At 61.1% G+C, this 108,371-nt stretch carries 89 protein-coding genes, 1 tRNA gene, 2 pseudogenes and 1 riboswitch; of the genes and pseudogenes, 42 read left to right on the top strand and 50 right to left on the bottom strand.

Features of this window, described 5'->3' with window-relative positions; translation table 11 throughout:
* Window positions 1-373: 373 nt before the first annotated feature.
* From LJE93_08455 to aspA, 14 genes are all read right to left on the bottom strand, one after another.
* Window positions 374-715, bottom strand: coding sequence for a transthyretin-like family protein (locus LJE93_08455; protein ID MCG6948926.1), 342 nt, complete (start codon window positions 713-715; stop codon window positions 374-376).
* A gap of 321 nt (window positions 716-1,036) precedes the next feature.
* Window positions 1,037-2,878, bottom strand: a complete 1,842-nt coding sequence (locus tag LJE93_08450) for an acyl-CoA dehydrogenase (protein MCG6948925.1) — start codon at window positions 2,876-2,878, stop codon at window positions 1,037-1,039.
* 330 nt (window positions 2,879-3,208) lie between these two features.
* Complete coding sequence (gene pnp, locus LJE93_08445) at window positions 3,209-5,443, bottom strand: polyribonucleotide nucleotidyltransferase (GenBank protein ID MCG6948924.1); 2,235 nt, start codon at window positions 5,441-5,443, stop codon at window positions 3,209-3,211.
* A gap of 129 nt (window positions 5,444-5,572) precedes the next feature.
* Window positions 5,573-5,842, bottom strand: coding sequence for a 30S ribosomal protein S15 (gene rpsO, locus LJE93_08440; GenBank protein ID MCG6948923.1), 270 nt, complete (start codon window positions 5,840-5,842; stop codon window positions 5,573-5,575).
* Between the two features lie 78 nt (window positions 5,843-5,920).
* The gene (gene truB / locus LJE93_08435) at window positions 5,921-6,901 is read right to left on the bottom strand and encodes a tRNA pseudouridine(55) synthase TruB (GenBank protein ID MCG6948922.1); all 981 of its coding nucleotides are present in this window, start codon (window positions 6,899-6,901) and stop codon (window positions 5,921-5,923) included.
* Window positions 6,898-7,884: a bifunctional oligoribonuclease/PAP phosphatase NrnA gene (locus tag LJE93_08430; protein MCG6948921.1), complete on the bottom strand. Its 987-nt coding sequence runs from the start codon at window positions 7,882-7,884 to the stop codon at window positions 6,898-6,900. The genes truB and LJE93_08430 overlap by 4 nt, the downstream gene beginning before the upstream one ends.
* Complete coding sequence (rbfA, locus tag LJE93_08425) at window positions 7,881-8,288, bottom strand: 30S ribosome-binding factor RbfA (protein ID MCG6948920.1); 408 nt, start codon at window positions 8,286-8,288, stop codon at window positions 7,881-7,883. The genes LJE93_08430 and rbfA overlap by 4 nt, the downstream gene beginning before the upstream one ends.
* 11 nt (window positions 8,289-8,299) lie before the next feature.
* On the bottom strand, window positions 8,300-8,599 hold the full coding sequence (locus tag LJE93_08420) for a DUF503 domain-containing protein (GenBank protein ID MCG6948919.1): 300 nt from the start codon (window positions 8,597-8,599) through the stop codon (window positions 8,300-8,302).
* Window positions 8,600-8,606: 7 nt separating this feature from the next.
* On the bottom strand, window positions 8,607-11,282 hold the full coding sequence (gene infB / locus LJE93_08415) for a translation initiation factor IF-2 (protein ID MCG6948918.1): 2,676 nt from the start codon (window positions 11,280-11,282) through the stop codon (window positions 8,607-8,609).
* A gap of 6 nt (window positions 11,283-11,288) precedes the next feature.
* Window positions 11,289-12,737 carry a transcription termination factor NusA gene (gene nusA, locus LJE93_08410; protein MCG6948917.1) on the bottom strand — a complete coding sequence of 483 codons (1,449 nt, stop codon included), beginning with the start codon at window positions 12,735-12,737 and terminating at the stop codon, window positions 11,289-11,291.
* Complete coding sequence (locus LJE93_08405; protein ID MCG6948916.1) at window positions 12,734-13,222, bottom strand: ribosome maturation factor RimP; 489 nt, start codon at window positions 13,220-13,222, stop codon at window positions 12,734-12,736. The genes nusA and LJE93_08405 overlap by 4 nt, the downstream gene beginning before the upstream one ends.
* Before the next feature lie 330 nt (window positions 13,223-13,552).
* The gene (locus LJE93_08400) at window positions 13,553-14,527 is read right to left on the bottom strand and encodes a zinc transporter ZntB (GenBank protein ID MCG6948915.1); all 975 of its coding nucleotides are present in this window, start codon (window positions 14,525-14,527) and stop codon (window positions 13,553-13,555) included.
* Window positions 14,528-14,581: 54 nt separating this feature from the next.
* Window positions 14,582-15,433, bottom strand: a complete 852-nt coding sequence (locus LJE93_08395) for a mechanosensitive ion channel family protein (GenBank protein ID MCG6948914.1) — start codon at window positions 15,431-15,433, stop codon at window positions 14,582-14,584.
* A gap of 145 nt (window positions 15,434-15,578) precedes the next feature.
* Window positions 15,579-16,988 carry an aspartate ammonia-lyase gene (gene aspA / locus LJE93_08390; protein ID MCG6948913.1) on the bottom strand — a complete coding sequence of 470 codons (1,410 nt, stop codon included), beginning with the start codon at window positions 16,986-16,988 and terminating at the stop codon, window positions 15,579-15,581.
* Window positions 16,989-17,102: 114 nt separating this feature from the next.
* On the opposite strand from aspA, the gene LJE93_08385 reads away from it, so the two are divergent.
* Window positions 17,103-18,215: an SAM-dependent methyltransferase gene (locus LJE93_08385; protein MCG6948912.1), complete on the top strand. Its 1,113-nt coding sequence runs from the start codon at window positions 17,103-17,105 to the stop codon at window positions 18,213-18,215.
* A 328-nt stretch (window positions 18,216-18,543) separates the two neighbouring features.
* Here LJE93_08385 and LJE93_08380 read toward each other — a convergent pair whose 3' ends face one another.
* The 5 genes from LJE93_08380 to LJE93_08360 form a co-directional block, all read right to left on the bottom strand.
* Complete coding sequence (locus tag LJE93_08380; protein MCG6948911.1) at window positions 18,544-20,265, bottom strand: proline--tRNA ligase; 1,722 nt, start codon at window positions 20,263-20,265, stop codon at window positions 18,544-18,546.
* 211 nt (window positions 20,266-20,476) lie between these two features.
* Window positions 20,477-20,803, bottom strand: a complete 327-nt coding sequence (gene trxA, locus LJE93_08375) for a thioredoxin (protein ID MCG6948910.1) — start codon at window positions 20,801-20,803, stop codon at window positions 20,477-20,479.
* Between the two features lie 168 nt (window positions 20,804-20,971).
* Window positions 20,972-22,282, bottom strand: a complete 1,311-nt coding sequence (locus LJE93_08370) for an NAD(P)/FAD-dependent oxidoreductase (protein ID MCG6948909.1) — start codon at window positions 22,280-22,282, stop codon at window positions 20,972-20,974.
* A gap of 123 nt (window positions 22,283-22,405) precedes the next feature.
* Entirely contained in the window at window positions 22,406-23,194 is a 789-nt protein-coding gene (locus LJE93_08365; GenBank protein MCG6948908.1) for a hypothetical protein, read from the bottom strand.
* A 67-nt stretch (window positions 23,195-23,261) separates the two neighbouring features.
* Window positions 23,262-24,170 (bottom strand): helix-turn-helix transcriptional regulator, encoded by a 909-nt coding sequence (locus LJE93_08360; protein MCG6948907.1) that lies wholly within the window; start codon window positions 24,168-24,170, stop codon window positions 23,262-23,264.
* A 111-nt stretch (window positions 24,171-24,281) separates the two neighbouring features.
* Between LJE93_08360 and ffh the strand changes: the two genes are divergently transcribed.
* The 7 genes and pseudogenes from ffh to LJE93_08325 all read left to right on the top strand — a co-directional run bounded on the left by ffh (window position 24,282) and on the right by LJE93_08325 (window position 29,608).
* Window positions 24,282-25,616 carry a signal recognition particle protein gene (ffh, locus tag LJE93_08355; GenBank protein ID MCG6948906.1) on the top strand — a complete coding sequence of 445 codons (1,335 nt, stop codon included), beginning with the start codon at window positions 24,282-24,284 and terminating at the stop codon, window positions 25,614-25,616.
* 24 nt (window positions 25,617-25,640) lie between these two features.
* Window positions 25,641-25,883, top strand: coding sequence for a 30S ribosomal protein S16 (gene rpsP, locus LJE93_08350; GenBank protein MCG6948905.1), 243 nt, complete (start codon window positions 25,641-25,643; stop codon window positions 25,881-25,883).
* Between the two features lie 68 nt (window positions 25,884-25,951).
* Window positions 25,952-26,182, top strand: coding sequence for a KH domain-containing protein (locus LJE93_08345; protein ID MCG6948904.1), 231 nt, complete (start codon window positions 25,952-25,954; stop codon window positions 26,180-26,182).
* Window positions 26,182-26,739: a ribosome maturation factor RimM gene (rimM, locus tag LJE93_08340; GenBank protein MCG6948903.1), complete on the top strand. Its 558-nt coding sequence runs from the start codon at window positions 26,182-26,184 to the stop codon at window positions 26,737-26,739. Before LJE93_08345 ends, rimM begins: the two co-directional genes overlap by 1 nt.
* Before the next feature lie 91 nt (window positions 26,740-26,830).
* Complete coding sequence (trmD, locus tag LJE93_08335; protein ID MCG6948902.1) at window positions 26,831-27,589, top strand: tRNA (guanosine(37)-N1)-methyltransferase TrmD; 759 nt, start codon at window positions 26,831-26,833, stop codon at window positions 27,587-27,589.
* 25 nt (window positions 27,590-27,614) lie between these two features.
* Window positions 27,615-29,369, top strand: coding sequence for a thioredoxin fold domain-containing protein (locus LJE93_08330; protein MCG6948901.1), 1,755 nt, complete (start codon window positions 27,615-27,617; stop codon window positions 29,367-29,369).
* Between the two features lie 57 nt (window positions 29,370-29,426).
* Window positions 29,427-29,608 (top strand): annotated as a pseudogene (locus tag LJE93_08325) (aminopeptidase).
* Window positions 29,609-29,619: 11 nt separating this feature from the next.
* Here the strand turns inward: LJE93_08325 and LJE93_08320 are convergent.
* The 4 genes from LJE93_08320 to recO form a co-directional block, all read right to left on the bottom strand.
* The gene (locus tag LJE93_08320; protein MCG6948900.1) at window positions 29,620-30,396 is read right to left on the bottom strand and encodes a biotin--[acetyl-CoA-carboxylase] ligase; all 777 of its coding nucleotides are present in this window, start codon (window positions 30,394-30,396) and stop codon (window positions 29,620-29,622) included.
* A gap of 95 nt (window positions 30,397-30,491) precedes the next feature.
* On the bottom strand, window positions 30,492-31,718 hold the full coding sequence (locus LJE93_08315) for a response regulator (GenBank protein MCG6948899.1): 1,227 nt from the start codon (window positions 31,716-31,718) through the stop codon (window positions 30,492-30,494).
* 102 nt (window positions 31,719-31,820) lie between these two features.
* A complete protein-coding gene (locus LJE93_08310) occupies window positions 31,821-32,510 on the bottom strand; it encodes an enoyl-CoA hydratase/isomerase family protein (protein ID MCG6948898.1) in 690 nt (229 codons plus the stop codon).
* Between the two features lie 9 nt (window positions 32,511-32,519).
* The gene (recO, locus tag LJE93_08305) at window positions 32,520-33,164 is read right to left on the bottom strand and encodes a DNA repair protein RecO (protein MCG6948897.1); all 645 of its coding nucleotides are present in this window, start codon (window positions 33,162-33,164) and stop codon (window positions 32,520-32,522) included.
* 266 nt (window positions 33,165-33,430) lie between these two features.
* On the opposite strand from recO, the gene LJE93_08300 reads away from it, so the two are divergent.
* Both LJE93_08300 and infC read left to right on the top strand, forming a co-directional pair.
* Window positions 33,431-35,071 carry a Na+/H+ antiporter NhaC family protein gene (locus LJE93_08300; protein MCG6948896.1) on the top strand — a complete coding sequence of 547 codons (1,641 nt, stop codon included), beginning with the start codon at window positions 33,431-33,433 and terminating at the stop codon, window positions 35,069-35,071.
* Between the two features lie 66 nt (window positions 35,072-35,137).
* Window positions 35,138-35,749 (top strand): translation initiation factor IF-3, encoded by a 612-nt coding sequence (gene infC, locus LJE93_08295; GenBank protein ID MCG6948895.1) that lies wholly within the window; start codon window positions 35,138-35,140, stop codon window positions 35,747-35,749.
* Between the two features lie 259 nt (window positions 35,750-36,008).
* Here the strand turns inward: infC and queG are convergent, their stop codons facing one another.
* On the bottom strand, window positions 36,009-36,959 hold the full coding sequence (gene queG / locus LJE93_08290) for a tRNA epoxyqueuosine(34) reductase QueG (GenBank protein MCG6948894.1): 951 nt from the start codon (window positions 36,957-36,959) through the stop codon (window positions 36,009-36,011).
* Between the two features lie 62 nt (window positions 36,960-37,021).
* Here queG and LJE93_08285 point away from each other — a divergent pair, with 62 nt between their 5' ends.
* Window positions 37,022-39,154, top strand: a complete 2,133-nt coding sequence (locus tag LJE93_08285) for an STAS domain-containing protein (GenBank protein MCG6948893.1) — start codon at window positions 37,022-37,024, stop codon at window positions 39,152-39,154.
* Window positions 39,151-40,224, top strand: coding sequence for a hypothetical protein (locus LJE93_08280; protein MCG6948892.1), 1,074 nt, complete (start codon window positions 39,151-39,153; stop codon window positions 40,222-40,224). The genes LJE93_08285 and LJE93_08280 overlap by 4 nt, the downstream gene beginning before the upstream one ends.
* A gap of 36 nt (window positions 40,225-40,260) precedes the next feature.
* Here the strand turns inward: LJE93_08280 and LJE93_08275 are convergent, their stop codons facing one another.
* Window positions 40,261-41,625 (bottom strand): DEAD/DEAH box helicase, encoded by a 1,365-nt coding sequence (locus LJE93_08275; GenBank protein ID MCG6948891.1) that lies wholly within the window; start codon window positions 41,623-41,625, stop codon window positions 40,261-40,263.
* A 150-nt stretch (window positions 41,626-41,775) separates the two neighbouring features.
* On the opposite strand from LJE93_08275, the gene LJE93_08270 reads away from it, so the two are divergent.
* The 8 genes and pseudogenes from LJE93_08270 to pth all read left to right on the top strand — a co-directional run bounded on the left by LJE93_08270 (window position 41,776) and on the right by pth (window position 48,191).
* Complete coding sequence (locus tag LJE93_08270) at window positions 41,776-43,680, top strand: tetratricopeptide repeat protein (GenBank protein MCG6948890.1); 1,905 nt, start codon at window positions 41,776-41,778, stop codon at window positions 43,678-43,680.
* Window positions 43,670-44,419 carry a hypothetical protein gene (locus LJE93_08265; GenBank protein MCG6948889.1) on the top strand — a complete coding sequence of 250 codons (750 nt, stop codon included), beginning with the start codon at window positions 43,670-43,672 and terminating at the stop codon, window positions 44,417-44,419. Before LJE93_08270 ends, LJE93_08265 begins: the two co-directional genes overlap by 11 nt.
* Entirely contained in the window at window positions 44,416-45,342 is a 927-nt protein-coding gene (gene ispE, locus LJE93_08260; GenBank protein ID MCG6948888.1) for a 4-(cytidine 5'-diphospho)-2-C-methyl-D-erythritol kinase, read from the top strand. The genes LJE93_08265 and ispE overlap by 4 nt, the downstream gene beginning before the upstream one ends.
* Window positions 45,339-45,581 (top strand): annotated as a pseudogene (locus tag LJE93_08255) (SpoVG family protein). Before ispE ends, LJE93_08255 begins: the two are co-directional and overlap by 4 nt.
* Before the next feature lie 200 nt (window positions 45,582-45,781).
* A tRNA-Gln gene (locus LJE93_08250) sits at window positions 45,782-45,856 on the top strand.
* Between the two features lie 36 nt (window positions 45,857-45,892).
* Window positions 45,893-46,840, top strand: a complete 948-nt coding sequence (locus LJE93_08245; protein MCG6948887.1) for a ribose-phosphate pyrophosphokinase — start codon at window positions 45,893-45,895, stop codon at window positions 46,838-46,840.
* Window positions 46,841-46,872: 32 nt separating this feature from the next.
* Window positions 46,873-47,577: a 50S ribosomal protein L25 gene (locus LJE93_08240; protein MCG6948886.1), complete on the top strand. Its 705-nt coding sequence runs from the start codon at window positions 46,873-46,875 to the stop codon at window positions 47,575-47,577.
* A gap of 47 nt (window positions 47,578-47,624) precedes the next feature.
* Window positions 47,625-48,191: an aminoacyl-tRNA hydrolase gene (gene pth, locus LJE93_08235; protein ID MCG6948885.1), complete on the top strand. Its 567-nt coding sequence runs from the start codon at window positions 47,625-47,627 to the stop codon at window positions 48,189-48,191.
* Between the two features lie 120 nt (window positions 48,192-48,311).
* On the opposite strand, the gene LJE93_08230 is transcribed toward pth, so the two are convergent.
* From LJE93_08230 to LJE93_08215, 4 genes are all read right to left on the bottom strand, one after another.
* On the bottom strand, window positions 48,312-49,202 hold the full coding sequence (locus tag LJE93_08230) for a universal stress protein (GenBank protein ID MCG6948884.1): 891 nt from the start codon (window positions 49,200-49,202) through the stop codon (window positions 48,312-48,314).
* A 33-nt stretch (window positions 49,203-49,235) separates the two neighbouring features.
* Window positions 49,236-50,561, bottom strand: coding sequence for an amidohydrolase family protein (locus tag LJE93_08225; GenBank protein MCG6948883.1), 1,326 nt, complete (start codon window positions 50,559-50,561; stop codon window positions 49,236-49,238).
* Window positions 50,562-50,776: 215 nt separating this feature from the next.
* Window positions 50,777-51,178, bottom strand: a complete 402-nt coding sequence (locus LJE93_08220; protein ID MCG6948882.1) for an RNA-binding S4 domain-containing protein — start codon at window positions 51,176-51,178, stop codon at window positions 50,777-50,779.
* Window positions 51,179-51,329: 151 nt separating this feature from the next.
* The gene (locus tag LJE93_08215; protein ID MCG6948881.1) at window positions 51,330-52,655 is read right to left on the bottom strand and encodes a UDP-glucose/GDP-mannose dehydrogenase family protein; all 1,326 of its coding nucleotides are present in this window, start codon (window positions 52,653-52,655) and stop codon (window positions 51,330-51,332) included.
* A gap of 221 nt (window positions 52,656-52,876) precedes the next feature.
* Between LJE93_08215 and LJE93_08210 the strand changes: the two genes are divergently transcribed.
* On the top strand, window positions 52,877-53,986 hold the full coding sequence (locus tag LJE93_08210; protein ID MCG6948880.1) for a DegT/DnrJ/EryC1/StrS family aminotransferase: 1,110 nt from the start codon (window positions 52,877-52,879) through the stop codon (window positions 53,984-53,986).
* Window positions 53,986-55,155, top strand: a complete 1,170-nt coding sequence (locus LJE93_08205; GenBank protein ID MCG6948879.1) for a glycosyltransferase — start codon at window positions 53,986-53,988, stop codon at window positions 55,153-55,155. Before LJE93_08210 ends, LJE93_08205 begins: the two co-directional genes overlap by 1 nt.
* Before the next feature lie 140 nt (window positions 55,156-55,295).
* On the opposite strand, the gene LJE93_08200 is transcribed toward LJE93_08205, so the two are convergent.
* Complete coding sequence (locus LJE93_08200) at window positions 55,296-55,913, bottom strand: threonylcarbamoyl-AMP synthase (GenBank protein ID MCG6948878.1); 618 nt, start codon at window positions 55,911-55,913, stop codon at window positions 55,296-55,298.
* Between the two features lie 296 nt (window positions 55,914-56,209).
* Here LJE93_08200 and LJE93_08195 point away from each other — a divergent pair, with 296 nt between their 5' ends.
* Complete coding sequence (locus LJE93_08195) at window positions 56,210-57,133, top strand: NAD(P)-binding domain-containing protein (GenBank protein ID MCG6948877.1); 924 nt, start codon at window positions 56,210-56,212, stop codon at window positions 57,131-57,133.
* A 40-nt stretch (window positions 57,134-57,173) separates the two neighbouring features.
* Window positions 57,174-57,647, top strand: a complete 474-nt coding sequence (locus tag LJE93_08190) for a hypothetical protein (protein ID MCG6948876.1) — start codon at window positions 57,174-57,176, stop codon at window positions 57,645-57,647.
* A 1-nt stretch (window position 57,648) separates the two neighbouring features.
* On the opposite strand, the gene LJE93_08185 is transcribed toward LJE93_08190, so the two are convergent.
* From LJE93_08185 to LJE93_08150, 8 genes are all read right to left on the bottom strand, one after another.
* The gene (locus LJE93_08185; GenBank protein ID MCG6948875.1) at window positions 57,649-59,919 is read right to left on the bottom strand and encodes a carbohydrate binding family 9 domain-containing protein; all 2,271 of its coding nucleotides are present in this window, start codon (window positions 59,917-59,919) and stop codon (window positions 57,649-57,651) included.
* Between the two features lie 46 nt (window positions 59,920-59,965).
* On the bottom strand, window positions 59,966-61,351 hold the full coding sequence (argH, locus tag LJE93_08180; protein MCG6948874.1) for an argininosuccinate lyase: 1,386 nt from the start codon (window positions 61,349-61,351) through the stop codon (window positions 59,966-59,968).
* Window positions 61,348-62,553, bottom strand: coding sequence for an argininosuccinate synthase (locus LJE93_08175; GenBank protein ID MCG6948873.1), 1,206 nt, complete (start codon window positions 62,551-62,553; stop codon window positions 61,348-61,350). Before LJE93_08175 ends, argH begins: the two co-directional genes overlap by 4 nt.
* 1 nt (window position 62,554) lies before the next feature.
* The gene (locus LJE93_08170) at window positions 62,555-63,025 is read right to left on the bottom strand and encodes an arginine repressor (protein MCG6948872.1); all 471 of its coding nucleotides are present in this window, start codon (window positions 63,023-63,025) and stop codon (window positions 62,555-62,557) included.
* 65 nt (window positions 63,026-63,090) lie between these two features.
* On the bottom strand, window positions 63,091-66,318 hold the full coding sequence (locus tag LJE93_08165) for an efflux RND transporter permease subunit (protein ID MCG6948871.1): 3,228 nt from the start codon (window positions 66,316-66,318) through the stop codon (window positions 63,091-63,093).
* A 121-nt stretch (window positions 66,319-66,439) separates the two neighbouring features.
* Entirely contained in the window at window positions 66,440-67,843 is a 1,404-nt protein-coding gene (locus LJE93_08160; protein MCG6948870.1) for an efflux RND transporter periplasmic adaptor subunit, read from the bottom strand.
* Window positions 67,840-71,028, bottom strand: a complete 3,189-nt coding sequence (locus LJE93_08155) for an efflux RND transporter permease subunit (protein MCG6948869.1) — start codon at window positions 71,026-71,028, stop codon at window positions 67,840-67,842. Before LJE93_08155 ends, LJE93_08160 begins: the two co-directional genes overlap by 4 nt.
* A gap of 149 nt (window positions 71,029-71,177) precedes the next feature.
* Entirely contained in the window at window positions 71,178-71,684 is a 507-nt protein-coding gene (locus tag LJE93_08150) for a Spy/CpxP family protein refolding chaperone (GenBank protein ID MCG6948868.1), read from the bottom strand.
* A 154-nt stretch (window positions 71,685-71,838) separates the two neighbouring features.
* Between LJE93_08150 and LJE93_08145 the strand changes: the two genes are divergently transcribed.
* Together LJE93_08145 and LJE93_08140 are read left to right on the top strand one after the other, a co-directional pair.
* The gene (locus LJE93_08145) at window positions 71,839-72,540 is read left to right on the top strand and encodes a response regulator transcription factor (protein ID MCG6948867.1); all 702 of its coding nucleotides are present in this window, start codon (window positions 71,839-71,841) and stop codon (window positions 72,538-72,540) included.
* A gap of 211 nt (window positions 72,541-72,751) precedes the next feature.
* Window positions 72,752-74,134, top strand: coding sequence for a HAMP domain-containing protein (locus tag LJE93_08140; GenBank protein MCG6948866.1), 1,383 nt, complete (start codon window positions 72,752-72,754; stop codon window positions 74,132-74,134).
* 90 nt (window positions 74,135-74,224) lie between these two features.
* Here LJE93_08140 and leuS read toward each other — a convergent pair whose 3' ends face one another.
* Window positions 74,225-76,795, bottom strand: coding sequence for a leucine--tRNA ligase (gene leuS, locus LJE93_08135; GenBank protein MCG6948865.1), 2,571 nt, complete (start codon window positions 76,793-76,795; stop codon window positions 74,225-74,227).
* Window positions 76,796-76,951: 156 nt separating this feature from the next.
* Here leuS and LJE93_08130 point away from each other — a divergent pair, with 156 nt between their 5' ends.
* The 5 genes from LJE93_08130 to LJE93_08110 all read left to right on the top strand — a co-directional run bounded on the left by LJE93_08130 (window position 76,952) and on the right by LJE93_08110 (window position 82,457).
* Window positions 76,952-77,527: a hypothetical protein gene (locus LJE93_08130; GenBank protein MCG6948864.1), complete on the top strand. Its 576-nt coding sequence runs from the start codon at window positions 76,952-76,954 to the stop codon at window positions 77,525-77,527.
* On the top strand, window positions 77,524-80,373 hold the full coding sequence (locus LJE93_08125; protein MCG6948863.1) for an esterase-like activity of phytase family protein: 2,850 nt from the start codon (window positions 77,524-77,526) through the stop codon (window positions 80,371-80,373). The genes LJE93_08130 and LJE93_08125 overlap by 4 nt, the downstream gene beginning before the upstream one ends.
* A 232-nt stretch (window positions 80,374-80,605) precedes the next feature.
* Window positions 80,606-81,169 (top strand): HAD hydrolase family protein, encoded by a 564-nt coding sequence (locus LJE93_08120; protein ID MCG6948862.1) that lies wholly within the window; start codon window positions 80,606-80,608, stop codon window positions 81,167-81,169.
* Window positions 81,166-81,960, top strand: coding sequence for a thymidylate synthase (locus LJE93_08115; protein ID MCG6948861.1), 795 nt, complete (start codon window positions 81,166-81,168; stop codon window positions 81,958-81,960). The genes LJE93_08120 and LJE93_08115 overlap by 4 nt, the downstream gene beginning before the upstream one ends.
* Window positions 81,960-82,457: a dihydrofolate reductase gene (locus tag LJE93_08110; protein MCG6948860.1), complete on the top strand. Its 498-nt coding sequence runs from the start codon at window positions 81,960-81,962 to the stop codon at window positions 82,455-82,457. The genes LJE93_08115 and LJE93_08110 overlap by 1 nt, the downstream gene beginning before the upstream one ends.
* Window positions 82,458-82,545: 88 nt before the next feature.
* On the opposite strand, the gene metG is transcribed toward LJE93_08110, so the two are convergent.
* Window positions 82,546-84,456, bottom strand: a complete 1,911-nt coding sequence (gene metG / locus LJE93_08105; protein ID MCG6948859.1) for a methionine--tRNA ligase — start codon at window positions 84,454-84,456, stop codon at window positions 82,546-82,548.
* Between the two features lie 271 nt (window positions 84,457-84,727).
* Between metG and LJE93_08100 the strand changes: the two genes are divergently transcribed.
* Entirely contained in the window at window positions 84,728-85,474 is a 747-nt protein-coding gene (locus LJE93_08100; GenBank protein MCG6948858.1) for a 1-acyl-sn-glycerol-3-phosphate acyltransferase, read from the top strand.
* 18 nt (window positions 85,475-85,492) lie between these two features.
* Here LJE93_08100 and LJE93_08095 read toward each other — a convergent pair whose 3' ends face one another.
* The 4 genes from LJE93_08095 to polA form a co-directional block, all read right to left on the bottom strand.
* Window positions 85,493-85,828, bottom strand: a complete 336-nt coding sequence (locus LJE93_08095; GenBank protein MCG6948857.1) for a hypothetical protein — start codon at window positions 85,826-85,828, stop codon at window positions 85,493-85,495.
* A 143-nt stretch (window positions 85,829-85,971) separates the two neighbouring features.
* A complete protein-coding gene (locus LJE93_08090; GenBank protein ID MCG6948856.1) occupies window positions 85,972-86,568 on the bottom strand; it encodes a hypothetical protein in 597 nt (198 codons plus the stop codon).
* Window positions 86,569-86,805: 237 nt separating this feature from the next.
* Window positions 86,806-88,707, bottom strand: coding sequence for a TonB-dependent receptor (locus LJE93_08085; protein ID MCG6948855.1), 1,902 nt, complete (start codon window positions 88,705-88,707; stop codon window positions 86,806-86,808).
* An 11-nt stretch (window positions 88,708-88,718) separates the two neighbouring features.
* A riboswitch (cobalamin riboswitch) is annotated at window positions 88,719-88,929 on the bottom strand.
* Between the two features lie 229 nt (window positions 88,930-89,158).
* Window positions 89,159-91,828, bottom strand: a complete 2,670-nt coding sequence (gene polA, locus LJE93_08080; protein MCG6948854.1) for a DNA polymerase I — start codon at window positions 91,826-91,828, stop codon at window positions 89,159-89,161.
* Window positions 91,829-92,167: 339 nt separating this feature from the next.
* Between polA and LJE93_08075 the strand changes: the two genes are divergently transcribed.
* Window positions 92,168-93,574, top strand: coding sequence for an aspartate ammonia-lyase (locus LJE93_08075; protein ID MCG6948853.1), 1,407 nt, complete (start codon window positions 92,168-92,170; stop codon window positions 93,572-93,574).
* Between the two features lie 179 nt (window positions 93,575-93,753).
* Here LJE93_08075 and LJE93_08070 read toward each other — a convergent pair whose 3' ends face one another.
* From LJE93_08070 to LJE93_08060, 3 genes are all read right to left on the bottom strand, one after another.
* Window positions 93,754-94,713, bottom strand: a complete 960-nt coding sequence (locus LJE93_08070) for a radical SAM protein (GenBank protein MCG6948852.1) — start codon at window positions 94,711-94,713, stop codon at window positions 93,754-93,756.
* A 161-nt stretch (window positions 94,714-94,874) separates the two neighbouring features.
* The gene (locus LJE93_08065) at window positions 94,875-97,073 is read right to left on the bottom strand and encodes a hypothetical protein (GenBank protein ID MCG6948851.1); all 2,199 of its coding nucleotides are present in this window, start codon (window positions 97,071-97,073) and stop codon (window positions 94,875-94,877) included.
* A 158-nt stretch (window positions 97,074-97,231) separates the two neighbouring features.
* Window positions 97,232-99,055 carry a protein kinase gene (locus LJE93_08060; GenBank protein MCG6948850.1) on the bottom strand — a complete coding sequence of 608 codons (1,824 nt, stop codon included), beginning with the start codon at window positions 99,053-99,055 and terminating at the stop codon, window positions 97,232-97,234.
* Window positions 99,056-99,226: 171 nt separating this feature from the next.
* Between LJE93_08060 and LJE93_08055 the strand changes: the two genes are divergently transcribed.
* Both LJE93_08055 and LJE93_08050 read left to right on the top strand, forming a co-directional pair.
* A complete protein-coding gene (locus tag LJE93_08055) occupies window positions 99,227-99,706 on the top strand; it encodes a universal stress protein (GenBank protein ID MCG6948849.1) in 480 nt (159 codons plus the stop codon).
* A gap of 11 nt (window positions 99,707-99,717) precedes the next feature.
* Complete coding sequence (locus tag LJE93_08050) at window positions 99,718-100,065, top strand: MTH938/NDUFAF3 family protein (protein MCG6948848.1); 348 nt, start codon at window positions 99,718-99,720, stop codon at window positions 100,063-100,065.
* 34 nt (window positions 100,066-100,099) lie between these two features.
* Here LJE93_08050 and LJE93_08045 read toward each other — a convergent pair whose 3' ends face one another.
* Both LJE93_08045 and LJE93_08040 read right to left on the bottom strand, forming a co-directional pair.
* The gene (locus LJE93_08045; protein ID MCG6948847.1) at window positions 100,100-100,570 is read right to left on the bottom strand and encodes a ferritin family protein; all 471 of its coding nucleotides are present in this window, start codon (window positions 100,568-100,570) and stop codon (window positions 100,100-100,102) included.
* A 155-nt stretch (window positions 100,571-100,725) separates the two neighbouring features.
* Window positions 100,726-101,652 carry an NAD-dependent epimerase/dehydratase family protein gene (locus LJE93_08040; GenBank protein ID MCG6948846.1) on the bottom strand — a complete coding sequence of 309 codons (927 nt, stop codon included), beginning with the start codon at window positions 101,650-101,652 and terminating at the stop codon, window positions 100,726-100,728.
* Here LJE93_08040 and LJE93_08035 point away from each other — a divergent pair.
* Complete coding sequence (locus LJE93_08035; protein MCG6948845.1) at window positions 101,651-102,265, top strand: DNA-3-methyladenine glycosylase; 615 nt, start codon at window positions 101,651-101,653, stop codon at window positions 102,263-102,265. The two genes, LJE93_08040 and LJE93_08035, sit on opposite strands and share 2 nt — an antisense overlap.
* On the opposite strand, the gene LJE93_08030 is transcribed toward LJE93_08035, so the two are convergent.
* Window positions 102,252-102,641, bottom strand: a complete 390-nt coding sequence (locus LJE93_08030; protein MCG6948844.1) for a response regulator — start codon at window positions 102,639-102,641, stop codon at window positions 102,252-102,254. The two genes, LJE93_08035 and LJE93_08030, sit on opposite strands and share 14 nt — an antisense overlap.
* Window positions 102,642-102,793: 152 nt before the next feature.
* On the opposite strand from LJE93_08030, the gene LJE93_08025 reads away from it, so the two are divergent.
* Genes LJE93_08025 through LJE93_08000 form a run of 6 tightly spaced genes read left to right on the top strand, consistent with a single transcriptional unit; the run spans window position 102,794 to window position 108,213 of the window.
* Entirely contained in the window at window positions 102,794-103,258 is a 465-nt protein-coding gene (locus tag LJE93_08025) for an Rrf2 family transcriptional regulator (GenBank protein MCG6948843.1), read from the top strand.
* A gap of 29 nt (window positions 103,259-103,287) precedes the next feature.
* Window positions 103,288-103,815, top strand: coding sequence for a macro domain-containing protein (locus LJE93_08020; GenBank protein ID MCG6948842.1), 528 nt, complete (start codon window positions 103,288-103,290; stop codon window positions 103,813-103,815).
* Between the two features lies 1 nt (window position 103,816).
* Window positions 103,817-104,509 (top strand): hypothetical protein, encoded by a 693-nt coding sequence (locus LJE93_08015; protein ID MCG6948841.1) that lies wholly within the window; start codon window positions 103,817-103,819, stop codon window positions 104,507-104,509.
* Window positions 104,510-104,518: 9 nt separating this feature from the next.
* Window positions 104,519-106,285: a response regulator gene (locus LJE93_08010; protein ID MCG6948840.1), complete on the top strand. Its 1,767-nt coding sequence runs from the start codon at window positions 104,519-104,521 to the stop codon at window positions 106,283-106,285.
* A 39-nt stretch (window positions 106,286-106,324) separates the two neighbouring features.
* Complete coding sequence (locus tag LJE93_08005) at window positions 106,325-107,803, top strand: PAS domain-containing protein (protein MCG6948839.1); 1,479 nt, start codon at window positions 106,325-106,327, stop codon at window positions 107,801-107,803.
* Window positions 107,803-108,213, top strand: a complete 411-nt coding sequence (locus LJE93_08000) for a response regulator (protein MCG6948838.1) — start codon at window positions 107,803-107,805, stop codon at window positions 108,211-108,213. The genes LJE93_08005 and LJE93_08000 overlap by 1 nt, the downstream gene beginning before the upstream one ends.
* Window positions 108,214-108,371: the final 158 nt, after the last annotated feature.

Raw genomic sequence — 108,371 nt, 5'->3', positions numbered from 1 at the left:
CCTTGGGCGCGCCGGCGGGCCTCTGTCGAAGCCGGTTTCGACAGTGCCCGATTGCATTGTCCGACCGAGTAGATGGGTGACAGATAAACCGGATACATAGGTAACACTTTGGGTTGGTCGTCGTCGAGCCTGTGGGAGCTGAGGGAAGAGGGTGTTCATCCCAAGGCGCCGGAGTCTCCACCGCTCAGTCCGCACGGCGACAGCGGCAGCCCCAGGAAACGGTTTCTAGACCGTGCCACATCACGGCCTCACAGACGCATCGTCGACGCCCCAGTCACCTGACGCCGTCGCCGCGTCCTGACCCTGATTGCCGACGCTGGTCCTGTCCCTGCGCCGCTCTTGTGGCAGGAGCGGTGCGGGAGGAGGAAAGAGCTCAGTCCACCTCGACGTCACCGAGGTCCATGATCTCCTCGGCATCGTTCCTGGTCAGCAAGCCGGTGAGCTCGTGGAAGGTCTCGCTCTTGGTGGTCTTGCCGGTGGCGGGGTTGGTGACCCTGACGAAGATGTCAGGCCGTGCCTCGAAGCCGGTGACCTGGCCCTGGAAGTCGTCTGAGCTGAAGGTGACCCTGAAGCGTCCATTTGCATCGGTGGTGGCCTCTCCGAGGAAATCGTCAAAGACCATGTCCTGGTCGTAGACCCGCACGGTCGCACCGGAGACCGGCTGGTGGTCCTGTCTCGAAACAACTCGCGCGGTCACGATCTCCTTGTACGGCATGTCAATCCTCCACAGATGTGTTGAAAGGATGAGCGAGGATCGTCCTCGCCCGGAATCAGAGTGTAGCATTCTCCTGGGCGCCGGGTAATTGAAAGGCCGGACGGCTCTACGGTTCGATGGCCGGACGGCCCAGCGGCAGCTCAGGTCCCACGGGTGGTCTTTTGCTCGCCAATGGAGGCCATCCGGGGGGTCGGATTCGGCTGTGACAGTCGGGAAGCTGTCGTCTGTCTGCCGTCGTGCCGTGACGCCGTTGAGCCGAATTGCCGGAAAAAAAGACCCCTGCGGGCAGCAGGGGCCACCAGGAGGGAGGGGAAAACGCGATCACATGATCGCGTAGAAAGGCGTCTTCTCTCCGGATCGGATAGCGGCGCCTTTGGCGGCCACCGTCGGCAGCGCTCGGTAGGCGAAGTGGATCGCGGTCTGCACCTTGTTGTGGTAGAAGGCCGCTTCCTCGTTGTCCTTGAGGAATTCCTTGTAGGCCTTCTTATCGTCAGTGCCGATGCTGTTCTTCTCGAGGATCGCAGCCAGTTCCTTCTTGGCGAGCACGGCCTGGTCCATCAGGTAGTGGGCTCCGAGTACCGTGCCGACCATGTCGAGGAGTGGTGGCGCGTTGAGAAGGACGAGCTGGATCGCGTCTGGCCGCTTGGTGATCTCCTTGGAGATGGTTTCGATCTGTTTGAGGGCGGCGGCGAGCATCCAGGCCGGCTCCATCATCTCCGGGTCGTTGCGAAGTTTCTTGAAGGTGCCCTCTGCCATGCCCAACAGTTCGCGAATTGTCTGACCGTTGTTCATCGGCAGCTTTCGGGCGACGAAGTCGAGCGCCTGGATGCCGTTGGTGCCCTCGTAGATACAGGCGATCTCCGCATCACGCATCATCTGTTCGGCCGGATATTCTGCGGTGTAACCGTAGCCGCCGTGCACTTGTAGGCACCAGTGAGTGACCTGGACGCCCCACTCGGAGCACCAGGCCTTGCAAATTGGGGTCAGCATCTCGACGTAGCTATGATATCGCTCGCTCTCCTCGCCCTCGGTGAGGCGGGACATGTCGACGTAATAGGCGGTTTGCAGCAGCAACGCCCGCATTGCTTCGACGTATGATTTCGATGACAGCAGCATCCGTCGCACGTCGGGGTGCTCGACGATTGCGACCTGCGGCGCGTCGGGGTTTCTGAGCTCCTTCCAATGTCGGCTCTGGAGCCGCTCGCGCGCGTATCCGAGTGCCTGTTGGTGAGCCGCACCCGCAGCCGCCAGACCCTGCAGCCCGACGTCGATTCGAGCTGCATTCATCAGGTGGAACATCAGTTTCATGCCCTGCAGCTCCTCGCCGAGGAGAAAGCCCTGACAGCCGTCGTTTTGACCGAAGACGAGGGTGCAGGTGGGCGAGCCGTGGATGCCCATCTTCTCCTCGATGTTGTTGGTGAAAACATCGTTTGGCTCGCCGAGAGATCCGTCCGAGTTGACTCTGATCTTCGGAATGATAAAGAGCGAGAGCCCTTTGGTGCCGGCAGGTGCGTCCGGCGTGCGGGCGAGCACCAGATGGATGATGTTCTCGGCGAGATCGTGATCGCCACCGGTAATGAAAATTTTCTCGCCGGAGATCGAGTACGAGCCGTCATCCTGCTTGACCGCCTTGGTCGTCGAAGCGCCAACGTCCGATCCGGCCTGCGCCTCGGTCAGGCACATGGTTCCGGTCCACTCGCCCGAGTAGAGTTTCTCCACGAACAGCGTCTTCTGCTCATCGGTGCCGACACCAGCGATCATGGCGCCTGCACCGCGTGTGAGCATCAGGGTGAGTGACAGTGACACGTTCGCACCGTTGAAGAACTCGCTGACCGCCAGGCCGAGCGTATCGGGGAGGCCCATGCCACCGAACTCCGGATCGGCGAGCAAACCTATCCAGCCACCCTCGCAGATCGTCTGGTATACGGGCTTGAAAGAATCGGGCAGGGTGACCTTGCCGTCGGCGTACTGCGCCCCGATCCGGTCGCCGTCCTCGTTGCAGGGTGCCATCTGCTCCTGTGCGATCTTGAGGCCTTCGGTGATCACCATTTCGACGTTTTCGGCATCCCAGTCGGCGAATTTCTCGTGCTCGAGCATCTCGCCGAGCTTGAGCCACTCGAAGAGCTGGAACTTGATGTCACGCAGGTCGACTTTGTATTCCACGGGAGGCCTCCTTAGGGCAAATGGCTTTCAGTATACGAAAAGTGAATGAACACTCATTCATTCTCTCCGAACTGCGGCAAGAAATCAAGGCATTTTTGTCGCACTGCGGCAATAGGCGCCGAAGGCGCCTTCGATCCCCATTACGCTCCCCATCTCGCTCCTGAAATGTCTCAAATCAGGTCACTTGCACGTAAATATGCTGGATGATCAATCACTCGAGCTCGGGTCATCGAGGCGGCCATCGGGACCGGCATCGGGACCGGGATCGGGATCGGACGCAAGAAACCGGCCTTTCGGCCGGTTTGTGACAGGCGGATATTCGATTCTCGTTCAGTCTCGGCGCGGACGTCGATCCCTTCCCCCGCTACGGCGATTGTCGCGACCACGTCCGCCGCTTGGCCGTCCACCGCGGCGGTTGTCACGAGGCGGGCGGGCGTCGCGCTCTGGAATATCGTCCCCGCGCGCCCGAGCCTCGTCCTCGAGAATGACCCGGCGCGACAGCTTGATGCGGTCGTTGGCATCGATATCGATGATTCGGACCTTGAGTTCGTCGCCCTCGGTGAGAACGTCCCGGATATCCGGGATGCGCTCGAGGGAGAGCTCGGAGATGTGGACCAGGCCATCGTGATTCGGCAGAATCTCGACAAAGGCGCCATAGGGCTCGATGCGACGAACGATGCCGTCGAATTCCTCACCGATCTCCGGCGTCCTTGTGAGGCTCTCGATCATGTGGATGGCCTTCTTCGCAGCATCTCCGTCGGATGTCGCAATCTGCACCGTGCCATCGTCCTCGACGTTGATCTTGGCGCCTGTGGTGTCGACGATATGGCGAATCATCTTGCCACCGGGGCCGATCACGTTGCGGATCTGATCGACGTCAATCTTGATCTGAATGATCCGAGGAGCATACGGCGAGATGTCCTCCCGACCTTCACTGATGGCCTGCGCCATGCTGTCGAGGAGCTGCATTCGACCGACGCGTGCCTGTTCCATCGCCTCTTCGAGGATCTGGCGGCTCAGGCCTTCGACCTTGATGTCCATCTGCAGGGCGGTGATGCCGTTGGCCGTTCCGGCGACCTTGAAGTCCATGTCGCCGTAATGGTCCTCCTGGCCGGCGATGTCGGTCAGGACGCCGTACTTGTCACCCTCCGATACCAGGCCCATCGCGATGCCTGCGACCGGGCTCTTGAGGGGTACGCCGGCGTCCATCATCGACATCGATCCGCCGCATACGGAGGCCATCGATGAGGAGCCGTTGGATTCGAGAATGTCGGATACGACGCGGAGCGTATAGGGAAAGTCCTCGTCGTCGGGTACCACCGGTGTCAGAGCACGTCGGGCGAGGGCGCCGTGGCCGATCTCACGCCGTCCGGGACCGCGCAGAAAACGTGCTTCTCCAACCGAAAACGGCGGGAAGTTGTAGTGAAGCATGAACGACTCTCGGCGATCGCCCTCGACGCTTTCGATGAGCTGGGAATCGTCAGACGTGCCGAGGGTGCAGGTCACGAGGGCCTGGGTTTCGCCACGGGTGAATAGGGCGGAGCCGTGGGTGCGAGGCAGGATGCCGACCTCGCAGGTTACGGGTCGGATCTCGTCGAAGGCGCGGCCGTCGAGGCGCTCGCGCGCTTCGAGAATGGTCTCGCGGGTGATGGCCTTTACCATCGATCCGAAGATGTTCTTGACCCAGGGCGTCTTCTCGTCGGCCTCGTCCTCGGGAAGCTCGGCGATCGCTTTGTCGCGGACCGCATTGACCGCATCCTTCTGTTCGAACTTTCCACGAACCTTGAGTGCTTCACGAAGCTCGTCGGTCCACCGCCCCTTGATCTCTTCCTCGAACTCAGCGGGCCACGGCCTGGGCTCGGGCACGAAATCGTCTTTCACGACGCCGAGCTCGGCCACGAATTCGTGCTGCAGGGCGATGATTTTCTTGATCTCCTGGTGGGCGAGGTCGAGGGCGTCGAGGATCACCGACTCGGAGAGCTCGGTCGCCCCGCACTCGACCATCGCCAGCGCGTCCTCGGTGCCGGCAACCACCAGGTCGAGTTCGCTCCTGGCCAGCTCGTCGAAGGTCGGGAAAACCACCATCTGGCCGTCGACACGTCCAATCCGGACTCCCGCGATGGCCTCGGTGAAAGGGATCTTCTTTGCCATGAGCAGGGCAAGCGACGCACCGGAAATGCCGTAGATGTCCGAGTTGAACTTGTCGTCCGCGGACAACACCCAGGCGATGACCTGAGTTTCTCGGTAATACCCATCCGGGAAAAGCGGCCGTAGACCGCGGTCGATGACCCTGCAGGTGAGGATCTCACGCTCGGTCGGCCGTCCTTCTCGCTTGAAGAAGCCGCCGGGTATTCGCCCGCTGGCGTAGGTGTTTTCGCGGTAATCTACGGTCAGGGGGAGAAAGTCTACACCCTGCCTTTGGCTCTCTTCCGAGCAGGCGGTGACCAGGACTATGGTATCGCCCATACGGACGACGGTGGATCCATCAGCCTGCTTGGCGATGATTCCACTTTCGAAACTGAGGGTCTTGCCGTCGATCTCGACGGTCTTTTTGACGACGTTCATTCTACTTCCATTCTTCAGGCGCGCGTCGCCGGACCCTCTATTCTGCCGCCTCTGCAGCAGTAAGAAGGCCCGATACGCATCTTCCTGAGGTGATTTCTATGTTCTTGGCCTCGGCCTATTTCTGTTCTGTTAGCCTCGGAGTCCGAGTTTTTCGACGAGTTGGCGATAACGGGTGATGTCTTTTGCCTTCAAATACTCGAGAAGGCGGCGGCGACGGCCGACCAGGCGGAGCAGTCCTCGGCGAGAATGGAAATCCTTCTTGTAGACCTTGAAATGCTCTGTCAGGTATTGGATTCGGCGCGTCAGCAGCGCAACCTGCACCTCGGGCGAACCGGTGTCCGTCGGGTGGGTACGAAACTCGTCGATGATTGATGTCTTCTGGGCGTCAAAATGGCTCATTACTTTTTCTTCTCCACATTCCTCCGGTGGCGCAGGAGGCAACGGTACGTTAACAGGATACGGGCTTTATGGCAAATCTCAGGACTTCGATCCGGGTCTAGCTGTGGTCTCGGATGAAGTGCCCAGAACCATCGATGGCGCGATATTGAGGGTTCGGCCGCGGGCCAGAACCGACCTCACGGAGGCGATGCCGAGCAAGTGGTTTTCCGCGTCTCGCACGATGACTTTAGAGTCTTTTTCCAGGTCGCTGGGGCCGGCATTCAGGACCACCACCTCCTGGCCATGAGTGAATCGCTGCACGGCTGCGGGGTTGAGCTCGATCTCCGGAAACGGCAACTCGACCTTCTCGAGCGGAATCCACGCGTCTCCGTTGACGATTTCCTCGGCGCTTTCGGCATTCAGGAGCGTTTCCTGGGAGAGGGCGCGATCTGTTGAATAGGGTCCGATCGCCGATCGATGCAGGTGGTGGAGATGGCCACCACAGCCGAGCGCAGTTCCGATGTCGTGAGCCAACGACCTTACATAAAATCCCGATGAGGTCCTGACCAGCAACGACAGGAGATCATCCCCGGCGGGAGAGAGTTGGAATTCGTGCACTACTACCGTCTTCGGTTCGGGGGTTACCGTTTCCCCGTTTCTCGCCAGTTCGTAGAGCTTCTTCCCGGCGATCTTTTTTGCCGAATAGGGCGGCGGAACCTGCTGGATTTCACCGTGAAAACGCTCCGTTATGCGGTCGAGGGACCCCTGGTCCAGCGGTGGGGGCGTACAGGCGGGCTCGATCACCTCGCCTTCGTTGTCGTATGTGGTAGTGGCGTGACCGAGCTTGATTTCACCCTTATAGGTCTTGTCCCACAACAGGAGAAACTGCTGCAATCGCGTTGCCTGCCCGACGCACAGCAGAAGCAATCCCTCCGCCATCGGGTCGAGAGTGCCGGTGTGACCGATACGACGCTCATGGAGAGCCTTGCGCGCCATGTCGACGACGTCGTGTGAGGTCGGGCCGGCCTTTTTGAACACCGGCAGCAGACCGTGGAAACGAGCCGGGCGTCGCCTGCTCATCCTGTGCACCCGAGAGCGGCGGCGATCGCCGACGCGACCTGAGCTTCGACTTCGGCGAGCTCTCCTTTAACCGTGCAGCCCGCAGCATTGACGTGGCCTCCGCCACCAAATGCGGTCGCCACGCGTCTCACGTCGACGTCGCCGCGTGACCGCAGGCTGACGCGGACGACACCCGCTTCCCACTGCTTGAAGAAGGCAACCGCCTCGACCCCGGCGATAGACCTCGGAATGTTGATGATTTCCTCGGTATCCTCGGGGCCCGCGTTCGATTTCTGGAAGGCCTCCTGGTCGGCGGTGATCAGGGCGAGCTTCCCATCGCACTGGATGCGAAGGGTGCGCAGCGCCTCACCGAGGAGCATCACCGATGCGAGGCTTCGGTTGTTGTGCACCCAGTTTGCGACGCGCGGCGGATCGGCTCCGGCATCGACCATCTCGGCGGCCACGCGGAAAGCACGTCCGGTGGCATTCGAGTACCGGAAGTCACCAGTGTCCGTTGCGAGAGCCGCGAACAGATTCGTGGCCGCATCGGGTGATGGCATTACACCAACCTCACCGTAGAGCTTCCACACCATTTCTCCGACGGCCGGCGCCTCCTCATCGAGGTAGTTCACGACGCCAAACGCCTGGTTTCCGGGATGATGATCGATGTTGAGAATGGGAAGCCTGGTGAGTCCGGCGAAACCGGAGCGTTCGAGGTCCGGACACTCGACCGCAATGACCAGGTCGTACTTCTCGGGGAAGTCCTCGGGCAAGTCGTCTGCGATTCGGATGTGATCAGCTCCGGGAAGCATGCAGAGATTCGTCGGTGTCTCGTCCCGATTGACGATCACCGAGTCGACACCGATCCTTCCGCCAAGCTCTGCGATTGCCAGCTCCGAGCCGATCGCGTCTCCGTCCGGATTGCGATGACAGGTAATCAGGGCCCGATAAGCCTCCTTGAGCATGATTGCGGCATCGTGCGGATCGGAACTGACGTTGCTCATGGCGTGTCCTCCTCATGGCCCTCGTCTCCATCATCGCCCGGGATGAGACCCTCGTCGGAGAGCCTGTCGAAGAGTCGCTCCATACGGTCACCGTACTCGTACGAGGTATCGCGAAGGAACTCGAGGCTCGGAACCACTCGCAGCCGCATCCGCCGGCCGAGCTGCTTGCGCATGAACGACGTAGCCGCAGCGAAGCCGTCACCGGCTTCACGTTCACGCTCGGGATCACCGATCACCGAATAAAAAACTCTCGCTTTCGAGCGGTCGGCGGAGAGTCGAATCGAGGACACCGTGACGTCCTTCAGGCGCGGATCGTTGACCTCCGAGAGCAGCAGGTCCGAGAGAACCGACCTGATCTCGCCCTCGAGACGCGCGTTCCGATCGAAGTTTTTGTTATGAGCCATATTCAGTCCGTTCAACCCTGGATGACGTCGACGTTCCAGCTCAGAACGTTTCCGCTCCAGTTGAAACCGATTGTTTTTTCCACCCGTTGAAGCCGCGCCTCGACATCGACCGGATCGGTCGAGATGGCGCAGATCGCGAGATGTGCCCGTTGGTACAGATGCTGATGCTCCACCTCTATCACCAGAACCTGGTGGCGATTTCTAATTTTTTCAACAATGCTACGAACCGGTGCGCGCTTTGCCTTGAGGCTGCGCGCCTCCGGGATGTGCAGCTCCAGATGCGCTATGCCTATGTAAATATCTCCGCTCAATTGAGCCTCAGAGCTCCGGTGCGATCTCCACCATCCGGTAGGCCTCGATGATGTCGCCGACCTTGATGTCCTGGTACTTGGCCAGGCCAATTCCGCAGTCGAAGCCCTCGCGGACCTCGGACGCATCGTCCTTGAATCTCTTCAGAGAGGCCAGCTCGCCTTCGTAGACCACGACGTTGTCGCGCAGCAGCCTGATTTTCGCCGATCGCGTGATGACCCCGTCGATCACGTGGCAGCCGGCGATAGCACCGATCTTCGGAACCTTGAAGATTTCGCGAACTTCGGCATGGCCGAGTTCTTCCTCTCGGTATTCGGGTTCGAGCAGCCCGACCATGGCTTTCTTGACGTCGTCGACCAGGTCGTAGATCACCGTATAGAGCCTGATATCGACCCGCTCCGTTTCGGCCAGCTCGCGCGCAGTCCGTTCGGGGCGGACCGCGAAACCGATGATGATCGCATTCGATGCGGAGGCCAGCATGACGTCGTTGGTCGTGATCGCTCCCACCGATCCGTGGAGGACATTGATCTTGACTTTGTCGGTGCTGAGGGCGATCAGGGTTTCGCGCAGGACCTCGACCGAGCCTTGGACGTCACCTTTGACGACGACGTTGAGCTCGCGAGTCTCCGACTCGGCGATCTGATCGAAGAGGTTGTCAAGGGACACCTTGCGGGTCGCCAGAAGGCCTTCCTCTCGATCCCGCTGGCTGCGGTAGCTGGAAACCTCGATCGCCTTCGCTTCGCTCTCCGTTGCCTGCAGGATGTCTCCGGCTGCCGGAATGTCCTCGAATCCAGTGATTTCCACGGGATCCGACGGTCCACCAGAATCAATCCGTTGGCCGGTGTCGTCGGCGATTGCACGGACGCGGCCCCAGGTGGATCCGCAGAAGAAGTAATCTCCCACGTCGAGGCGTCCCTGCTGGATCAGCACGGTCGCGACGATGCCGCGCCCCTTCTCCTTGCGTGCTTCGAGGACCACGCCCCGGGCCATTCCTTCGGCCACCGCCTTCAGCTCCTTGAGCTCGGCGACCAACAGGATCATGTCCAGCAAGTCGTCGAGGCCCTGGTTCTTCTTCGCCGAGACGTCCACCGATGGAATCTCACCGCCCCACGACTCGACCAGGACATCGTTCTCGGCCAATTGCTGTTTCACGCGGTCGGGGTTTGCGTTTGCCTTGTCAATCTTGTTGATCGCTACGATCAGCGGAACGTTGGCGGCCCGAGCGTGGGTGATCGCTTCCTTGGTCTGCGGCATGACGCCGTCGTCTGCGGCCACCACCAGGATCACGATGTCGGTCACCTGGGCGCCTCGCGCGCGCATCTGGGTGAATGCCTCGTGACCAGGTGTGTCAACGAAGACGACCGTTCTTCCGTCGGACGCGTCGATACGCGATGCCCCGATGTGTTGGGTGATGCCGCCAGCTTCCTGCTCGGCGACGCGACTCGACCGGATGGCGTCGAGGAGCGAAGTCTTTCCGTGGTCGACGTGGCCCATGACAGTGACCACCGGAGGCCTCGGCTCCTCGGTACCGACCAATTCGGCGCTCTCTTCGCGTTCGTATTCGATGAGGTCTTCGGCGGAAGCGACCATCGCTTCGATTTCGAGGTCCGAACATATCTCTTCAGCCAGCTCATGCGGTAGTGACTGGTTGGCGGTGACCATGACGCCCTTCTGGATCAACAGACCGAGAAGGTCCTTGGCGGTGACATTGAGTTTTTCGGCAAGCTCCCTGGCGGTCACCATTTCCGACAGGATGATCGGTCCTTCCGGCTTTTCGCCGTCCTTGAACTGGATCGTTCTGGTGGGTCGTGGTGGTGCGGCACGGCGCTCCTCGTCCTGCCGGCGACGACGAGCCTTCTTGCTCGGACGTCCGCCGCCGGGGCGTGGCGACGGGCGACCCGCAGGCTTCTGTTCTTCCTGCCCCTTGAGCTTCTGCTCCTCGAATTTGTTGAGCAGATCGCGAATCTCCTTGGCGTCTGCCGCCGCCTTGGCCTTGCGACCGCCAACTTTTTCGGCTGCCTTTTCGGACTTGATTTTTTTTGCGGTCGCCTTCTGGTCCGCGAGACGTTGCCGGATTTCGTCAGCGGTGAGCTCCCGGAGACTCTGCTCGAGAGGGGTCTTGGCGCGTGCCGGACGAACACGCTGGGGCTTCTCCTCGGCGCCCTCGTCATCGCGTTCGGCGGTGATTTCCTCTTCAGTGATCTCGACCGGGGGCTCGAGTTCGATTTCGTCTTCGATGTCGGCCTCGGCCGGTTCTTCGACCATCACCTCAGCTTCGGCGTCTTCCGCCATCTCCGCGCTTTCCTCCACCTCGATGGCTTCTGTGGCGATTTCGGTTTCGACTTCGACAGGTATGGTTTCGAATTCCTCTTCAGCTGGCTTGTCCTCGGTGACGACCTCTTTGATTTCCTTGGAGGTCTCGACGACCTGCCGCTTGCGGCGACGCGCAAGCCGGTCCTTTGCGGACACGGTGCTGGAGGTCTCCTCTTTTTTCTCTCGGCGGACGATCACTTCTCGCGGCCGCCGTTGCAGGGTTTCACCGGTGATGATGGCACGCACCGTCGCCAGATCGAGAGTATCTTCTTCGCTGGCCACTGTGACGCCAATCGAGCGAAGCTTGAAAATCAGCTCTCGCGAGGTGATCCCCATCGTGTGGGCGAGGTCTACAACTCGAAGCTGATCCATGCTGCCTCACTCCTCCCCAACTGTGGACTCCGCCGCATCGGCAAGATTTTCCTCGAGGGTTTCACCGGCCATCTCCAGGAGTTTCTGAGCCGTAACGGGGCCAATCCCGGGGATCGTGGAGAGGCCCTCCGCATCTCGCGCGAGCAGATCCTGGACTGTGTGTACGCCGTGTCCCTCGAGTCGTTCGCGGAGGCGGTCGGTGAGGGTTTCCATCTCTTCGAGCGGGATGATCTCATCGTACGAGATCGTTTCGGTGACGGCCTCGAGCTCGGGCAGCTCCTCTTCCTCGGAGATACCCTCCATTTCCCGAAGCATCGACGCGAGCGCCGATGCGAGCTCGTCCTTCACCGCCTCCTGGCTCTTGATCTCGATGCGGCAGTCCAGCAGCCTGGATGCGAGACGCACGTTTTGTCCCCTCTTACCGATCGCAAGAGATAGCTGTTCGGTGCCGACGATCACGTCGAGCACGACCTCTTTCTTCTCTTCGGTCAGTGGTTCACCGCTCTCGTCGAGAATCGGTTGGCCTTCCTCGTCGCGGAGCACGACCGTTACCGGTTCCTCACGGACCGCGACCCGGTTGATTTTGGCCGGCGAGAGGGCGTTTTGCGCGAATGTGACGAGATCGTTGTTGTACGGGATGATATCGATCTTTTCGCCCTTGAGCTCACGGGTGATGGCCTGGACTCTCGATCCCTTGAGGCCGACGCAGGCGCCGACCGGATCGACGTCGCTGTCCTTCGAAAAGACCGCGACTTTCGCTCGCTCGCCCGGTTCGCGCACGCAGATCTTGATGATTACCGTCCCGTCGTAGATCTCGGGCACCTCCATCTCGAGCAGCTTCTCGAGCAGCATTGGCGAGGTGCGTGAGAGCACGACCTGGGGCCGGTTCGCATCCATGGTCACATCGACCACCACGGCGCGCACCCGGTCACCCTGGCTATACCGTTCGTGTCGCACCTGGTGACTGCGGGGAATAATGCCTTCGGTATCACCCAGCTCGACGATCAGTGCGCCGCGGTCCATGCGTTTCACGATGCCGTTGATCATGTCGCCTATACGGCCGGTGTAGTTCTTGTGAACCACAGCTCGCTCGGCTTCGCGCACCCTCTGGAACAGCACTTGGCGGGCCGACTGCGCCGCGATACGGCCGAGCACCGACGTGTCCAGGGCTTCGAGCTTGACAATGCCGCCGATCTCGGCCGATGGATCGATTGCCCTGGCCTCTTCGAGCGTCATTTCTATCTCGGGGTCTTCGACTTCCTCAACGACATCGCGCGCTGTCCACGATTCCACCTCGCCGGTTTCGACGTTGATGTCGGTGTGCACATTGCGTTCTTTGTAATGCTTTCGTGCGGCCGACGAGATCGCTTCGGCAACCGCGTCGACGAGGGTTTCGGCCTCGATGTCACGTTCCGCGGCCATCTGCCGAACGAGCATGTTGATATCCAGCTTCATGATCCGGCTTTCCCTTTCTTCATGACCGAGGACCAATCCACCTCGAGTCGCGCTTCGAAAATTTCGGCGATTGGAAGATCGATCTCCTCGCCGGAGTCGTCGATGACTCGAACGCAGCCGCCCTTCCGACCGAGGAGCTCACCGACGACCGTCCGGTGATCTCGATATGCAGGCGACATCCGGATCTTCACCCGCTGGCCGGCATGATTCTCGTAGTCCTCGTCCCTGAAGAGCTTGCGGTCGAGCCCCGGGGACGACACCTCGAGCGTGTAACTGTGGCGGATCGGATCCTCGACATCCAACATGGCTGACGCCTGCCTTGAAACAGAAGCACACTGATCGAGGTTGACGCCGTCAGGGCCATCGACCACAAGGCGCAGGATGGTTTTCGGCCCTGTCCCTGCGACCTCGGTCGCGACGAGCTCGAGCCCCTCGTCCGCTACGATGGCGGCGAGCTGATCCTGCAGTTCCTTTTCTAGCTTCATGTTGCTCCTCGCTGCAGAAAAAAAAGTGGGCCTCGGGCCCACTTTCCAATCGAAAGCAGCAGCGGGTTTTATAGCACATAGGACTCTCGGGTGCAAGGAGTTCGAAGGGCCGAAAGGGTCGACGTCCGGCTCGTGTGCCCACCTCTGAGCGCGAACGCGGCGCTGGAAATTGCATCAATCAGATTGCGGGCTGAGGTGTCGGGCTGTGCCTTTGATTAGATCTGGATGTTCGATTTTGGATATTCGATTCGGAGCTGATATCCAACATCCAAGATCAAAAATCAAACATCCTGCATCGATCTTCCAACGTTGGTGGGGGTGGGTGGTCCCTCAAATCCAGCGCAGCCGGCGCAGGACGATGATCTCGATCGCGGTGACTCCCGCGAGTAGAGCACAAACGATCAGAAAACCGGCGTTGCTGTCGGCGCCCGGAATGCCGCCGACGTTGATACCGAGCAGACCTGTGAGAAAACCCAACGGCAGCATGATCGCTGCCACCACCGACAGCATGAACATGTTCCTGTTCATCTGCTCAGACAGCCGGTTCATCAGCTCGTCCTGCACCACCGCAGCCCGTTCACGAATTTCGTCGAGGTCCTCGACGTAATGTATCACCCGATCAGTCACCTCTCGCAGGCGTGCCTTCTGGCGATTGTCGAACCAGGGCGCGTCCTCGGTCTGGATCCTGGTCATGGCATCTCGTTGCGGCGCGAGGTGGCGGCGCAGGGCGATCGCCGTGCGGCGCACGTCGCGAAGTCCGGGGCGGATTTCATGGCTCTCGCCGGTCAGAAGCTGGTCCTCCAGACCGTCGGTGAGATCATCGAGCTCATCAACCACCGGAGCCATCCGATTCACGAGACCCGCAGCGAGCTCCGCCAGGAACTCGGACGAGTTCCGGGGCCCCCTGTCGGCCTGAATGTCCTGATCGATGTCCGCCACCGCCATCACAGGGCGTGCCCGTATGCTGATCACGCGGTTTTCGTCAATCCACAGCCTCACCGCGACCATGTCTTCAGGGTCGGCCCCGGGGTTCAGGTTGACCCCTCGCAGGATCACCAGCAGACCCGTTCCCATTTTGGCCGCTCGCGGCCGCGTTTCCTCCGCGAGGAGGGCGTCTACAACAATGGAGTCCAGGCCACTTTCGTCAGTCAACCACTGCGTGCTCGAGTCGGTTGCGCGATCGAGGTGCAGCCACAGTGAGCCGTCGGCTGGTTCCCATGTTCTGGCACCGTCCCAGTCGACCGGCGTTCCGCCACCATTGCCGTCCAAAACCCAGCCGAAGATCAGCCCGTTCCCTTCGCTCATGACGTCCTCCGTGAAACTCCGCGCAGTCGAATTTCCGTACGGGGTTCGACTTTTCTACCCGGACCGGTCTCGAGCCGGGCCCGGCTCCGACCCTACCATCCGCACCGGAAATGGCTCGGTCACGCTTCCGGCGTAGAGCGTCCGATGCGGGAAGGGGATCTCGATGTCTTCGCGATCGAACGCGTCCTTTATTTCCAGCCGAATCGAGTTGCGGACCTCCCAAATGTTTTCCTTAGCGACCCACACGCCGAATCGGACCTCAAGGCCCGAGTCCCCGTATTCGTCGTAGGAGAACTGTGGCCTGGGATTGTCGAGAACCAGCGGGTTCCGATCGGCTACTTCGAAAAGTACCTCCATGATCTTGGCCCTGTTCTTTATATCGACGACGGAGATCACGCGATGAGGTCGTGATGGCACGTTGTCGAGATTCATGCGTGCAGCGGTCCTGGTCGCGTAGCACAGCTCACCCTTCATAGGAGATTGTCCGAACCAGGTATCGGTCGGTCGGTGGGTGGGTTCATCCAGGACCGGCACGCTCGAGTCCCCCAGAGAAACCTCGACCCAGACAGGCGTACTGATGAAGACGGTGATCTTCTCGTCGGGTGGTACATGGAACGGCTCCTCGGGGGTCACCACCACAGGGCGATCGGCGAGAACCGGGTTCAGGACGAGATCTTCAGGGGTCTTCTGATATCCGATTCGCCGTATTTTCGAGCCTTGAGGGGGTTCGCGACGATCGCTCGGGACCTCGACCAGGAGTGAGCGCTCCAACGCGTCCCGACCCTGCGCCGACGCTACCTTCCATTCACGTGCGGAGCGGTGGGCCCAGAGCCGAAAAGGCCCCGTCTGCCAAAAGGCGGACGAATCCACCTGCAGCGGGAACCGCCCGTACCATGTCGGGTGCATCTCGCCCCTCCTTTCGTCACGACCGCGTAGGGGTCTCAGTCTGTCAAGCAGGCTCATTTTAGGCGAGAGACGGCGCCACACGAAGAATGAGGCCGCCGTTCCCGGATCTGTCGCGTGGGATGATCCCCCGCGTTCGGGTCGATGCTTACTCATCGACGCCCGCGATGCGGTTCACATCGAGCAGACCATCGAGCTCTTCGGCTGACATCAGCTCCCGCGATCGCGCGGCAACGGAAACTGGCTGACCGTCACGCTCGGCGGCCTTGGCCACCTCCGAAGCGGCGTCATAGCCTATGCGCCCTGCGAGAGCGGTTGCCAGGGCCGGGCTCGCCTCTGCGTGGGCCATGGCACGTTTCCGGTTGACTGTGAGGTCAGAGAGGCACCGAGTCGAGAGCACGGTGGCGGAGTTGGCGACCAGGGTGTTCATGACATCCAGGTTCCATGCCAGAAGCGGATTGCTGTGGGAGAGATCGAGTTGATGCAGGAAGGCAGTAGCCCGGCAGGCCGAGGCCAGGCCTTCAACCTGGATTGCGGCCTGGGCTACCGCCTCCGGGATCACCGGGTTGACCTTGCCGGGCATGATGGATGATCCCGGCTGGACGGCCGGAAGGGAAAGCTCTCCGAGCCCTCCGAACGGTCCCGAGCCGCGCAATCTCAGGTCATTGGCAATTGTCAGCAGAACCCGGGCGGACCCTGCCAGAGAGTCGGCATGGCTGATGACCGGATCCTGAGCGGCGATGTGGCTGGCCGGGTTGGGTGCGGCGGAAAAGTCGATGCCGGTCTCTTCACTGAGCACGCCCAGCGCCAGCTCCACCGCTTCGCGATTCGCCCCGAAGCCCGTTCCGACCGCGGTCCCTCCGAGTGGCAGTTCGCGCAGCTCGTTCGCGGTTGCCTCGACCCGACCAGTCGCTTTGTTCAGCCGCCGGACCCACTGGTCGAAGATCCTTCCATAGGTGGTTGGCACGGCGTCCATCAGGTGGGTGCGGCCGAGGGTGACCGTGGATCGGTGGGAATCCGCGAGGCGCTGGAGCTCGTCAGCGACCAGGCGAAGAGCTGGTTGCAGCCGTTCGTCCCAGGCGCGCCACGAGGCGATACGCAGGGCCGCCGGGATCACGTCGTTCGACGACTGGCCGAGGTTGACGTGGTCGTTCGGGTGTACCGGTCGCCGTTCCGCCGGATCACCGCCGAGGCGAAGGTTCGCGAGGTGGGCCACGACCTCATTCATGTTCATGTTGGTTGAAGTGCCGGAGCCGGTCTGGAACACATCGACCGGGAAGTTGTCCAGGTGCTCTCCCGCTGCGATCTCGGCCGCGCAGATGGCGATAATCGTGGCGTGCTCCTCCGGCAGCAGTCCGAGACGGCCATGGGCGCGGGCGAAGGCGACCTTGATCGCAGCCAGCGCGCGCACAAAGGAGCCGGGCAGTACCCAGCCGCTGATCGGGAAGTTCTCCACCGCGCGAGCCGTCTGGGCTCCGTAAAGGCTGTCGGCAGGGACCTCCATCGGGCCCAAAGTGTCGTGCTCGGTGCGAGTGGCGATGGTCTCGTTGACGCGCATTGGAAACCTCCTCGGTAGATTGTATCGGGCGTTTCAAGCATTTAACCTGTATATCTCACCGGCCGCGGTAGATAGCTGGTGAGATTTGCAGGTTAGGATGATCCCGTGTCCTGGATGATCGAAGAGATCGACAACCGTGGAGGCGAAGTGCCATTCGACGTGTTCATGGAACTCGCCCTTTACCACCCGGAACACGGGTACTACTCGCACGAGGAACCGCGATACGGCAGGGATGGCGACTTCCTGACCGCGCCTACTGCATCCGAGTGGTATACCGGGGTCCTGAGCCGGCTGCTGGTAGCGGTGGCCGCCACGTCCGGCCCGATTCGGTTCATCGACGTTGCTTCCGGTGACGGAGCGGTGATCGCCGGGATCCTCGAACCGCTCGGGGGAACTGCGTCTGATGTCTTGAGCGAGGTGATCTCGGTCGAGAGATCGGCCTCCATGCTCGACCGTCAGAAGTCAATTCTTCGCAGCACCCCCGCATCGATCCGTTGGTGTGGTCAGGTGCACTGGATCGATCCGTCACCGACGCCGACCGTCGTACACGCCTCCGAGCTCTACGACGCGTTGCCCGTCGCACGGCTGGTCGGTGGGCGCGGCGGTCCGGAGGAGCTCGTGGTTGCGGTAAGCCGCGGGGAGTTGGCTTGGAAAAGGAGGCCGCCGCGCGACGAGGTCGCCGATTACGTCACCGGACACGAAATCGAGCTCGAAGAAGGCCAAATTGCCGAGGTCAATCTCGGCGCCGAGTCTTTGCACGCAGCGGTTCTCTCCGTAGTTGGAGGGTGCGGCCTGAGCCTAGTCCTCGACTACGGCTACGAAACTCGCAGGCTCTACGATCCGAGGGGCAGGAGGGGGGGGTCGTTGACCACCTTCAGCCGCCACCAGCTCGGGCGTGATCCGCTGGCATCACCGGGGGAAGTCGATCTCACCGCCCACGTGAACTGGGCAGATTTGCGTCGTGCCGCCGATAGCGCCGGCTGGAGGGAGGTCGGACTGTGGTCGCTGGCTGAATTCCTCGTGCGCGCGGGAATTGCCGTAGAGCTTGAGGAGCGGGGATTGGGCATGGAGGCCGCGCTCGACGCGGCAACGGTGACTGCCCGCCAGGAGGTCAAAAGGCTCCTGGACCCGGAGGGGATGGGTAGCGACCTCAAGGTGCTCGTGCAGGCGAAGGGGGAGATGAAGGAGGTCGCTCAAGCGATTTTGGAGCTGCCGAACGCCAATTAAGGAGAGATTCCCGCTACGACGAGCAAGGTGCCATCTTTTGCATTGTTCGATCTGGTCACTCCGCAAGTCGGTAACACGTATCAGGCGAACGATGCTGAAGGTGGCTCCTGTGTCGCCGACGCCCCTCAGCGCTCTTCATTGGTGATTGTCGAAGCGAGAAGCGCCTACTGGTATCGCAGCTCCTCGAGAAGCGCGGGTCCGCTTCGGCGACACCAGATTGCTCGCTCAGTTTTGAGTGTTGAGTTATGAGTTTTGAGTTCCCAGCCGCCCATCCCTGTAGAACGGGAGGGTTGAGGTCAACTCAAAACTCAAAACTAAGAACTCAAAACTAGGACCGAAGCTCGTTGAGCAGTGACTCCACGGCCCCCACCATCTCCGCAATCGGCGTCGGCCTTTTTTCACCATCCTTGCGCAGGCTGATCTCGACCTCGCCGGCTTCGAGGCCGCGCTTCCCGAGCACCACTCGCACCGGGAAACCGATCAGATCCATGTCGTTGAACTTGACACCGGGACGCTCTGTACGATCGTCGAAGAGAACGTCGATGCCGGCCTCCTGGAACTGGCTGTACAACGCCTCGGCCGCCTCCACAACCTCGGGCTTATCGGAGTTGAGCGTCACCAGCACCACCTCGTACGGCGCCAGCGGGAGCGGCCAGACGATGCCCTTGTCGTCGTGGTTTTGCTCGACCGCGGCGGCGACCGTGCGGCCGACGCCGAGCCCGTAGCAGCCCATGATCATCGGGGACTCGTTGCCATCGGCGTCCTGGAAGTTGCAGCCCATGGCCTTCGAGTACTTGGTGCCGAGCTTGAAAATATGCCCGACCTCGATGCCCCGCTTCTCGACCAGGGGCTTGCCGCACTTCGGGCACGGGTCGCCGGCTGTCGCCAGGCGAAGCTCGACCACCGCGGTTGGTTCGAAGTCGCGGCCGGGGACGACGCCGACCAGGTGCGCGTCGGCTGCGTTGGCGCCGGTAGCGGCTACCTCGAGGGCTGTCACCGATGGATCTGCGAGGACGCGAACACGTTCGAGACCGACTGGCCCCGAGAAACCTTGCGGCCCCCCGGTGACTTCCTCAATCTTCGCCTCCGACGCGAGCTGGAGATGCGTGCAGCCGAGCTCGTTTTTGAGCTTGACCTCGTTCACCTCGAGATCTCCCCGGATAAGAACCGCCACGAACTCCTCGTCGGTCTCGAAGATCAGGGTCTTGATGAGGTGGGCCGGCGAAATGCCCAGATATTCTGCGACCTCTTCTACCGAACGCATCTCGGGAGTGGCAACGGTTTCGGGTGAGCCGGGACACTCGCGTGGCCACCCGGGCGCCGGCTCGACCGGACCTGCCTGAGCCTTTTCGACGTTTGCGCCGTAACCGCAGGCCGGACAGGAGAGGATCGCATCCTCACCGGTGTCGGCCAGGACCATGAATTCGTGGGATTCCGATCCACCAATGTTGCCGGTATCCGCCTCGACCTGTGTATAGCCGAGGCCACAACGTTCGAATACCCTGCGATATGCTCTCTCCATGGCGCGGTACGCGACGTCGAGATCCGCAGCGTCGGCGTGGAAGGTGTACGCGTCCTTCATGATGAACTCACGGCCGCGCATCAGACCGAACCGGGGCCTGATCTCATCCCGAAACTTGGTCTGAATCTGGAACAGACTCACCGGCAACTGACGGTACGAGGTGACCGTCCGTCGGACCAGGTCAGTGATGACCTCTTCATGGGTCGGGCCGAAGCAGAATTCACGATCATGCCGATCTTTCATGCGGAGCAGCTCCGGCCCGTATTCGAACCACCGCCCGGATTCCTGCCAGAGCTCCGCAGGCTGAATTGCGGGCATCACGAGCTCGGCAGAGCCGGCATGTTCCATCTCCTCGCGGATGATGACCTGCAGTTTCGACAGGGATCTCCAGCCTAGGGGCAGGTAGTTGTAGATGCCCGCCGCGACCTTTGCGATCAGCGCGGCGCGGGTCATCAGCCTGTGCGATACGACCTCGGCATCCGAAGGATCTTGTCGCAGCGTGGGAATGAAGGTCTGGGTCCAGCGCATGTTCAGCTCCGGCCTCCCGCGCGGTTGGTTTGCGCGGGGCGATGTTTGAGCGAGTTTTCCTCTATCACGTCACTCAGGCGACGGGAGTGGACGAGCGACTCGTGAACGATGCGGTCTTGATACACGCCACACAGATGACGAATGGCTTCGTCGACTCCGCTCACGCGGCATATCCCAAGCCTGGCACCTCCTACTGGGAGGATCTGGAATTCTATAGGAGACTTTCCAGCTTCGATGAAAGACTCGCTTTGTCCGTCACGCCGACGATTCGATCGGCGATTTCGCCGTTGTTGACCAGCAGCAAGGTCGGGATCGCTTGGATCCCGTATTTGACTGCCGTTTCACGGTTCGCATCGACATCGAGTTTGCCTACGACTACTCGGTCACCATACTCGTCGGCAATCTCTTCGACAATCGGGCCAATCACTCGGCACGGGCCACACCACACGGCCCAGAAATCGACCAGCGCGGGCTTGCCCGCGTTCAAGATGGTTTCTTCGAAATTCGCGTCGGTAATCTCCATTGCGTTGCCTGCCATCAGGTCGTGCCTCCATGCTCGGATCTGTCCGCAGTGTCGCAGACCCGGAGATGATACACCATTCAAATTCTCTGCCCCGGGTTTCACGACTTGAAACCCGGGGCCGAAAAAGCACAGCTGGGTGCGGCGGATCGCCGGCCGCAGTAGACAGCTGGTGAGATATGCAGGTTAGATTCCAATGTCGTCTAAAACCACCTTCGCGGCGCGTTCGCCGTAGGCGACGGCGTAATTCTGTCCGCGGTCTTCGGGGAAGATCTGCGCCATCGTGCAGAGGTAGAGGCCTGCGCAGGACGCGCGGAATGAAGGGATCTGCTCCCTGTATCCTACCGGCACGACTGGCTGAGCGTACTCCGCCCGGAAGTGGTGGCTCTCGAGCACCCACGACGGGTCGAAGGTCGGGTTAACGCGTGCCAGGGCCGGCAGGTACGTGGCGAGGACCTCTTTTTTGGGCGCCTTGAACAGCGGGTGGTCCGGGAAGAGGTAGTTCGAGATGTAGAGGACGTGCCGCCCTCCATAGCGGTTTCTCGGAATGTAATTGGTGTGCTCGATGAGGCCGCCGAAGGGCATGTCCGTGTCGGCGATGTTGAGCCAGTAGAAGGGAGTGAGAGAGTGTTCGAGCTCGAGAATCGTGCAGATCGCGCCAGTCGCCCTGAGCTTGCCGAGGTTGGCGCGCTCGTCGGGTTGGAGCAGGTGGCCGGCGATCTCGAGGTAGTCCGGGACCGGCGTAGCGACCAGGACGCGATCGGCGGACCAGCTCGACTTCCGGGTTTCGATAGTGAATGCCCTGCCGGATCGTTCGATACGTCGCGCGGCATCGTTCAAGCACAGCTCGGTGCCGCCCGCCTCGAGGCGGCCTTCGAGTGCTTCGACGAGCTTGGCGAAAGACCCGCGCATGTATCCGAGCCGCTCGCCCATGCCGGACGCTGACCGCGATTTTCCTCTCAGGCAGAGCTTGCCCCAGAGCCAGACCATCGCGACCTTTTCGGCATCCTCCGCGAACTTCTGGTGAAAGAGTGGCCCCCAAACGGTTCGCCAGACCCTGTTTCCCTGATGGCGGCTGACCCAGTCAAACGCTGTGACGTGTTCGAAGCGAGATGGGTCCTTGCTGTGCTGTAGCAGCAGGGTCGACAGGCCGAATCGGATCTTATCCACCATCGAAAGAGGTCGAAACCGTAGCAAGGACTGTGGAGTCCCGAAATCCCAGAGCGCGCCGTCCGCCCATATCCCCATTCGCGACGGCAGCCACTCGACGAGATCGGCGACCCCGAGTTCGTCGGCGAGCGACATGTAGGCTGAATCACTTGTGAAGAGGTGGTGATAGAAGGCTTCGAGCAGTTCACCTTCGACGTCCACGGTACGGGCCAGGCCGCCGGGTCTGGGGTAACGTTCGAAGACCTTGACCCTGAAGCCTGCTTCGGTGAGCCGAAGAGCCGCCGTCAATCCTGCGAGACCGGCTCCGACGACCGCGATGCTTTCCATGCCTCCAACGCTATCCGAAGAGGACCTAATTCTCAATTTTGAATTCTGAATTTTGAATTCCCCTCGACCCGCCCTTAGACCGTGGGTTAGGGTGGAAATTCAAAATTGAGAATACAAAATTCGTCAGAATATTACGTGCTTGATGTAGAAAGCCTGGGTCGGTGTTTCCCCGGCCGACAGTTCCCTGGCCAGAGCGGGAGTCAGGCGGAATGTGCCCGCAGGTTTGCCGGATGTCTGAACCATTTCCAGCTCGACCGCCGCTGGAGCGATTTCAGGGTGAATCTGATTGATCAGCGTGTACGCCTCGGCGACAGTCTCGAGTGCCGCAAAAACTTCTCGCTCCGAGTCGGTCGTCGCCTGAACAAAGAAGTAATCGGCCTGCGTTCCCCGGCTCGTTTTGTAGATCAGCAGGTCTTTGTCATCGAAAACCTTGGCAAACGCCTGATCGACCCTATCGTCATGATATTTGTCGGCGTGAAGCTTGATACCAGGGGTGGGCACCGGGGTCGGCTCGACCGACGATCCGAGCTTCGGGCCGCTGCTCGCAGTGCCACCGGTGTTTCTGGTCGCATTACCGGCATCGATTGTCGCGTACTGGCCGAGGGAGGTCGCTGGAGTCGCAGTTGGGATCGGCGTGCCACGGATCGAAAGCTCCTCGATGACCAGCGCGTCGCCGATGCCAAGCTTGTTGTATCTCTCGGTCTCGACGACATCGACCAGCGCCAGGGGGTAGCTGGATACGGTTCCGGTCGCCAGCGTGATGATCGCGTTTGGACCTTCGATGCGCATCGGCTCTCTGCAACGGATCTTGTGTCCGCTCTTGAGGATCACAACATATCCCTGCGTGGCTACGGCTACGGCGACCACACAGAGAACCGTCAAGACGACACCAAACACGCGAAGCCGACCCATGATTCTGACCTCCATCATTCATTATAACTTTGGGATCAAGTGACTCAGCCTGTCGGCGTGAGCGTCATCACGTCTGGGCGGTGAGGGCGGTCGCTCTCGATATCAGTCCCAACAACTCGCTTCGTCCCTTGGTGCCCGTCTTCCGGTAAAGGTGCTTCAAGTGGTCTCGAACGGTATGCGGGCTGATACCAAGCTTCTCCGCCATCGCCGCGGTCGTCAGGCCTTGGCCGAGGAGGTGCAAGACCTCGAGCTCCCTCCGACTGAGATGGTGGCTCGACGCGAAATCCTGGATCCTGACCTTCGAGACAGATGCCGGAGTCTGCAGAGTCACCAACACCGCGTTGACCGCGTCGTCGTTCGCGACTGCGACACGCGTCACCTCGCAACCCATCATCCGACCGTCAGCGAGGTCTATGACTCCTCTCCAATGAGGGGTGCCGGCTTCGCCGGCAACCGCCTGCTCAACCAGTGAACAGAGCAGGGTAAACAGAGGCTGAGCGGGCCAGCCATCGGTTCTGGCCTGCATTTCATGTTCGGTCTGCAGTGACAGGATGTTGTCGGCCGGTGGATTTGCGTACAGAACTCTGGCCTCATCGTCGAAGATTATGACCGAGTGAGAAGCCTCCTCCAGCACGCGCCCGAGGAGCGACGTACGGATGAGCAGACCGTGAAATTCGAGGCTGCGCTGGAGTGCGGACGAGAGCAGGTCGATGATGTCGGGTTCGGGCTTCGTTACCGCCCCGAGTCGAAGGGTGGCTTCGAAGTCAATACCAGCCTGGAGCTGCAGCGTACAGGCCTTTTTCTTTCTCTCGCCCAGGAGGTATCTACTGGCGGGAGCCGTTCCAACCGGCCGCAGCTCAAGCTCGACCCACGTGGACTGTGTCAATGCCCTCGCGAGGCGCAGGAATTCGACAATCCTGGTGTCACCTTCGCTCGGGCACTGCGGCTCGAGCACGATCGGGTGTTCGGCGCCCATATCCACCAGTATTGTATCGCTGTCCGGGTGTGAGCCAAAGTCAAACCAGTCAAATGCTTGACTCGGTGCGCGCTTGACCTGAGAACGGGTCTGACTTACACTCCCGCTCCCATGTTGGAAGGGCTTCAGGAACGTCTGGCTCGTGTCACAAAGACTCTCAGAGGCGAGGGCCACCTGACCGAGTACCACATCGACACCGCTCTGCGGGAGATCAGGCTCGCGCTGCTCGAGGCGGATGTCAGCGTCGAGGTCGTCTCCGGGTTCGTCGATCGGGTGCGTACCAGAGCCCTCGGCAAGGAAGTCCTGAACTCCGTGACTCCCGCCCAGATGGTGACCAAAATCGTCCATGAGGAACTGGTCGCTTTGCTCGGTGGTGACACCACCGACCTCGATTTCAAGGGGCGCCCGTCGGTGGTGATGCTGGTGGGGCTGCAGGGTTCGGGAAAGACAACCACCGCGGCCAAGATGGCTCGCTGGATCAAGGATCGTAAAGGCCTTTTCCCGCTGCTGGTTCCGGCTGACACGTCACGCCCTGCGGCTCGTGAACAGCTGTTGGTCTTGGGCGAGAAGGCGTCCATTCCGACAGTCGACACACGGGATATGGACGATCCGGAGGCAATTGCCAAGCGAGCCTTGCGCGAGGCGTCGATCAAGGGCTATCAGGTGCTCATTTTCGACACCGCCGGCAGGCTCCACATCGATGATGAGCTCATGGGGCAGCTTCAGCGTTTGAAGGAGATTCTCAAGCCAAAGCAGATCCTGTTTGTCGCCGATGCGATGACCGGTCAGGACGCCGTGCGGTCGGCGCGCGCGTTTCACGAGCGCCTCGAGATAACGGGCGTCATTCTTACCAAGCTCGACGGTGACGCCCGCGGCGGAGCCGCATTGTCGGTTCGCGAGGTTGTCGGTAAACCGATCGTTTACGCAGGTGTTGGAGAGCAGATCGAGAACCTGGAGCAGTTTCACCCGGACCGCATGGCGGGGCGCATTCTCGGGATGGGCGATGTGTTGACCTTGGTCGAAAAGGCCCAGGATGCGGTGGACGAAAAGAAAGCCCGTCGACTCGAGGCGAAGCTCAAGAAAAACAAGTTCGACCTGGAAGATCTTCGCGAGCAGCTCAAGAGCCTCAAGAAAATGGGGCCACTGCAATCGGTAATGGAAATGGTGCCGGGTATGGGTGGCGTGATGCCCGAGGGTGGCATGGGTGAGGGGCAAGAGCGCCAACTCCGTCGGATGGAGGCGTGCATCGATTCCATGACGCCCCGTGAACGACGTCATCCGCAGCTCCTGAACGGTTCGCGAAAAAAGAGAATTGCAAAGGGCTCTGGAACAAGCGTGGAAGAAATCAATCGCCTCTTGCGTCAATACGGACAGATGCGTAAGCTCATGAAGCGTCTGGGCAAGGCCGATCCCCGTGCGCTGAAGCGTCAATTGGGAATCGGCTGAGAACTCGCCCAGGGAGGATATCGAATGTTGATGATCAGATTGCGACGCGGGGGTGGAAAGAGCAACCCCGTCTATCGTGTTGTGGTGTCGGATTCACGGAAGGACACCCAGGCCGACTATCTTGACCAGGTCGGTTTTTACAACCCCCATCTGGATCCGCCCGAGATCCGATTAGACCTCGAGAAAGTGGAGAAATGGCAGAGCCAGGGTGCAGGTGTATCCGAAACTGTGCGATCCTTAATCCGTAAGGCTCAACAGCAGCAGTGAAGCGCGCCCGGGGTTTGAAGGCTCCGGGTCATTTACCCCGTTCGCTGAAGGGAGCTCCAATGAGTGCGATGAAAGACCTGCTGGAAGAGATCGCGAAGGCACTGGTAGACAACCCGGAAGACGTATCCGTGACGGAAGTCGAGGGCGAGCAGACGACGGTACTCGAGCTTCGGGTGCGAAACGAGGACCTTGGAAAGGTGATCGGACGCCAGGGTCGAACAGCTCGAGCTATCAGGACGCTGCTGGCTGCGGCGGGCATGAAGGTTCAGAAACGCTTCGTGCTCGAGATTCTCGAGTAGTGACCCCTGACGTTCCCAGCGACGATAGTCGCGAGTGGCTGATTGTGGGTCGGGCGGGGAAACCGCACGGCGTCCACGGGGATGTTCTCGTCGAGATCATCACCGATTTCCCGGAACGACTGCAGGATGGAGTTCGCTTCGGTCTCGGTGATGAATCGAAGCCGGAGGATTTTTTCGAGGCCTATCGCGTGCGCTACCACAAGGGTAAGTGGCTATTGTCGGTGAGCGATGTGCGCGAACGAGACGTTGTCGAATCGTGGCGGGGAAAATTCCTCTATCTGCCCGAGCAGTCCCTGGAAGAACTCCCGGAGGGTTATTACTATGAGCATCACTTGACCGGGTTGGAGTGCCGCTCGCCCGAGGGAGAAATCATCGGTGAAGTGACAGGTCTCGACCCTGGCGAGGGCCAATCCCGGCTGATAGTGCGCCGCGAAGACCGAGAATTTCTAGTGCCCTACGTTCCGGAGATCGTGCGCGAGGTGAACCTCGACGGCGGGTTCGTCGTCATTGCCGCCCCACCGGGGCTCCTCGACGACGAAGCCGTCGAGGCGCGCTGAGGCTATACCGGACGTTGATGGGCGGCCTCGACTCTTTACTCGAAACTCCTGAGCCCTTAACCTCTCAGCGAATCGGGGACGGGACAGGTTCATGCATTTCGACGTTCTGACCATTTTCCCGCAACTCTTCGAGCCGTTTCGCACAATAGGCGTGCTCGGCAAGGCAGTGGAGAGGGGTGTGGTCGGACTCGACATCCACGATCTCCGCGACTGGGCCGACAACAAGTGGCGGCAGTTGGACGACGAGCCATATGGCGGCGGCGCCGGAATGGTCATCCAGGCTCCTCCGACGCTGGCCGCGATACGCGCCCTCGGGGAGCGAGACGGCGGTGCTCGATGCGCGATTCTCGGCCCGCGGGGCCGGGTGCTCGATCAGCGTTTCGTCGAGGAGCTGGCGCAAGAGGGGCGGCTGACGTTGGTCTGCGGACGATATGAGGGTTTTGACGAGCGGGTTTTCGAGATTGGTGAAGTCGAAGAAGTTTCGGTAGGAGACTATATCCTCGGAGGCGGAGAGGTCGCTGCCATGGTTTTGATTGAAGCCGTGGCGCGCCTCGTGCCGGGAGTCGTCGGCGACCTGGAGTCGGTGCATGCTGACAGTTTCGCGAAGGGTTTGCTGGATTACCCCTGTTACACCCGTCCACCCGAGGTCGAGGGAACGCCGGTGCCCGAGGTCCTTGTCTCCGGGAACCACGAGGCGATTCGACGTTGGCGGTTGGAACGATCGGTCGAGTTCACGGTAACCAGACGACCCGAGCTCGTAAAGGAGAACTGGGACCGATATCCGGCGGAAGTCCGGGAAATCGTGCGCCGGTATGCACCGGACCTTGCGTCGAAGGTTGAAGGCGAATGACGATGTACTGGAAGACGAGGATCTGATGAAGAAGACAGTTGCTCTGTTGGCACTCCTGCTGGTTGGCATCGCCGGCTCCGTAGATGCTCAGGGTTTTGAATCAGAGCCGGTTTTCAAGGTCAAGCTGGTCGCTGATCGAACTCCGCTGGTGGCTGGCGACGATCTGAGATTGGCAGTTGTTGTGACCGTGGCTGACGGCTGGCATGTCAATTCGGACGAACCGGGCGACGAGTTCTCATTACCGACGACGGTCGAGTTCATCCTGCCCGGAGGTTGGCCGGTGCCAGTCATCAGCTTCCCGGATGGCGAGGCGCTGGATTTCGAATTCTCTGAAACCCCGATCGAGGTCTGGGAGCATCAGGTGGTGATCCAGGCGGGGCTCGTGGTTCCGGATACCGCCGTCGGCGATCATCGTTTGCGAGTCGCGGTGACCGCACAGGCCTGCAACAACACCCAGTGCCTGGCGCCGGAAGAAGTCCGGACGGGCATCGATGTGACTGTGGCCCCACCGGGAAGCTCTTCCAAACGGGCAAATGAGGAGCTTTTCGCCGTGGTCGTCGATTCAGCTGGAGAGCGGTCGGATCTGGGGTCGAAATCTCTACCGCTCCTGCTGATCGGCATTTTCCTGGCCGGATTGGCGCTCAACCTCACGCCATGCGTTTTCCCGCTGATCCCGATCACGGTAGGATTTTTCACGCAGCAGACGAAGGATCGGGAGGGGAGTGCGTTTCCTCTCGCTCTCGCTTATGTGGTCGGTATCGCTCTGACCTATTCCGTGCTCGGCATGCTGGCGGCGCTGAGCGGCGCTATTTTTGGCAGCGCGTTGCAGAGTCCTTGGGTGGTTGGCCTGATCGTGGTCGTACTGCTGGCCCTGGCCGCATCGATGTTCGGGCTCTGGGAATTGCGGGTCCCCGGCTGGGCGCAGCGAGCTTCGGGGGGCAGGAGCGGTGTATTCGGGGCCTTCATCATGGGCCTCGTGATGGGCTTCGTCGCAGCACCCTGCATCGGACCTTTTGTCGTCGGGCTGCTGACGTACGTCGGTCAGAAGGGGGACCCTGTCCTGGGCTTCATTCTGTTCTTCACCCTCGCCCTCGGGCTCGGATTGCCGTATCTGATCCTCGGAACGTTCACCGGTGCGGTCAACAAACTGCCGGCCTCCGGGATGTGGATGGTTGGAGTGAGAAGGGTCTTCGGTGTCATTCTCGTTGCAATGGCGGCGTACTTCGCAGCACCGCTGATGCCCGGCGACTCCGGTCGCTGGCTGATGTCGGCAGTTCTGGTGTTCGGTGCGCTCTACCTCCTGGTTATCGACCGAACCGGCCACGAACAACCGACCATCGACCGCGTGATGAGGCTTTTGTCTGCCATCATGCTGGTCTCCGGAGTGCTCGTGGCGCCGATCGTCCACATCGGTGGCGGTGCGACCGCGGCGTCCGCAGAACACATGACCTGGCAGGCGTATGACGGGCCGGCGTTGCACGCGGCTGTCGACGCCGGTGGACCGGTGATCGTGGATTTCTACGCGGACTGGTGTGCCCCGTGCCGAGAGCTCGATGAGAAGACATTCGCGGCGCAGAAGGTGAGCGCTGAGCTCGAGGGTTTCACGCGGTTCAAGGTCGACCTGACGCGCAGCAGCGAAGAGACCCAGGACTTGGCGATCGAGTACGGCGTGGCGGGCGTGCCGACGGTGATCGTTTTCTCAGGTGGCGAGGAGGTCTTTCGAATCACCGGTTTCGAACCACCGGCACAATTCCTGAAGCGTCTGCAGGCAGTGCCGTAGAAGTGGAAGGAGCGGACAACGGACCGTGCCGCCCGCTCAACCGATAATCGTCTCTCGATACTCGTGTCTCGATCCTCCCACCTAGCCCTTGACAATTCGGCGAGAGAGTTTATCGATTCGTTTGCATCGAGCATCGAGCATCGAGCATCGAGCATCGAGCATCGAGCATCGAGCATCGAGCATCGAGCATCGAGCATCGAGCATCCAGAATCGAGCATCGAGCATCCAGAATCGGGCGGGTGAGCGGAATTCAGCTCTCGATGATGTCGCCGCCTGTGATGACCCGCTCGTTGCCGTTTTCGCGAATCTTCAGGAAGCCCTCTTCGGTAATTTCGACGATCGTCCCGGACACCATGCTGCCGGAGCCGAGTCTGACGTCCACGGTGTCCCCAGGGCTTTGAATCAACAGATCCCGCCAGCCTTCGATGCCACGTTCCGGGTCCTTCATCAGATTTTCGAGTCGGTTGATAAAGTTGCAGACGATGTCGTGCCGCCAGCTCTCGACGTCGCCCAATTCGACCAGCTCGGCAACCGAGGTCGCCTGAACGGCATTGGCGTCTCCGAGATCCGGCGCTGTCAAAAGGTTGACTCCGAGACCTACCGTCACCCAGCTGGATTCGCCGTGCCGGGCATAAACCAGGATGCCGGCGATCTTCCGTCCATCCACCAGGATGTCGTTTGGCCATTTGATCCTGGCGTTCGGCACACCGATATGGCTTATCGCGTCATGCGCGGCCACCGCCGCCAGCATCGGAAGCTGAGCGATCGTCGTGGCCTTGATTCCGGAGCGAAGCCAGCTCATGTAGAGGCCGCCTTCTGGCGACTCCCACGTTCGCTCGCCCCGTCCCTGACCCTGGTCCTGGTGGTTTGCAAGGATCAGTGTGGCACCGAGGTGCTGGCTTTCATCGTCCATGCCGGCAATGATCTTGGTTGCCAGGGCATGGGTCGAGTCTGTCGTATCGAACAGAACGAAGTTCTCGACCTGTCCCGAGATACATTCTTTCAGACTATCGAGACGATCTCGCAAAATGCATCCTTGTGGCAGGTGATTTCATCGATACCGAGGTCCGCCGTTCGTTACCGATCAACTATATAAAAAGTAAGGCGCTGCGTGCCACCAGTTCAGTTGAGATCGCGCTCGATTTCGGCCTCGAGCTCGCGCACCCGTTCTCGCACCACGACCTCGGCCATATCTGGTATCACGTCCCAGGCAATGTGTTCGATCCGATCGGTGGCGAGCTCCAGCAACCGGCGGGCAATCCGATCGATATCCTCGTCGCTCAGCTTGGCGATCCCTTCCACCTCGGCTTCCGCCTGGCCAGGTGATGCGTCGCCGAAGTCTTGGGTATCTGCATCGCTGGACGATTCGTCATCGGACTCGTCGGAAGCGTCGGCCAAGCCGAACTGTGTCTCTGCCTCATGCTCGGCCGATACTTCACCCACTTCGATCGGCGTCGTCAATGAGCTGTCCGGCTCGGTCCCGTCATCGAGCATGAATTCTTCGGTATCGCCGGTTTTCGTTTCAGCTTCAGGCGGACCGCTTTCATCCTCCGCATCACTCGGGAAATCTTCCGGGACCGGGGGCTCGTAGGTGATAGCCTCGACGTCAGTCTCATCAGTTTCCTCGTCGAAGCTTGCCATGGCCTGAGTCATGGCCGGATCGGGTTCGACATTTACGATCGGAGGTTCTTCGATGGTTGGAAACTCCACCGTGTCCATTTCGATGGCGTCATGCTCGCTGTCAGACTCGAAATCGCGTTCTGTCTCGTCCGGTAACTGATCAGCGTCTGGAAATTCTTCGACCACATCGTCCGTCTCGACCCCCTCTGCCTCGCTCGCGGTTTCGGTTTCCGCAACCTCGTCTGCAGAATCGGTCTCCCCACTCACTGCGGTGTCTTCGAGCTCGAAATCCGACACCGGTTCCCCGAGTTCTTCAGGCTCGAGGTCCTGTGTATCTGCCGCAGTTGGCGGTGGCGACGCCGGAGTGGCGGCCAGACGTTCGACGGCGTCTACCAGTTTCTTGGCCTCGAACGGCTTGGTGATGATTTCCGAGCATCCCACCGCGATCGCACGATCGCGATCGAAGGGTTCGAACGTTCCGGTCAAAAGGATCACTGGGAGGTGCAGAAAATCAGAGCTCGATTTGATCTCTTGGCAGACCTGATACCCATCTCGACCCGGCATGATGACGTCGCAGATTACGAGATCTGGCTTGGCATCGGGGAGCCGCTGCAGCAGCTCGTCGCCGCTTGACACCGCCACGACTTCGTACTCCGTATCGGCGAAGGTGAGTTCAACAACCTTCTGGATGGTCAGGCTGTCGTCGGCAAGCAGAATCGTTCGGCTCATTGCTCTCCCAACTCCCTCTTGAGGCCGCGTGATTCCAAGCCTCGCGAACGCCAAGATGGGCTCTTCATATGTAGGCGATGAACTGTGACAAGTCCTCCACTATCATAACTTATGTACCACGGAGGCGTAGAATCTGTCAATGAAACGAGGCCCGCGAAGGGCGCGCCACAGGCGCAATCTTGCACCGTCCAGGGAGGCCAACCGATGGGCCAGTCCGATTGCCGCCGGTAGCGGATCTCCGGTGATCGAATGAACGGCCCCGCGGGCCGAGAGAGGGACGGCGTCGAGCTGTCTGGTTTCCAGAAGTACTGCTCGGGCAACCGCTGGCCCGGCTGCGGACGGCAGTCGCGTGGTGCCTGACCAACCGGTTATCAAACCCCGACGGACCCCAGGATGGTGAAACCGTGCATTCGTTCCGGTGACCATCACGTCGCATGCGAGAGCGAGATCGAACCCTCCGCCCGAGCAGGAACCGTCGATGGCGGCAACTGTGGGCGCGGGGAATCCCTCGATTCGTTGGATTGTCTGCCGACCGAGTCGGGCATAGGTCACGCTCGTATTTTCATCGAGCATTGCAATCTCACCGAGATGCGCACCGGCGAGAAAAACGTGCGGGTGGGCCGAGCGAAGGACAAGAGGTTCGGGGTGGTCATCTGCCGCGAGGCGAGTGCAGGTTGCCGCGAGCTCCTCGAGAGCGTCGACCGAAAGGACTGTGGAAAAGAAGGTCAGCACGACGGTTCCGGAGGTTTGCTCGACGCCAATCGCTTTCGAGATGCCGTTGTGCCCGACCACAGTCAGGTCCTAGCCCGACGCCAGGCGCCGATAGAAGGTGAGTGCACGCAACGGCCTTTCCGCTTCCTCTCGAACACGCCGGTCAAGCCAGCTCTCGGCGGTTGCCGGCAGGGCGATCTGGACTTCCGACAGAGGTTTTTGGCGGTAGGTGAGGAGGACTTCGGCGCTTTCCCCTTTCAGTTCACCGGCAATTTTCTCGCTCGGTGGCAGAACCCCACCGAGGGCAAGCATCCAGAACTCGCAGTATCCGACGACTGTATCCGCGGGCGTCGTATCCAGCAACGCGTCCAAACAAGCGACGCCGAGGCGGAAGGCCTTTTCCGACGGTTCGGCGGGTGGACAAAACGTCGTCAGAAGCTCGGCGACAACCGACGCAGCTGCCGACCTTCCAAGCTCACGGGTCAGCGGGTACGAACTCCGCAGCAGGTCGAGGTGGCGATAGGTAGCAAGCTCGGCCTCAGGGCGATGAAACAGCCCGACATGAACCAACGAAAGGATTTGGGCGGCTGCCGCCGCAGGCGCTTTCCCGCCTCGCGCTCTTCGCAGTACGCCGCGTTGCACTCCGGTGCGACGGGTCAATACGGTCAGTACCAGGTGGCGGTCTCCGTACGGATGGTGATCGAGCACCAGAGCTTCGTCTTCAATGGTCGGCACGCGCACATGGTATCCGAGAGGTGAGTTTAGAGTTATGAGTTTTGAGTTGCTGATGGCCTGCGGCCGTTGCGACTCGCCCCCGCCAACGAGTGGTCGATCGCCGGCCTCCACCCACCCTTCCTTTCCGGCGTCTGCCACGATCGCTGGCGGCGGCGAGTTTCCACCCGCCCGCCCCCGCTCTTTCGGGGAGCTAGCACAACTCAAAACTCAAAACTGACAGCTCAAAACTGGGTAGAGGGCCGAGAGAGCGTGCTACTCTCCGCGTCGTGCCGCACTGGCTGAAGACCGTACTCGTTCTCCTCGCCGCCGTGTTTGTGCTGGCCATATTGCCCGGCGGAGAGGTTGCCATGAATTCGTGGTGGAGCCTTCTTCCGCCGCTGGTAGCGATTGCGCTGGTTCTCGCTTTCCACGATGTGCTGATCGCCCTGCTCATCGCGGTCTGGGTCGGGACCACCATGCTTGCAGGAGGAAATCCTCTGGCGGGCTTCCTCCGTCTCATCGACACGAATGTGCGCAACGCACTCGTCGATTCTGATCACATGAGCATCATCATCTTCTCGATGCTGCTCGGCGGTATGGTCGGCGTGATCAGCAAAAGCGGCGGGACCCTCGGTGTTGTGCGCGCCCTCGAGCCTTTGGCAACGACCCCGCGCCGCACGCAGGTCGTGACCTGGGTGATGGGTGTGCTGATTTTCTTCGACGATTACTCCAACACCCTGATCGTCGGCAACACGATGCGCCCCGTCACTGACCGTCACGGGATCAGTCGCGAAAAGCTCGCCTATCTGGTCGATTCGACCGCCGCACCGGTAGCGTGCGTGGCTCTGGTGTCGACCTGGATTGGCTACGAGGTTTCGTTGATCGGCGACGCGCTCGCCAAGGCAGGATCGAATCTCAATCCATTTTCCATCTTTCTGGCTTCGCTGCCATATTCGTTCTATCCGGTTTTCGCTCTCGCAACTACGTTCGCGGTGGCGGTGTCTGGCCGCGATTGGGGGGCGATGCTGAAGGCAGAGCGGCGTGCCGGGAAGGGCGAGCTGTTGGCCAGCGGTGCCCAGCCTTTGGCTGACTTCGACGACAGTGATCTCGCTCCGGAGGAAGGAGTGCCGTGCCGCTGGTGGAACGCGGTGATTCCGATTTCACTGGTTGTCCTGGTGACCATGGTCGGTCTCTACCTCACTGGCCAACAGGGTCTGCTCGATAGTGGCGAGACTACACTGACGTTGAGCCGCATCATTGGCGAGTCCGACCCGTTCACTGTGCTCCTTTGGGCGAGCTTTGCTGGCCTCACGGCCGCTGTGGTTCTGGCTGTGGGACAAAATATCCTCACGATTCGTACTTCCCTGGAGGCCACCGTCACCGGTTTCAAGAGCATGTTCATGGCGTTCGTCGTCCTGACTCTCGCCTGGTCCCTCGGACAGGTCTGCACCGATCTCGAGACGGCCGCCTTTCTCAAATCCGCGGTCGGACCGAGCATGCCGCCATCGTTGCTACCCGTGGCAGTGTTCCTGGTTGCAGCGACGGTGTCGTTCGCCACCGGTACGTCCTGGGGAACGATGGCCATTCTGACGCCACTTGCCGTACCTCTCGCGTTGGCCACTTCCACAGGAGGCGTCAGTATCCTTGCAGCTTCGGTCGCAGCGATTCTCGGGGGTGCGGTGTTTGGTGACCACTGTTCGCCAATCTCAGATACGACCATCCTGTCTTCGATGGCCTCCGGATGCGATCATGTCGATCACGTGCGGACTCAGCTTCCCTATGCGCTCTTTTCGGCACTACTCTCCGGGGTCGTCGGATACCTCGCGTTCGCCGCCGTCGGCGCACATCCGGGGATCCTGCTCGTGATAGGAGTTTTCGTCGTCGGAGCATGGGTGAGGGTCGTGGGACGGCCACGGGATGCCACCTGATCGATGGACGGCGAACCTTGACACCTCACTGTTTTTCAGGCCTTAGGTGGTATACTCCGCTTTGTATTGTCAGCCGCCGAGGGCGGCTGTGGACAATCGATCGAAAAACCGAACCAAGGGAGGACGACCATCCGAAAGTACGCGTTTCGTGAGGACCCCGAAGCACCCCAGGTGCGAATCAATGAACGAATCAGACTCTCTCCGGTGCGCCTGGTCGACGACGAAGGAAATCAGGTCGGAGTGGTGCCGGTTGAAGAGGCCCTCGCGCTTGCCCGGGAGAAAGGTCTTGATCTGGTTGAGGTCGCGGCCAACTCGCGGCCGATCGTGTGCAAGATCATGGATTACGGGCGCTTCCGCTACGAGCAGGAAAAAAAGGCCCGAGAGGCCAAGAAGCAGCAACACCAGGTCGAAATCAAAGAGGTCAAGTATCGGCCCAATATCAACATCCATGATTTCGACACCAAGACACGGCGGGCGCGCAAATTCCTCGAGCAGGGAAAGCACGTGAAGGTCACCATCATGTTTCGGATGCGTGAGATGAGGCGTCCGGAAAACGGATTCGAGTTGCTCAAGAGAGTGGCAGAGGACCTCGAAGACGTGGCCCAAGTCGACCGAATGCCGACGAGGCTCGAGGGCCGCGATCTGACCATGGTTATGCGACCGCTCAAGAAAGCCTAGCCCGGACGATTCATGGAGCTCCTGCTTGTGCGGCCGGCGATGTGCCGCACCCAGCGGTGTGTGCTCACCTCGGGGCGCTCAACGCACCGTCAAGTACGCCTCCGCGCCCCGTGAGGTCCGGCCGCATCTCTTGATCGCAAACCCAACTGGTCACTTCACCTCACCGTCCTCGCGACGAATCATCATGAACAGTCCGGGCTAACAGTTCTCACTCTCCCGCGGCCGAATTCAGATGGCTGACCCACCGTGGATCCACCGCTCAGCCTCGCTTCTTTTCGATGTACTTGCGGGCGATGGCAAGGTTACGTCGGAACTGCTGGTATCCGATTCGGTTGATCGCACTGCCTCGCCGCCACTCCCTGTAGCCTTCCTCGTCGAGGGTCTCGAGGTCGTCGAGTAGCGGTCGGAAGCGGTTCTCGGCCGGAAGAAACTCCGAATGGGTGGTCGCCTGAGCGCGCCGGGTCCAGGGACACACTTCCTGGCATATGTCGCAGCCGGCGATCATCGTGCCGACTTCGCCGTGCAGAGCTTCAGGTATTTCGCCGCGGTGCTCGACGGTCAGGTATCCCACGCAGCGCCGAGAGTCGAGGACCCTTTTCTCCGGGAAGGCCTGGGTCGGACAGGCATCGAGGCACGCTGTACAGGTCCCACAGTGCTCGGGAACCGGATCGTCCGCTGCCAGTTCCAGATCGGTGAGCAGAATTCCGAGAAATAGCTCCGAGCCGAACTTACGGTTGAGCAGCAGGGTATTCTTGCCGATCCATCCGAGACCGGCAGTTGCCGCCCACTCCCTCTCGAGCACCGGTGCGGTGTCAACGCACGCTCGCCAGCGAGCCTCAGGACGCCGATTTGCGAGCCACCGCCCGAGACGGACGAGCCTCTTTTTGAGGACCCGGTGATAGTCCCTTCCCCAGGCGTAGCGTGAGACCCAAACACGCCCCTGCGCGGCTTCGAATGAGGTCGAATCGGGCAGGTCGCAGCGATAGCTCATGGCGACAGCCACGACGGACTTGCATCCGGGTAGCAGAAGGCGCGGATCGGAGCGAAGGTGGCTGGTGGCCGCCATGTACTCCATGTCTCCGTGCATGCCGGCATCGAGCCATCGTTCAAGCGCCGTCGCGTGTTGAGTTCGACCGGCGGATGCGATTCCGACGAGGTCGAAGCCCTCCTCGACGGCTCGTCGCTTGAGATCGGTGGACAGCGTGCTCACCCGCTGAGGGTATCTCACCAAGTGATGAGGGCGTCAGCTATGCTGGGGGCGAAGGAGAGGAGTTGGCTGGATCAGATTCGTTGCGCAGGTATCCGAAGCCGTTTACTCGGCCGTGGGAAATCGTGAGCGGTTATCGTGTGCGCCACATCCGTCCAGACCTCGTAGCCGGCGCGACGGTCGCCGTGCTCGCGATTCCGCAGTGCATCGCCTACGCATCGATTGCCGGTCTCCCCCCGACCTATGGACTGTATTCGGCGATGGTGGCGACCATAGCCGGTGCCCTGTGGGGTTCTTCGCGTCACCTTTCGACGGGTCCGACGAACGCAATCTCGATCCTTGTTCTCTCTATCCTTACTCCGCTGGCTGCAATCGGAAGTGCGGAATACCTGGTTGCGGCGAGTGTGATGGCGGTCATGGTAGGGGTCTTGTGCATCGTCCTGGGGTTCGTCGGTGTCGGGATGCTGGTCAACTTCGTATCTCGCTCGGTGCTGCTCGGCTTCACAGCCGGGGCGGGTGTACTGATTGCTGTTGGCCAACTCGGAAATCTCATGAACATCGATATTCCGAGGAGTCCCCACCTTCTTCATACAATTCTCAATCTGGCTCGGAATATCGACCAATTCCATCTCACGAGCCTGATACTGGGAGGCACGACGGTACTGGCGATCCTGGTGATAGAAGGGTTTTCGAGAAAGTTGCCCGGCGCCCTGATGGCCCTCATCGCCACCGGGGTTTTGGTAGCGGTTGTTGGCGTTGATCGGCTCGGTATCGCCGTCGTCGGCGAGGTCCCCAGCGAGATACCACATCTTACCGATTTCTCGATCGGATGGATCTTCGATCGCGACGTAGGTGGTGCCCTTCTCACGGGTGCGCTTGCGGTTGCCGCCCTCGGCCTGATTGAGGCAATTTCGATCGCGCGCGAGATTTCCCGGCAAAGTGGTGAACATCTCGACGCAAATCAGGAACTGGTCGGCCAGGGAATGGCCAACATCGCTGCCGGCCTGTTCAGTGGTTACGCGACCTCAGGCTCCTTCACACGTTCGGCGGTCAATTATCAGTCGGGCGCGAGGAGCCAGATGTCGAGCGTCTTTTGTGGTCTGTTGATTCTCGCAGGCGTGCTCGCCTTCGGTCCCCTTGCGGTTTATCTGCCGCGAGCCAGTCTTGCTGGAATGATCATGCTCATCGCGTACCGCATGGTCGATTTGCGAGGAGTACGTCGGGTGCTTCACAGCTCACGTCCGGAAACAGGGATCATGATGTCGACCTTCATGGCGACCTTGATCCTCCCACTCGAATTCGCGGTTCTCGCGGGCGTGATCCTGTCGTTGGCAATTTACATTTATCAATCGAGCATGCCGACAGTGGAGGCCGTCGTCCCGGACAGAAATTTCCATCATTTCATCGTGGATCCGGATGCTCCAGCTTGTCCGCAGCTCGGGGTCATCAGGGTTCAGGGATCGCTCTTCTTCGGTTCGGCGAGCTACGTGGAAGACGCCCTTTTGGCGAATCTCGAGTCACACCCGGGCCAGTGTCTGCTTCTCTTGCGCATGCATGGTGTCGATCGGTGTGACCTCGCGGGCATCGATGTGCTCGAGGGATTGCTCCGAACATACCGCGGGGCAGGTGGAGACCTCTACCTGGTCCACGTACAGCCCGAGGTCCGCGATTTCATGCGCCGCACGGGCTTCGAGCAGATCCTCGGGAGCGGTCATTTCCTCGAGTCCGATCACGCAATCGAGTTCCTCTTCAACGAGGCCATAGACTCCGCCGTCTGTTGCTACGAATGTGAACATCGGGTCTTCGCCGAATGTCAGCCCCTGACCAAACACCCATACGACCATCGTCTGCCGCCGTCCACCGGGCAGTTGCTCTTTCCGCTGCAGCACCTCAAGGTGGTGGAATTCGAGGATGCAGTGGCAGAGGCGGGGGACCGTGCAGTTCTGATCGATGTTCGAGAACCGGAAGAATACGCGTTCGGCCATCTCCCGAACTCACGTCTCATACCGTTGCGCGAGTTCGTCGACGAGATCGGTGATCTGCCGCGGGATCGGCCTATCTTTCTGGTCAGTAGATCCGGTCGACGTTCGACCCGGGCGATGCGGTTGCTGGCCGAGCACGGGTTCGAAGAAATCATCAATCTGAAGGGCGGCGTGCTCAGCTGGCGAGCGCGTGGGCGCCCCCTGGAGGTCGAGTGAAAAAGGCAGTTGGAGTTGTCTCGAAGGGTCTGGTGATGTCGGCAATCCTCGGTGCCTCGATCTCGATCTGTGCTTCGGCTGCGAAGTCGGAAAAAAGTCCTCCGATGGGAATTCTCGCAGCGTCAACGGGCAACCAGGTGACCCTCGTCGATCCGGCCACTGGAAACTCGATCGGAATTCCCTCGGGTCCGGTGGCGTGGCTCTTTCCGGCGCCCGGTGGAGTGCTCTTCGCCCCGGATCTCGTCAATTCGAAGACCACCGTCATCGATCTTCGGAGTCTGACAGTCCAGGAATTGATCTCTGGCGTCACGATGCCCCACTTCGGCCGGCTGTCCGACAGATATCTGGTGCTTTCGGACCAGTTGTTGGTGATGAGCTATCCAGAACGCGCTCTCATCAATCGGTTCGAAATCCCGTTCGAACGCCCCTGGCAGGTAGCTGTAGTGGCGGACAACACCGTGCTGTTTGTCCTTGAGCGGTCGCCGAAAGGTGATGGTGATGCGAGTCTGGCTGCGGTCAACCTGAGTGAGGGGCGCCTCGTGTTCAGGCGCCCTCTGGGCGGAGATGTTCGGCGTTTTGCGCTCTCGTTTTCGCTCGGCCTGATGTCACTCGCGGCCGCCGATACCCGAAGTGTTCTGTTGGTGGATCCCGCGAGTCTGACTCCGATAGACGCATTCCCGACCGAAGGGACGCCGATTGATGTGGTCTTCGCAGCAGGAGGGTCGACTCTGTTGACTGCCGTCCAACGGAACGACGGTGGCGGCGAGATCTTGATCTGGGAGCTCAAACGAGACAAGAAAAAGGGTTTGCAACGAAAGAAAGAATGGACCGTCCCGCTGGAAATGGCACCGGCCAGACTCGTGACATCTCCGGACGAGCGCCACGTTGCAGCGGTTCTGAAGGACGCGCAGTTGCAGGTCGTGGACCTGAAAGGCCGAGTCCCGGTGATGTCAGTGGGTCTCTCCGAGATGCCGCGCGACGTTGTGTGGTGCAACCCGTGGACTGAAGGCCCGCTGGTGCCCGACTGGTCCGACGACGACGCACCATCGCTTGGTCTCGGGGGAAATTGATCCGTTAGGGTGGGTATGTTGACGGTCAGACGCGGGCTAGTCATTCGATCCTGACGGGTCGCCTTTTCCGCCTCCCGACCCACGTCGCGGTCGTCTACGGCGCCGCCGTTTGCGCGCCTTCGATGTTTTTTCGCCTTGAGTGGAACGGTCAGTTCTGGTGCGTGCCGATCGCCCGCGATGAGGTTCGCGCGACGGGGGCCGCCGATCCCGGGGGCGGACCTCGGCGTAGAGTTCGTCATCGGCGAAGTCCGTCGGGAGCTCGTAACCGACGTATCGCTGAATCGCATCGAGCGAGTAGACATAGTCTTCACACGCGAGAGTTATGGCCTTGCCCTCCGCCCCGACCCGCGCTGTCCGGCCGATGCGATGGACGTAGTCCTCCGGGTCCTGGGGCAGGTCGTAATTGATGACGTGACTGACGCCTTCGATGTGGAGGCCCCGGCTGGCGACGTCGGTGGCGACGAGAATCGGCAGCTTGCCGTCGCGAAACTCGTCGAGAACACGCAGTCGTTTGGTTTGAACGACATTGCCGGTCAGGCCGCGGGCCGAATAGCCGTGGCGCCGGAGATCATCCACCAACCGCTTGGCCTGGTGTTTGGTGTTGACGAAGATCATGGTTCTCGAGCTGCCCTCTCGTTCGAGAAGGCCGAGCAGGAGGGAGAGCTTCTCCCGCGTGGCAACGTGGTAGAGTGCCTGGTGGATCGAATCCGGGGTGAGCTGTTCGGCGCTCACCACGACCTCCGCCGGGTCGTTCATCTGCCTCCAACCGAGTGTCATCACCCGCTGCGACAGCGTGGCCGTGAACATCAGTGACTGCCGTTTCTGGGGATGGGGCATGCGGCGGAGGAGCCAGCGGAGATCGTCGGCAAATCCCATGTCGAAGAGGCGATCGCATTCATCGATCACCACCATCTCGCTCTGTTTCAGCGAGTACGATCCCTTTTTGTGATAGTCGATGAGGCGTCCGGGGGTGCCGATCAACAGATCCGTCCCGCGTTCGAGGATTTCGCGCTGCTTCCGATAATCGAGCCCACCGAACACCACATGGGTTCGTATGCCTGCGTGGTGGCCCAGGCCCTCGGAGTCATGCGCGATCTGCACGGCCAATTCTCGCGTCGGTGCGACGATCAGTGCTCGCGGGACCTCGGGCGGAGAACTCCTCGGAACGCGGAGAAAATGGGTGAAAACGGTCAGCAGGTAAGCGGCGGTCTTGCCGGATCCGGTTTGCGCCTGCGCGACGATGTCGCGGCCGGCGAGAGACATCGGCAACACCTCGGCTTGCACCTTCGTGAGATGCGTGAAGCCGAGATCGTCGACGGCTCTGCGAATATCTACCGGCAGATCTATGTCGTCGAATGTGCGGTCGGTGAACAGCGATCCCAGTGGGTCGGATTCGGTCATCGGCCGGGATTCTAGCAGACGGGCTCGGAGAGACCACGGAATCGTCACAAGACCGGGAACAATACAGGGTAAACTCGTGATTGCATGCATAGAACGATGTGTTTGGCTGTCGGTAACCAAGGTCACCCGGCAGCCTCAACGAGGGTGAGAATGCCGAAGAATTGCCTGACAGCGGCGGCGATCCTGTTGGTCGCCATGATGACAACCGGCCAAGAGTTGCCGGTGAACGATGCTCAAGCTCTGCCGAGGGGGCTCGAGCAGTATCTCGAGGCCCGCGTCTTGGAGGCGAACGGACGATTCCGGGAGGCGATGGATGCTTACGACAGGGCCGTCATTGCCGCACCCGATGTGACTGAGATTCGCCTGGCATACGCCAGTTTTCTGGTCGATATCGGGATGGCCAAAAGAGCCGTCGATGTCCTCGCCGAGTTGTCCGATCCGAGCCCTGAGGGCCTCCGTTTGCGAGCGTTGGCGATGGCTCATCTGGCGTCGCGCAACCCTGAGCTACTGGGTCCGACCGAGGTGGCCCTCACGGCTGCGATCGAAAGCAACCCGGGTGATGTAAACCTCCTCTATTCCCAGGCAAAAGTATTGCAGGGGCTCGATCGACCCGCCGAGGCCGAACAAGTCGTGGCCGACCTCCGACGCGACCGGCCAGGAAACCCGCGCCTGACAATTCTGCATGCCGAGTTGCTCCGCGAGACCGGCAAACTCGAGCAGGCTCTCGAGCTCTATGATTCGTGCGCCGGCGGAGGGCCCATGGGCCCGACTTGCCAACAGGGTTTGGTTGACGTCCTGGTCGAGCTCGGACGGCCGGGAGAAGCCGGCGAGCGGATGCTCGGCTGGCTGGAGGACATCGACCTCGATTCGTTGATGCGGGCAGCCGTTCTTCTGTGGGAAGGCGGCCGGTTGGAGCTGAGCCTTGAGACCGTTCAACGCGTACTCGTGCGGGCTCCGGATTCGGCACGGGCACAGAGGCTGGAAGCACATCTTCTGTCGTCTCTCGGCCGGCATGACGAATCGGTTTCCCGGCTACGACGCCTGCTGAAGAAAGAGCCGAATGACCTCGATTCGATGCTCGCGATGGCGTGGTCTCTGAGTCGCACCGGCAAGCAGGAAAAGGCGCGCGAATGGTTGGAGCAGGCGTGGCGGCAAGTCGGCAGGAATCCCGGCTCTCAGGAAGCGGTGCGTACCGTTTTGACCGCGGCGCGGATTGAGCTGTTGGCAGAAAACCCGCTGGTGGCACGAGAGTGGCTCGACCGCGTCGACGATGCGGAAAGCGCCGGAGTCGATTACGTGCGTCTGCTGGCGGAGACCTTTCGTCGCAGCGAGCAGTGGGGCGACGGGGTTTCCTCGATGGTGCGTCTGCAGCCCTCGCTTTCTGGCACGGCTCAGGTCGAAGCGGAGGCAATCGAAGCCGAGTTCCGTCTCAGGCTGGGTGACCCGAGAGCGTGGCGGCGGCTGCGACCGTTGCTCGACGACGACAGCGTTGAAACTGTACTGGCAGGATTGCGGGCCCTGCAGACGGTAGAACGCTGGGAGGAGGTCGATCGTGAATCGGCAGCGGCCATCGATCGGCTCGGGAGCGATCGAAATCTCGCGTTCACCCGCGCCGCCGCGCTGGAGCGTTTGGGTCTGGTCGAGGAGTCGACGGAACTCTTCCGTCGGTTGGTCGAGTCCGAGCCAAATGACGCCGACGCGGCCAACTATTTGGGATATATGCTGGCAGACCGCGAGATTCACCTCGAGGAGGCGTACGCCCTGATTTCACGCGCAGTCGCCATCGATCCTGAAAACTCCGCCTACCTCGACAGTCTGGGCTGGGTCCATTTCCGAATGGGCGATCTCGACCAGGCCGAGCACTGGCTACGTCGGGCAGTCGACCTCGGGGGCGGTTTCGGCGACGGGACCATCTTCTGTCACCTCGGCGAGGTGCTACTGGCGAGTGGCGACGCGGACCAGGGTCGTCATTACCTCCAACTCGGCCTCGATATGGGCTGTGATGATCCTGACCATGCGCGCTCTTTGCTCGAGCGAATCGAGAATGAAGAGTAAGTGGATCGGTTCGGCGGCGACTGGCACCGGTGCGGTGCTCATAGTCGCTGCGATCCTGCTTCTGATCTCCGCTCTGAGCGGTTGCGCGACGACGGCTTCCAGGGCTCCAGCGATTGAACCCGAAGAGGCAATCGACCACCTTGGCCAACCGTTAGAGGCAGATCCGGCCATCCTCTATCGTCTCCGGGTCGCCTCTTCGAGCAATCTTCGGTTGGCGCTCCTGACAAGCGGTGACGCCGGACGGATCACGGTTTCCGAGCCTTTCGGCTCGGCGGTGTCCCTCACTTCGTGGTCCGGCGTGAATCCGCCCATGTTCTTTGATCTTCGCGAGGGCTGTCAGATCGAGATCTCCGGCCTTGCACAGGTGCTCGGGGTGGCCGCAATGCCGCTACCGCAGGCTGCTCGCCTTCTCGCCGGGAAACTGCCGGCCGCGGAGGAAGACCACATCGTGCCACTCGACGACGGACGCATTTTGATCGAAGGTCAGGGCTGGAAAGCGCGAGTCACGGTAGAACCGGATCCGTGGCGGGTCGTGTCGGTGGAGGAGGCGGGGAACGCGGGTAAGGGCTGGCGCATACGGCTTGGTGACCATAGTCTGTCGGTGCCCGGAAAAGTGCGCGTGAAGAGAGAAGATGGCCGATGGGCGGAGCTCGATTTGATCCGCCTCGAGTGGAACACCGGCAAGGAGCTGCCGACTCTTCCCACGCTCCCGCGCTGTGTGGTCGAAACCGACCGATGATCTTGTCATTGCCTGCCCAGGCGAAGATCAGCCTGGATTTGAGGGTTTTGGGCAGGCGAAAAGACGGGTACCACGAGGTCAGGATTCTGCAGCAGACGATCGACCTCACGGACGAGGTGCGGGCGGAGCCTTCTCCTGTCGGAGACCTGCGTCTCGAGGTGCAGCCGCGAGGAGTCGTGCCATCGGGTCGCGAAAACCTCGTGATTCGGGCGGCAAATGCCCTTCGCATGCTCTCGGGGGTCGTCGAGGGGGCGAGGCTGACGCTGGTGAAAGACATTCCTGTTGGTGCTGGCCTCGGCGGTGGTTCGTCGGATGCCGCGGCGACGCTCCTTCTTCTCGATGAGCTCTGGAATCTCCAGCTCGAAAAGGATGAACTCGAGCGGCTTGCAGCAGGGCTCGGCTCGGACGTCCCCTTCTTTCTCACTGGTGGTTTGGCGTTGGCGACTGGGCGTGGGGAACTCGTCCAGCCGTTGCCGGATCTTCAGGAATTCGGAGTCGTCCTGTGCAGCCCGCGGTTCGAGGTGTCGACAGCCGACGCTTACAGGTGTTATTCGGCCCTTTCCAGGTTGACCTCGACGAGGTCGAAAGATACGGTGGATACCTTCGTGGCGGTATCGAAAGGGAATGCCGTCGCGGCGCTGCCATGGCACGATCTCGAAAACGATCTCGAACCGGCAGTGTTTGAAAAATGGCCGGATGTGGGGCGAGCAGTGACCGCTCTGCGAACCACCTCGCCGCTGCATGCCGGGATGACAGGATCTGGCGCTTCCGCGTGTGCCGTTTACCCCGATGTCACGACAGCACGGCGCGCGGCCAGCGGAATTGATGAACATTGGAAGGTTCGCGTGGCAGCGACTACACGTCGCACGCGGGCACGCCAGGTGGCGGAAAAGACCGAAGGAGAGCGAGAGGAGTTTGTATGAAGGTGACCGAGGTGCGCGTCAGCCCGGCAAAGGGCGGGAAAGTCCGCGCGTTTGCCAGCGTTGTGTTCGACGACAGCTTCATCGTCAACGATCTACGGGTCATTGAAGGGCGTGAAGGACAGGTCTTCGTGACGATGCCGGCGAGAAAGACGCGGAATGGGCAGATGCGTGACATCGCCCATCCGTTGAACAGCGAAATCCGTGAGCACATCGAGAAGCGGGTTCTCGAAGAGTACGAGACGGCTCGTCGGAGCCGGGTGGTCGGTGACAGAGACCAGAAGGGGTCGGACGGCAAGGATGCCAAGATATCGGCCCTCGATCGCCTTTCGGCGAGACTGTTCAACGAGGAGTTCTGGACGAGCGATGCGCCGGCGGCCAACGCCGACAAAGAGTAAGGCCGACAAGGAGCAGGGCTAAATCCTGTATACTCTGCGGCGCTTGGGGCGTCGGCAAGTGGTAAGCCACCGGTCTTTGGATCCGGCATTCGCAGGTTCGAATCCTGCCGCCCCAGCCACATGATGGGGAAGAGATCGAGGGAGTCGAACGGCACATGCTTGGGGAAACACCGCTGCTCGTTTTCTCCGGTCGCGCAAACCCGGCGCTGACCGAGTCGATTTGTGGATATCTACAGATCGAGATAGGAAGGATTCGCCTCGGGAACTTCTCGGATGGGGAGTTGTACTGCCAGATCGAGGAGAATGCCCGCGGCGCGGATGTCTTCATTGTCCAGCCGACCGGTCCCCCGCCAAACGAAAACCTGATGGAACTGTTGATCATGCTCGACGCATTTCGTCGCGCATCGCCGGCGCGGGTCTGCGTCGTCATACCCTACATGGGATACGCCCGTCAGGATCGGAAGGATGCGCCGCGGGTCCCCATCACTGCGAAGCTGATCGCGAACCTGATCACTACCGCTGGTGCAGACCGGGTGTTGACGATCGATCTTCATGCGGCTCAGATCCAGGGCTTCTTCGATATACCCGTCGATCACCTCTACGCGGCGCCGGTTCTGATCGAGGCGATTCGCCGCAAGGCGCTCGACAAACCGATGTTGGTGTCGCCCGACGCGGGCGGTGTCGAAAGGGCTCGTGCCTTCGCCAAGCGATTGAAGGTCGATCTCGCAATCATGGATAAGCGCCGACCGGAGGCCAACCGGGCCGAGATCATGAATGTCATCGGGAACGTCGAAGGATGCGATTGTGTGATCGTCGACGACATCATCGACACCGCAGGGACCCTGGTGCACTCCGCCGAGGCGTTGATCGAACGTGGCGCACGGTCAGTTTATGCCACCGGAGTCCACCCGGTGTTTTCAGGCCCGGCAATCGACCGGTTGAATGCATCTGCAATCGAAAAGGTTGTGGTGACCGATACTATTGCCCTCAACGAGAAGGCGAGGATGAGCCAAAAGGTGGAGCAGCTGTCCCTGGCAGTGCTTCTCGGAGAGGCGATCCGTCGAATTCACGAGGGGGCATCGGTCTCGAGCCTTTTCGTCTGAATACAACATACAGAATCAAGGGAGTTACGTTCATGGCAACACAGACCCCAGAAATTACGATTACGGTGGAAGCTCGGGAGGGCCGCGGCAGCGGAGAAGCCGGTAGGATGCGCAATCAGGGCAGAGTGCCTTCCGTGCTTTACGGAGGTGACAAGCCTCCGGTGGCGATCTCGGTTGACGAGCACGCGGTGCGCGAAATACTCAAGGGCGCTGCGGGCGAAAACACGATCTTTTTGCTCAAGCTCCAGGGTACGGATGAGGAGCGCTTGGCGATGATCAAGGAGCTTCAGACTGATCCCATCAGCGGTCAGTTCATCCACATCGATTTCATCCGTATCACCCGCGGTCACAAGCTGACGGTGAAAATGCCGGTGGAGCTTATCGGCGATTGTGTCGGAGTCCGCCACGGTGGCCGGGTCGACTTTGTGTCACGCGAACTCGAAATCGAAATCCTCCCTCGCGAGATGTTCGACAAGTTTGTTCTCGATATCTCGGAGCTCGAGGTCGATGAACATATGACAGTGGCGGATCTTGCTGATCAGCTGCCCGAGAACGCGAAGTTCCTCGAGGACGAAGGCCGCGTCGTGGTTGTCGTCGAAACTCCGAGAGTCGTCGAGGAAGAGGTCCCCGAAGAAGAGGCACTCGAGGAAGAGGCCGTCATTTCCGAGGCCGCCGAGCCGGAGGTCATCGGCAAGGGCAAGGACGAGGGCGAAGAAGGGGGCGAGGGAGGCGAATAGGCCCAGCCTGGGCTCGCCCGCAAGCGGGCGCGCCTCCCTCTTTGCTCATGGACATTGAACTGGTGGTCGGGCTCGGGAACCCCGGGGAGAATTACGCCTCCACGCGCCACAACGTGGGATTCCAGGTTCTGCAGGAATTACTGCGGCGCCATAACGGTGTCGACTGGCTCGAGCGGGCGTCGTGCGAGCTATCGGTGATCAGACCCGCTCGCCTCGTGGCGCTGGCCCGCCCCCAGACGTACATGAATCGTTCTGGCGAGGCGGCTGGATGGTTGCTCGAAGAGTTCGAACTGTCGCCCGAACAGATGCTGGTGGTGGTCGATGATATCGACCTGCCGCTGGCGCAGCTGCGGATTCGCCCGTCGGGCGGCCCCGGTACGCACAACGGCCTCCGGGATCTGTGTCGCGAGATCGGAACCGGTTTCCCACGCCTGAGAGTCGGGGTCCAGGGTGAAGAATTGTCCGGCGATCTGGCGGACTACGTGACGTCACCATTCTCCCCGGATGAGGTCGACCTCGCGAAGTCCGCGGTCAGCCGCGCGGCGGATGCCGTGCAGGTGGCCCTGCAGAACGGTGTCGAGGCGGCGATGAATATTTACAACCGTCCGCCTTGACGACTGACTGTAGCGTCGGAGTGTTGTAGGGGCGGCATACATGCCGCCCTCCTTGTACGACCCAACGGACTTCAATGAACAAGGGCGGGATATATCCCGCCCCTACGGGGACTGACCTGATCAAGCGGAGGGCACCGCCAGAAGAGGTACCTGGCAACGCCTGAGGACCGATTCCGCAACCGAACCAAGCATGACCTGCTCGAATCCCGAGAGGCCGCGCGTCGCCATGATCACGAGATCAAACTTGGCCGGGTCGGCGGAGTCAACAATTGTCGATGCGGCCCGTCCGACTTCGACAACCACGCGGGCTCCACAATCCCCGAGGAGATCGTCTACAGCAGCAGAAAGTGCTGTCTCCGAGCGTTCCACCAAACGCTCCATGAGATCGTCAGACAACACGTCGACAGAGTAGAACTCGGGATAGACCACCGGTTCGACGACGTGGAGAAGAGTCAGGTCGGCACCCATCGCCTGTGCCCACACTGCCGCGTGTCGTACGGCGTTGGCTGACGCCTCCGAAAAGTCGTGCGGAACCAAGATGCTTGGTTTCTGTCCGAGCTCGATATCGGCGTCGGCGCGGACGGTGAGAACGGGTACGGCCGCGGTCCTCACGACCCGCTCGGCAACCGAACCCAACAGAAAGTGGGATAGTCCGCGTCTTCCGTGTGTTCCGACAACGATCAGATCGTTGCCGAGATTCGATGCGGTTTCCACGATCACCTCTGCCGGGGCGAGACCCCGAACCATGTGCGGGCGAATCTCGAGACCTGGTTGATCTTCTGCGCTGTTCTCGAGGTCTCGCTGCCGCGCATCGTCTCCCTGTGCGACGAGTTCCTCAAGCCGGTGTCTGTGGGTGTCTTCGAGGTGGGGGTCATCGAGGAGGACGACAACGTGGAGCAGATGGTACTCCGCCTCGAAAATCCGAGAGAGCGATCGGGCGAACTGGCTGGCTCGGTCCGCGGCTTCCGAAAAATCGGTGGCTGAGAGGATGGATCTGGGTATATCGGTCATCACTCCCTCCTTCAATTCTTTGTTCGATCCATGCTAGCTCGGTCGAACGGTCTCAGAAAACTCCCGGACTTGGGCCTCGATTCGCTCCCGGTCAAGAGTCTTCAGCTCACGGTTCCGCACCAGGATCTTGCCACGGACGAGTACGTGACGAACGTCAGACGCACGGGCGGCGAAGACCACGTGCGAAAACGGATCGTACATTGGAGCCGTGTGGGGCCCGTCGATTGACAGACAGATGAGATCAGCGTCGTGGCCTTCGACCAGAGTGCCGATCCGTTTGTCGAGCCCGAGCACTCTGGCGCCGTTGACGGTGACCACTTCGAGCATCTGTCTGGCGGGCAGAACCGTCGGATCTCCGGAGACGCCTTTGTGCAAAAGGGCAGCGAGCTGCATGTCCCGCAACAGATCGAGGGTGTTGTTGGAGGCGGCGCCATCGGTGCCCAAACCGAGCTTCACTCCGCCGTCCAGCAGGGCCGGCACCGGCGAGACACCCGAGGCGAGCTTGAGATTGCTGACCGGATTGTGCGACACGCCTGCCTCGAACTCGGCAAGCAGCTCGATGTCTTGTGGAGACACGTGAACGCAATGGGCTGCCACGGTGCGCTCCGACAACACACCGAGGTCTGCGAGGTATGCGACTGGTGACAGGCCCTTCTCTTCGAGCAGCTTTTCCACCTCCCACGCGGTCTCTGAGAGATGTATCTGCATCGGAACCTCGTACCCTTCGGCCAGCTCGGTTTCCGCGACCAGATCCGCCGCTTGCACGGAATACGGTGCGTGGGCCGCGACCGACGGAGTGATGAGAGGGTGGTCTTCGTACGCCTCGAGAAGGTCGCGTTGTTTGGCGAGCATCTCTTCGGAGGTCGCGCATCGGGGCGTGGCGAATCCGATCAGGGATTCGGCGACTACTGCCCGCATGCCGGCTGCAGCCAGCACCTCGCTCACCTCGTCAGCGAAGAAGTACATGTCGGTCGTGGTCGTGATGCCACCCAATAATTGCTCGGCCGCGGCCAACTCGGTGCCGAGGCGGACGGTCTCGCGATTTATGTGTTCTTTCTCGGCCGGCCAGATATGGCCTTCAAGCCACTGCATAAGGGGCAGGTCATCGGCGATACCTCGGAGAAGCGTCATTGCGAGGTGCGAGTGAGTGTTGACCAGGCCGGGGAGCACCAGACAATTTCCAGCGTTGAGGACATCGCCTGGCTGCCCGACCTCGAGCAGTTCCTCGGCCGGCCCAACTGCGGCAATCCGCCCGTCAGCCACCGCCACAGCGCCGTTCTTGATTGGCTCGGTGTCCGGTTCCATCGTCAGCACCGTGCCGCCAACCACCAACATGTCCCAATTGGCCTCTCCGCTCATCCAGACCTCCAGTGATCTGTACGATCAGCACCCCGATTGGGTCCGGCTATTCTACCGCGGCCGCCTGCTCCTCCGCGGGCAGCACGGCTCTTCGGCTCGACGGCTAATCGGCTCATCGGTGCGGCCGCATCGCCGGTGGGGACCTCAAGGCCCCTGAAATCGTGTCAGGTCGAAATGTCGATACGCCGATCCGCCGTCTGGCCGCACTGCCCTGTCTACTCCCACTCCTCCTTCAGCCGACGGAGGTCGCGGCGCTCCCTCTTTTTGGGCGCCCCGGCACCTCGTACCCTCCGTGGCGGTGTCGAGAGCCTCTGCATCTTGCGCAACTCGATCTCTTCCGGACTGGGAGGCGGCGTGTGGTCGATGTAGAGATCACGCGCGCGAGCCTTTGATACGTTGGTCGACTCGAGCTCCACGACTTCGATGATGCGGCGCCGGCCGCCGGGTAGTTTGATCCGTATCGTATCGCCCGGCCTCACCGCACGGTGCGGTTTGCCGTGATCACCGTTGACCTCGATCCGGCCGCGTTTACACGCGGTCTGGGCCTGCGAGCGAGTCTTGAAAAGACATGCCACGTCGAGCCAGATATCGAGCCGGACGGAGTCGTCAGATGTCACGCCGCCTAGTTTCGCGGTCGCCGGCCGTCAGGTCAACCCGCGAGGAGCGACCCACTGACCAAGAGTGACCAGTAACCAGTATCCAGTGACCAGTATCTAGCGTTGCCTGGAGTCGGGGTGGGGGGGGAATTCAAAATCGGGAATTCAAAATTCACTGCGGAAGATTCTCCGCTGCGCGGCCGACCGAGGAGTACCGGAAACCCTGATCCTTCATCCGTTGGGGGTCGTAGAGGTTACGGAGATCGACCACCACAGGCTGCTTCAGCAGGGAGCGGACCCGCTCCATGTCGAGCGAGCGGAACTGGTTCCATTCGGTGACGATGATCATCGCGTCGGCGCCTTCCGCGGTATTGTAGGAGTCGTCACAGTACTCGACGCTCTCGGGTAGCAGCATCTTCGCGTTTTCCATCGCGACGGGGTCGAATGCCTTGACCTTGGCTCCTCCCTCGATCAGGGCGGTCACCAGGGGAATCGATGAGGACTCGCGCATGTCGTCGGTCTCGGGCTTGAAGCTGAGGCCGAGCACGGCGACCGTCTTGCCTTCGAGATCGTCCCCGATGGCCTCGCGTACGCGTTCGATCGATCGTTCCTTGATGCGCTCGTTGACCGAGATGACCGTGTCAACGATTTCGAACGGACGCCCGGCTTTGTGGGCGATCTCCGACATCGCCTGGGTGTCCTTGGGAAAGCAGGAGCCTCCATAACCGGGCCCAGGATGGAGGAACTTGGGACCGATGCGCTTGTCGAGTCCCATTCCCTTGGATACGTGGTGCACATCCGCACCAAGCCGATCGCAAAGTTCAGCAACCTCGTTGATGAATGTGATCTTGGTTGCGAGGAACGCGTTCGAGGCGTATTTGATGAGCTCGGAAGACTCCACATTGGTAATTACGAACGGGGTTTCGATCAGGTATAGGGGAGAATAGATGTCCTTCATGATTGCTACTGCCTGCGCGTCGCGCGCACCGATCACGACTCGGTCTGGACGCATGAAGTCGGCGATGGCCGAACCTTCACGCAGGAACTCCGGGTTGGACACAACCGAGAACGGGTGAGCGCCGTTTCCGCGCTCGGTGATGATCTTCTCGATCAATTGCCCGGTGCCGATCGGCACCGTGGACTTGGTGACCACGACCTTGTAGCCGTTCAGATTGTCGGCGATTTCCTCTGCGACCTGTACCACGTAAGAGAGGTCGGCGGAGCCGTCCTCTTTTGGCGGTGTGCCGACCGCAATGAAAATCGCGAGAGCATTCTGGATAGCCGGTGCGAGGTCGGTCGAGAAATGGAGACGGCCCCCCCTGGCATTTTTCTCGACCAGAGCGTCGAGCCCCGGCTCGTAGATCGGGATCTCGCCGGCGAGGAGCATCGCGATCTTGTCCTCGTCGTTGTCGACGCAGGTGACATTGATGCCGAAGTCTGCGAGACACGCGCCCGTAACGAGTCCGACGTACCCAGTACCAACGACACAGATGTGCATTGAGACTCCTTTTTCGCGACAAGAAGACAAGAAGTCGCATATTCATGTTAACAAAAGATGAATTTCGAGCTCGGAATTCGGAATCCCGATTGCCGCCCGCTCTGCTTGACGGTGCCACGTTTGTGAAGTGGGTTGTCTGCATACCCATTTCCTTATTCCTCATTCCTAATTCCCGATGCACGAGGTACCCTGTCATCGGTTCCTGCCCGAGGAGGAAAGTCATGGCCGTGCCTTTGCTCGATCTGACACGACAGTACAAACCCCTGCGCGAGGAATTCCGCCAGGCGATCGACCGGGTGTGTGAATCGCAGCGTTTCATCCTCGGCGACGAAGTCCAGGCATTCGAAACCGAAGCGGCCGCGGCGCTCGAGGTCGCCCACACCGTTGGTGTCGCGTCGGGCACAGATGCCCTCCTCGTTGCGCTGATGGCGCTCGGCATCGGTCGAGGCGACGAGGTCGTGCTGCCGACCTTCACCTTCTTCGCCACTGCCGGCGTGGTGGCCCGCCTCGGCGCGACGCCGGTCTTCGTTGACGTGGATCCGGTCGATTACTGCATGGACCCGCGGGACCTCCGAGCGAGGATCGGAGATCGCACCCGGGCGATCATCCCGGTGCACCTGTTCGGCCAGGCGGCGGCGATGGATCAGATCGTCGAAGTCGCCGGTGACGTGCCGGTCCTGGAGGACTGTGCCCAGGCTTGGGGAGCGAGCTTCGATGGCAAACAGGTTGGCTCGATCGGCGTGATGGGCGCCTTTTCGTTTTTTCCCTCGAAGAACATCGGGTGTTTCGGTGACGGCGGGCTGGTGACGACGGCGCATTCCGAGCTCGAGAGGATCGTTCGGGAACTCCGGGTGCACGGCCAGTCGGGCCCGTATCAGCACCCGGCTGTCGGTGGCAACTTCCGGCTCGATGCCCTTCAGGCAGCAGTTCTCAGGGTCAAGATGCCTCATGTTGGCGGTTGGGTGGATGGACGGCGAGCGAATGCGGAGTTTTACCGGCATCTGTTTTCAAACACCGGCCTCGATCAGATCGTTCGCCTACCGCAGGCGATCGACGGTCGGGGCCACACCTTCAATCAGTACGTGATCAGGGCCCCACGTCGAGACGAGCTGCGCGCTTTTCTCGCCGAACTGGGAATCGGTGCAGCCGTTTACTATCCACTGCCGCTCCATCTCCAGCCCTGCTTCGAGTTCCTCGGTTACGGCGAGGGAGATTTCCCTGTGGCCGAACAGGCGAGCCGCGAGGTGTTGGCATTGCCGATCTTCCCGGAGCTGATGGAAGAAGAACAAGAGCAGGTCGTGCGAGCGATCGAGGAGTTCTACGCGAACTGATGCGGGTATTGTTGGTTGCCAGCCGGAGCCCGGTGCCAGCGTGGCGCGGCAACCAGGCGCGTACGGTCGAATGGCTCGAAGCGCTTGCCGGGCACGACCTTGCGCTGGTTTGCCCGGGCACTAGTGAGCCGTTCCAGGTACCCGCGAGGGTCACCTGGATGCCGCACAGCCTGAGCCCGGCCGCCAGGAGCTTGGGCCTGGCCAGGGCCGCAATCGCCGGCCACCCGTTGCAGGAAGGGCTCTATGACTCGGGCGCGGCGCGAAGGGTCGTGCGCAGAGGGCTGGGAGACTTCAGGCCAGAGGTTGTGATTGTTCAGATGGTGCGCTGCGGCTGGGCCGCGGATCTCGTCCGCCAGTTCTCACCGCATATCCCCCTGATCTTCGACGCCATCGATGCGATGGGGCTTCATTTCGAACGCGCGGCCAGATCGGTAGGGCCGACTCTCTCGTTCGCCTACCGATCAGAAGCTCTGCGTTGCCGGCTGCGCGAGCGGGAGATCGCCGAAAAGGCAACAATCACGGCGGCTGTTTCAGAAAGGGATCTCGCCTTCCTTTCGGTCCCGGGGGGACGGGCGTGCGTGATTCCGGTCTCGGGACGCGAGATGACTGCAGGTGTTTCACAGCCCGGCGCACCGGTCGTGCTGTTGTCCGGGAATCTCGGCTATCGGCCTACGATTCGAGGGGCGCTTTGGTTCGCTAAAGAAATCTGGCCGCATCTGCGTATAGCCGTGCCCGGGGCACGATGGGTGTTGGCAGGGGCCCGGCCAAGTCGGGCAGTGCGACGGCTTGGAAAATTGGCTGGGGTTGAAGTACACGCCGATGTGCCGGACCTGGAGCCGTTCTTGGCGGGTGCGCGGGTAGCGATAGCACCGATGAATTCTGGCTCCGGAGTGCCGATGAAGGTGCTCGAGGCGATGGCGGCCGGAGTTGCAACGGTTGTCCACCCGTGGGCGGCAAATGGTCTTGTCGATGAGGCGCGTGAAGCCGTGGTCCAGGCCGATGATGCCGATCAGTGGGTCGAGAGGATCAAACAGCTGCTGAGCGATCCATCCGCGGCGCAGGAGATCGGCCACCGTGGAAGGTCACTGTGGGATCGGTTTTATCACCCAGCTCGCGTTGCAGAACAGATCCGGAATGCGGTGGAAGAAGCGGTGGGCGCAGCGAATTGAGAATCGGGAGTCAGCAATTCGGATTCCCCCGCCGCTGAGCCCGCCCGGTGCTCGGATCTATACGGGAGGGCGAGCGGCATTCCTAATTCCTGCATACGTACCCATCGTAAGGACGCATCGCTCGAAGCAGCTGGATGAGCTCAGAACAGCTCGAGGGTTTCGACGTCTCCCTTGCCTTCGCGGAGCAGGACCGGTTGGCTTCCGGACAGGTCGACCACGGTTGACGGCACGGGGAGAAGGATCCCGCCATCGATAACCATGTCGACGTCGTCGCCGAGAGCAGCGTCGATCTCCTCAGGGTCATTGACGAAATCCTGTTCGGGACTTCGAATCGAAGAGCTGAGCAATGGCTCGCCGAGTTCGTCGAGTAACGCCAGGACAATTGGGTTGTCAGGCATCCTTATGCCGATCGTGCGCCGTTTGCGGAGCATGACTTTGGGCACTTCAGGGCTGGCTTGAAAGATGAACGTGTACGGCCCGGGCAGCACCCGTTTCATGAGGCGGAAGGCCGGATTCGAGACGCCTCGAGCGTAGCGGCCGACCATTGTCATGTCGCTCACCAAGATAGACAATGGTTTCTTCGGATCCATGTCCTTGAGCGTGTATATCCGTTGGATCGCCTCCGGGTGGGTGATGCCGCACGCCATGCCGTACACCGTGTCTGTCGGCATGACAACGACGCCACCTTCACGCAGCACCTGTGCTGCGCGAGCGAGCAACCACGGTTCCGGTTCGGTGGGGTCGATTTCCAGAATCATCTCAAGCCCAACGTGTATACCTGCAGCCGATCGCCGCGTCAACTGACGACCCCCCGCTCCCGCCCGATGCTGGATACTGGATACTCGATCCACCCATCCACCCGGCTTCGCCCGTTTGGCTTCGCCATGGCAAGCCCTTGACAAATCCGTAAGACGAAGCCATCACTAGTTGCATCCAACATCCAACATCCAACATCCAACATCCAAGATCCAAGATCCTCCGTCCGGCGTCCCGAGCTTCTTCACGTATGTCCGGGGAAGCGTAGAATGTCGCTGATTCGAAAAGGAGGCACTGCATGAGTGAAAGCGGACTCAGGAAGATTGGCGTGATCGGCATTGGCACCATGGGCAACGGTATTGCCCAGGTGGTTGCCCAGAACGGTTTCGATGTCGTTGTGATGGATGTTGACGCGGACGTGCTCGAGCGCGGGCTCGAGGCGATATCCAGGAGTCTCGACCGGTTGGTCAAGGCGTTCGAGAAGTCAGGGGGCGAAAAGGGAATCACCGGCGAAGCCAAGGACGAGGCGCTCGGCCGGCTGACGACCACCAGTGCCATCGAAGATCTATTGGGCTGCGATCTCATCATCGAGGCAGTGCCCGAGCGTCCCGAACTCAAGGAAAAGATCAACCGCGATCTGGCTGCAAAGAGTTACGACAAAATCCTCGTTTCCAACACCTCCGGGATCAGCATCACCCGACTCGGAGCGGCCTATGGGAAGCCGGACCTCTTCATGGGTATGCACTTCATGAACCCGGTGCCGATGCAGCAGGGTGTCGAGATCATTCGTGGTCTCGCCACGTCCGACCAGACCTATGAAACAGTGGTCGCGCTCTGTCACGACCTGGGGAAGATCGAGATCCCGGCCGAAGACAAGGCCGGATTTGCCATCAACCGGATGTTCGTTCCTTTCGTCAATGAAGCCATTCGCGTGGTCGAGGAGGGGATCGCGGCGGTCGATGACGTCGACAAATGTACCTACTGTCTCGGTCACAAAATGGGGCCGCTGATGACTGCAGACTATGTGGGCCTCGACACCATGCTCTTTATCTGCGAGGTGATCGAGGATGAGTTCGGCAGCTTCTACAAACCAAGTCCCCTACTCAAGCGGCTGGTCGAGTCCGGGCAGCTCGGTGCAAAGACCGGTTCCGGATTCTATCTCTGGGAGAAATTCAAGCCCGTTGGGGTCAACCCGGACGTGGCGAGGTATCGTATTAAGTAGGCGGGCGAGCGCGATCCCATAGTCCGCAGTGGGGGCGGCCATGGCAAGAAAATACGATGACGATGATTGGGACGACCTCGAGGATCTCGAGGAGCAGGAACCAGGAGTACTGAGCACAACCAGAATTCTGGTGGGTTTGCTGGTGGTCGTCATTCTCGCAATAGCTGTGGCTCGATTGGTCCTGTGGCAGCGACCTGAGTTCTCAGAGGTGACCCCGCGTCTTCACGGCCTGTGGACGACCTCGCACCCCGATTTCAACGATCAATACTACGAGTTCCGGAAGGACACCGTCACCATCGGGACCGGTGGCACCGGAGTCGTCAAGTACGAGGTCGATGGGATGGACACGCACGAGGTCGGAGATCTCGACCAATACACCATTTTTTACCACGACCTGGCGGGCAAACAGCACGTGCTCGATCTCCTTCTCGATGAGTCCGGCGAAATCATGCGCTTCACCGACAGCGCGGACGCGTATTGGACTCGCTTCAGGCTCCAGGAGGGCTCACAATAGGTCACAACACCCAGGCGTAGCCAATCTTGGCGAAAATCGTGCGATCCACCTGCGTGAGGCCGTAATCCTGGTTGGCGACCGAGTTGTCCGAGTAACCGAGGAAAAAAACGGTGCGCGGGTTCAGCTTGTAGGAAAAAAGCAGCTGGGAAAAGAGCCATCGTGTCTTCGGGTCGCGGTCATCGGAGTAGAGGCCGGTGTTGAACTCATCGTCCACGTACTGGAGGATGGCGCGCGCGAAACAACGGGCGTTGAACTGCCAAGAGGCGTAGAGCTTGGCGATGGAGGTGGTGTAGAGCCACCCTTCGTCAACGTCCATTCGCTCCCAGACATAGGAGGGTTCGACGGAGAGATGCCTTCCGAAGCGATAGGAGAGACCGAGGTTCAGGTTGAGGAAATCGCCAAGCCGCGTGTTGGCATAATCGACCTTCCCGCCTCCCTCGAGGTTCAGGTAGGCATGGCTGTGGCGGTTGGGGTTGCCGCAGACGTGGAGCCGAAGACGGCTGACGTCGAACTCCTTCCCACCGAATCCCTCTCGTGCCCTGCTCGGTCGGATGACGGAGTGTGATTGATACGGTCCTTCGATGGTGAACTGGACGACATCCTCGTGGAAGAGGAGGAAACCGGTCTGGTCGACGGTGTCCTCGACCTTGGCCTTGATGTCCATTCGTGAGTACCAGCTCGTGTCGGTCGCGTTCCACTGGTAGCCGAGGCCGACCTCGCGGTGCTGGTGATCCACCCGTGGCATGAATCCGAGGTCGGCCCGGAAATCTGTGCCGACGTCTTGGAACGCTGCCCACCACTCCCAGGTGCGGGTCTCGTGGACGTAAACGACTTCGGCGGTCCAGTCGTCGAGGGTGCCCTCCGGTTGGTCGAACTCTTCCACCACCGAATCCGGGTATCGGGTACTCGAACGCAGGAGCTGAAGCCAGACGCGGTCCTTCGCCGTCAGGCGGAGGTCGCCATCGATGCCGACGACGCGGTTGAGATAATCCGTCCCATCGCGGTTGGTGAATATGCCGCCGAGGGTGAACCGGTTCCCCACATCGTACTTGTAGCGCAACACTGTCGCCGTGTTCGGTTGTTCGAGGACGGTGAAATCCGAGCTTTCGCTGCCGGGCATGATCAGATTGGTGATCTCGTCTTCGACCACGTAGGCGCCGACCGTGTGTGATCCTTCTTTACCGGTCAGTTTCAAGCCCCACTCTGGATCGCGCATCACTCGGGTGTAGACGACGTCCATCGAGGTATCGAAGAAATCGGCGCCCTCCATGAAGAATGGACGCAGCTCGGGGAAGAAGATCGCGAATGGGCGGTTGACGGTGAGCTGCAACGCGTCGGCTTCGACCTGCGAAAAATCCGGATTGATCGTCCCGCTCAGCGTGAGGTTCGGCGTCACGCCCCAGCGCGCGGTGAGGCCGAGGTCGATCTCTGTATCTCCCGTGTCCATCGGACCATCCGGGATTTCCTCCCGTTCGTCGGTGCGGAAAGTGGTCAAGGTCGGGTCGATCTCGATGTTGCGCCCGGGAGAGACGCCGGCAAAGCCCTCGATCTTCAGCGCCTGACAGAGATAGCAGTTGTTGCTCCGGTCGCGCGGAAAGGCGCCCATCTGGTGGGATACATTTCGGGGGTAGCCACGAATCGCGTCGAAACCCCAGACCTGAGGTCCCGTGCTGCGCTGGAATCGAAGGGTGGAGAAAGGGATCTCGATTTCGGCTGACCAGCCCCAGTCCGTGATCGTGGCAGCCGATTTCCAGATTCCGTCCCACGGCGTTCCGCCGGTCGATTCGACCTCGATGACGTCCATTTGTACGCCGAACGGATTCACCACGAAGAGATAGTCGCGGCGTTCGTCGTTGAATGTGTCGAGGACGACTCCGACCCAGTCGTCGCTCCACGCCTCGTCGCGATCCGAGAGGTGCGCGCGAATCGCACCCGGATCTGGATCGTGCGCTCGAAAACCCACGTAGATGCGGTTGGCATCGTGCATCACGAGGACTTCCGTCTGGGCGAGCGCCGGCGTATTTTCTCCGGGACTGACTTCATAGTCCAGAGGCATCGTCCACGCCCTCTCCCACAACGCCTCGTCGAGTACGCCGTCGACCTCGATCCGGGACTCGACCCGTGGAATCTGGCCTGGAGTCTGTGACCCATCCAAGCTCTCGTTCCGCGAATCGGCTAAAGAAACGACTGGGGGGAAAAGGGTGAGCAGAAGGACAACAGCTGGTCGACACATGCCCAATTTACGGAAAGCGTCCTTCGTCGGTTTCGACACTCTCGTAATTGTATGTGTTTTTGACTTTCTCAGTAGGAGAGCGAGGTCAGTCCCCGCCTTCCTGTGCGAGTAGATCTCGCAGGAGAGTGACCTGACGAGCGATTTCGGCCGAGGCTGTCCCTCCGAAGGACCTTCGACGCTCCGCAGCTGCCCGCGGATCGAGCCACTGGCTCAGATCGGTGGGGAAGTCGGGGTGGAATTGCTGGGCATTGCCACCGTTGAGGAGGGTGAGGTTCCCTCCCTCTTCTTCGCACCATTTCACGGCTCGCGCTACGGCGCCGTGTGCCTCCCGGAACGGAACCCCTCTTTCTACCAGGAGATCCGCGAGTTCGGTCGCAAGGCTGAAATCACCCCAAAGCTCGCTCTCGAATCGCGCAGACTTGATTTCCAGTGCCCGCCACATTGCAGCAAGCAGCCGGGTGGATGCCGTGGTCAGCAGTATCGTCTCGATCAGAGGTTTCCGCTCCGTTTGCAGATCACGGTTGTAGGCGAGCGGCATCGCCTTGGTGAGGGTCAAGAGGGCCTGCAGATGCCCGTAAACCACCCCGGATTCGCCCCGAATGAGTTCGGCGCCGTCGGGGTTGCGCTTCTGCGGCATGATGCTCGAGCTGGTTGTGTGTTGCTCGGCGAGGCGAACCAGGGCGAATTCGGCTGACGACCAGAGGACGAGCTCCTCGGCCATCCGTGACAGGTTCGACATGCAAATGGCGCACACCGAAACGGCCTCCTGCAGATGATCCTTTGCCGCCACAGCATCCATGGCGTTCTCTATTGGCCCGGAAAAGCCCAGCAGGCTGGCTGTACGATGACGGTCGATGGGGTGGGAAGTCCCGGCGAGGGCGCCCGAGCCGAGAGGACTTCGATTGATTCTGAGGGTTGCCTCGCGTATTCGCTCGAGATCTCGGCTCAACGCCCAGGCGTGCGCAAGCAGGTGGTGGCCGAGGAGAATGGGCTGTCCGCGCTGGAGATGCGTGTAGCCCGGAATGAGCACCTGGCCGTCTTTGACGGTGCGATCGAGGAGGACGGTGGCGAGACCGCTGACCGCAGATGCGAGATTTCCGAGCCGCCGTCTCATCCACAGCCGGACGTCCGTTGCCACCTGGTCGTTTCGTGAGCGGGCAGTGTGAAGCTTGCCCCCAACCTCACCAACAAGACCGGTGAGACGCGCCTCCACCGCCATGTGGATGTCCTCCTCCGATCCGTCGAGAGTCCAGGTTCCCTCCTGGAACTCTTCGAGGATCTGCCGGAGACCCTGAATCAAGGTTTCTGCCTCGCCCGGGGGTAGGATTCCTGCATCGCCCAGCATGGTCACGTGCGCAATCGACCCCTCGATGTCTTCCTCGGCGATCCATCGGTCGATCTCGAGCGACGAAGCGAAGGCGCGAAAAAGTCCGTCCTCCCCGCGGTCAAAAAGGTCTCGCAGGAGGCTCATTCGCCTTCCGAGATTCTCTTGCCCCCGAGTGTCCGCAAGCGCAGGGCGTTGAGCCGGATGAAACCGTTTGCGTCCGCCTGGTCATAGACCTCGTCTGCCTCGAAGGTTGCGACCGCTTCGTCATAAAGAGTGTGGGTCTCCGACCTGCGACCTTGCACCGTCACGCCACCCTTGAAGAGCTTGAGCCGGGCCTCACCGTTGACCCGCTCCTGAACAGTGTCCATGAACCGCTGCAGTGCCTCGCGTTCGGGGCTGAACCAGAGGCCGTTGTACACCATTTCGGCGTACCGGGGCACAAGCTCATCGCGCAGGTGCTGCACCTCGCGATCGAGGGTGATCGACTCGACCGCACGATGGGCATGGTGCAGAATTGTGCCCCCGGGGGTCTCGTACACGCCACGGCTCTTCATGCCGAGAAACCTGTTTTCGACGATGTCGACTCGTCCGACTCCGTGGCGGCCGCCGATCGTGTTGAGAGTTTCGAGCAGGGTGACCGGGTCCATCTTGCTCCCGTTGATCTCTTTCGGCACGCCCTTTTCGAAGCGGACCGTGACGATCTCCGCCTCGTCGGGTGCGATCTCCGGGTCAGTGGTCATACGAAACATGCCTTCCGGTGGACTCGCCCAGGGATCCTCGAGAACACCTCCCTCGTACGAGACGTGCATGAGGTTTGCGTCCATCGAATACGATGGTTTGGGGGCCGCAGGGATCGGTACTCCGTGCTCGTTGGCGTAGGCAACGAGGTCGGTGCGACCCTTCATGTCCCATTCCCGCCACGGTGCGATCACGCGGATCTCGGGTTGGAGCGCATAGGCCGACAGCTCGAATCGGACCTGATCGTTGCCCTTCCCGGTTGCGCCATGGGCAATCGCGTCGGCTCCGAAACGTTCGGCAGTCGTGACCAGTCCCCGAGCGAGAACCGGCCGGGCAAGGGCAGTACCGAGGAGGTAGTACCACTCATACACCGCATTCGCCTTGAGCGCAGGAAAGACGCACTCGGTAACGAGGGCTTCGCGCAGATCCTCGACGATCGCCTCCGAGGCGCCGGTCGCGAGTGCTGCCTCACGCACCTCGTCGAGATCCTCGTCGATCTGGCCGACGTTCCCGGTGTAGGAGATCACGTCGGCGTTGTAGGTCTGTTTGATCCAGTGCAGAATGATCGAAGTGTCGAGACCGCCGGAGTAGGCGAGGACAACTTTCAACTCAAGCCTCCAAAATTCCCATGATCGTTTTTGCCACCGCCCCTCCGCCGAGCGACTCGTCGGCAATCACGACGACCGTGTCATCGCCGGCCAGGGTGCCCACCACGCCGTTGGGGGGGGAAGCGTCGAGGGCGGCGGCCACCGCGCCCGCAGTCGCAGATCGGACCTTCAACACAACGAGATTGCCGGAGGGCACGGCCCCCTCGAGATAATCCTCAAGTGTCCGGCGCAGCACTTCGAAGCGTTCGTTCGCGCCCCGTTTCTGATCAACCAGGACGTAGCGTTCGTTCTCGGTCCCCTCGTCCGCCTTGACCGCGCCGATTTCGGCGAGATCGCGCGAGATCGTCGATTGCGTGACCCTGTGGCCCGCCTCGAGAAGAAGCTCGACCAACTCGGCCTGGCTGGATATTGCCCTTTCCGCCAGCAGGTTGCGGATCAGGATTCGTCGGGCTGCGGATCGGTCACGTGGCATCGCAGTCATTATGCGCATATGCATATATCACGTGAGCAGCCTCGGGTCAACCCGCGAAACGGATTTCAATCGCGCCGGTCGAGAACTGCATACACTGCGGGGACCACCAACAAGGTCAGCAGAGTCGACGTGATCATCCCGCCGATTACGGTCAGCGCCATCGGTGTCCGGAGTTCGGCTCCTTCGCCGAGCCCGAGGGCCATCGGCAAGAGGCCGAAAACGGTTGTGGCCGTGGTCATGAGGATGGGGCGGAGGCGTACCCTTCCGGCCTTCGCCAGGGCTTCGAGTTTGGCCATGCCCTGCCTGCGGAGCTGGTTCGCGTAATCGACCAGCACGATGGCATCGTTGACCACGATTCCCGCGAGGAGGATGAAACCGATTAACGACACGACGCTCACGGTGACTCCGAAGATCCACATCGTGGCGAGGACGCCGATGATCGCGAACGGAACCGAGAACATGATGACGAAGGGATGCAACAGACTCTCGAACTGTGAAGCCATGACCAGGTAGACCATGAAAACCGCGAGTCCGAATGCGAGTTTCATCGAACTGAAGGAGGTGGCCATTTCTTCTTGCTGGCCGCCGAGGCGCCAGTCGTAGCCGGACGGCCAGCTCATTTCTTCGAGGGAGTTTCTGACATCACCGGTGACCGATCCGAGGTCACGGTCACCCTCGAGGTTGGCCGTGATGCGGGCGATCCGGCTCCCGTCTGCGCGCCTGATTTCGGCCGGGCCCTCCAGTTCCACTATCTCCGCAACCGCGGACAGGGGAATCGGCGTCGTCCCGGCATGCGTAACGGTCAGATTTTCAAGAGCATCCGCGGAACCCCGGAACCTTTCTGCTGCCCGTATGCGGATATCGATGGTTCGGTCCGACCGGGTGATGTCTGTGGCGACGTCGCCCTGCACCATCGACCGGAGAACCGATGCCACGTCGGAGACCCCGAGGCCGTAGGCGGCAAGCCGATCTCGGTTGAGTCGGACCTGCAGCTCGGGGTGTCCACCCTCGGTCGAAGAGCTGATGTCGATCAGGCCGTCAATTTCCTGGAACCGCGCCACCGCTTCATCGGCGAGCCGATCGAGCAGGGTGAGGTTGAAGCCGCGGATCTCGACCTCTATAGCTTCTTTGAAGCTGAAGTAAGAGGGCCGCCCGAAGCGGGAGACTATTGGCGGCCGTGCGCCGGGTAAAATCTGGTTGGCGGTGGCACCAAGGGCTCGGTTGTCGGCGTCGATGTCTTCCCGAATGACCTTCATCGCCTCGTCTTCGATCTCCCGCGAGACCGGAGGATCGAGCGTGACGGTGATCTGTCCGAGGTACTCGCGCAGCTCCCCCGCGGTGCCGCCCTGTTTGTTGGATGTTCCGGCGATGGTGTACACCGTGCGGGCGGTCGGGATCGTGTCCGCAACCTCAGTGAGTTCCACCAGCCTCCGATCGGTGACCTCGAGGCGGGTCCCCGGCGGAAGCTCGATATCGGCAAAGAACTCACCTTGGACGAGCTCTGGGATCAGCTCGGACCCGAGGCGGCCGTAGAGACCCAGACTACCGACGAAAAGCAACACTGCCACCGCGACTACCGCTGCCGGATTGGAAAGCACCCGTTTGACGGCCCTCGAGTACCAGTTGCCGAGTGCTTCGAGAGACCGGTCGAACAGGTCGAGAATAGGGTTGAACAACAAGGACGCGAGACGACCGACGGCACGGACGATCACGGAAGCAGCGGAGATCAGCTTCGTGGTGACGAAAAACACCGCGTCGCCGAGCCAACGGATCGGTGCGGCTGCCTGACTCCTCGAGTCCAACTCTGACGGACTCGCTTCGGGCCGGAACTCGCGGGACACAAGCATCGGAATCAGGGTGAGAGCAACGATCAGCGACACCATCAGCGAAAATGCGACGGTCAAGGCCTGGTCCCGAAAGAGCTGAGCCGCCACGCCTTCGACGAACACGATCGGTACGAAGACACAGATGGTGGTGAGCGTCGATGCTGTGATCGCCCGACCGACCTCCGACGTGCCGACCCGCGCCGCTTCGACCTCTCCGAGGCCCTCGTCCCGTTTTCGCTGAACCGACTCGAGGACCACGATGGCGTTATCGACCAACAGGCCGACGCCCAGGGTCAGTCCCCCGAGGGACATGATGTTGAGCGAGATGTCGGAGACGTACATCAGGAAGAATGTGGCGATCACCGAGACCGGAATCGAAACCGAGATGATGAGGGTCTTCTTGATCGACCGCAGGAATAAAAAGAGCACCAGAATGGCAAGCAGGCCACCGAACAGAGCGGTCTCCAAAACCTCGCGTACCGCCTGCCGGATGTACCGCGCCTGGTCGGTGATGATTTCCATCCGAAGGTTGGGGTCGAGCCGGTTGAGATCCTCGCGCAGGCTGGCGAGACGTTCGGTAACCGCATTGGATACCGTAACTGTGTTGGTTCCACCCTCCTTGTAAATTGCCAGCTCGACCGATTCGGCGCCGTCGATACGGGTGATGATCTCGCGCTCCTTGTGACCGGTGTAGACCCTTGCCACATCGGAGAGACGGACAATTGCATCTCCGCTTCGATCGACGACGATCGAGCGCATGTCCTCCGGCCGCGCGAATTCGTTGAGGGTTCGGACGAGGTACTCGGTGTGGCCGTCCCGGAGAGTTCCTCCGGTAATGTTCACGTTCTCGGCCGCCAATCGGGCGGCGACCTCGTTCACCGAGAGTCCGAGGGCTGCCAGCTTGCGTTCATCGAGTTCGACCTGAATCTCTTCTTCGAGACCACCCGAAACCACCACCGCTGCGACGCCCTCGATCCGCTCCAGAGCGCGTTTGATGTCCTCTTCTCCAAGGAACCTGAGGTGCGCGAGGTCGTCCGATCCAATGAGGCCGACGCGCATGATCGGATCGAGTGATGGGTCGTACTTCAGAAGCACCGGCAGCTCGGCGCCGGTCGGCAATCGCACACGGTCGAGCCGATCACGAACGTCGAGCGCGGCGAAATCCATGTTGGTGTTCCAGGCGAACTCGAGGGTGACCTCCGAGACGTCCGCGCGCGAAGACGAGGTGACCCGAACGACGTTGTTTACCACCCCGACCGCGTTCTCGATCGGGCGGCTGAGCAGCGACTCGATCTCAACTGGAGCCGTGCCCTCGTAGGTGGTGCGAACCGTGAGTGAGGGGTAGGAGATATCGGGAAGGAGATTGACCGCGAGATTACGGAAAGCCACTATCCCGAACACGACAGCTGCCACCGAGAAGATGAAGACCGTGACGGGTCTGCGAATCGACAGCTCGACGATTTTCATGACATTCCGATCCCGAACCCGATCCCGTTCCGGACGGTCTCTTCACCGGTAATGCCGAAATCCACCCGAATTATCCGGGAGCAGGAGCGGGAGCGGGAGCGAGTGGAGATCACGTGAGGAGTCACGACCCGCCCTCGCCGCGAACCCGCTTGACGATCTCCTCGATCTGCCCATTGGACATGCCGAACTGCTTCATGCGCTGTTTGATCTTCTCCAGTTCTTCAGGCGAGGCATTCTTGATTCGCTCGGCCATCTGGGGTGGAATGCTTCCAGCCGCTGCGCTGCCCTTTCCACCGCTGGGCGAGCCGCCTCCTTCGCGGATCTGCTGCAGTCGTTGCTCGATTTCTTCGTCCGAGAGGCCGCGCTCTTTCATCCGCTGCCGCATCCGCTCGATCGCTTCCGGTGGTGGACCGGATGATAGGCCAGTCGTCGCAGGTGGCTCGGAGGGCTCGTCCCCGATGACCGTCACCGGGGTGCCGTCGGCGAGGCCATCCTGGCCGACCACGATCAACAACTCGCCCTCGGAAAGCCCTTCGAGCACCTCGACCAAATCCTCCGAGCGAAGGCCAAGACGCACCTCGCGCCGCTCGGCCTCGTCACCGGATTTGACGTAAACGGTGTCGCCGAGAGAGTCGAGGACCAGCGCGCTGCGTGGTATGACGATCGCGTCATCGTGAGTGTCAGTCTGCAGAAAGACCGAGGCGAACATCCCGGGCCGCAGCTTGCCCGAGCCGTCGACCTCGAGGGTCACTGTGAAGGTCCCAGTGGCGGCATCGACGGTCGGTCGGAGCCGGGCTACCTTGGCGGCGAACCGCTCGCCCGGGTAGGCCTCGACCCTGAGGTGAGCCACCTGACCAATCTGGATGCGCGGAAAGTCCTTTTCGGGGACCTCGATGCGGCACAGGAGCGGCGTGAAATCCGAGATGCGGAAAAGGGTCATTCCGGGTGTGACGTACTGTGCGAGCTTGATGTTCCGGGTCACAACCAGCGCGTCGAACGGCGCCGTGATCCGAGTGTAGGCGAGCTGGATCTCGGCGCTCTCGAGCTGGGCCTTGGCAGAGTTGAGTTGCGAAAACGCGTTGTCAAAGGCCTCGCGGCTGACCAGGCCCTCGTCCCAGGAGCTCTTGGCGCGGTCAAATGCCAGCTGTGCTTCATCTCGCGCCACGGTGGCGATGGTGACCTGGTTTCGAGCCTCACGCTCGTCGATCCGGGCGATCACCTGGCCGGCGCGGATCAGGCGACCCTCTTCGGTGTTGATCTCGATCACCGGGCCCGTGGTTCGCGCGACGATGTCGACTTCGTTCTCGGCCTCGAGGGTACCGTTTGTTTCGAGATACTGGGAGACCGACTGCCGTGGCACGGCTTCGACCTGGACCGGGACCGCGGCCACCGGCTCGCCGCCGGACATACGGCCTCCCATGCCCGCCGGACTGCCTCCGCGCTCTTCGGGCTGGGTCATATCGGAACCGCCACAGGCGGAAAACATGAGCAGAATCGTGGCAAGAACTGTGTACTGAAATTTCATGGGTTCATCCGTTGTGAGTCGGTTGACGGGCCATCGCTGTCGGAGACCGGAACAGGGATGGGCACGGGTGTCTTTTCGAATGCGGCGGCGGCGATACGGCTCGTGAATACGGTGAGGTCGTCGATCAGCGAGTAGATCGTTGGAATAACCATCACGGTGAAGAAGGTGGAGGTCGTCATGCCCCCGAGAATCACCAGACCGACCGGAGCCCAGAACGCCGCGCGACCGTCAGGTGCGCCGAAAACGCTTGGGAGGATGTAGCCGGCGACCATCGGTGAAAGGCCGAGCACCGTCGTCATCGCGGTCATCAGTATCGGTCGCAGTCGATGACGGCCACCGAGAACGATCGCCTCGTCGCGCGGCATGCCCTGGCTGCGGAGCCGGTTGATCTGGTCCACTAGGACGATCGCGTTGTTGACTACGATGCCGGCGAGAATGATCAAACCCATGTCCGAGCTCGATGACCGGGGCTGGCCGACGAGACTCATGATGACACCTACGCCGATGAAGGCGAAGGGCACCGAGAACATGATCGTGAACGGTTGGGCGAAGCTCTCGAAGAGGGATGCCATCACCATGTAAATCAGGGCCAGCGCGAAGAGCAGCAGGAAGACGGCATCGCTCGCGTCTTGCTCGCCCCGCATCCAGTCTTCGCCCTCGACCACCTCGTAACCCGCCGGGAGGTTAAGGCCCTCGATAACCCCTTGGGCCATCCGTTGCGCCACGAAGGCAGGGGTTCCGGTCTCGGTATCGGCCGTCACGGTGATCGTAGACTGGCGGTCGATGCGTTCAATCGATCGCGCGCCCTGGGCGGTCTCGAACTCGGCGACAGCACCGATCGTTTGTCTGCCATCTCCGAACCCGACCGGTATCTTCTTGAGTTGGTCGAGGGTCTGCCGGTCCTGTTCCCGATGCTGAACCACAACGTCGAGCTCGCGGTCCTCGACCTCGAAATACGAGACGGCTCGAGAGGACAGTGCCGACGAGACACTCTGGCCCACTGCCTGTGACGAGAGACCGGACGCGAGGATCCGCTCCCGGTCCGGTCGGACCAACACCTCTTCGTCGCCGCTCTCGAGGGAGGAGTCGGCGTCACTGATTCCGGGCATCGCCGACAACGCGGTCATGGCCCGTTTCGCGTAGAGCTCGAGGATCTCGAAACGATCGCCGCGAATTCGGACCTCGATGCTCGATCCCGAGCCGGAGTGACCCCGTCGAGAACGCGTGAGGGTGAAGGTGACTCCCGGTTTCGTCGGCATCAGCGCCTCGATCCGGTCGCGAATCTGGCCGGTGTCGAGCTTGCTGTGCTCCTCGTCGACGAGGTAGACGTTGAATCGGTTGTCCCTGCTCCATCCGCGGGAACGACCACTCCCGCGCCGGAAGCTGTGGGTGATGGTCGCGATCTCGAGCTCATCTCGATTTTCGTCCAGCAGGGCGTAGACCTCGTCATAGAGCTCGCGCTTCTGTTCTACCGTGTAGCTCTTGGGCGTGTCGACCAGGATCGTCATCTGGCGTTCGAAGGATGGACTCGAGTAGGAGCGCTCGATGCTCTGATAAAGGTGCCACGAGCCGACCAGGGCGAGAATAACCACTGCCGAGAACGCGAGCCTGTGGCGGAGCATGAAGCGGAGGGATTTCGCGTAGGCACCAGAGAATCGGTTCCACAGCGTGCCTTTGCTGGCCCGTTCGCCGCCCAGCAGCCGAGCTGCCACCATCGGCACAACCGTGATTGCGACCACCAGTGAGGCGGCCATGACCACCACCACGGTGAGTCCGATGTTTTTCATGAAGAAGGCGAATCGGCCGCCGGATGACATGAAGACTATCGGCAGGAATACGCACATCGTCGTCAAGGTCGAGGCGGCGATCGGCAGGGCCACCTCGGATGCGCCCTGGAGGGTCGCCGTGCGTGCGTCCTCACCGAGGTCCTCGTGGTGGCGGAAGATCGACTCGATGACGACGATCGAGTTGTCCACCAGCATCCCGATCGAGAGCATCAGGCCCATCAGCGACATGATGTTGAGGGTGAGGTCCGACCATCCCGCTTGGCGCGAGAGGTACATGAAGACCAAGGTCATGACCACTGATACAGGAATGGCGATTGTCACTAGCAAGGTGCTGCGGAATCGGCGCAGGAACAGGTACATGAAGACGACCGCAAGAGCTCCGCCGAGCAGGCCCGTGTTGCGTAGCTCTTTGAGGCCGTTTCGTACGTCCTCAGAGTCGTCACGGTAAATGTTGATCTGAAGCCCTTTCGCCTCGGGCATCCCTTGGATGGCCTCGATCTCCTCCCTGGCGGCGTCGATCATCTCGAGCAGGTTTGCGGTGGAAGCCTTGTAGATTTGAACGCTGAGTGCTTCCTGACCATTGAGGAAATCCCACTCCTCCTGCTCGGGGTAGGCCATGACGACCTCGGCGACGTCGCCGAGTCGCAACCCGCCGCCAAGCGGCAGGGCCCGAATCTCGTCAAGACTCGTGAGCTTACCTTCGACCCGGAAGAAAAAGCTCCGCGATCCTTCGCGAACGGTGCCGGCCGACACTGCCTGATGGTTCGAACGGATGACCGACGCGACGTCACGAACATCGATCCCGAGTGAAGCCATACGGTCTGGAATCAGATTGACCTGAACCTCCCGGGTTTCATCGCCTCGCACTTGAACGTCGGCGACGCCGTCGAGACGCTGCAGTCGGCGAACGATCACATCGTTGGTGAAGCGGTAGAGGCGTTCACGCGGCCAATCGGCGCTGAGATGGAACCTGAGCACTGGCCGGTCGGAGGACTGAAACCTCCGGATCCGAACACGCTCGAGATCGTCCGGAAGGCGGGGTCGCACCCGGTCCACGCGGTCGCGCACGTCGACCGCCGCCAGATCCATATCGGTGCCATCGACGAACCTAACGCTGACGTTCCCGGAAGAGGCAGTCGATACTGCGGTCAGTGTATCGATGCCATTGATGGTGCTGAGGCTGTCCTCGAGGGGCCGGACGATCAGACGTTCGGTTTCGGCCGGTGAGGACGAGCGGTACGGGGCGTCGACCGAAATGAACGACGACGAAAATGTCGGGAGGAATTCGAGCGGCAGTCGATTGAGGGAGAGCCATCCGAGAACAAGCACACCGAGCACCGCCATCGCCATCGTGACCCGCCGCTCGACCGCAAAGCGGATGATCGGATTGACTTTCATGTTCGGCGCCGCTCCTTCCGCTCAATCTCGCTATTGAAACATGAATCCTCGGAACTGGATAGAACCTCGCGTCCTGGCAATAGCGTGCGGCGGCCGTAACCAGATCATCGGCCGCCGCACTTCAGTGAGGAGGGAGGAGGAGGGTCTCCCTACTTGTTCCAACCACGGCCAGTTCCGCGGTGGGCTGATTTCCGTCCCCCAAAGCTGCCGTGCAGTTCATCGAGGTGTTCGATCTGCTCTGCTGTCAAGACCGAGAAGACCTCGGCCTTCGCCTTCTGGACTGCCACCATGAGATCGGTCTGAATCTCGTTTTGGGCCGCCGTATGCTTACGGAACGATGCCTCATCGAAAACCGTCGGATCATCGTTGGCAGCGCGGTAGGCTTCGCGATTTTCCCGCAGCTCCTCGGCGTACGCCTCGATCTCGGGCCGCGCGGCGTCTGCAATGGCCTGTATTTTCTCGAGCTGCTCGTCGCTCAAGCCGAGCTCTTCCGCCATCCGGGGAAGTCTGCGCTCGAAAAAGCCGAGATGATCGTTGACGACGCCGTGGCTGTGCCAACCGGGTCCTCCGCCGGGCCCCTGTTGGGCGAGGGACGCCATGGGCACAGCGCAGAGAATCGCCGTGGTGATGGTCAATACAATGTTTCGTACTTTCATGTCAGCCTCCATATGTTGCCGCTCATGCGGCTGTGTTCGGTCATCGTATAGAACGACCGCAACACCTTTATTGTTGATCGTTTAACGCAAGGAAACGCACGGGTTTCGTAAAGAAAGGTCAAGAGGGCCGACGGGCTGATAGGATCGGGTCGAGATGTCGATTCTGATCATCGATGACGACGTCGAGCTCTGCGAGCTTGTGACGGATTATCTGGAGGACGAGGGCTTCGATGCCACCTCGGTGTACGACGGCGTCAAGGGAGTCGAGCGGTGTCTGACTGACGAACCAGAGCTCGTGATCCTCGATGTCATGCTACCAGGTCTCGGCGGATTTGCAGTACTGAGCAAGATCCGCGAGGTTTCGAAAGTTCCAGTCATCATGCTCACCGCCCGGGGCGAGGATGTTGACCGGATCGTCGGGCTCGAAATGGGTGCCGACGACTACCTCTCGAAGCCATTCAATCCGCGTGAACTGGTGGCCCGCATTCGGGCCATCCTCCGGCGAACCTCGGAGACGTTTGCAGGGGACGGTGATTCGGCGGTCCTGACCGTTGATGACCTCGAAATGGACCTCGGTTCGAGGCAGATCCGGACCGCTGCCGGAGAGATCGATCTCACGGGTGCGGAGTTCGGCGTCCTCGAGACCCTGGTGCGAGCCGCGGGTACTGTGGTAGCCCGCGACGACCTGTCTCGCCAGGCGCTGGGCCGCCGTGCGTCCGCCTACGATCGAAGCCTCGACGTGCATCTGTCCAATCTGCGGCGCAAGCTCGGCCCGCTGCCCGATGGGGGAGAGCGCATCAAGACCGTTCGCGGCGTCGGATATCTCTACGTCAAGCCAAGCGGGAGCGCATCGTGAGGCGGGACCCCACGGTGGCTGGCGGGTTCCTCCACGGCGGGTCAGATGCTGGATGCTGGATGCTGGATACTCGGTATTCTGCCTCTGACAGATTCTCGACGGGTGGTTTGGTGGATCGAGAATTCAGTATCAGGAATCCAGCATCAGGGCGGATGGGCGGCAAATTCGAAATCCGAAATTCGAAATTCGCATTGCGAAATCGAGACGCTGCGTGAAAAGCCTCTTCCTCCGCATCTTCCTCTGGTTCTGGGTCGCAATGCTGGTGCTCGGTGGTGTGCTGGTGGTGACCTCGCCATTTTTCACCAAATCGCGGCCGCGGATCGAACGATGGGAGCGCGGTGCGGAGGAATGGGCGGAGGAGCGAGTCAATCGGGCGGCACAACGGATTGCGGAATCTGGCATCGACGAATCCCGGCTGCGTGGACACAGGGGTCCGGGGCGGCGAGGCTCGGAGATCTATGTTTTTGATTTGAGCGGCCGGAGACTGCTCGGCGGTGAGGCTCCCGAACCGGTCGTCGACCTCGCGCAGACGGTGGCGGCGAGCGGTTCGAAAGAGTCAGCTCGCCGCGGGGGCTTGCACCTGGCGGCGCGGCCGGTCACGGACCCCGACGGCCGTAGCCTGGTGGTGGTTTCGACCCTCCATCGGCCGCCGCGCCTGATCGATCTCCTCGAACCTGGAGCGCTATGGTGGCGGCTCGGATTGTTGGCGCTGGTGGTCGGGGTATTCAGCCTCGTGCTCGCCCGCTACCTGTCGTCGCCGGTGGGCGAGCTACGACGGGCGACCCAGAGCCTCAGCGCCGGCAACCTATCGGCGCGGGTCGGATCGCCGGTTGACCGACGGCGCGACGAAATCGGGGGACTCGCGCGCGACTTCGACGCCATGGCTGGTCGCCTCGAAAATCTGGTCGGGTCTCAGCGGCGCCTACTGCGAGACGTCTCACACGAGCTACGCTCGCCGCTCGCGCGGTTGACGGTAGCACTGCAACTCGCCCGCGATCGCGACGGCGCCCGCGCGACCGAAGCCTTCGACCGTATCGAGCGCGAAACCGGTCGGCTCGACAATCTCATCGGTCAGTTGCTTCTCCTCGAACGCCTCGAGGCCCGAACGCCGGAGGCCGAGGCGATTACCTTCGATCTCGGCGAACTCGTCAACGAGGTCGTCGACGACGCCTCCTTCGAGGCGTCTTCATCTCGCCGCACCGTGGAGCTCGATTCCGGGTCCCGCTGCCTCATGAAGGGCCATCCGGCCCTCGTTCGAAGCGCTCTCGACAACGTGATCCGTAATGCCGTCCGCCACACCCTTGAAGGGGCTTCCGTCGAGGTGGCGGTCGACCGTCGCGGGGAAACGGCGGGGATCACGATCCGAGATCACGGTTCCGGTGTACCCGAAAAACAGCTCGAAGCCGTGTTCGAACCGTTCGCCAGGGTCGGCGAAGCGCGCGAACGCTCGACCGGCGGTGCCGGCCTCGGCCTCGCCATCGCCCGCCGTGCAATCGAAGTCCACGGCGGCACCGTCAGCGCCCGCAACCACCCTGACGGTGGTCTCGAAGTCTCTATCCGCCTTCCGCTCGAACGCGAGGCCGTTACACGTTAGAACGTTGGAGACCGTATAGACGAGGCCGGGCGGAACGTTTCAACGTTCAAACGTTCAACGTCTCCTCGGTGACAGGTGGAGATTTCGGCTTCAAACGACGATGTTGACCAACCTGCCCGGAACCACGATCACCTTTTTCGGTTCCTTGCCATCGAGGAAGCGCTGCGCGTTTTCCGAGGCCAGAGCGAGACGTTCGAGATCTTCCTTTGCGGTTTCGCGGTCGACCTGCAGCTCGTCCCGTTTCTTGCCGTTGACCTGGACGACTATCGTGATGGTTTCGTCCCGTGCCAGCTCGGGGTCCCAGCTCGGCCATGCGGCGTGGGCGATGAGCTCCTCCTTGCCGAGCCGCTGCCACAGCTCCTCGCAGAGGTGGGGCGCGTAGGGCGAGAGCAGGCGCAGGAAGGCGCCGACGATCTCCAACGGCAAGGTCGAGGCGCTGGTGGCGTCGTTGGTGAAGATCATCATCTGGGCGATGGCTGTGTTCATCTGCAGTGTCTCGGTATCCGACGTGACCTTTTTGATGGTCTTGTGGAGGCAGCGTTCGAGTTCCGGTTCGGTGGAGGCGGCTCGGTCGGTCAGCTTCGGGTTGAGGTTTCCCGATTTCTCGTCTACCGCGAGTCGCCAGACCCTCTGGAGGAAGCGATTGACGCCTTCGACGTCCTTCATCTGCCACGGTTTCTGCACTTCGAGCGGACCCATGAAGAGCTCGTAGAGACGCATGGCGTCGGCACCGTAGGCTTCGATGACGTCGTCAGGGTTGACGACGTTGAGCTTGGACTTCGACATCTTCTCGACCTGGGCCTCGAGCTCGATGCCACCGTCCCTGGTGAAGAAGCGGCCGTCCCGTCCCTCGACATCAGAGGGAAGGTAGTACTTTCCTCCTGCGTCACGGTAAGAGTAGGCGAGGATCATGCCCTGGTTGAAGAGCCTCGGAAACGGCTCCTTCGTGTGGACGTAGCCGCAATCGTAGAGGACCTTGTGCCAGAAGCGGGCGTAGAGCAGGTGGAGCACCGCGTGCTCGACCCCGCCGACGTAGAGGTCGACCGGCATCCAGTAGTTCTCGGCCTCCTGCGACCACGCTTCACGGTCATTGTGGGGATCGAGGTAGCGCAGGTAGTACCAGCACGAGCCGGCCCACTGCGGCATGGTGTTGGTCTCGCGCGTCGCCATGCGGCCGTCGGGCAGCTCGACCCGGAGCCAGTCGTCTCCGGCGCGGGCGAGAGGCGGGCGGCCGTCGTCGGTCGGTTTATATTCGTCGATGACCGGCAGTCCGACGGGCAGCGCGTCCTCCGGTAAGGGTAGGACCTCGCCGTCATCCGTGTGGACGACCGGGAACGGCTCGCCCCAGTAGCGCTGGCGGGAGAAGAGCCAGTCGCGCAGCCGATATTGGACCCTTTCTTCGCCAAGGCCGCGTTGGCTCAGCCAGGCAGTGATCTTGGCGATCGCGTCCGGCACCTTGAGGCCGTCGATCGAAAAACCATCCCGGGCGGTCGAGTTCACCAGTACGCCGTCGACGTTGTCGACGAAGGCGGCCTCTTCGATCGGAAAGTCCGATCCCGACACCACTTCGACGATCGGCAGGCCGTACGCGCGAGCGAACTCGTGGTCCCGCTCGTCGTGGCCGGGCACCGCCATGATGGCTCCGGTGCCATAGCCCATGAGGACGTAGTCCGCCACCCAGATCGGGACCTTCTCGTCGTTGACCGGGTTGATCGCGTAGGCGCCGGTGAACACGCCGGTCTTCGACCTGGCAAGGTCGGTCCGGTCGAGATCGGTTTTCTGCGCTGCTTCCGCGACGTATGTCTCGACCGCCTGCCGCTGTCCGTCCGTGGTGAATTCGGTGACCATCGGGTGCTCGGGAGCGAAGACGCAATAGGTCGCGCCGAAGAGCGTGTCGGGCCGGGTGGTGAAGACGGTGAAGTCCCTGTCCATTCCGTCGATTTGGAAGATGACATCGGCACCGTGGCTCTTGCCGATCCAGTTGCGCTGCATCTCCTTGACGCTCTCCGGCCAGTCGACCAGTTCGAGATCATCGAGCAGGCGCTCCGCGTAATCGGTGATCTTGAGCATCCATTGGCGCATCAACCGACGTTCGACCGGGTCACCGGTTTCGACATAGGCGCCGTCTTTCACCTCCTCGTTGGCGAGCACCGTTCCCAGGGCCGGGCACCAGTTGACGGGGACGTCGGCCATGTAGGCGAGGCCCCTGTCATAGAGCTGGAGGAAGATCCACTGGGTCCATCGGTAGTAGTCAGGAGCGGAGGTATTGACCTCCCGGTCCCAGTCGTATGAGAAGCCGAGTCGCTGGATCTGCTTGCGAAAGGTGTCGACGTTGCGCTCGGTGATCGCGGCGGGATGGAGACCCTCACGCACCGCGGCGCGCTCGGCGGGTAGGCCGAAAGCATCCCAGCCCATCGGGTGGAGAACGTTGAACCCCTGGGCACGTTTCATCCGCGCCACGACATCGGTTGCGGTGTATCCCTCGGGGTGTCCGACGTGGAGGCCTGCGCCAGAGGGGTAGGGGAACATATCGAGCACGTAGAACTTGGGCTTCGAATGTAGTTCCTCGGGATCCGACGGTGTCCTGAACGTGCGACGTTCAGCCCATATCTCCTGCCACTTGGGCTCGATGACTGATGGTTGGTAGCTGTGCTCGGCCATGTTCTCCTCTCGATGCCTGTTTTTGATCAGGCCCGGCGTATTCTACGCATCTATTTGCCGCGGCACCAGTGCGCCGGGTCAAATAGACCATGGCATAATCACTCTCGGCGGCGAGACAAACCGCCCCGACACTCAACGCCTAAGGAGACGGCACCCATGAGTTACACCGACGACGTCCCGGTACTGAAATCCAAGGCCAAGGCCCTCGAAGAAAGCTTTTTCGCCAAGGAAAACGAGCGGATCCTGAGGGAGTTGCGCGAGGCGAGCGTGCGCGAGGAGAAGAAGAAGGAATTTCGGGAGTACCTCGATATCGATGACGACGAGATCGTCAATGCGCTCGTTGATCTCGAGGTAGAACCCGAGACGTTGGTCGCCTTTTCTCTGGTTCCCCTGGTGGAGGTGGCGTGGGCGGATGGTGAGATACAGCAGGGGGAGAGGGAGGCCATCATCAAGGCTGCGGTCGAGCGAGGGGTGGACGAGACCAGTCCGACCTGTAACCTGCTCAGAAACTGGCTGCAGACCAAGCCGAGCCCGGAGCTTCTGGAGGTCTGGAAGAGCTACGTCGAGGCGTTGAAGCCGTCTCTCGGTGACCGTGCAAAGGCTCATCTCAGGGACGGGACGCTGGACCGCGCCCGAGAGATCGCGGATGCTGCCGGGGGATTTCTCGGGGTGGCCACCATTTCTGCGGCCGAGAAGAAGATGATCGAAGAGCTCGAACAGGCCTTCACTTGAGGCCGGGCCGGATCGAAAAGACACTCAACGTTTTCGTCGCAGCCCTCGCCATGGCGGCGTCGGCCGCGTCGACTGATCTGGAGCTGGACCTGTTGGGCGAAAGCAGCCTGCCGGGACATCTTCGAGTTGACGGGACCCTGGTAGGCGGGCTCTCCGGCCTGACCTACGATCCCGGATGCGACCTCTTCTACGTCGTATCGGACGATCGCGGCAGCATCGATCCCCCGCGTTTCTACACGCTGAAGGTCCGGCTCGACGGGGAGAAGGCGGATGCAACCGTGCGCGGAGCGACGGTCTTGCGCGATTCGGGGGGTGTACCTTTTGCTCGCGGTGTCCTCGATTCCGAGGCCCTCGCCCTGTCGCCGGACGGGACCCTGTTTCTGGCCTCTGAAGGCGTGCCGCATCGGGGCATCCCGCCCATGGTGGCTCGATTCGGGCTCGAAGGGACGATGATTGACGAGCTTGCGCTGCCCGACTATTTCCTGCCGAACGCCGACGGCACGCGGGGGGTTCGCGACAATCTCGGTTTCGAGGGTCTCGCCCTCAGCCCCGACGGCAAGAGGCTCTTCGTCGCCGCTGAAAACGCTCTCGCTCAGGACGGTCCGTTGGCGGACACCGATCGCGGTAGCCCGGCTCGACTGCTGGTGTTCGAGCTGCCCGGGGGCCGACCGATTGCCGAGTTTCTCTACGAGGTGGGTCCGGTTCCGGACCAGCCGGAACCGGCGTCGGCCTTCCGGACCAACGGCATCTCCGAGATCGTCGCCCTCGACACGCATAGACTGCTGGTGGTCGAACGGTCGTTTTCGGCCGGGGTCGGCAATCGGGTGCGCCTGTACCAAGTGGATCTGAGCAGGGCGACGAATATCAACGGTGTCGACGGCATTCTAGAGATGGACGGCCCGCGACCTGTGATGGCCGACAAAGCGTTGATCGCCGATCTCGGTCAACGTGGACTGGTGCCGGATAACATCGAGGGGATGGCGCTCGGACCCGATCTCGGTGACGGCCGGCGATTGCTCGTGATGATCTCGGACAACAACTTTCAACCCTCGGTTCAGGCCAATCAGATCGTGTTCTTTGCAGTCTCCGGGGTCGATCCCCCGCAGGCTGTACGGCTCGATGCAACGATTCATCAGATACAGGGCTCGGGTCATGTGTCGCCGCTCGCCGGGCGCTGCGTTTCGCGGGTCGGCGGGCTGGTGACCGCGATTCTCGGCAGCAGGGGTGGCCAAGCCTTCTGGATGCAGGATCCTGTCGGGGACGGAGATTCGGGAACCTCGGAGGGGCTGTTGGTCATGGCGTCCAAGGGGCTGCCATTGGTCCGGGTTGGTGATCGAATCAGTGTCGGAGGGCGGGTGGAGGAGCGTGGATGGGGGTTGGAACTCCCGGTGACCCGCCTCTTCTCGACCGATCTCGAGATCAAAAACCGGGGGCAGAATCTTCCACCTCCCGAGGTGATCGGCAATGGCGGAAGAACGATCCCTCAACCGGAGGTCGCTTCGGATGATTACCAGACGTACGATCCGGCGGTCTTCGCCGCGGACGCCTTCGAAAGCCTCGAGGGGATGCTGATCAGGGTCGAGAGGCCGGTCGTCGTCGGACCGACCTCGCGCTACGGAGAGGTGACGGTGTTGCCGGAATTCGGCGCGGGTGCGCGCACGAGGACAGACCGTCACGGACTGCGCCTTCGACCCGACAACCCCAATCCACAACGCATTGTGATCGACGATCGGTTGGTCGCCGACCCACCGCAGCTGCAGGTGGGCGACACGCTCCAGGCCCACGCGGACGGAATCCTCCACTACAGCTTCGGCAGCTACAAGCTGCTCAACACCGATCCGCTGCCGCCCGCGTACCGGAGCGAGATCAGACGCGAGCGCACCGATATCACCGGAGACACGGAGAATTTCACAGTGGCGACCTTCAACGTCGAGAACCTGTCGGTGGTGTCGGCGGAGAGTAAATTCGTGAGCCTGGCGGAAACCGTAGTCGAGAACCTCGGCGGGCCGGACGTCCTGGCGGTCCAGGAGATCCAGGACGACTCTGGCGCCGAGGACGACGGCACGGTGAGGGCAACGGCGACCTTGGATCGACTCATTGTGAGCATCGAAAGGGCCGGCGGGCCGCGCTACGAGAGTCGATCGATCGATCCCGTCGATGGGGCCGACGGGGGCCAGCCCGGTGCCAACATCAGAACCGCTTTCCTCTTCAATCCGGAAAGGGTGCGGTTTGTCGATCGGGTCGATTGCGCTGATGACAAGAGCACGACCGTTGACCGCGGCCTCAGCCTGTCGTGCAGCCCGGGCCTGGTCGAGCCGGGCAACCCGGCCTTTCGAGCGGGAGAAGATGGTCACGGTGGCAGTCGAAAACCGCTGGTGGGAGAGTTCGAGTTCGCCGGTAAGCGGTTCTTCATCATCAATCTCCACCTGAGCTCCAAGGGCGGCGACGACCCGATCTTTGGGCGACGACAGCCTCGATTGGAGAACACGGTCAAACGGCGCACCGATCAGGCGGACCTGGTGGCGGATTTCGTCAGAAAACTGACCGAGGCAGATCCGTCGGCCAGGATCGTGGTGCTTGGAGATCTCAACGACTTCGAAGATTCGCCACCCCTGCGGGTGCTCGAAACGGCGGGCCTCGAGGATCTCGTGAAGCGGGTGGAGATCGAAGATCGTTACAGCTATGTCCATCTCGGCAACTCACAGGTCCTCGATCATGTCCTTGCCAGCGGCACGCTGGCACGGGAGGCCGAAGTCGACATGGTGCACGTAAACGCCGAGTGGCCGGCTAGTGAACGCGCCTCCGACCACGACCCGGTGATTGCCTGCTTCTCGTTTGAACGTTAGGTCGTCGAGGCGACGATTGCTGACGCTTGCGCCTGATTTGAGATATTGGATATTTGATGTTTGATTTTGGATTCGCCTTCCCGTTGATCAAAAATCAGCAAAAACCACCGTCTCGTGGCATCCAACATCCAACATCTAACATTCAATATTGTGCATCCAGCATCCAGCATCCAGCATCTAGCATCCAGCATCTTGTATCTCGCATCTCGCCGCGTTCTGTTAGCATCTCCCCATGCCAAGTCGTTTGCCAGCCGACGTCCGCGAGAAGCTCGAGCCGATCCGCCTGATCGCCCTCGATGTCGACGGGGTGCTTACGGACGGCAGCCTCGACTATTCGGCTGACGGTGAAGACCGCAAACGCTTTTCGGCTCGAGACGGTGTTGCCATCAAGCTCCTCCTGCGAGCAGGAATACAGGTTGCCGTCATCAGCGGTCGATCAAGCGAAGCGGTGGTGAAGCGGTGCACGGAGCTCGGGATGCGCTCCGAACTCATACTTGTCGGTTCACACGACAAACCGGCCGATCTCGATCGCGTGGAAGAGATCCTCCAGATAAACGATTCCGCGGTGGCGGCTATGGGCGACGACCTGCCTGATCTGCCGCTACTCGCCCGTGCAGCGTTCACTGCATGCCCCGCTGATGCCGCGCCGGAGGTGATCGCTGCCTGCGATATGGTTTGCGGCATGACAGGCGGGCACGGCGCGGTGCGGGAGTTCGCCGAGGTGCTGCTCAAAGGACAGGGTCGCTGGATCGAGCTGGTGAGCGGTTGGATTGACTCGGGACAACAGCGCGGATGAGGCAATACCTGGACCTGCTCGATCACGTCCTCAAAAGCGGTGTGGAGAAGGAGGACCGAACCGGCACTGGGACCCTCAGCGCCTTCGGTTACCAGATGCGATTCGATCTGCGCGACGGTTTCCCGGCCCTGACGACAAAGAGGCTCCACCTGCGTTCGATCATCCATGAGCTTTTGTGGTTTCTCGCCGGAGATACCAATCTCACCTATCTGCACGAGCACGGAGTGACGATCTGGGACGAGTGGGCCGACGCGAACGACGATCTCGGTCCGATATATGGCCACCAGTGGCGTTCGTGGCCCACCACAGAAGGCGGTGCGGTGGATCAGATCGAACGAGTTGTGAATGGCATTCGGAATGACCCAAATTCACGGCGTCACATCGTATCGGCGTGGAACGTGGCGGACATCGAGGAGATGGCGTTGCCTCCGTGTCACTGTCTCTTCCAGTTCTGGGTGGCCCAGGGGGGCCTCTCGTGCCAGCTCTATCAGCGGAGCGCGGACCTCTTTCTCGGGGTGCCGTTCAATATCGCCTCGTACGCATTGCTGACGATGATGGTCGCCCGCGTCTGTGGACTCGAGCCGCGTGAGTTCGTGCACTCGTTTGGCGATGTCCATCTGTACCGCAACCACCTTGAACAGGCGAGAACCCAACTCGCACGGGAGCCGCGCGGCCTGCCCACGATGCATATCGAACGTACGCCAGACAGCATCTTCGATTTCGTTTATGAAGATTTTCGGCTCGATGGTTATGACCCTCAGCCCCACATCAAGGCTCCGATTGCGGTGTGATGATGGAGGTTTCGATGATCGTCGCCGTGTCGTCGAACGGAGTCATCGGGCGTGACGGTGGCCTGCCGTGGTCTCTGCCGGCTGATCTCAGGCATTTCAAACGGACCACGATGGGGCACCACCTGATCATTGGCCGGCGAACCTGGGATGAGCTCGGCAAGCCGCTGCCGGGCAGGACGATGGTAGTAGTGACCCGTAGCCGGCAACTCGCTCTCGAGGGTGCGCAGGTTGTCTCGTCGATCAAAGAGGCTCTCGAGGTGGCGGCCGCGGACGACGAGCCGTTCATCGGTGGAGGATCGCAGATCTATCGCGCCGCCCTCGCGCACGGCCTGGTGGATCGGATCTATCTGACCCGGATCCATGCCGAGATCGAGGGCGATACCCGCCTCCCGGAAATTGATTTCGACCTATGGGAACTTGTCTCCGAGGAGCACCACGAAGCTGACGAAAAGAACGAGTTCGATTACAGCTTTTTGGTTTATGAAAGAGGGCAATAGTCGAGAGTCAAGAGTTTAGAGTTGAGAGTTGCCGACCGCCCACCCTAAATTTCTCAGGGGAGTGGATAGAACTCGTCACTCTCAACTCTCAACTCACCGCTGTGCCAGGCGGCACTTCAGCGTCAGGTGAAAGCAGGAAGGGTGCTCCCTCGAGGTTGGCCGCCAGCAACATTCCCTGGGATTCGACGCCCATCAACTTGGCCGGTTTGAGATTGGCAACCACCACGATCTGGCGACCAACGAGGTCGGCGGCCTCGTAGCGCTCGGCGATGCCTGCGACGAGCTGCCGCAGCTCGGGCTCACCGAGATCGACCATCAGCCGCACCAGCTTTTTCGAATTCGGTACCTTCTCGGCCTCGCGAATGGTGCCGACCACCAGCTTGGTTTTGAAGAAATCATCGATGGAAAGGAGTTCACCCTCGGGCGACTTTTCGGTCTCTTCTTTCGTGGTGTTCATCCGTAGCTCCTTGATGTAGGCGTTGATATCGACTCGTGGAAACAGGGGTTCGGTCTTGCCGATAGTGGTGCCTTCTGCGAGGCCACCCCAATTCGTAGCCTCACCGAAATTTCGGGCCATGTCGCCGACTCCGAGCTGCTGCCTGAGCCGTTCGGCGATGACGGGCATGAACGGCTCGATCATCAGCGCCGTTATGCGGAGCCCTTCGAGTGAAACGTACAGGGTGGCCTCGAGCGATGTTCGCCCAGTTTCGCCTTCCTTGGCACGCGCCCACGGTTGCCGCTCCTGAATGTGGCCATCAATCGCCTTGAGCAGCTGCCACGCGGCCTCGAGTGCGCGGTTCGGTTCAGCCTGTTCGAGGTGGAGGAGGTAGTTGGCCACCGCGGCAGCCGCCGCCTCCGGCACAGGGCCGTCGGAAGACACGGCCGGGACTCTGCCGTCGAGGTAGCGGCCGGTCATCGAAAGGGTTCGGGAGGCTGTGTTGCCAAGGGCGTTGGCGAGGTCGGCGTTGAAGCGTTCGAGGAACACTTCGTCCGAAAACGAGGCGTCATGGCCGAAGGACATTTCGCGGGCCAGGAAATAGCGAAGCGAGTCCGCGCCGAAGCGCTCGATGAGGTAATCGGGCCGGACGACGTTCCCAATCGACTTCGACATTTTGGCCTCGTCCTGCAACCACCACCCGTGGCCAAATATCTCTTTGGGTAGGGGGAGCCCGGCGGACATCAGAAAGGCCGGCCAGTAGACACAGTGAAAACGCAGAATGTCCTTGCCCACGAGGTGAACCGATGCCGGCCAGAACTTTTCGTATAGCGTCTCGTCTTCGGCGCCGAAACCGAGGGCAGATATGTAGTTGGTGAGGGCGTCCAGCCAGACATAGACGACGTGGTCGTCGTCGCCGGGGTAGGGGACTCCCCAATTCAGGGAGGTTCTGGAGACCGACAGGTCCCGAAGGCCGCCTTCAACGAAGCTGACGACTTCGTTGTACCGAGTACGTGGTCGGATGCACTCGGGGTTTTCTCGATACCAGCGAAGCAGCGGTTCCTGGTAGGCGGAGAGGCGAAAAAAGTAGCTCGGCTCGGAAAGCCTTTCGACGGGCATCCCGCTCTCGATGTCACGCCCGTCCTTGACCTGTGAGTCGGGGACAAATGCCTCGTCCGCCGCGAGGTACCACCCCTCGTACTCCCCGTCGTAGATATCACCGGCCGCGGTGATGCGGCGGATGATCTCGGCTACGCTCCGCTTGTGACGAGGTTCCGATGTGCGGATGAAGTCGTCGTGCGAAATCTCGAGGGTCTTCCACAACGAGTGGTACCGTGCGACCACCCGGTCGGCAAGTTGGATCGGTTCGATGCCCTGGTCCTTGGCCGCCTTCTCGATTTTCTGGCCGTGTTCGTCGGTTCCCGTGAGGAAGCGCACTTCAGCGCCGGTCATCCGCTTGTACCGGGCGAAGATATCGGCCATGACGGTCGTGTAGATATGCCCGATATGGGGCATATCGTTGACATAGTAGATCGGGGTCGTGATGTAGAAACTCTCGCTCACAGATCCTCCGGTGTTCGCACGGTGAGAAAGGATATCACCACCGCCCGCCCGATCCTCGATGCTGGATACTGGATACGCGATCCGCCCGCCCACCCGATACTGGATACTCGATACTCGTCTCTCGAACCGCCCTCCCATGCATTGACAATTCACCAAGACGATTTATCGATTGCTTGAATCGAGAATCGAGAATCGAGAATCGAGAATCGAGAATCGAGCATCGAGCATCGAGCATCCCGGCCCCAAGTCTGCTCGGGTATGATTCCACGCTATGAGGCGACGCGGAATCGCATGGTGGTTGTACCAGCCATACAAATACCTGGTCTTCGCGCCGGGCCTGGGTTTGGTGACGGCGATTCAAGCCGGCGTCGCCCTGGCGCTCAGCATGGTCACCTCGCCGCGCACTGCGAGCCGGACGGCTGCCGTGCCATGGGCTCGCGTTCTCGCCGCCATGACTCCGATGGTGGTCGCGGTCGAGGGCCGCGAGAATATCGATCCGCAACAATCCTACGTCCTGGTGTCGAATCACCAGAGCCAGTACGACATCTTTCTGCTCTACGGCTGGCTCGGCATCGATTTCAAATGGGTCATGAAGGAGGAGCTGCGATCGGTGCCGTTGATCGGAATGTCGTGTCAGCGCCTCGGTCATATCTTCATCGATCGATCGAACCATACCGCGGCAATGGCGGCCCTCGAATCCGCCAAAGAGAAGATCGTCGACGGAACGTCGGTCATGTTTTTCCCGGAAGGCACGCGGAGCCGTGATGGCAAGCTCAAGCCCTTCAAAAAGGGCGCGTTTCGCATGGCGCTGGACCTCGGGTTGCCGATTCTTCCACTGACGGTGACGGGAACGAGAGATGTGCTGCCGGCGGGCACCATCGATCTGATGCCCGGGTCGGCCCGCCTGATCATCCACCCGCCGATATCGGTGGAAGGGATGACCGTTGAGGATTGTGCGCAACTCTCCCGTCGTGTCCGCGAGGTGATCGCCTCGAGCCTGCCCGGGGACGAGGGCTGAAAAAGAGCCTGTCCCGTCCTATTCGGTTGTCGACCGCAGGTTTTCTCGCGAACGATTGACCGCGGCCCGGACGGCTGAAAGCATGGCTTTCCTCTCGATTTCATCGAGCTGGTCGGGGGTCGCCGGATCCACCGTCTCGCCCTTTTCCTCGCCGACTCTGCGGTGGACCAGAAAAAGCTGATCGAGCAGTTCGGGAGCATCTTCGGATGCCGACGTGTAGATGGAGTTCGTGTTCTGCGGCACGCCCCGACCCCGGGCCATGGCCCGGCGGTGCACCCGATCGTGCAGCTTTTCGCTGATCGTCCGGCGTAGGCTCTCGAGCAATCGGAGGCGTCGCGATCTTTGTGGCGCCATTTTATTCTCTCCTCTCGTTTGCCCTCCAACGCCTTCCACGCTCACAATGTCGCACCCCGTTGCCGGGGATTCTGTGCTCCCGGTCACAACGAAAAAACCCGGGCACGAGCCCGGGTGATGCAGGTTGCGATGTCTTCAGAAGATTATCGAGAGGATCCTGTCTGGTTGGATGCAAGCTTTTCACTGGCGTCGGCCACCTGGCCGGAGGTAGTTTTGGCTTCGCTCTTGTCACAGCTGGCCTTCACGCCAGTGAGATCGCAGCTCGAGCCAGCCGTCTTGATCATGCTCGCGTAGGCGGCCTCTGCGGTCTTCTCGCAGCCGGTTTTGGCGAGGGTCGCATCGTACGTCGCCTGAGCAACGGCATGTGTGGCCGCCACCTGAGACGTCTTTTCACAGCTGGTAGAGGCGTACACCGCTTCGTACGAAGCCTTCTGCGCGGTTTTGCTGCAGCCGGTGGCGGCAAAACTCTGGGCGTAGGTGTTTTCAGCCAGGGTGTTGTTGTAGGCGGCCCTCGCTGTATTTTCACAGCCAGTCTCCTCGAGTGCCTTGGCGTAGGCGGCCTTTGCCGCCGACTTGGAACACGAGACCCCCTCGGCATTGGCGTGCACTGCGGTGGTCTTCGCGCAGGACGAGCCTTCGTTGCTCACCTGCTTGTCCTTGCTGCAGTTGTCCGCCATCGCAGGACTGACCAGCAACGCCGCACAGAAAACCACTCCGGACGCCATCATCGTCTTTTTCATTTCCAGGCTCCTTTCAAAAGCAAATTAATGAAAATGATTCATAGTCTCAACCTCAATCTACCATAAACATACGCAGCGAGGCTGTCAATGTTTTGTCAACAGGCCTGGACGGGGCTCGAGAATGAAGAGTTAAAAGTTCAGAGTTGAGGATTTCAGATCACCACCCTCAACCGAAGAAGGGTGGGGGGCAGGGTGGGAACTCACGACCCAAAATTCAAAACCCATAATTGAAGATGCCTATGGATTGCCGCGCCAGCGCGATGGTGTGTCGACTCCGAGGCGCAGACCGAAGAAAAATCGGCGACCGGGGGCCGGATATCCGAGGACCTCGGAGTACTTCTCGTCGAAAACGTTGAGTGCCCGAGCGGTTGCCTCGACGCCTTGCCAAAGGCTGTAGGCGAGGGCAATATCGGCTGTCGTGTAGCTGGGTGCGCTCACGCGTTGGTAGGTGATCGGATCGACGTCGTCTCTTGCGCCCACATACATCAGCGTCAGATCGCCGCTGATGTACTGCGAAAGCTGGCCGTGAAGGGTCCATGTTCCGCTCCACTCGGGGCGGCGCAGCAACGGCAGACCGTCGTCGCCCTCGGTGTCGAGGTAGGTCGCCTGGATGAACAAAGCACCTCGCCGACCGAGAGAGCGTGTCCAGGCCATCTCGGCGCCGTTGATCGTGGCCGAGCCGATGTTGTGGTTCTGGTACGTCGCGTAATCGAACTCGATGAGATTGTCGAGCTCGGTGGAGAATCCCGTTACCTCGAGGCGCGAAACGCCACCGCGTTTTGTGAAAACGAAACCGAAGTCGGCGGACGTGGAGGTTTCGGCACGCAGCTTCGGGTTGCCCGAGAAGGGATAGTAGAGCTCACCGATCGATGGTGGGCGAAAGGCAGTGCCGTAGCCGGCGGTCAACTCGAGCCTTTCGGACAGGCGCCAGGCGAGGTTTGCGCGCGGCGAGGTTTCAGAGCCCCAGGTGTCAGCGTCGTCCCAGCGGGCACCGAGTAAGAGGCGCAGGGCCCGGCTCGGGGTCCATGCCTCTTGCAGGAAGAAGCTGGTCACCTCGACCTGCTCGTGGTCGAGGTTGGGACCGATATTCGAGACATCATCGACCTTTTCGGACCGCCACTCGCCACCCCAGGTCAACACATGACCCCTGAGATGATGATGTGATGCAAGGCGGAGCTGTTCTGAGGTGGTGTCGGTCCGGGACTCGCTCATGAAGAGGTCATCTGGGTCCGAGAAATCGACGCTGGCGTCTATCCGAGCACCAACGGCCTCGAGACTCCAACGATCGTTGATGTGCCACGTGACTGGCAAGGCGATCAGGGTGTGCTCTCCCCACTGGCGTCGATTCGGTCGCAGGTCGCCCGGAGAGGCGAAGGGGATTCCGGTTTCGGTCTCGACGCTCTGGGCCACCACGCCGAGACGGCTCCCACGCTTGCCGAAGTTGACGCCTGCGTTGATCAGAAACTGACGGCTTGAAAAGTCAGAGTTATCGAGCTCGCCGTCTCCTTGCCGATCGTAGCCGGACGCAAAGACGTCGAGCATCTGGTTGCCCCAACCGACTTCCGCTTCCAGACGTTGCCAGCCGTTCGAGCCGCCCTCGCCCAAGAGCCGACCTTCGAAGCCCTCCCGGGCCTGCCGCGATCGCAGGTGGACGACTCCCCCGACCGCGTCTGCTCCCCAGAGAGATGAGTAGGGACCTCTAACGATCTCGATCTGTTCCAGACCGCCGGTGCTCAGTCGGCTCCAGTCGAAACCGCCGAAGAACGGCGTGTTGAGCCGCACACCGTCGAGCATGACCAGGGTCTGGTTTGAATTCGTGCCACGGGTGAAGATCGAGGTCAGCTTGCCCTCGTTACCGGAGCCGACGACCGCCACGGACGGCACTCTTCGTAGCATGTCGACGACCCTGTCCGCCTGGGCATCATCCATTTCGTCCCGGGCGATGACTGTGACCGCAGCCGGAGCCTCGTCGATATCGATTTCGATTCCGGTCGCGGTGACCGTGACTTCCTCCGCGAACGACGGTTTTGACGGCGACTGAGCTTTGGACGGTTGCTGGCTGAACGCCAGTGAGGCCACAGTCATTAACACGACCGAAGTCATGGTTGGCACAAGGGGTGGCCTGACAGTGTTCGGCATGCGAAACCTCCCGTTTCTCTAATTGGAACGGCAGGTCTCCTGACTCCCGGATCGATCGCAACCGCTCGCCTTCCCAGTTTGTCAGCCCGCAGACCGATTCAACCAGTGGCAGCATGAGCGGCTCGTCCCCGGTCACAGTGGCGGGGGCCGCGCCGGATTTTCACCGGCTTCCCTTCACCGTTCCGCCTACGCCACCCTACGACCGCGCCAAGGAGGCGTCAACACATTTCGCCCCTCAATGGAGAGCGCACTGCCGCTTCGACGACACAGGTGCCACCCTTCCACGGTAAAAAGCGCGAACTGCATCGACGACACAGGTGCCACTCGTCGCATTGTCATAGGCGCGCACCTGATGGTAGAGCAACCAAGACAATGTGACGGGTGGCACCTTGCACACCGAAGCGAGAAGCGCCGGCCGGGCCCGAATTCCGAAATCCGAATTCCGAATTCGTCAGTGCGCTTCTTCCCAGTTCTGGCCCGTGCCCAGGTCGACCACCAGCGGCACGGACAGCTCCATCGCCGAAGCCATTTCTTCCTGCACCATTTCGCCGACCTCGTCGGCCTTGTCTTCGTCGACCTCGAGAAGGAGTTCGTCGTGCACCTGGAGGAGGAGCAGCTGGTCGGGGAACTCCGTTCGCAGGCGGGCATCGATGGTGAGCATCGCCTTCTTGATGAGGTCGGCGGCGCTGCCCTGAACCGGTGTATTGATGGCGACCCGTTCGGCCGCCGCGCGTGCCGCGAAGTTGCCGCTCTGGAGATCGGGTACCGGTCGCTTGCGGCCCATCAAGGTTTCGACGTAGCCGTTCACAGCTGCCTCTTCCAGGGTCCGTTGCCGGTACTCTTCGATCTCGGGGAACCGTTCCTTGAATCGCCTGATGTACTCGGCCGCTTCACCCCTCGAGATCCGCTGCGTTTGTGCGAGTCCGAAGGCGCTCTGGCCATAGACGATCCCGAAGTTCACCGCCTTGGCGATGGTTCGCATCTCGCGGGTGACCTCGGACGCCGGCACGTCGAAGAGCCCGACGGCAGTTTCGGCATGCACGTCGACTCCGCGGGAGAAGGCATCGGCGAAACCACCGGTACCACCGCAGAGATGGGCGAGTATCCTCAGTTCGATCTGCGAGTAGTCCGCGGCAAGCAGGACGCGCCCGGGCGGAGCGATGAACGCAGTTCTGATGCGGCGGCCCTCCTCGGTGCGAACCGGAATGTTCTGCATGTTGGGATCGGTGGAAGAGAGCCGTCCGGTGGCCGCGGTGGTCTGCGAGAAATGGGTGTGGATGCGGCCGGTCTCCGGGTTGATCAGTTCGGGCAACGGATCGACGTAGGTGTTCTTGAGCTTGACCAGAGAACGGTAGTCGAGGATTGCCCGCGGCAGAGGATGCTGTAGCGCGAGCTCGGACAACACCGCCTCATTCGTCGAGGGCCCAGTCTTTGTCTTCCTGATTACCGGCAGGTCGAGCTTGTCGAAGAGGATTTCGCGCAGCTGTTTGACGGAGCCGATGTTGAACTCCTGGCCGGCGGCCTCATGACACTGTGCCTCTGCCTCCGCCACGCGTTTCGCAAGCTCGATTGACAGGTCTTCGAGGACCGCCCGGTCGACTGCAATTCCGTTGGTTTCCATCTGTGCCAGGACCGGGATCAGGGGTAGTTCGAGTTCGTGGTAAAGGCGGTCGAGCTCCGCCTCCGCGAGCATCGGCTCGAGCTTGGCATCGAGCAACCAGGTCACATGCGCGTCCTCGGCAGCGTAATCGCGGGCATCCTCGAGACCGACCTCGGCGAAACTTCCCTTGCCGCCGGCGACCTCGTCGTACGGAATCATTCGGTGGGAAAGGTGGATCAAAGCGAGATCGTCGAGCTTGTGCGAGCGTCGATCAGGGCTCAGGAGGTAGTCGGCGATCAGAGTGTCGCCGTCGATGCCGCCGAGCTCGACACCGTGCTTCGCGAGGACCTTGAGATCGTACTTGAGGTGCTGGCCAACGATGCCCACTTCGGGGCTTTCGATCAGCGGCGCGAGCGATTCGCGAACGGCATCCCAGGTGAGCTGTGGTTCGAGAACTGCATGGGCCACCGGAACGTACCAGGCGACCTCCTGGTCAGCGCAGAAAGAAAGGCCGACGAGGCCTGCCTGCAGGGCGTCGAGCGACGTCGTCTCGGTGTCGAGCGCGAATCGTTCGGCTGCAGCCAGCACCGACCGAAGCTCCTCGAGCTCTTCGGCAGTCGTTACCAGGCGATACGCATCGCGCTTGATCGACGCCATCTCGCCGCCGAACTGCTTGAGCAGCGTACGGAACTCGAGTTCGGTGAACAGCTCCTGGGCGCGGTCCTCGGGCGGTGGGTACTGGAGGGCGAGTGCTTCAAGCTCGACGTCGACCGGAGCGTCGACACGAATTGTCGCGAGATCACGGGAAAGGTAGGCGTTGTCGCGGTCGTTTTCGAGCTTGGCCCTGGTGCCCGGCGGCGTGATCTCGTCGATGTGCTCGTAGATGTCGTCGAGGCCATTCCACTTCGCGAGCAGGGCCTTGGCCCCCTTCTCGCCGATGCCCTTGACGCCCGGAATGTTGTCCGACGAGTCGCCCCAGATGCCAAGCGCGTCCGGTACCAGCTCGGGAGTGCATCCGAACTTCTCGTCCACTTCGGGAAAAGAGATGCGTCGATCCTTCATCGAGTCGAAAAGGGTGACGTTGTCCGACACCAGCTGCATGAGGTCCTTGTCTGAGGTCACGAGCACGACATCGAGCTCGCCTTCGTGGCGGCGGGCGAGCGTGCCCATCACGTCGTCAGCTTCGAAATTCTCGATGCAGAGAAACGGCACGTCGAAGGCTTCGGCGATGCGCGTGAAATGAGGCATCTGGGCGCGCAACGCGTCGGGCATTTCCGCTCGTGTTCCCTTGTAGTCGGGGTAGACGCTTTCTCTGAAGGAACCGCCCTTGGGGTCCCAGGTGATAGCGAGATAATCCGGTCTTTCGTCCCGGATGAGCTTGAGCAGCATATTGGTGAAGCCGAAGAGAGCATTGGTCGGCAGGCCCTGCGAGTTGGTCATACCCCCGATCGCGTAGAAGGCGCGAAACGCCATGTTGGGGCCGTCAACTAGATACAACGTCTTGCGGTGCTTTTTTCCCATGCCGGACAGTGTAACCGTGCCTGTTCAGGCGATTTTTGAAATTGGGATTTCGGATTTCGAGTTTCTCGCCCACCCGCCCGACTGAGGTCCTTCTATCGATACTCGCTGCTCGATCCCCCCGACCACCCGATGCTGGATCCTAGATACTGGATTCTCGATACGCCCACCCACCCCTTGACACGTCAGCGAGACGACTTATCGATTTGATGCATCCAGCATCCAGCATCCAGCATCCAGCATCCAGCATCCAGCATCCAGCATCCAGCATCCAGCATCCAGCATCCAGCATCCAGCATCCACGTGCTATAAGGCTCCTATCCCGAACCTGGAGGCTTCGACATGCCCTCATCCCGAATCGAACATGATCTGCTCGGTGAGAAGGCCGTGCCGACCGACGCCTACTACGGCATTCAGACGCAGCGGGCGATCGAAAACTTTCACATCACGGGGGTTCCGATCAGTCAGTACCCGGAACTCATTCGGGCCCTCGCCATGGTCAAGCTCGCGGCGGCGCGCGCCAACCACGAATGCGGCAGACTATCCGCCAGCGTTCTCGAGGGCATCGAAGGCGCGTGCCGCGAGATCATCGATGGTGCGCTCCACGACCAGTTTCCGGTCGACGTGATTCAGGGCGGAGCCGGCACCTCGACCAACATGAACGCCAACGAGGTCATCGCCAACCGTGCACTCGAGCTGATGGGTCATGCCAAGGGCGAGTACGCACACTGCGATCCACACGACCACGTCAACTGCTCGCAGTCCACCAATGACGTCTATCCGAGCGCTCTGCACGTCGCCATCGCGCTCGGCAACACGCGTCTCGTCTGCGAACTTCGAGCACTGGTGGCGGCCCTTCGAACGAAGGGGGAGGAGTTTGCGGGTGTGCTCAAAATGGGTCGAACCCAGCTTCAAGACGCCGTCCCGATGACACTCGGCCAGGAGTTCGATGCCTGGGCGGAGAGCCTCGACAACGAGATCGACGCACTTTCCGAGTGCGAGGAGACGCTGCTCGAGGTCAACATGGGCGGCACTGCCATCGGCACCGGACTCAACGCACCAGAAGGCTACGCGGAGCGCTGTGTCGAACATCTCGTCGAGATCACCGGCAAGGCGATCCGGCTCGCGCCGGACCTGGTGGAGGCTACGCAGGACACACAGCCGTTCGTGCTCTACTCGGCCTGCCAGAAGAGCGTTGCCATCAAGCTGTCAAAGATCTGCAACGATCTCCGCTTGCTGTCCTCCGGCCCGAGGGCCGGGATCAACGAGATCAATCTCCCTCGCCTGCAGCCCGGGTCGTCGATCATGCCTGGCAAGGTCAACCCGGTGATTCCCGAGGTCGTCAACCAGGTGTGCTTCCGTGCGATCGGCAATGACCTGGCGGTGACCCTGGCTGCGGAAGCTGGCCAGCTCGAGCTCAACGTCATGGAGCCGGTGATTGCGGACTGCATTCTCGAGTCGCAGACAATGTTCATGAATGCTGCATCGACCCTGCGGGTTCATTGCGTCGACGGCATCACTGCGAACACCGATGTGTGCCGCGAGTACATAGAGCGCAGCATCGGCGTCGTGACCGCCCTCAACCCGGTGCTCGGCTACGATGCCACGACCGAGCTCGCCAAGGAGGCCCTCGAAACCGGACGTGGGATCGTCGAACTGGTGCGCGAGAAGGGTCTTCTGACGGAGGAGGAAATGACAGCAGTCCTCGACCCCGAGAAGATGACCGGCCCGAGGAAGCGAGCGCGTTAGGTCGCCTCGCCGTGGTCGAAGCCGGATCTCTGTCGCCGCTTCGCGGCTCGAGGATTTGGAGGCCCATGAAACTGGGGCTAAACATCTGTCGCGCCTCCGGCGCTCGGAAAACCCGCCCTTCCTCCCGTATTTCGCGGAGGTGGGTAGGAATTCAAAACTCAAAACTCATAATTCAAAATTCAAAGCCACACTCCTTGCACATGATGCCGATCGCCACTCATGTTCTTTTCGAGCGCCGTGACCGCACTCCGCCATTCCTCGCGGTTGATTCCGCGGGCGATGTCGCCGAGGTCCGGCGAGCGCAGTGCTCGGTGGGCTGGCCGGTACTGTGCAAGGAGGGAGATTGCGACTTCGGGCGACAGCGTAGAGGCGATCCATGCGAGATTTTCCTCGATGCCGGCGAGGTCGCCCGGGAGGACCAACATCCTCACCAACAGACCACGCCTCAGCTCACCCTCGGGGCCGAGCTCCCATTCGCTACCTATCTGGCGGAACATCTCGACCAGCGCCCTGCGCGCATGAGTTGGATAGTCCCCGACGGTTGACAGCCGCCGCCCCGTTTCGGGATCCGCGTACTTGAGGTCCGGCATGTAGATGTCGACGATGCCGTCGAGCAGCCGCAGAGTCTCGACCGAATCATACCCGTTCGTGTTGTAGACGATCGGAATCGAGAGGCCGCGGGTCGCGGCCACCTGTAGGGCCCGTACGAGCTGCGGAACCTGATGCGATGGGGAGACCCAGTTGATGTTGTGGCAGCCGCGATCCTGGAGTTCGAGGAAGATGGAGGCGAGCTCCTCGTCGGCGATGGACTGCCCTGCAAACGAACGTGGCTGCTGGGAGATGTCGTGGTTCTGGCAAAAGACACAGCGAAGGTTGCAGTTGGCGAGGAAGACGGTCCCCGAACCGCGTCTGCAGGAAATGACAGGTTCTTCTCCGTGGTGCGGGTTCCAGGACGCGATGACGGCGTCGGAGCCGGTGGCGCACTCGCCGACATCGCGGCGCCGATCCACCCTGCACGAGCGAGGGCATACTTCACAGTCGGTCAGCATGGCACCAAGCTTTTGTGCCCGTTGCTCGAGCTCACCATTCTTCAGGAGCCGCACATAGCCCGCGCGCCAGGATTTCGTCACGCCGTTCATCGTTCGCCAATCATGCTGGTCCAAGATTCGAGATTCAAGTTCAACCCGCGTGTTTACGAGCCGCCAGGACCGCCAAGGTCGCTAAGTCCGCGCGAAGCTATGCAATTGAGTTCGGATACACCGGGGATTTTATTTGCGGCCTTTGCGTCTTTGCGGTTCAATCAGGGAGGGTGGTCGGGGCCAGGGCGACATGAGTCGGCTTGGGCCTCGACAATGTTGACAAAATGCTTGACTTCAATCAGCCGGCCGTCGCGCCAGGCGAAGATCGGGCGGCCACCGGCGACCTGGGTGACCACCGCGTCCTTAGGCTCGGCCTGGAGGAAGATCAGGTCGGCATCAGGCGCTGGATCGATCATCCGAGACGCCATCGCCCAGCCACGCCAATCTCCTTTGGGCAGCAGAATCAGAGCCCGCTCGAGACCTGCCTCCATAATCTGCTGTTCGAGAGACCCGTCGATCCCGTTGTAACCGTGATAGAGGGCGAGCCGCTGCGGGAGGGCAGCTGCGGCGAAGCCGCACAGGACCACAAACAGGCCCGCTGCGATCGCTGTGGCGGCCCGACTGCCCGAGTGGGCCCCCTGACGACCATGGCGTGCGAGCTCGGTGAAACCCCTCGCATTGAGCAGCAAGAGGGGGCCGAACACCTCGAAGAGGTATCGCGGGCCAAAGCCGTGGAGACCGTGGCCGCGACTGCCGAGATGGGCAATCGCCACGGATCCGATCACCATCGCCAGGAGAAGGTCGGTTGCCGTTTGCCGGCGGAGCAGGAACGGCAACAGGCCGAAGGCAAACGCGAGAGCTACCCAGAATGGTCCATGGAAGTATGGCCAGCCCCAGCCGTGCAACACATTGCCGGCTGTGTACAACAGAACGTCGAGATTGCGGATCCCGAACGGCAGATTCGATGGGAGATACATCGACTTGCCGGCCAGCGAATAGGGAAACGCAAAAGCGTTGCCGGTGATGGCGAGATTGGCGGCCAGAGTGGGCAGGGCCGCCACAACGGCCCCGGCAAACCAACCGATCGCCGGCGTTCGTGAGGCGGATCGGTGGCGCATCAGGAAGACGGCGCCGCAAGCGGCTGCCACGGGAACGGCCGCAGCCATTGTAGAAAGGGGCCGGATCCCGAAGGCCAATCCGAAGCACGCCCCCGAAATGGCGGCTGGCGACCATCCCCCGGTCCGGCGTGATATGAGGAACAACCAGAGGCCCGCGAGAATGAGAGTGGCGGCAGCCGCATGCGACAGCATACTGCTGAAAATAATGCGAACCATCGGTGACAGCAGGCCGAGCGACGCGGCGACCAAACCGGTGGACGGTCGATCGAGCTCGCGACCGGTGAGGTAGAGGAGCATCACGAAGATTCCGCCGAGAACCGGTGCCACCAGCCACGGTGCTCCAAGTGCGAGGCCGATCGCCATCAGGAAGGGCCAACCCGGGGGATAGTGCCCGAGCCAACGATCGCCGAGGACGTAGGTGAATGGCACGGTGAGCCCGTCCTGAGCAGTCGACACAGATCCCCACAGTGCACCGTCGAGCATCCAACGCGCCTGCAGGAGATAGGTCACCGAATCCGGAAGGTGGGGGAGACATTCCAGAACACTCGTCGCCATCCAGATCGAGATGCCCATGGCTCCTACGGCTAGGGCGAAGGCCAACGGCAACATGTTCGAGGGTTTCGAAGCTACGGGCGTGGAGGATGACCGAGAAGATCCAATGACCGTGAAGACCGATATCAAGAGGCAGGCGACGGCCACCGCCCTGAGTGCACTGGCGGCAATGGCGCCCGAATCTGCCAGCGGCGTCGGGTCGATGCTCGCAGACGCCAGGGTCACACCGCCGGCCGTGCGAATGAACGCGTCGTTGTTGATCAACCCCCGCCGAGCCGCAACTGATACGCCGGGTTCCCCGTGCAGGATCACCTCGAGGTCGTGGTGAAACCTGCCACGGAAGGAGGCGGTGAGCGTGAATGGTCCTTCCACTTCCGCCACGGTTCGCCACACCGGACCGTAACCGGCGAGCTCGTCGAGCTCCCAGTCACCGACGGGGACGATGTCGCCGGCCGGGAACTGGAACCTCCGTGGCAGGCGCCGACGCATGACCTCGCCCCGGGAGTCCTCGATGGTGAGTTCGACTCCGCGCAAAGGATCGATGGAATCCATCGCACGAATTTCGATCGACGTCAGATGGTCAAAGGCGATTGGGGCCGAGAGGGTCGCGCCGGCAACCTCGAGTTGGAGCCGTTGGCCGAATGTGCTGACCTGGATCTCAGTCCGGCGATCGATGACCCCGGCCACGAGCCACAGGAGGATCGCTGCCATTCCCCAGACCAACAGCTTCTTCGACTCGAAATGCCCCATCGCCACGAATATAAGTTAGCCGCGGTTTTTGAACCGCCAACTGCGCGAAGATCGCAGAGGCCGCGCAAAGGAATCCCATTTCGTTTCGGAAACACAAATGATCTTCTTTGCGCTCTTCGCGTCTTTGCGGCTCTCACGTGGATGCGCCAGACGTCGCGTTAGTCACGGAAAACGATGCGCTGGATCTCGTGCAGCATGAAGAGGAGGCGCAGCAGCCACTCCTCGTCCTTCTCCTGCCGGACCAATTCTTCGACGGTCGTCTCTTCGGCTTCGATGGTGCGCAGGATCCGCTGTTGTCGACCGGAAAGCTGGAGGTCCGCGGGGATGCTGCCCGGTACCCGCAGTACCGTTTGAGGAGTGCGGCCCTCCATGAAACGGCGCACGACCACCAGCGGGAGTCGCTCCTGGACTCCCTCGTGAATCAACGTGTGGGTGCGGAGATTCAGTGGGAGGCCTGATTGTGTGATCGGCGCGTCTTCATAGAGCTCGAACGAACCCGTGATCCAGCTGAAGAGATCGAGAATACGGTTGCGAACCTGACCCCCGAGCTGCTGAAACAGCACGTTGGGGGTGCAGGCGTTGAGGGCCAGCAACGCCTCAGTGAATCGCAGCCCTTTCCTTGCCGCGAAGTCAAGCGTCTCGCCGTGCTGACCTCGCGACAAAACGCCCTGCGCGACGAGGTGCTCGCCGAACAGCTCACTTTCGATGTTCGAGTCTGCGAACACTGGGTTTCCGTTCTCGAACTGGATCGATTTCTTGATCGGGTCGCGGTGAAAATCGAGGATTCCGGTCACCGAACCATCCGCTATCTGATGCAGCACCCTGCACAACGAACTCTCGTGCAGCAGCCCCTCCTTGGTCGCTTGAGGGGGTCTCTTGTCAACCGCATCAACGGCGGGCACCGCCACCGGGCCTGCGCCCCTCGCGGCGAAGATATTGAGAGGGTTCTTGAGGGAGCCCGAGGGCGCCCTGGGGGTGCCACTTGCAGCCGCCCTCTGGAGAATATCGTCGTCTCCAGGAACCCTGCGCAGCTCCTTTTCAACCTCGTCGTCCCTCAGCTTCTCCTGTTCAATGTCGTCTGCGAAGAGCGAGTGCATGAAGGTCGCGACCTCCGCTTCGCTCATCGGTGCCGAGTTTTCGTCGGACTTCGCCTCGAGGGTTTCGGCAAAATCCACCGCCGTGGGGAACCGGTCGTCCCGTTCGACCTCGAGAGCCCTTTCGAGAACTGACCGCAGGGGTTTTGGAATCGTGTTGAAACGCTTGCGGTCAAACTCGCCCTTGCGGATGTCGAGCAGCATAGCCATTTCGTTGTCGCCGGTACGGAGCGGGGCCATCAGCAACATCTCACCGAAGACGATCCCGAGGGAGAACAGGTCTGAACGCCGGTCCACTTCTTTGGCGTAGGCCGCCTCAGGGCTCAGGTACCGAACCTTGCCTTTGATGACTCCGTGCTCGGTGTGCTCCTCACGATCACGCGCCCTCGCCACCCCGAAGTCAGTCAGCTTGATCTCACCGTTGTATGTGATGATGATGTTCCGCGGGCTGACGTCGCGGTGGACGATCTCCTGGGGCTGTCCGTCCGGTGAACGAAAGTCGTGTGCAAATTGGAGACCGGTGCAGACCTCCTTGACAATCTTGGTGGCCAGCCGCCACGGGCACCGCCGGTCGAGGGATCCGAGGCGTTGGAGAACTCGAAACAGGTCGCGCCCGGGCACATACTCCATCGCGATATAGGGCGTCCCGTCGGCCTCGCCGAGGTCGTAGATCTGAACGATGTTCGGGTGGACGAGGCGAGATGCGATCTTCGCCTCGTCCGTGAACATCCTAAGAAACCTCTTTCGTTCGAGGAGGTGAGGGTGAATCCGCTTGATCGCCACCGTTTTGGTGAAGCCGCGAATTCCGAGCACCTTTGCCCGATAGACGTCGGCCATACCCCCAGAGGAGATTTTGTCGACCAGGATGTATTTTCCGAAGCGTTCCATATCCACAATCCAACAGTGTAGAACAAATGCCTGGATTCTCCGAAAACGACAGGACTCGATATCTGCCTGTTCGGTCGCCCGTGTCGCGAGCACGGGAGTTTTTTCGCACCCTCAGCTGTGTCTTCAGGATTTGTGCCTGCTTCGAGATATGATGAATGCATAGGGAGGACCATGGTTTACGAGAAGATCTGTGTAGCAGCGGCGCTGCAACGCTACCTCGACATCACCCCGATCGCGGCCAGGATTCGGGACCTCGCAGAGGTGGTTGCGGTCGCCTACGACGCTCCTGTATCGGTGTTGTCGGTGGAGGCACCGGTAGAGCTGCTGCCCGATGTCGAGACGATGGAAGAAAAGATGGACCGTTATGCCGAGCCTCTCAGGTCGAAAGGCCTCGAGGTCGAGACACGAATTCGCAAGGGCAAGCCGAGCCGAGAGATTCTCGCTCATATGGAAGAGGTCGGCGCCGATGTGCTCGTGATTGGCAGTCACTCGAAGAGGGGACCGCTCGACGTCGGCCTCGGAAGCACTGCGTTGGCCCTTCTCAGGGACCTCGAGACGACCGTGATAACGGTTCGCCCGACGGAGGCGGACCAGGAGAAGGCTCGCGAGTTGATGATCCCGCGCTATCCCGTCGTCTTTCCCTACGGTTGATCAGGCGCGGCATGCACATAGATGCCTACTCGTTTGGCCGTATCTGGGTCGACGGACGAGAGTTTTCAGCAGATGTGATCCTGGCCGGCGGCGGGGTCAAGGGCCCGTGGTGGCGTGCGGCGGGCGGCCACGTCTATGCCGTCGAGGATTTGCGAGAGTTGATCGCGGCCGCTCCGGAAGTGGTGGTGCTCGGGACGGGGTACTTCGGCCGTGTCAGAGTGCTCGACGAGACGTTGGAGGCGCTGGCACGGGCCGGCTCGGAGGTGGTGGTCGAGAAGACCGGCGTAGCAGTCGACAGCTACAACCGGCTATCGGCCGAGGGCCGCGACGTCGCCGCTGCACTCCACCTCACCTGCTAAGGTTCACACGTTGAAACGTTCCAAGGTTGAACGTTCAGACCAGACGCTTCTCCATCTCCTCCTTGAGCATTCGCTTGTGATCCGCCTCGGCCTGGCGCAGGCCCTCGAAGAGCTCGGTCACCTGATCATCGGTGGCGTACTCGAGGGCGCCGGCGTAGAAGTCGTGGGCCCGCGTCTCGGCGTCCATCGCGACCTCGAACGCCTGTCGGAGATTGACGTCGTCCGGCACCTTGTAGACATCAGGAGCTTCGACCGCCCACGAGACCTTGTCGGCGTGGCTCTTCACAGCCTCGGCGAACAGGTGGTCACGCAGCGCGACGATCTGGTCGTGGTGGCGCTTCTCACGCACAGCCATACGCTTGAAGAAATCGACGACGTCCGGATTGTCGTCCCCGACCCAATCGGCGAGCTGCTCATAGTAGATCGTGGCCTCGTCCTCGATGGCAATCGCCATGTCGAGCACGTCGCTCCCCGAGAGCTTGGAAAAATCGAGATCAATCGTCATGTTGCCTCCGCATCGAGCCTGCCCGAAGGCAGCCCTGGTCGACGGCGACTGTGCCTCGACAGGCCGCCGATGTCAAGGGTGGCGCGCTGCCGGGTGCACTGGTAAGAATCGTTTAAACGTTAAACGTTAAACGTTGAACGTTAGAACGTTGAACGTCAAACGTTATCTCTGAACCACTCGACGGTCGTCGGGATGCCCTCCGACAGCGGAGTGTCCGCCGTCACGCTCAGCTCCTCGAGGATCCGCTCGGAGCTGATGCTCGACCGTCGTTGTTCACCGGCAGCGGCGGGGCCGTGCGTCGGAACGCCGTCGAATCCGACCGCCTGTGCGATGTAGTCGAACAAGCTGTTGACGTCGGTTTCGACCCCCGTGCCCACGTTGTAGATGAAGAATCCCGGCCGATCGAGGGCCGCGAGATTCGCGCGAACCACGTCCTCGACGAAGACATAGTCGCGTGTCTGGAGCCCGTCCCCGTTGATAACCGCCTCCTCTCCGTCGAGCAGGCGGCGGCTGAAGATCGCCACCACCCCGGCTTCGCCGTGCGGGTTCTGCCGAGGGCCGTAAACGTTTGCGTAGCGGAGGCATGTGGCATCGAGACCGTACTCCGAGTGGAAGAAGTAGAGGTACCGCTCGCACGCCAGCTTGGCAACCCCGTACGGCGAAAGCGGTCGAACGGGGTGATTCTCGTCGGCGGGGAACTCCTCCTGCTCGCCGTAGATCGCACCGCCGGTCGATGCGAAAATGACCTGCCGCAAAGCCTGGCCTCGAGCTGTTTCGAGGAGATTGAGCAGGCCGAGGATGTTGACGTCCGCGTCGAAGACAGGGTCGGCGACCGATCGCCGCACGTCCATCTGAGCCGCGTGGTGAACGAGAATCTCGACCTCTCGCTCAACCAGGAGCTTGGCCGCCTCTTCGGAGCGCACGTCGAGCACGAAAAGCTCCGAATCCTTCGGGACGTTGTCCTTGCTCCCGCTCGAAAGGTCGTCCACAATCAGCACCCGGTGGCCGTCACGGACCAGGGCATCGGCGACGTGGCTGCCGATAAAGCCGGCACCGCCGGTGACACAGATGGTTGAACCCATGTCGTATCCTCCTGTGATTCTGCGCGACTTCTACCAGCGTAACACCGAGGCGGTCGCGCGCGAACTCCTCGGCAAGCTGCTGATCCGCACCGGCCCCGCAGGAAATGTCGTTTTGAGACTCACCGAGGTCGAAGCATATCTCGGGATCGAGGATCCCGCCTGCCACACCTTCGGTGGCCGTCGGACGTTGCGCACCGAGACCATGTGGGGTGAGGCTGGCCATGCCTACGTTTACCTCGTCTACGGACTCCACAGCTGCCTCAACGTGGTGACGGTCGGCCCCGGTCGGCCGGAGGCGGTCCTCATCCGTGGCGGTATCGTTCAAGAGGGCCTCGAACTCGCTCGATTACGCCGTGGTCCGAGGGTGGGGGAGGGGTCGCTGACTGACGGCCCGGGCAAGCTGTGCCAGGCTCTCGCGATCACCACTGCCGACAACGGAATCGATCTGTGCGTTCCGGACTCCCCAATCAGAATCTGCGATGACGGCATCGAGGTGCCGGAAGATCACGTGCGCCGCACACCGAGGGTTGGAGTCAATTACGCCGGTGATGCGGCCTCGTGGCCGCTGCGCCTCGTGCAGGTTCGGGAAAGCGTGCGGCCTACTCGCCAGTGACCTTGGCCAGGGTCTGAAGCAGTTCATCCTCGTTGATCGGTTTCTGCAGGTATGCATCTGGGTGGTATTTCTTGAACCGATCGAGAAAGTCGCCGAAATCCGCTTTGAGGCTTTCCTGGATGCCGGTCACGAGCACGACCGGGATCTTAGCCGTCCGCTCGTCCTTGCGCAGTGCGATCAGGGTGCTGAGGCCCCCGCGTTCGGGCATCATCACATCCAACATGACGACCGCAGGCGGATCCTCCCGGGCCAGTGTGATGCCCTCGTTGGGATCGTTGGCGGTGCGAACCTTCCATCCAGCATCGGTCAAGAGAGTCGAGAAATAGGTCGTGATATCCGGTTCGTCGTCGATGATCACGGCTGTTTTCGGTGCCATCAATGCCTCCTCGATCGGCCATTCTCCGGCAACACGATAGCACCTCCAACGAAGGCGCCACAATGTCAATATTTTGTTGAGATTGAGATTAATGATGAATATATTATTTCCTAGTTGACAGGTATGAATAATAGGAATATCTTCAGTCCACGATGAAGATTTCAACTCGCGGCCGTTATGCCCTCCGGATGATGCTCGATCTTGCACGGAGAGGCGGCGCCGATACGCCAATCAGCCTGGCGTCGGTCGCCGAACGCACAGGAATCTCTCACGGGTACCTCGAGCAAGTCGCGTTGTCTCTCCGCAACGCCGGACTGGTTCGCGGTGTCGCGGGGCGCCACGGGGGCTACAAGCTCTCCTCGTCGCCGGAGGACATCTCCATCCGCCAAATTATCGAGGCAACCATCGGTCCGATCTGCGTCGTCGACTGCATCGAGGAACCCGAATCATGCCCGAGGGCTGAATCCTGTGAGTGTCGAGTCGTCTACGCGATGATCAACCTTCGGGTTGGAGAGGTTTTGGAAGAGTACAACCTGGCCGATCTCATCGATCCGGGATGGATGAAGGAAACCGGCAGATCCGTGACCGGCAGGCTGGTCGGACTCGAAACGGGGTAATAGGACTCATAAGAGCATGGAGGACAGTCATGGCGGAGAAACAGATCGGCAACAAGGTCCTGCGGCTGGTTCGGGAAGACATCACGGACATGGATGTCGAGGCCTTCGTCTTCGACATCACCGAAGACGTCAAACTGGGATCGGGCTTCGGTAGTGCCATACAGCAGCGTGGGGGCATCGTCATCCAGAAGCAGCTTGACGAAATTGGCAGCTGCCCGACGGGTGAGGCGGTGGTGACCGAGGCCGGCGCCCTCAAGGCCGACTGGATCATCCATGCCAACGGCCCGAAGTTCCGCGAAGAGGATGAGGAGGGAAAGCTTCGCAAGACCGTTAAATCGGCCCTGTCTCGGGCCGAGGAGAAGGGTATCAAACGACTGGCTTTTCCGCCGATCGGCACCGGGCTCTACCAGGTCCCGCTCGATATGTGCAGCAGAGTGATGGTAGACACGATCTCGAAGCATCTGGCCAACGGCGGCACGCTCGTAGAGGTGTTGATCGTCGCGCCCGACAATCGAGAGTTCAATCCGTTCAAGGCGAAGATCGAGGAAGGAGAGTGAGATGCACGAAGTGAGTACTGCACTGCACACCGCGGAGGTTGTCCATTGGATCTCACTCGTGGTGATGGCAATCGTCTACACACTGAAGATTCGCTGGCTGACGTCGTTCACGCTTGCCAAGGACAGATCGATGCCTGGCAACCCGACGCAATCGGACAAGAAACGAGGAGCCCGTTACTCCTTGTTCAACGTCGCCATGCCATGGTCGATGGAGAGCACCCGCAAGCCCAAGGGCTTCATCTTCTACCTCAGCTTCGTGATCTTCCACCTCGGGGTCGTAGCGGGCATCACCCTCGCCTTCGTCAGCACTATCGCGCCCGACTTCCTGCGCATCCCGGTGGTGGGTTGGACGATGATCGTCTTTCTCGTCGCTGCGTTCATCGTCGCGCTCTACCGGATTGGGCGAAGAGTCTTGCGGCCACTGATGAAGTTGATCAGCACTCCCGACGATTACTTCTCGCTCGTGATGCTGACCATCTGGTTCGGGCTCGGCGCATGCACGCAGGCCTATCTGATGGGAATCTGGGGAATGACGAGCGAAAACCTGCTGATCGCTTACCTCTACCTGACGAGCTTTTTCCTGCTCTATGTTCCGTTCTCGAAAATCTCACACTATCTCTACTATCCATTCACCCGGACATACATCGGTCGGGCCCTCGGGCAGCGCGGCAGCTATCCGGTCGTTCGAGGTTAGGAGGCAACGGTGGCAAGGCAAAAGACACACAAAATCAAGATGATGGAAGAGCAGCTGGCGAAGAAGCTCAATCGTCAGGTGGTCGGCTCGTTGGTTGGCTGCGTGCACTGCGGGATGTGTGACGAATCCTGTCACTACGTGCTCGCATTTCCGGATGACCACAAGATGACCCCGTCGTACAAGGCCGACCAGCTGCGCAAGCTCTTCAAGGCCAACCACGATTGGACGGGCAAGACCTTTCCCTGGTGGGTGGGAGCGGACAAAGTACCGCTGACCGACGATGACCTCGAGACGCTCAAGGACATCGCCTTCGGCACGTGCACCAACTGTCGCCGCTGCACCCTCAGCTGCCCGATGGGTGTCGATACGGCGACCCTCAACCGCATCATGCGCGGTTTGCTGGCACACGTCGGCGTCATGCCCGAGGGGGTGCGGGTGGTTTCCAAAGACCAGTGGGAGCTCGGCAATCAGATGGGCGTCCTCAAGGAGGACTACCTCGACACCCTTGAGTGGATGTCGGAGGAGCTCGAGGAGGACCTTGGCCACGACGAAGCCACGATCCCGGTCGAGAAGAAGGGCGCCAATGTAATGTATTGCATCAATCCCCGTGAGGTGAAGTACGACCCGCGTACCATCAAGGAGGCGGCGCTGATCTTCTGGGCGGCGGGTGAGGACTGGACCATGCCCGAGGAGGGTTGGGATAACACCAATTTCGGCCTGTTCTCGGGCGATGATCAGCTCGGTGGTGCGTGCGCCAAGAGGGAGTATGAAAAGGCGCGCGAACTCGGCGTGGACAAGATCGTCATCTCCGAGTGTGGCCATGGCTTCCGCTCGACCCGCTTCGAAGGTGTCAACTGGGCTGCTGAGACCGAACCGGTGCCGATGGAGACGTCGGTCCAGACGATGCTGGACTACATCAAGGAGGGCAAGATCAAGGTCGACCCGACCAAGAACCCGGAGAGGATGACCTTCCATGACTCGTGCAACAACGCACGCAGCGGTGGTTTCTTCGAGGAGCCACGAGAGCTCCTGAAACTGGTGTCGATGGACTTTCAGGAGATGTATCCGAATCGTGCCGAAAACTACTGCTGCACGGGCGGCGGCGGCGCGATGTCGATGTCGGAGTACACGCCGCGGCGTCTAGAGTCGGCCAAGATCAAGGCCGACCAGATCCGCGCCACCGGAGCCAAGGTGGTGGTCACCAGTTGCCACAACTGCGTCGACGGCCTCAACGACCTGATTAAGCATTACAAGCTCGACTGCGAGGTCAAGCAGCTGGTCAACCTGGTCGCCAACGCGCTGATCATCGAAGAGCCGGAGAAGATCCCCGACGAGCTGAAGCCGGGCGACCTCGAGGTGAAGAAGGTAGCGGAGAAGGAACCGCTCGCCGGCCGCAAGATTCTGGTGGTGGATGACGAGGAGGACGTTCGAGCCTTCCTCACGATGGTCTTCGAGGATGCCGGGGCCGAGGTCGAGACGGCGACCGACGGCGACGAAGCCCTCGCCAAGGCACGCGAGTATCAGCCGGACCTCATCAGCCTCGATCTGTCTATGCCGGGCAAGGACGGCGTTGAAGCTTTCGTCGAGCTGCGGTCGGATCCGGCCACCGAGGAAATCCCGGTGTGTGTGGTCACCGGTCACCCGGAATTCCGGCAGGTGATCTACGATCGGCCGGTGCCGCCGCCCGAGGGATATCTCGGCAAGCCAGTGGACGAGGACAAACTGGTGGCCTACGCCCATCACATCGTCGAGCACCGGAAGGAAAAGGCAAACTGAGCCGACCCGACCTGCCTGGACGAGAAAGGAAGTGACCGCGTGGACAAGGTCCAGCTGACCATTCCCAAAGGGCTGGGCGAGCCAGAGTCCCCGTACCAGAAGTATTGGGAGGAAATGCCCTGTTACCTGTCAGTGCACGACCGGGATTTCCGGATCATCGACGGGAACCGAAAGTTTCGTGAGGATTTTGGTGAGCGGATCGGGCAGTACTGTTACAGGGTCTACAAGGGACGAGACGAGGTCTGCCCAAACTGCCCGGTCGAGGCGACCTTCTTGGACGGCCAGACCCACCCCTCAGAGCAACTCCTGACGACCAAGGACGGGCGGGAAGTGCCGGTCATGGTCCACACAACCGCCATCAGGGATGATTCCGAGGAGATCGTCGCCGTGATGGAGATGCACACCGACATCGCCGAGGTCAAGCAGCTTCAAAGCGAACTTCAGCGGTCCCAGGAACGACTCGCCCAGCTCTTCGAGGAAGTGCCCTGCTTCATCACCGTGCAGGGCCCGGACCGGGTCATCCAGCACGCCAACCGCCGCTTCCGCGAGACCTTCGGCGATCCGATCGGTCAGAGCTGCTTCAAGATGTACAAGCACCGGGACGAGCAGTGCCTGGTGTGTCCCATGCAGCAGACCTTCGACGACGGAGTGACCAGGGAGCACGAAGAAATCCTTTTCACCGAGGATGGCGAAAAGCTCAACGGTCTCTGCACGACGGCGCCCCTCCGCAACGCTGATGGCGAGGTCGAGGCAGTGATCGAGATGTGTATCGACATCACCCAGATTCGCGAGCTGCAATCGCAGCTGGCGTCGATCGGTCTGCTGGTGGGTTCAATCTCGCACGGCATCAAGGGCCTGCTCACGGGTCTCGACGGCGGCATCTACATGGTCAATTCGGGATTCGCCAAAGACAAGCCGGAGCGGGTCGAGAAGGGCTGGGAGATGGTCCAGCGCAACGTGGAGAGGATTCGCTCGATGGTGCTCGACATTCTCTACTACGCCAAGGACCGCGAGCTGGTGGTCGAGGATGTCGATCTACAGGCCATCGTCGCCGAGTTTCGGGCAGGCCTTGAAAAGAAGGCGAGCGATGCCGACACCGAGGTCAGGATCGATCTTGCCGAGGATACCGGCATCTTTGCTGGCGATCCGCAGGCGATTCGCGCGATGCTGCTGAACCTGCTCGAGAACTCCTTGGACGCGTGTCGGATGGACAAGGACAAGGGCGACCACTGGATCCGGCTCGATGTCCGGCGCGAGGAGCCGTGGATGATCATCGAGGTGGAGGACAACGGCCTCGGGATGGATCGAGAGACGCGCGAAAAGATCTTCTCGCTGTTCTTCTCGTCCAAGGGCATCAAGGGCACCGGGCTCGGTCTCTTCATCTCGAACAAGATCGTCGACAAGCATGGCGGAACGATCGAGGTTGAATCCGAGCCAGGTCGCGGTACCCGCTTCCTGGTCCGCGTGCCGCTGGACGCCAAGCCGAGCATCCAGCCCGAGGAAGAGGCCATCGAGTGATGGCGGGATCCGAGCGGCGGGTTCTGATCGTCGACGACGACCCCGATATTGTCGATTACCTTTCGTTCTTCCTGGAGGATGAGGGCTTCGCGGTGAAGACCGCCGGCCGCTGCTCGACCGCTCGCGGAATGTTGGATGAGTTCCAACCGGAGGTGATCCTCATCGATGCCCTGCTGCCGGGCAAGTCCGGCCTCGACCTCCTGGTGTCGTTGCGCCGCGATCCGAAATGGAGCGAGGTGCCGATGGTCGTTGTGACGGGCAACGACACCCTGCTCGAGGACGACTGCCAGTCGTACCTCGGTGCGCACGAAGGTGTTCGCGGTCCGGACGGCGTGCTCGGCAAACCGGTCGACCGCGAAACCCTGCTGGCGGTGCTCGACACCCTCCTCGACGGCACCGGGTCCGGTTAAATCGAGCACGCTCTAGAGGATTGTCGTCGATCGGCTGCCCGACACGCGAGACACGTGCCCAACGATTCGTGGGTGATGATTTCCGGGCCGGATGTGGAGCAGCCGTTACGGCTTCCCCACGAAGAGCCGGGGGGCCGAACACCGGAACGTGCGGTGCC

The organism is Acidobacteriota bacterium (assembly GCA_022340665.1).
Taxonomy (GTDB): domain Bacteria; phylum Acidobacteriota; class Thermoanaerobaculia; order Thermoanaerobaculales; family Sulfomarinibacteraceae; genus Sulfomarinibacter.
Note: the sequence above shows the minus strand (reverse complement) of the source record. Positions and strands in the feature narration are given on the sequence as shown.

Coding starts and splice junctions, on each gene's coding strand:
- LJE93_08195 (MCG6948877.1), top strand. CDS start 56,210: ATGAGTGAAAGCGGACTCAGGAAGATTGGCGTGATCGGCATTGGCACC.
- polA (MCG6948854.1), bottom strand. CDS start 91,828: ATGGGAAAAAAGCACCGCAAGACGTTGTATCTAGTTGACGGCCCCAAC.
- rbfA (MCG6948920.1), bottom strand. CDS start 8,288: ATGGCTCATAACAAAAACTTCGATCGGAACGCGCGTCTCGAGGGCGAG.
- LJE93_08380 (MCG6948911.1), bottom strand. CDS start 20,265: ATGCGCTGGACCCAGACCTTCATTCCCACGCTGCGACAAGATCCTTCG.
- LJE93_08205 (MCG6948879.1), top strand. CDS start 53,986: ATGCGGGTATTGTTGGTTGCCAGCCGGAGCCCGGTGCCAGCGTGGCGC.
- LJE93_08400 (MCG6948915.1), bottom strand. CDS start 14,527: ATGAGCGAAGGGAACGGGCTGATCTTCGGCTGGGTTTTGGACGGCAAT.
- LJE93_08430 (MCG6948921.1), bottom strand. CDS start 7,884: ATGAGCAACGTCAGTTCCGATCCGCACGATGCCGCAATCATGCTCAAG.
- LJE93_08075 (MCG6948853.1), top strand. CDS start 92,168: ATGCCCTCATCCCGAATCGAACATGATCTGCTCGGTGAGAAGGCCGTG.
- LJE93_08045 (MCG6948847.1), bottom strand. CDS start 100,570: ATGACGATTGATCTCGATTTTTCCAAGCTCTCGGGGAGCGACGTGCTC.
- LJE93_08395 (MCG6948914.1), bottom strand. CDS start 15,433: ATGCACCCGACATGGTACGGGCGGTTCCCGCTGCAGGTGGATTCGTCC.
- pth (MCG6948885.1), top strand. CDS start 47,625: ATGGACATTGAACTGGTGGTCGGGCTCGGGAACCCCGGGGAGAATTAC.
- LJE93_08225 (MCG6948883.1), bottom strand. CDS start 50,561: ATGAGCGGAGAGGCCAATTGGGACATGTTGGTGGTTGGCGGCACGGTG.
- ispE (MCG6948888.1), top strand. CDS start 44,416: ATGATCTTGTCATTGCCTGCCCAGGCGAAGATCAGCCTGGATTTGAGG.
- LJE93_08060 (MCG6948850.1), bottom strand. CDS start 99,055: ATGGAACGCTTCGGAAAATACATCCTGGTCGACAAAATCTCCTCTGGG.
- LJE93_08000 (MCG6948838.1), top strand. CDS start 107,803: ATGGCGGGATCCGAGCGGCGGGTTCTGATCGTCGACGACGACCCCGAT.
- LJE93_08015 (MCG6948841.1), top strand. CDS start 103,817: ATGCACGAAGTGAGTACTGCACTGCACACCGCGGAGGTTGTCCATTGG.
- LJE93_08030 (MCG6948844.1), bottom strand. CDS start 102,641: ATGGCACCGAAAACAGCCGTGATCATCGACGACGAACCGGATATCACG.
- LJE93_08110 (MCG6948860.1), top strand. CDS start 81,960: ATGATGGAGGTTTCGATGATCGTCGCCGTGTCGTCGAACGGAGTCATC.
- LJE93_08165 (MCG6948871.1), bottom strand. CDS start 66,318: ATGAAAATCGTCGAGCTGTCGATTCGCAGACCCGTCACGGTCTTCATC.
- argH (MCG6948874.1), bottom strand. CDS start 61,351: ATGAGCCTCCTGCGAGACCTTTTTGACCGCGGGGAGGACGGACTTTTT.
- LJE93_08345 (MCG6948904.1), top strand. CDS start 25,952: ATGAAAGACCTGCTGGAAGAGATCGCGAAGGCACTGGTAGACAACCCG.
- LJE93_08215 (MCG6948881.1), bottom strand. CDS start 52,655: ATGCACATCTGTGTCGTTGGTACTGGGTACGTCGGACTCGTTACGGGC.
- infB (MCG6948918.1), bottom strand. CDS start 11,282: ATGGATCAGCTTCGAGTTGTAGACCTCGCCCACACGATGGGGATCACC.
- LJE93_08085 (MCG6948855.1), bottom strand. CDS start 88,707: ATGCCGAACACTGTCAGGCCACCCCTTGTGCCAACCATGACTTCGGTC.
- LJE93_08100 (MCG6948858.1), top strand. CDS start 84,728: ATGAGGCGACGCGGAATCGCATGGTGGTTGTACCAGCCATACAAATAC.
- LJE93_08070 (MCG6948852.1), bottom strand. CDS start 94,713: ATGAACGGCGTGACGAAATCCTGGCGCGCGGGCTATGTGCGGCTCCTG.
- LJE93_08370 (MCG6948909.1), bottom strand. CDS start 22,282: ATGGAAAGCATCGCGGTCGTCGGAGCCGGTCTCGCAGGATTGACGGCG.
- LJE93_08095 (MCG6948857.1), bottom strand. CDS start 85,828: ATGGCGCCACAAAGATCGCGACGCCTCCGATTGCTCGAGAGCCTACGC.
- LJE93_08360 (MCG6948907.1), bottom strand. CDS start 24,170: ATGGGCGCCGAACACCCGATCGTGCTCGAGCCGCAGTGCCCGAGCGAA.
- LJE93_08120 (MCG6948862.1), top strand. CDS start 80,606: ATGCCAAGTCGTTTGCCAGCCGACGTCCGCGAGAAGCTCGAGCCGATC.
- LJE93_08365 (MCG6948908.1), bottom strand. CDS start 23,194: ATGGGTCGGCTTCGCGTGTTTGGTGTCGTCTTGACGGTTCTCTGTGTG.
- LJE93_08245 (MCG6948887.1), top strand. CDS start 45,893: ATGCTTGGGGAAACACCGCTGCTCGTTTTCTCCGGTCGCGCAAACCCG.
- LJE93_08150 (MCG6948868.1), bottom strand. CDS start 71,684: ATGAAAGTACGAAACATTGTATTGACCATCACCACGGCGATTCTCTGC.
- LJE93_08130 (MCG6948864.1), top strand. CDS start 76,952: ATGAGTTACACCGACGACGTCCCGGTACTGAAATCCAAGGCCAAGGCC.
- LJE93_08090 (MCG6948856.1), bottom strand. CDS start 86,568: ATGAAAAAGACGATGATGGCGTCCGGAGTGGTTTTCTGTGCGGCGTTG.
- LJE93_08210 (MCG6948880.1), top strand. CDS start 52,877: ATGGCCGTGCCTTTGCTCGATCTGACACGACAGTACAAACCCCTGCGC.
- LJE93_08160 (MCG6948870.1), bottom strand. CDS start 67,843: ATGAAATTTCAGTACACAGTTCTTGCCACGATTCTGCTCATGTTTTCC.
- LJE93_08200 (MCG6948878.1), bottom strand. CDS start 55,913: ATGATTCTGGAAATCGACCCCACCGAACCGGAACCGTGGTTGCTCGCT.
- LJE93_08065 (MCG6948851.1), bottom strand. CDS start 97,073: ATGGGGCATTTCGAGTCGAAGAAGCTGTTGGTCTGGGGAATGGCAGCG.
- LJE93_08265 (MCG6948889.1), top strand. CDS start 43,670: ATGAAGAGTAAGTGGATCGGTTCGGCGGCGACTGGCACCGGTGCGGTG.
- LJE93_08230 (MCG6948884.1), bottom strand. CDS start 49,202: ATGACCGATATACCCAGATCCATCCTCTCAGCCACCGATTTTTCGGAA.
- LJE93_08455 (MCG6948926.1), bottom strand. CDS start 715: ATGCCGTACAAGGAGATCGTGACCGCGCGAGTTGTTTCGAGACAGGAC.
- aspA (MCG6948913.1), bottom strand. CDS start 16,988: ATGCGCGTCAACGAGACCATCGCCACTCGCACCGAGCACGACACTTTG.
- LJE93_08405 (MCG6948916.1), bottom strand. CDS start 13,222: ATGAAGCTAGAAAAGGAACTGCAGGATCAGCTCGCCGCCATCGTAGCG.
- rpsP (MCG6948905.1), top strand. CDS start 25,641: ATGTTGATGATCAGATTGCGACGCGGGGGTGGAAAGAGCAACCCCGTC.
- LJE93_08315 (MCG6948899.1), bottom strand. CDS start 31,718: ATGAGCCGAACGATTCTGCTTGCCGACGACAGCCTGACCATCCAGAAG.
- LJE93_08330 (MCG6948901.1), top strand. CDS start 27,615: ATGAAGAAGACAGTTGCTCTGTTGGCACTCCTGCTGGTTGGCATCGCC.
- LJE93_08025 (MCG6948843.1), top strand. CDS start 102,794: ATGAAGATTTCAACTCGCGGCCGTTATGCCCTCCGGATGATGCTCGAT.
- LJE93_08050 (MCG6948848.1), top strand. CDS start 99,718: ATGCACATAGATGCCTACTCGTTTGGCCGTATCTGGGTCGACGGACGA.
- pnp (MCG6948924.1), bottom strand. CDS start 5,443: ATGAACGTCGTCAAAAAGACCGTCGAGATCGACGGCAAGACCCTCAGT.
- LJE93_08035 (MCG6948845.1), top strand. CDS start 101,651: ATGTCGTATCCTCCTGTGATTCTGCGCGACTTCTACCAGCGTAACACC.
- LJE93_08115 (MCG6948861.1), top strand. CDS start 81,166: ATGAGGCAATACCTGGACCTGCTCGATCACGTCCTCAAAAGCGGTGTG.
- LJE93_08155 (MCG6948869.1), bottom strand. CDS start 71,028: ATGAAAGTCAATCCGATCATCCGCTTTGCGGTCGAGCGGCGGGTCACG.
- LJE93_08385 (MCG6948912.1), top strand. CDS start 17,103: ATGATCGAAGAGATCGACAACCGTGGAGGCGAAGTGCCATTCGACGTG.
- truB (MCG6948922.1), bottom strand. CDS start 6,901: ATGAGCAGGCGACGCCCGGCTCGTTTCCACGGTCTGCTGCCGGTGTTC.
- LJE93_08170 (MCG6948872.1), bottom strand. CDS start 63,025: ATGCCACGTGACCGATCCGCAGCCCGACGAATCCTGATCCGCAACCTG.
- nusA (MCG6948917.1), bottom strand. CDS start 12,737: ATGAAGCTGGATATCAACATGCTCGTTCGGCAGATGGCCGCGGAACGT.
- trmD (MCG6948902.1), top strand. CDS start 26,831: ATGCATTTCGACGTTCTGACCATTTTCCCGCAACTCTTCGAGCCGTTT.
- rpsO (MCG6948923.1), bottom strand. CDS start 5,842: ATGAGCCATTTTGACGCCCAGAAGACATCAATCATCGACGAGTTTCGT.
- LJE93_08055 (MCG6948849.1), top strand. CDS start 99,227: ATGGTTTACGAGAAGATCTGTGTAGCAGCGGCGCTGCAACGCTACCTC.
- LJE93_08270 (MCG6948890.1), top strand. CDS start 41,776: ATGCCGAAGAATTGCCTGACAGCGGCGGCGATCCTGTTGGTCGCCATG.
- leuS (MCG6948865.1), bottom strand. CDS start 76,795: ATGGCCGAGCACAGCTACCAACCATCAGTCATCGAGCCCAAGTGGCAG.
- LJE93_08040 (MCG6948846.1), bottom strand. CDS start 101,652: ATGGGTTCAACCATCTGTGTCACCGGCGGTGCCGGCTTTATCGGCAGC.
- ffh (MCG6948906.1), top strand. CDS start 24,282: ATGTTGGAAGGGCTTCAGGAACGTCTGGCTCGTGTCACAAAGACTCTC.
- LJE93_08275 (MCG6948891.1), bottom strand. CDS start 41,625: ATGACCGAATCCGACCCACTGGGATCGCTGTTCACCGACCGCACATTC.
- LJE93_08020 (MCG6948842.1), top strand. CDS start 103,288: ATGGCGGAGAAACAGATCGGCAACAAGGTCCTGCGGCTGGTTCGGGAA.
- LJE93_08240 (MCG6948886.1), top strand. CDS start 46,873: ATGGCAACACAGACCCCAGAAATTACGATTACGGTGGAAGCTCGGGAG.
- LJE93_08190 (MCG6948876.1), top strand. CDS start 57,174: ATGGCAAGAAAATACGATGACGATGATTGGGACGACCTCGAGGATCTC.
- trxA (MCG6948910.1), bottom strand. CDS start 20,803: ATGGCAGGCAACGCAATGGAGATTACCGACGCGAATTTCGAAGAAACC.
- LJE93_08145 (MCG6948867.1), top strand. CDS start 71,839: ATGTCGATTCTGATCATCGATGACGACGTCGAGCTCTGCGAGCTTGTG.